86 protein-coding genes and 14 pseudogenes are annotated in these 89,354 nt (G+C 39.8%); 53 read left to right on the top strand and 47 right to left on the bottom strand.

Annotation, left to right across the window (positions count from 1 at the left end; genetic code table 11):
* Positions 1-241: 241 nt before the first annotated feature.
* From PI20285_RS11035 to PI20285_RS11015, 4 genes are all read right to left on the bottom strand, one after another.
* Positions 242-922, bottom strand: a complete 681-nt coding sequence (locus PI20285_RS11035) for an ATPase (protein ID WP_010012556.1) — start codon at positions 920-922, stop codon at positions 242-244.
* The gene (locus PI20285_RS11030) at positions 919-1,104 is read right to left on the bottom strand and encodes a hypothetical protein (protein WP_056986640.1); all 186 of its coding nucleotides are present in this window, start codon (positions 1,102-1,104) and stop codon (positions 919-921) included. The genes PI20285_RS11035 and PI20285_RS11030 overlap by 4 nt, the downstream gene beginning before the upstream one ends.
* A gap of 46 nt (positions 1,105-1,150) precedes the next feature.
* The gene (locus PI20285_RS11025) at positions 1,151-1,432 is read right to left on the bottom strand and encodes a type II toxin-antitoxin system RelB/DinJ family antitoxin (protein ID WP_010014831.1); all 282 of its coding nucleotides are present in this window, start codon (positions 1,430-1,432) and stop codon (positions 1,151-1,153) included.
* Between the two features lie 403 nt (positions 1,433-1,835).
* Positions 1,836-2,945, bottom strand: a complete 1,110-nt coding sequence (locus PI20285_RS11015) for a replication initiator protein A (protein WP_057775414.1) — start codon at positions 2,943-2,945, stop codon at positions 1,836-1,838.
* A gap of 578 nt (positions 2,946-3,523) precedes the next feature.
* On the opposite strand from PI20285_RS11015, the gene PI20285_RS11010 reads away from it, so the two are divergent.
* The 3 genes from PI20285_RS11010 to PI20285_RS11000 all read left to right on the top strand — a co-directional run bounded on the left by PI20285_RS11010 (position 3,524) and on the right by PI20285_RS11000 (position 6,056).
* Positions 3,524-4,309 carry a ParA family protein gene (locus PI20285_RS11010; RefSeq protein WP_017866972.1) on the top strand — a complete coding sequence of 262 codons (786 nt, stop codon included), beginning with the start codon at positions 3,524-3,526 and terminating at the stop codon, positions 4,307-4,309.
* A gap of 6 nt (positions 4,310-4,315) precedes the next feature.
* Positions 4,316-4,531: a hypothetical protein gene (locus tag PI20285_RS11005; RefSeq protein WP_003649837.1), complete on the top strand. Its 216-nt coding sequence runs from the start codon at positions 4,316-4,318 to the stop codon at positions 4,529-4,531.
* A 286-nt stretch (positions 4,532-4,817) separates the two neighbouring features.
* The gene (locus PI20285_RS11000; protein ID WP_105782272.1) at positions 4,818-6,056 is read left to right on the top strand and encodes an ISL3-like element IS1165 family transposase; all 1,239 of its coding nucleotides are present in this window, start codon (positions 4,818-4,820) and stop codon (positions 6,054-6,056) included.
* Between the two features lie 230 nt (positions 6,057-6,286).
* Here the strand turns inward: PI20285_RS11000 and PI20285_RS10990 are convergent, their stop codons facing one another.
* Positions 6,287-7,651: an NAD(P)/FAD-dependent oxidoreductase gene (locus PI20285_RS10990; RefSeq protein ID WP_042749386.1), complete on the bottom strand. Its 1,365-nt coding sequence runs from the start codon at positions 7,649-7,651 to the stop codon at positions 6,287-6,289.
* An 84-nt stretch (positions 7,652-7,735) separates the two neighbouring features.
* A pseudogene (locus tag PI20285_RS10985) lies at positions 7,736-8,170 on the bottom strand (IS6 family transposase); the annotation flags it as partial.
* A gap of 190 nt (positions 8,171-8,360) precedes the next feature.
* On the opposite strand from PI20285_RS10985, the gene PI20285_RS10980 reads away from it, so the two are divergent.
* The 3 genes and pseudogenes from PI20285_RS10980 to PI20285_RS10970 form a co-directional block, all read left to right on the top strand.
* Positions 8,361-8,612: a hypothetical protein gene (locus PI20285_RS10980; RefSeq protein WP_225363919.1), complete on the top strand. Its 252-nt coding sequence runs from the start codon at positions 8,361-8,363 to the stop codon at positions 8,610-8,612.
* 126 nt (positions 8,613-8,738) lie between these two features.
* Positions 8,739-9,526, top strand: a protein-coding gene (locus PI20285_RS10975; protein WP_105782271.1) for an IS5 family transposase whose coding sequence is annotated in 2 segments (ribosomal slippage) — positions 8,739-8,997 and positions 8,997-9,526 — 789 coding nt in all. Because the reading frame shifts where the segments join, the coding sequence is not laid out codon by codon here.
* 7 nt (positions 9,527-9,533) lie between these two features.
* Positions 9,534-9,989: pseudogene (locus tag PI20285_RS10970) on the top strand (ISL3 family transposase); the annotation flags it as partial.
* Between the two features lie 69 nt (positions 9,990-10,058).
* On the opposite strand, the gene PI20285_RS10965 reads toward PI20285_RS10970, so the two are convergent.
* Positions 10,059-11,042: a YeiH family protein gene (locus PI20285_RS10965; protein ID WP_420892118.1), complete on the bottom strand. Its 984-nt coding sequence runs from the start codon at positions 11,040-11,042 to the stop codon at positions 10,059-10,061.
* 154 nt (positions 11,043-11,196) lie between these two features.
* Here PI20285_RS10965 and PI20285_RS10960 point away from each other — a divergent pair, with 154 nt between their 5' ends.
* A complete protein-coding gene (locus PI20285_RS10960) occupies positions 11,197-12,084 on the top strand; it encodes a LysR substrate-binding domain-containing protein (protein WP_057775579.1) in 888 nt (295 codons plus the stop codon).
* A 507-nt stretch (positions 12,085-12,591) separates the two neighbouring features.
* A complete protein-coding gene (locus tag PI20285_RS10955; protein ID WP_105782279.1) occupies positions 12,592-13,863 on the top strand; it encodes an ISL3 family transposase in 1,272 nt (423 codons plus the stop codon).
* 99 nt (positions 13,864-13,962) lie between these two features.
* Here the strand turns inward: PI20285_RS10955 and budA are convergent, their stop codons facing one another.
* Together budA and alsS are read right to left on the bottom strand one after the other, a co-directional pair.
* Positions 13,963-14,673, bottom strand: coding sequence for an acetolactate decarboxylase (gene budA / locus PI20285_RS10950; RefSeq protein ID WP_056986590.1), 711 nt, complete (start codon positions 14,671-14,673; stop codon positions 13,963-13,965).
* 19 nt (positions 14,674-14,692) lie between these two features.
* Positions 14,693-16,369 carry an acetolactate synthase AlsS gene (gene alsS, locus PI20285_RS10945; RefSeq protein WP_057775536.1) on the bottom strand — a complete coding sequence of 559 codons (1,677 nt, stop codon included), beginning with the start codon at positions 16,367-16,369 and terminating at the stop codon, positions 14,693-14,695.
* A 312-nt stretch (positions 16,370-16,681) separates the two neighbouring features.
* On the opposite strand from alsS, the gene PI20285_RS10940 reads away from it, so the two are divergent.
* The 3 genes from PI20285_RS10940 to PI20285_RS10930 all read left to right on the top strand — a co-directional run bounded on the left by PI20285_RS10940 (position 16,682) and on the right by PI20285_RS10930 (position 19,259).
* Positions 16,682-17,110, top strand: coding sequence for a MarR family winged helix-turn-helix transcriptional regulator (locus PI20285_RS10940; RefSeq protein ID WP_057775533.1), 429 nt, complete (start codon positions 16,682-16,684; stop codon positions 17,108-17,110).
* Between the two features lie 4 nt (positions 17,111-17,114).
* Positions 17,115-17,795, top strand: coding sequence for a YjjG family noncanonical pyrimidine nucleotidase (locus PI20285_RS10935; protein WP_056986587.1), 681 nt, complete (start codon positions 17,115-17,117; stop codon positions 17,793-17,795).
* A gap of 192 nt (positions 17,796-17,987) precedes the next feature.
* Positions 17,988-19,259, top strand: coding sequence for an ISL3 family transposase (locus tag PI20285_RS10930; RefSeq protein WP_105782279.1), 1,272 nt, complete (start codon positions 17,988-17,990; stop codon positions 19,257-19,259).
* Here PI20285_RS10930 and PI20285_RS11930 read toward each other — a convergent pair.
* On the bottom strand, positions 19,249-19,788 hold the full coding sequence (locus PI20285_RS11930) for an IS3 family transposase (RefSeq protein ID WP_234005755.1): 540 nt from the start codon (positions 19,786-19,788) through the stop codon (positions 19,249-19,251). The two genes, PI20285_RS10930 and PI20285_RS11930, sit on opposite strands and share 11 nt — an antisense overlap.
* A 53-nt stretch (positions 19,789-19,841) precedes the next feature.
* Entirely contained in the window at positions 19,842-20,093 is a 252-nt protein-coding gene (locus tag PI20285_RS11925; protein ID WP_002816285.1) for an IS3 family transposase, read from the bottom strand.
* A 27-nt stretch (positions 20,094-20,120) separates the two neighbouring features.
* Between PI20285_RS11925 and PI20285_RS10920 the strand changes: the two genes are divergently transcribed.
* A complete protein-coding gene (locus PI20285_RS10920; RefSeq protein ID WP_342353097.1) occupies positions 20,121-20,276 on the top strand; it encodes an IS3 family transposase in 156 nt (51 codons plus the stop codon).
* 159 nt (positions 20,277-20,435) lie between these two features.
* On the opposite strand, the gene PI20285_RS10915 is transcribed toward PI20285_RS10920, so the two are convergent.
* The 5 genes from PI20285_RS10915 to lplA form a co-directional block, all read right to left on the bottom strand.
* Positions 20,436-21,641, bottom strand: coding sequence for an NAD(P)/FAD-dependent oxidoreductase (locus PI20285_RS10915; RefSeq protein WP_057775313.1), 1,206 nt, complete (start codon positions 21,639-21,641; stop codon positions 20,436-20,438).
* Between the two features lie 359 nt (positions 21,642-22,000).
* A complete protein-coding gene (locus PI20285_RS10910; protein WP_057775315.1) occupies positions 22,001-22,585 on the bottom strand; it encodes a recombinase family protein in 585 nt (194 codons plus the stop codon).
* A gap of 511 nt (positions 22,586-23,096) precedes the next feature.
* Complete coding sequence (locus PI20285_RS10905; protein WP_057002564.1) at positions 23,097-23,591, bottom strand: C39 family peptidase; 495 nt, start codon at positions 23,589-23,591, stop codon at positions 23,097-23,099.
* A gap of 24 nt (positions 23,592-23,615) precedes the next feature.
* Positions 23,616-24,791: a mandelate racemase/muconate lactonizing enzyme family protein gene (locus PI20285_RS10900; protein ID WP_057775316.1), complete on the bottom strand. Its 1,176-nt coding sequence runs from the start codon at positions 24,789-24,791 to the stop codon at positions 23,616-23,618.
* 20 nt (positions 24,792-24,811) lie between these two features.
* Positions 24,812-26,008 (bottom strand): lipoate--protein ligase, encoded by a 1,197-nt coding sequence (lplA, locus tag PI20285_RS10895; protein ID WP_236698842.1) that lies wholly within the window; start codon positions 26,006-26,008, stop codon positions 24,812-24,814.
* Between the two features lie 354 nt (positions 26,009-26,362).
* Between lplA and PI20285_RS10890 the strand changes: the two genes are divergently transcribed.
* Positions 26,363-26,620 (top strand): hypothetical protein, encoded by a 258-nt coding sequence (locus PI20285_RS10890; protein WP_057775319.1) that lies wholly within the window; start codon positions 26,363-26,365, stop codon positions 26,618-26,620.
* A 127-nt stretch (positions 26,621-26,747) separates the two neighbouring features.
* Here PI20285_RS10890 and PI20285_RS10885 read toward each other — a convergent pair whose 3' ends face one another.
* The 3 genes from PI20285_RS10885 to PI20285_RS10875 are packed head-to-tail and all read right to left on the bottom strand — an operon-like array spanning position 26,748 to position 29,467.
* Complete coding sequence (locus PI20285_RS10885; protein WP_003582473.1) at positions 26,748-27,296, bottom strand: ferritin-like domain-containing protein; 549 nt, start codon at positions 27,294-27,296, stop codon at positions 26,748-26,750.
* Between the two features lie 9 nt (positions 27,297-27,305).
* The gene (locus tag PI20285_RS10880) at positions 27,306-27,527 is read right to left on the bottom strand and encodes a heavy-metal-associated domain-containing protein (protein WP_003582479.1); all 222 of its coding nucleotides are present in this window, start codon (positions 27,525-27,527) and stop codon (positions 27,306-27,308) included.
* 41 nt (positions 27,528-27,568) lie between these two features.
* Positions 27,569-29,467, bottom strand: a complete 1,899-nt coding sequence (locus PI20285_RS10875) for a heavy metal translocating P-type ATPase (RefSeq protein WP_057775321.1) — start codon at positions 29,465-29,467, stop codon at positions 27,569-27,571.
* Positions 29,468-29,672: 205 nt separating this feature from the next.
* Between PI20285_RS10875 and PI20285_RS10870 the strand changes: the two are divergent.
* Positions 29,673-29,945, top strand: a pseudogene (locus tag PI20285_RS10870) (transposase); the annotation flags it as partial.
* 408 nt (positions 29,946-30,353) lie between these two features.
* The gene (locus PI20285_RS10865) at positions 30,354-30,803 is read left to right on the top strand and encodes a cupin domain-containing protein (RefSeq protein ID WP_057775341.1); all 450 of its coding nucleotides are present in this window, start codon (positions 30,354-30,356) and stop codon (positions 30,801-30,803) included.
* 112 nt (positions 30,804-30,915) lie between these two features.
* On the opposite strand, the gene PI20285_RS10860 is transcribed toward PI20285_RS10865, so the two are convergent.
* The gene (locus tag PI20285_RS10860) at positions 30,916-31,941 is read right to left on the bottom strand and encodes an IS30 family transposase (RefSeq protein ID WP_010619295.1); all 1,026 of its coding nucleotides are present in this window, start codon (positions 31,939-31,941) and stop codon (positions 30,916-30,918) included.
* Positions 31,942-32,365: 424 nt separating this feature from the next.
* On the opposite strand from PI20285_RS10860, the pseudogene PI20285_RS10855 reads away from it, so the two are divergent.
* Positions 32,366-33,356 (top strand): annotated as a pseudogene (locus PI20285_RS10855) (IS30 family transposase).
* Positions 33,356-33,592: pseudogene (locus PI20285_RS10850) on the top strand (transposase); the annotation flags it as partial. The pseudogenes PI20285_RS10855 and PI20285_RS10850, both read left to right, overlap by 1 nt.
* A 190-nt stretch (positions 33,593-33,782) precedes the next feature.
* Here the strand turns inward: PI20285_RS10850 and PI20285_RS10845 are convergent.
* Complete coding sequence (locus tag PI20285_RS10845) at positions 33,783-34,277, bottom strand: DUF7679 family protein (protein ID WP_056939265.1); 495 nt, start codon at positions 34,275-34,277, stop codon at positions 33,783-33,785.
* Positions 34,278-34,368: 91 nt separating this feature from the next.
* Entirely contained in the window at positions 34,369-35,007 is a 639-nt protein-coding gene (locus PI20285_RS10840) for a recombinase family protein (protein WP_057775343.1), read from the bottom strand.
* Positions 35,008-35,226: 219 nt separating this feature from the next.
* Between PI20285_RS10840 and PI20285_RS10835 the strand changes: the two are divergent.
* Positions 35,227-35,963 (top strand): annotated as a pseudogene (locus PI20285_RS10835) (transposase).
* Between the two features lie 181 nt (positions 35,964-36,144).
* On the opposite strand, the gene clpL reads toward PI20285_RS10835, so the two are convergent.
* Entirely contained in the window at positions 36,145-38,259 is a 2,115-nt protein-coding gene (clpL, locus tag PI20285_RS10830; protein ID WP_057775345.1) for an ATP-dependent protease ClpL, read from the bottom strand.
* A gap of 209 nt (positions 38,260-38,468) precedes the next feature.
* Between clpL and PI20285_RS10825 the strand changes: the two genes are divergently transcribed.
* The 10 genes and pseudogenes from PI20285_RS10825 to PI20285_RS10790 all read left to right on the top strand — a co-directional run bounded on the left by PI20285_RS10825 (position 38,469) and on the right by PI20285_RS10790 (position 43,989).
* Complete coding sequence (locus PI20285_RS10825) at positions 38,469-39,644, top strand: IS256 family transposase (protein WP_105782278.1); 1,176 nt, start codon at positions 38,469-38,471, stop codon at positions 39,642-39,644.
* 69 nt (positions 39,645-39,713) lie between these two features.
* Entirely contained in the window at positions 39,714-40,190 is a 477-nt protein-coding gene (locus PI20285_RS10820; protein ID WP_056986637.1) for a hypothetical protein, read from the top strand.
* A gap of 331 nt (positions 40,191-40,521) precedes the next feature.
* A pseudogene (locus tag PI20285_RS12095) lies at positions 40,522-40,643 on the top strand (IS30 family transposase); the annotation flags it as partial.
* A 317-nt stretch (positions 40,644-40,960) separates the two neighbouring features.
* On the top strand, positions 40,961-41,140 hold the full coding sequence (rpmF, locus tag PI20285_RS10815) for a 50S ribosomal protein L32 (RefSeq protein ID WP_046870603.1): 180 nt from the start codon (positions 40,961-40,963) through the stop codon (positions 41,138-41,140).
* Positions 41,141-41,166: 26 nt separating this feature from the next.
* Complete coding sequence (locus PI20285_RS10810; protein ID WP_024624166.1) at positions 41,167-41,469, top strand: hypothetical protein; 303 nt, start codon at positions 41,167-41,169, stop codon at positions 41,467-41,469.
* Between the two features lie 22 nt (positions 41,470-41,491).
* Positions 41,492-41,641 (top strand): 50S ribosomal protein L33, encoded by a 150-nt coding sequence (gene rpmG, locus PI20285_RS10805; RefSeq protein ID WP_046870602.1) that lies wholly within the window; start codon positions 41,492-41,494, stop codon positions 41,639-41,641.
* 21 nt (positions 41,642-41,662) lie between these two features.
* Entirely contained in the window at positions 41,663-41,932 is a 270-nt protein-coding gene (gene rpsN / locus PI20285_RS10800) for a 30S ribosomal protein S14 (RefSeq protein WP_024624168.1), read from the top strand.
* 30 nt (positions 41,933-41,962) lie between these two features.
* Positions 41,963-42,091 (top strand): putative metal homeostasis protein, encoded by a 129-nt coding sequence (locus PI20285_RS11680; protein ID WP_096587937.1) that lies wholly within the window; start codon positions 41,963-41,965, stop codon positions 42,089-42,091.
* Between the two features lie 117 nt (positions 42,092-42,208).
* Positions 42,209-43,024: an N-acetylmuramoyl-L-alanine amidase gene (locus tag PI20285_RS10795; protein WP_245080721.1), complete on the top strand. Its 816-nt coding sequence runs from the start codon at positions 42,209-42,211 to the stop codon at positions 43,022-43,024.
* Between the two features lie 5 nt (positions 43,025-43,029).
* Positions 43,030-43,989, top strand: coding sequence for a metal ABC transporter solute-binding protein, Zn/Mn family (locus PI20285_RS10790; RefSeq protein WP_082623343.1), 960 nt, complete (start codon positions 43,030-43,032; stop codon positions 43,987-43,989).
* Positions 43,990-44,164: 175 nt separating this feature from the next.
* Here PI20285_RS10790 and PI20285_RS10785 read toward each other — a convergent pair whose 3' ends face one another.
* The 6 genes and pseudogenes from PI20285_RS10785 to PI20285_RS10755 form a co-directional block, all read right to left on the bottom strand.
* A complete protein-coding gene (locus PI20285_RS10785) occupies positions 44,165-44,641 on the bottom strand; it encodes a hypothetical protein (protein ID WP_056986637.1) in 477 nt (158 codons plus the stop codon).
* 69 nt (positions 44,642-44,710) lie between these two features.
* Positions 44,711-45,886 carry an IS256 family transposase gene (locus tag PI20285_RS10780; RefSeq protein ID WP_105782278.1) on the bottom strand — a complete coding sequence of 392 codons (1,176 nt, stop codon included), beginning with the start codon at positions 45,884-45,886 and terminating at the stop codon, positions 44,711-44,713.
* Positions 45,887-46,300: 414 nt separating this feature from the next.
* Positions 46,301-46,855 (bottom strand): recombinase family protein, encoded by a 555-nt coding sequence (locus tag PI20285_RS10770; protein ID WP_057775629.1) that lies wholly within the window; start codon positions 46,853-46,855, stop codon positions 46,301-46,303.
* Positions 46,856-47,110: 255 nt separating this feature from the next.
* Positions 47,111-48,283, bottom strand: a complete 1,173-nt coding sequence (locus tag PI20285_RS10765; protein ID WP_057746220.1) for an IS256 family transposase — start codon at positions 48,281-48,283, stop codon at positions 47,111-47,113.
* A 283-nt stretch (positions 48,284-48,566) separates the two neighbouring features.
* Positions 48,567-49,005: pseudogene (locus tag PI20285_RS10760) on the bottom strand (MarR family winged helix-turn-helix transcriptional regulator).
* Between the two features lie 11 nt (positions 49,006-49,016).
* Positions 49,017-51,515 (bottom strand): mucin-binding protein, encoded by a 2,499-nt coding sequence (locus PI20285_RS10755; RefSeq protein ID WP_105782277.1) that lies wholly within the window; start codon positions 51,513-51,515, stop codon positions 49,017-49,019.
* Positions 51,516-51,692: 177 nt separating this feature from the next.
* On the opposite strand from PI20285_RS10755, the gene amaP reads away from it, so the two are divergent.
* The 7 genes from amaP to PI20285_RS10720 all read left to right on the top strand — a co-directional run bounded on the left by amaP (position 51,693) and on the right by PI20285_RS10720 (position 54,117).
* Positions 51,693-52,253, top strand: a complete 561-nt coding sequence (amaP, locus tag PI20285_RS10750; RefSeq protein ID WP_057775567.1) for an alkaline shock response membrane anchor protein AmaP — start codon at positions 51,693-51,695, stop codon at positions 52,251-52,253.
* Between the two features lie 11 nt (positions 52,254-52,264).
* Entirely contained in the window at positions 52,265-52,450 is a 186-nt protein-coding gene (locus PI20285_RS10745; RefSeq protein ID WP_003596522.1) for a DUF2273 domain-containing protein, read from the top strand.
* Positions 52,451-52,477: 27 nt separating this feature from the next.
* The gene (locus PI20285_RS10740; protein ID WP_035168887.1) at positions 52,478-53,020 is read left to right on the top strand and encodes an Asp23/Gls24 family envelope stress response protein; all 543 of its coding nucleotides are present in this window, start codon (positions 52,478-52,480) and stop codon (positions 53,018-53,020) included.
* Between the two features lie 14 nt (positions 53,021-53,034).
* Entirely contained in the window at positions 53,035-53,286 is a 252-nt protein-coding gene (locus PI20285_RS10735) for a GlsB/YeaQ/YmgE family stress response membrane protein (protein ID WP_003680323.1), read from the top strand.
* A 14-nt stretch (positions 53,287-53,300) separates the two neighbouring features.
* On the top strand, positions 53,301-53,552 hold the full coding sequence (locus tag PI20285_RS10730) for a GlsB/YeaQ/YmgE family stress response membrane protein (protein WP_003680323.1): 252 nt from the start codon (positions 53,301-53,303) through the stop codon (positions 53,550-53,552).
* 11 nt (positions 53,553-53,563) lie between these two features.
* Positions 53,564-53,704 carry a hypothetical protein gene (locus PI20285_RS10725; protein WP_003681696.1) on the top strand — a complete coding sequence of 47 codons (141 nt, stop codon included), beginning with the start codon at positions 53,564-53,566 and terminating at the stop codon, positions 53,702-53,704.
* A 197-nt stretch (positions 53,705-53,901) separates the two neighbouring features.
* Complete coding sequence (locus PI20285_RS10720) at positions 53,902-54,117, top strand: CsbD family protein (RefSeq protein WP_003680381.1); 216 nt, start codon at positions 53,902-53,904, stop codon at positions 54,115-54,117.
* Between the two features lie 51 nt (positions 54,118-54,168).
* On the opposite strand, the gene PI20285_RS10715 is transcribed toward PI20285_RS10720, so the two are convergent.
* From PI20285_RS10715 to PI20285_RS10695, 5 genes are all read right to left on the bottom strand, one after another.
* Positions 54,169-55,452, bottom strand: coding sequence for an ISL3 family transposase (locus tag PI20285_RS10715; protein WP_010620868.1), 1,284 nt, complete (start codon positions 55,450-55,452; stop codon positions 54,169-54,171).
* Positions 55,453-56,328: 876 nt separating this feature from the next.
* Positions 56,329-57,171 (bottom strand): IS3 family transposase, encoded by an 843-nt coding sequence (locus PI20285_RS10710; RefSeq protein WP_105782276.1) that lies wholly within the window; start codon positions 57,169-57,171, stop codon positions 56,329-56,331.
* A 53-nt stretch (positions 57,172-57,224) separates the two neighbouring features.
* A complete protein-coding gene (locus PI20285_RS10705; protein ID WP_057775641.1) occupies positions 57,225-57,476 on the bottom strand; it encodes an IS3 family transposase in 252 nt (83 codons plus the stop codon).
* Positions 57,477-57,714: 238 nt separating this feature from the next.
* Positions 57,715-59,028, bottom strand: coding sequence for a PTS sugar transporter subunit IIC (locus PI20285_RS10700; protein ID WP_057775523.1), 1,314 nt, complete (start codon positions 59,026-59,028; stop codon positions 57,715-57,717).
* 9 nt (positions 59,029-59,037) lie between these two features.
* A complete protein-coding gene (locus tag PI20285_RS10695) occupies positions 59,038-60,408 on the bottom strand; it encodes a glycoside hydrolase family 1 protein (RefSeq protein WP_057775525.1) in 1,371 nt (456 codons plus the stop codon).
* 130 nt (positions 60,409-60,538) lie between these two features.
* On the opposite strand from PI20285_RS10695, the gene PI20285_RS10690 reads away from it, so the two are divergent.
* Entirely contained in the window at positions 60,539-61,279 is a 741-nt protein-coding gene (locus PI20285_RS10690; protein WP_235018202.1) for a GntR family transcriptional regulator, read from the top strand.
* A gap of 369 nt (positions 61,280-61,648) precedes the next feature.
* Positions 61,649-62,578: an IS30-like element ISLpl1 family transposase gene (locus tag PI20285_RS10680; RefSeq protein WP_105782275.1), complete on the top strand. Its 930-nt coding sequence runs from the start codon at positions 61,649-61,651 to the stop codon at positions 62,576-62,578.
* Positions 62,579-62,587: 9 nt separating this feature from the next.
* On the opposite strand, the pseudogene PI20285_RS10675 reads toward PI20285_RS10680, so the two are convergent.
* Positions 62,588-63,517 (bottom strand): annotated as a pseudogene (locus PI20285_RS10675) (L-lactate dehydrogenase).
* 495 nt (positions 63,518-64,012) lie between these two features.
* Here PI20285_RS10675 and PI20285_RS10670 point away from each other — a divergent pair.
* The gene (locus PI20285_RS10670) at positions 64,013-65,329 is read left to right on the top strand and encodes an ammonium transporter (protein WP_057775492.1); all 1,317 of its coding nucleotides are present in this window, start codon (positions 64,013-64,015) and stop codon (positions 65,327-65,329) included.
* Here PI20285_RS10670 and PI20285_RS10665 read toward each other — a convergent pair.
* Positions 65,329-65,874 (bottom strand): annotated as a pseudogene (locus tag PI20285_RS10665) (transposase family protein); the annotation flags it as partial. The gene PI20285_RS10670 and the pseudogene PI20285_RS10665 sit on opposite strands and share 1 nt — an antisense overlap.
* 256 nt (positions 65,875-66,130) lie before the next feature.
* Between PI20285_RS10665 and PI20285_RS10655 the strand changes: the two are divergent.
* Positions 66,131-67,200 (top strand): IS3-like element IS1163 family transposase gene (locus PI20285_RS10655; protein ID WP_105782274.1). Its coding sequence is split into 2 segments (ribosomal slippage): positions 66,131-66,359 and positions 66,359-67,200, totalling 1,071 coding nucleotides; the frame shifts between segments, so codons are not numbered across the junction.
* On the opposite strand, the gene PI20285_RS12090 is transcribed toward PI20285_RS10655, so the two are convergent.
* On the bottom strand, positions 67,197-67,322 hold the full coding sequence (locus tag PI20285_RS12090) for a hypothetical protein (RefSeq protein WP_420892115.1): 126 nt from the start codon (positions 67,320-67,322) through the stop codon (positions 67,197-67,199). The two genes, PI20285_RS10655 and PI20285_RS12090, sit on opposite strands and share 4 nt — an antisense overlap.
* A gap of 89 nt (positions 67,323-67,411) precedes the next feature.
* On the bottom strand, positions 67,412-68,341 hold the full coding sequence (locus PI20285_RS10650; protein ID WP_105782273.1) for an IS30-like element ISLpl1 family transposase: 930 nt from the start codon (positions 68,339-68,341) through the stop codon (positions 67,412-67,414).
* A gap of 789 nt (positions 68,342-69,130) precedes the next feature.
* On the opposite strand from PI20285_RS10650, the gene PI20285_RS10640 reads away from it, so the two are divergent.
* From PI20285_RS10640 to PI20285_RS10630, 3 genes are all read left to right on the top strand, one after another.
* Positions 69,131-70,213 carry a glycosyltransferase gene (locus tag PI20285_RS10640; RefSeq protein WP_057775497.1) on the top strand — a complete coding sequence of 361 codons (1,083 nt, stop codon included), beginning with the start codon at positions 69,131-69,133 and terminating at the stop codon, positions 70,211-70,213.
* A gap of 228 nt (positions 70,214-70,441) precedes the next feature.
* Positions 70,442-71,269, top strand: a complete 828-nt coding sequence (locus tag PI20285_RS10635) for a hypothetical protein (RefSeq protein ID WP_057775496.1) — start codon at positions 70,442-70,444, stop codon at positions 71,267-71,269.
* A gap of 65 nt (positions 71,270-71,334) precedes the next feature.
* Positions 71,335-71,730 carry an Ohr family peroxiredoxin gene (locus PI20285_RS10630; protein ID WP_057775494.1) on the top strand — a complete coding sequence of 132 codons (396 nt, stop codon included), beginning with the start codon at positions 71,335-71,337 and terminating at the stop codon, positions 71,728-71,730.
* A 519-nt stretch (positions 71,731-72,249) separates the two neighbouring features.
* On the opposite strand, the pseudogene PI20285_RS10625 reads toward PI20285_RS10630, so the two are convergent.
* A pseudogene (locus PI20285_RS10625) lies at positions 72,250-73,143 on the bottom strand (IS3 family transposase); the annotation flags it as partial.
* Positions 73,144-73,197: 54 nt separating this feature from the next.
* On the opposite strand from PI20285_RS10625, the gene PI20285_RS10620 reads away from it, so the two are divergent.
* On the top strand, positions 73,198-73,734 hold the full coding sequence (locus PI20285_RS10620) for a helix-turn-helix domain-containing protein (protein ID WP_057775638.1): 537 nt from the start codon (positions 73,198-73,200) through the stop codon (positions 73,732-73,734).
* Positions 73,735-73,926: 192 nt separating this feature from the next.
* Here PI20285_RS10620 and mobQ read toward each other — a convergent pair whose 3' ends face one another.
* On the bottom strand, positions 73,927-75,990 hold the full coding sequence (mobQ, locus tag PI20285_RS10615) for a MobQ family relaxase (RefSeq protein WP_057775421.1): 2,064 nt from the start codon (positions 75,988-75,990) through the stop codon (positions 73,927-73,929).
* A 252-nt stretch (positions 75,991-76,242) separates the two neighbouring features.
* Here mobQ and PI20285_RS10610 point away from each other — a divergent pair, with 252 nt between their 5' ends.
* Both PI20285_RS10610 and PI20285_RS10605 read left to right on the top strand, forming a co-directional pair.
* Complete coding sequence (locus PI20285_RS10610; RefSeq protein ID WP_082623336.1) at positions 76,243-76,470, top strand: hypothetical protein; 228 nt, start codon at positions 76,243-76,245, stop codon at positions 76,468-76,470.
* A gap of 22 nt (positions 76,471-76,492) precedes the next feature.
* Positions 76,493-76,771, top strand: a complete 279-nt coding sequence (locus tag PI20285_RS10605; protein WP_057775416.1) for a hypothetical protein — start codon at positions 76,493-76,495, stop codon at positions 76,769-76,771.
* Here the strand turns inward: PI20285_RS10605 and PI20285_RS10600 are convergent.
* The 4 genes from PI20285_RS10600 to PI20285_RS10580 form a co-directional block, all read right to left on the bottom strand.
* Positions 76,761-77,441, bottom strand: coding sequence for an ATPase (locus PI20285_RS10600; protein ID WP_010012556.1), 681 nt, complete (start codon positions 77,439-77,441; stop codon positions 76,761-76,763). The two genes, PI20285_RS10605 and PI20285_RS10600, sit on opposite strands and share 11 nt — an antisense overlap.
* A complete protein-coding gene (locus PI20285_RS10595; RefSeq protein ID WP_056986640.1) occupies positions 77,438-77,623 on the bottom strand; it encodes a hypothetical protein in 186 nt (61 codons plus the stop codon). Before PI20285_RS10595 ends, PI20285_RS10600 begins: the two co-directional genes overlap by 4 nt.
* Positions 77,624-77,669: 46 nt before the next feature.
* Positions 77,670-77,951: a type II toxin-antitoxin system RelB/DinJ family antitoxin gene (locus PI20285_RS10590; protein WP_010014831.1), complete on the bottom strand. Its 282-nt coding sequence runs from the start codon at positions 77,949-77,951 to the stop codon at positions 77,670-77,672.
* Positions 77,952-78,354: 403 nt separating this feature from the next.
* Positions 78,355-79,464 (bottom strand): replication initiator protein A, encoded by a 1,110-nt coding sequence (locus PI20285_RS10580; RefSeq protein WP_057775414.1) that lies wholly within the window; start codon positions 79,462-79,464, stop codon positions 78,355-78,357.
* 578 nt (positions 79,465-80,042) lie between these two features.
* Between PI20285_RS10580 and PI20285_RS10575 the strand changes: the two genes are divergently transcribed.
* From PI20285_RS10575 to PI20285_RS10565, 3 genes are all read left to right on the top strand, one after another.
* Complete coding sequence (locus tag PI20285_RS10575; RefSeq protein WP_017866972.1) at positions 80,043-80,828, top strand: ParA family protein; 786 nt, start codon at positions 80,043-80,045, stop codon at positions 80,826-80,828.
* A gap of 6 nt (positions 80,829-80,834) precedes the next feature.
* Entirely contained in the window at positions 80,835-81,050 is a 216-nt protein-coding gene (locus tag PI20285_RS10570; RefSeq protein ID WP_003649837.1) for a hypothetical protein, read from the top strand.
* Positions 81,051-81,336: 286 nt separating this feature from the next.
* The gene (locus PI20285_RS10565) at positions 81,337-82,575 is read left to right on the top strand and encodes an ISL3-like element IS1165 family transposase (protein WP_105782272.1); all 1,239 of its coding nucleotides are present in this window, start codon (positions 81,337-81,339) and stop codon (positions 82,573-82,575) included.
* Between the two features lie 230 nt (positions 82,576-82,805).
* On the opposite strand, the gene PI20285_RS10555 is transcribed toward PI20285_RS10565, so the two are convergent.
* Together PI20285_RS10555 and PI20285_RS10550 are read right to left on the bottom strand one after the other, a co-directional pair.
* Positions 82,806-84,170, bottom strand: coding sequence for an NAD(P)/FAD-dependent oxidoreductase (locus tag PI20285_RS10555; protein WP_042749386.1), 1,365 nt, complete (start codon positions 84,168-84,170; stop codon positions 82,806-82,808).
* An 84-nt stretch (positions 84,171-84,254) separates the two neighbouring features.
* Positions 84,255-84,689, bottom strand: a pseudogene (locus tag PI20285_RS10550) (IS6 family transposase); the annotation flags it as partial.
* A 190-nt stretch (positions 84,690-84,879) separates the two neighbouring features.
* Between PI20285_RS10550 and PI20285_RS10545 the strand changes: the two are divergent.
* From PI20285_RS10545 to PI20285_RS10535, 3 genes and pseudogenes are all read left to right on the top strand, one after another.
* Positions 84,880-85,131, top strand: a complete 252-nt coding sequence (locus tag PI20285_RS10545; protein ID WP_225363919.1) for a hypothetical protein — start codon at positions 84,880-84,882, stop codon at positions 85,129-85,131.
* Positions 85,132-85,257: 126 nt separating this feature from the next.
* Positions 85,258-86,045, top strand: a protein-coding gene (locus PI20285_RS10540) for an IS5 family transposase (RefSeq protein WP_105782271.1) whose coding sequence is annotated in 2 segments (ribosomal slippage) — positions 85,258-85,516 and positions 85,516-86,045 — 789 coding nt in all. Because the reading frame shifts where the segments join, the coding sequence is not laid out codon by codon here.
* Positions 86,046-86,052: 7 nt separating this feature from the next.
* Positions 86,053-86,508 (top strand): annotated as a pseudogene (locus PI20285_RS10535) (ISL3 family transposase); the annotation flags it as partial.
* 69 nt (positions 86,509-86,577) lie between these two features.
* On the opposite strand, the gene PI20285_RS10530 reads toward PI20285_RS10535, so the two are convergent.
* On the bottom strand, positions 86,578-87,561 hold the full coding sequence (locus PI20285_RS10530) for a YeiH family protein (protein WP_420892118.1): 984 nt from the start codon (positions 87,559-87,561) through the stop codon (positions 86,578-86,580).
* A gap of 154 nt (positions 87,562-87,715) precedes the next feature.
* Between PI20285_RS10530 and PI20285_RS10525 the strand changes: the two genes are divergently transcribed.
* Both PI20285_RS10525 and PI20285_RS11920 read left to right on the top strand, forming a co-directional pair.
* Positions 87,716-88,603: a LysR substrate-binding domain-containing protein gene (locus PI20285_RS10525; protein WP_057775579.1), complete on the top strand. Its 888-nt coding sequence runs from the start codon at positions 87,716-87,718 to the stop codon at positions 88,601-88,603.
* Between the two features lie 507 nt (positions 88,604-89,110).
* Positions 89,111-89,353 (top strand): annotated as a pseudogene (locus PI20285_RS11920) (ISL3 family transposase); the annotation flags it as partial.
* Position 89,354: the final 1 nt, after the last annotated feature.

Raw genomic sequence — 89,354 nt, 5'->3', positions numbered from 1 at the left:
CGAGCAGCAAGCGCGTTTAAAACAAAAATTGAGCGGGAAGATTTTAAATTACGGCAATCTAAATACTATGAAAATCGGCAAGCCCGCAAATCCCGTTCTCGCCGATTAATTCAAAAAGGGGCTTTGCTCGAAAAATACTTTCAAGCTGATAACCTCTCGGTCGAACAAACCGAAGAACTTTTAAAAATATTTGCTGACTATGTTAACGCCCATAAACCGGATAAATTAAAAAACGATCAACCTAATAACTAGGCCGATCGTTTTTATTTTCTGGATCATTTTTAGGCTTTACTTCTGGGTTTTGATCTGCAAAATTTTGTAACTGCTTTTGCACCTTTTCTGGATAAGTAATATTTTGGTTTATCCAAGGAAAATGCCTCAAATCGTTCTTAAAAACTTGTCCCTTCTCTCTTGCATAAACAGAGGTAAACTTTTCGCTATTATCATAGATCATGACCTTATCAGATTTAAAGGCCACTAATGGCAAATTATGTTTGGATTGCTGATAACGTTTCTTGATCGTTGCTACTGGAACACCGTGGCCACCTTTTTGTACCCGTTCGTTGACCCTTTGGATAGCTAAATTTTCATCTCGCAAAGCAACATATAATAAAGTCACTTCAAACCCATTTTTGTGAGCTTTGTCAATCAAATTGAGTTGAGCTTTGCCTCTACCTGCCAGTGTTGTTTCTACGTGAATACTTTGCTGGTGATCTAAAGCATAGTGTAGTTGTTTGATTTCTTCTTTCATGGCTTTTAAGTTGTCACTATCTTTATGCCAATCGCCACCCATTTGTCTTAAAAGTTCATCAGCGTTAATCCGTTTTGTTTTGTCAAACAAGATGGGAAATGTATCGTATAGCGTACTTTTTCCTGCTCCGTTAATACCAGCAACAATTATATATTGGGGTTTATCTATCAACGGACAAAGTCCCTTCGCTTAATAACCTCATCTTGCCTTTTATCTAAAAAGTAGGTATATAAAGCGTCATATACTTTGCGCTTTTCTGGATCTGGCTCATGTAATGACTTATCAAGTAAATCTTTTAAATCAGTTTCTTTGGCAATTTCAAAAAAGTCATTAATTGTGATTGTATCTTTCATGTTCATCACACTTCCCAGTTATTAATTTATTTAATCTGATAAGCCATTAGTCCTCATCTGGATCATTGAGCCAATCAGCGACTTCTTTAGCGTCTTTGAACTCTGTTACTGGTGTCTCTTTAGTAGCCTTTAAAAGGCTTAAATTAGCTCTTTCGGCTTCGCTCAGGGCTGGTTTAAACGGTAATGCTGCGTCAGCTACGATCCGCTTATAAAACATATTGATCGCGGTAGTTGGGTTTAGACCTAACTGGCTTAAAACGGCTTCGGTATTATCTGCCAATTCTTTGTCAATCTGGACTTGTACGCGTTTCTTTTCCTTAACTGCCATGATTTTCTCGCCCACCTTTATTACTACTCACATTATACTAATCTTTGAGTACCATCTCAATTAGCCTGCTTCTTTAAAAGTTGTGAATTTAAGTTTGCTGTCCTTTCCGCAATGGCACTTATACAACGTTCCTAAAGTGCCCGTAAGCGCATTTTAAAACTCGTTTAATATAATTATGCTCTATCTGTTTAAAACAGCTTAAATGGCCTTATATAGCTTTTTAGTTTTAAGCACGCTCATCGTTAGGGTGTTTGGCCGCATATTCTCTAGCCGCTTGTTTATTCCACCAAGCGCCAATTCAGCCACTCAAGGTGTCTATTTTTGCTTCTAAGCGATTTTAAAGCGATTTTAATATAATTATGCATGTAACACTTAAAACGGCTTAAATGAGCTTATATGGCGTTTAATTCCAAGAACGCTCATTGTCAGTGTTCTGTTCTTCGGGGTGTTTGGCCGCATATTCTCTAGCCGCTTGTTTATTCCACCAAACGCCAAATAGGTTTTGCATGGTGCCGTACAAGTAGTTTTCCACGTTCTTGATATGCTTTTCATTGCTTCTTAGGGCGTTAAAGTAGCGTCTTAAGGCTTTAGTCATTAAAGGTCTCAGTTCCTCATCACCAAGTAGGATTATGACACCAATATCTTTGTGATCTTTCTCAACTCGGTACTTAGCATTTAAGATAATGCCAATGAAGCGCCGCATTTGTTGCGGGGTACGGCACCAAAAACTAAGTAGTTGCACAGCTTCGGGTTCTAAGAAAACCGGTAAGCCACTGTCTTCATCAGTTAAGAAGTCATTAGCATGGTTCACCAAATCCTGGTTTTGCTTTTGAATTTCTGCTGGTGAAAAATGGGCTGTGGAAAAGTCCAACTTTTGAGTATCTATATTGTATCTATTAGTATCTCTTTCTTTAAGTTCTTTATCTAGATCGTGTCCGATTTTCGGATTTTCGCTCGTAGCAAGGGTTTGCGGAGTGTTGTCAACGAACTTTCGCGAATGTCCGATTTTCGGATTTTCGCTCGTAGCAAGGGTTCCAACGGTCTCCCGCGAACGTCCAATTTTCGGATTTTCGCTCGTAGCAAGGGTTTGCGGCTCTTTTTGAGCATATTCACCGCGTAAATAGACGTCAGTTGACTGCATATCTAGTTCGGCCAGGTAAAGTCGATTGGGTTCGTTTTTGCCAGTTTTGGGATTGAAATGCATGGCTTTTTGATAAAGTAGTCCTGCACGTTCCAAGTCTTTTTTCACGGCTGCTAACTTATCATTTGAGCAGTCGAATAAATCTTTAAGTTCTTGATTGGTAAAAATAAAGTAGACGTGCCCTTCCTCATCAATCCAGTGATTGCGTAAAGAATACTCTAGCCGGTCTTTTAGTACCATGTAAGCTAGCTTAGCGGCATCACTTAAATGTTTGTATTGCTCGCCATACATTAATACCTTAGGGAACTGGAAAAACAAGGATCCATATACGCTATTGGCGTCATAGTAATTGAAATCTGTTGATTTTGTCATAATAAAAACTCCCTTTCTTGACTGACACACGCTGTCTCAAAAGAGAGTTGCTAAAACATTTGATTTGCTTTAAAATACAAATCTGATATGCTCTAACTGAATTACAAAGCGAACATTGGTCGTGATCGGCTTTGTAGTTTCACCAGCATGTGTCTGTTTGTGAGTTGCCCAGTCGGCAACTTTTTTAATTTTTAAGAACTAAAAATGGACTAAGTAGTTATTACAAGCTACTTAGTCCATTGGTCTTATCTTCGTTTTAATTAGTTTACCTTTGCTTGCCCTTAAGGTTTGCTTGCGGTATAATTAGCACGTAAACAAGATTACAATTTTTTCAAGCAATTTTAACTTGGCGGTGAAAATTGCTTGGACTAGGTAGTTGCAAGATAGCTACTTGTCAATACTGCAAAAATCCCAATCCCGAGTGGATTGGGATTTTTTGTTTATGAAAAAAGCATATCATTCTGCAAAGGTTAAGTAAATAGTTTTATGGATATGATTTATGATTAATCATAAATCATATAAAATTTGTGATTAATCATAAATCATGGTAAAATGTTTATGTAAAGGTAGGTGCTACTATGAATGGGAAAACACTATTAAACTTCAACTTTAAAGGTGGCGTTGGTAAGACCACCTTGACTGTAATGGAAACCTATTTATTGGGTCAAGAGGGGAAAAAAGTACTACTTATAGATTTCGATCCCCAGGGAAATGCAACTGAAATTATGAAGGAGACTTATAAAGCCGATTTAAAGCCGGAACTTTCATTATATGAGGGCCTTCTTGGAGGGAATTTGTCTAAATCTATTGTGTCTGTTACAAACCAAATTGATATGATTCCTACAGATTGGACATTGTCTTTATGGATTGGTGCTGTAGAAAAAGTTAGTCGGGTTAAACGTAATATTCTATTACCACAAATGCTTTCAAAGTTAAAACAAAATTACGATTATATTTTTATTGACGTACCACCAACAATAAATGTCTTTACTAATAACGCAATCATGGCTTCAGATTTCATCTCAATTGTCTTACAAACTCAAAAGCAGTCATATACAAGTTCTTTAAAAACAGCTACGCATTTAGGTGAACTACGTGAACAATACAATGGAAGTTTTCAGTTAGTTGGTGCCATATTGTACTTAATGAAGCCACGTGCAAAAGTTGATACTGAAATTTCTGCACAAGCAAAAGACTTTTTTGGCGAAGGGGTCTTTTCAAACTCAATTAGAACTCAAGAACGGGTTAAAACGTTTGCTAATGAAGGAATACGGAATAAAGACCATTGGGATAAAAGAGCAATCCAAATGTACCAAATGGTTCTTAATGAACAAATACTTAGAATTCAACAGTTAGAGGAGTAATTTATCATGGCAGAAGATTTTTTAAACAAAGTTAGTAAAAAGGCATCTGAACAACTTAAAAATCTAAAAAGTCCATACCAATTCGAAACAGAAAGAACTAAAACCGTTCAACTTCGCATGAGCACATATAAAGAAGTTAAACGCATCGCTTTTGAGAATGACGAAAAAATTGTTGATGTCTTAGAAAAAATTATTCGTGAAGGCCTTGCCAAACGTAAATAAGATTGAGCTTAACTTATGTATTACTGATTGTGTGATTTATGATAAAAGATTAATCTTTTATCATAAATCACACAATCAGTAAACTTCACTGTACAAGGTATATTTAAAATAAATTTGATTTAAACATACGTGGTAGATCGCAAATTTAGGGGTCTAGAATTTTTGGTGTTGGAAAGTATTTCCATTCCAAAAGTACTAGGCCCTTTTTGATAACAAAAAAAGCATCTAAGCCTCCCTAGTGCTATGCTTTAAGCGACGAAACTCAAGATAAGCGGGGTAGGAATAGATGTCTCAACTAGATAATACACTTAAATTACTGGGAATTACAGACACAAACATTCAGGTGTTCGGTACTCGTGAGGAATTTAATGGTCGGGGCTCGGGTCACAAAAAGTATTTGGTCATCCAGGCAGAGCTTACCTACACACTCAGGCGCTGTCCCAGCTGTGGATACAATACGTTGCACCCTAACGGACACAAGCTCACTCATGTCCACATTTCAGGACCCATGGACCGGCCCGTAATTCTAGAGCTAAACAAGCAACGCTGGCGTTGTAGTAACTGCCATAGCACTTGTACGGCCACCACTCCAGTGGTATCAACCAACCACGCCATCGGTCACGGACTAGCGACTCATGTGCTGAAGCTAGCCAGTAAATCACTCCCGGCTAAGACTATCGCCAGTCTCACCGGTATTTCGACAAACTCAGTTCAGCGTATTTTGACGGCTAATATTCATCCACACGCGAGCCGCCGGTTACCGATTAATCTATGCTTTGATGAATTCCGTTCCACGCACGGCTCCATGTCGTTTATTTGCATTGACGCCGACACTCACAAATCAGTTAAAGTACTTAGCGACCGCCTTAATAGAACCATCAAACAGTTCTTTCTTAGTCAGTACAGCACCGCAGAACGGGCCGCGGTTCAACGCGTCATCATGGACATGAACGCCTCCTATCAGGCATTCGTGCACGAACTATTCCCTAACGCCGAACTCATTATTGATCGGTTCCACATTATTCAATTAATGGGCCGGACGATGGATACCATTCGCACTCAATGTTTAAAGCAACTCGACAAGCATTCGCGGGAATATAAAGTACTGAAATCACTATGGCGCCTATTCCACAAGGCCACCCCTGACGCACAAAAGAGCCGCTACCTCTTCGGCCTGAATGAGTACTCGACCGAACAGAACGCTATTGATATTGGAACCGATACGTTTCCGGCCTTCAAAACAGCTTATGAAACCTACATCGATCTCCACGATGCTTTGATGGGGCGTCACGCTGATGAACTCAAGAATATCATCACTAACTATCAGCCTAACGGCACGCCCCTAGATACGGCCATGCATACCCTACGAAAGAATCTTAATGGAGTAATTAATGCCGCCAAATCGTCCTACTCTAACGGACCGATAGAAGGCATCAACCGTAAGATCAAGGAGCTCAAACGTGCTTGTTATGGCTTCTCCAATCAGGCCAATATGTTCACACGCGTCTACCAGCTGATTGCCTAGATTATCTACCACAATAACGTCACGATGGTAGGCTTATTTGTTATGCCTTCAAGTACGATATTCAGACGACACACCAGATTAAACGCCGCAACTAATAAAAAAACAAAAAAGATCTCCCACACGAGGAGATCTCCAAAGGATAGAAACTATCCTTCAACACCATTTGACAAAGAGCCGTTAAAAACATGACTAGTTTTTATCTTTATAATTTATTTTTATTAACGATTAAATTAGAATCTTGCCATACCTAATGCATGTTGAGCAGCTAGGTTAAGCAAACTCCATTGACGGTCAAATCCTGGTTGGAAGAAGAAGTCTTGTTCAGCCAAGTCTTCCAAGCGCATCTTATGACTAATTGCCAAAGCTAAAACATTGCCTTGAGCAGTAATATCATACTTAGAAAGGACAGCACCGCCTAAGATTTGGTGAGTATATGGATTAAAGGTTAAGCTGACATATACCTTAGGATTATCTGCTTCTGGGACATAAGCTGGACGCATATGATCTTCATAGAAGCTAGTTTGATAATCAAGCTTATTCTTAGCAGCTGAAAACTTATTTAATCCCGCAGTAGCGAAGTGATAGTCAAAGACGCTAAGAGCTGAAGCACCGATAACACCCTTGAAAGCGCGATCTGGCTTATCTTCAAAGATATGATCAACCACATATTGTGCTTCTCTTCTAGCAGTAGTAGCTAAAGCAATTGGCATTGGCTTACCTGCTGGAATAGAAAGTGGCAAAATTGCATCTCCAATAGCGTAAACGTCTTTAACATTCGTTCTCAAGTATGGATCAGTCTTAATCCAGCCTCTTTGATCTAAATCAACTGTGCCCTTTATCCAATCAGTATTAGGAGTTACCCCTGCTGAAACAACAACCAAGTCAGCTGGTATATCGCCTTGATCGGTCTTGACGCTTTCAACTTTTTCATTACCGTTGAAGCCTTCAATTTTAACGCCCATCTTCAAGTCCATATTCTTCTTAAAGGTAGGTTCCAAAACATCAAGCAATTCAGGGTTCAAGTAAGTTCCTAATGGACGATCAATCATGTCCATTAAAGTTACATGCTTGCCAGCTTTAGCAAATACTTCACTAGCTTCAGTACCAATATAACCAGCACCAACAATAGCAACATTCTTAATTGCTGGATTGTTAACAGCACTCATTAACTTAGAAGCCCAATCACGTCCACGCATTAAATAGATATTCTTAAGATCATTGCCAGGTACTGGTAAAACCTTTGGCGTTACACCTGATGAAAGAATTAACTTATCATATTGAACTTCTTCTTCAGAATTATTGGTTAAATCCTTAACTGTTACTGTCTTATGTTCAGGATGAATCGCGGTTACTTCATGGTTGGCATAAACATGACCGCCCTTCTTTTCAACATCTTCAGGAGCAAAGTTTCTGACGTCATCTTCAGCCGTAACTTTATTTTCTAAGTATAATTGCATACCACAGGACATAAATGAAATAAAGTCGCCAGCTTCATAAACAGTTACATCTACATCATTATATTTATCCAACAGCTCAATTGCTGATTCATGACCACCATGTGAAGCACCAACAATTACAATTTTACGTTTATCCATAAAATCCTCCTAACACAATAGTTTCTTCATTACATTTTCAAGGGTAACACTTATTACTTAATGTCTATCATATTTTGCTCAATAAATTTGCTTCACTGCTTTCAGTGTTGCCCGATATTGATCAGTGACTAATCGATCAGGCCGACCATTGGTCGTCAAGAGACGCTTCAAAAAGTGATAGGATGCGGTATAATCGCGGTGTTTTCGTAACTCAAAATCCATGGTCAAACCGTTACTGTCAATAGCGCGATACAAATAGGCCCAACGGCCTTTAACTCGAATATAGGTCTCATCGATTCGCCAACTTTTAGCGTGAGCTGTTTGATGCCGACGCCATAGAGCCTTAAAGATGGGGCCATAGTGATGAACCCAACGCATGACCGTGGTGTGATGAACAGTGATACCCCGATCCCGAAGCAATTCAACGATGTCACGATAGCTGAAACTGAATCTGAAATAGTAGCCAACGGCTACTAAGATGATGTCCTTTTGAAAGTGGCGTCCCTTAAAGTGATTCATGCGCGCAATCCCTCGTTTCTTGGCACCCAGTATACTAAAATCAAGTCAGCAAGGAAAATTTGCACCAGAACCAGTAAAACTAATGATGTACCCTATTGTTACCACCTGTAAGTTCAACAAACATTAGTAACATATAGGTGACCCGATGGGAAACGTGAAGTGCGTGAAAAATGAGAATAGAGGTAAGGACATGAGTGAGACATTTAAAATGATGAATTGGCAGCTTGATCAATTTATAGATCAAGTCCTAGTCGCGCTGGATCAGCTTATTTCAATCGTATTATCACCGTTTGTTTGGTTCTTCCAACATCCGCTTGCTGATTTTTGTAAATGGCTTTTCGGACCGCAATCTATTGCACAGGGGAAACGGTATTGGCCGTTATTCTCGTTGCTTTGGGAGCATATGCAATCTTTTTCGTGTTTCACACAGCTGCATTGGTAGCCATTGCAACGTTTGTCATACCAGATCTCTTGTCACTCCTCGGGCATATATTCCACTTTGGGTTTAAGAAGCTGTCCAAGATCTATGGTTTTTGATATACTTCTATGTAAAAAGCGAGTTTAAGCTATGAAAAATTATCCCAGCAATATTACTCGGCAACAATTTGAATTAATTCGACCAGCTTTAGAAAATTTTCGTAAGCGAACTAAGCCTCGAAAATATGACCTCTACGAGGTCTTCTGTGCGGTCCTATATGTCTTGAAAATCGGTTGCCAATGGCGTCAAGTCCCCGGTGATTTCCCAGAATGGCGGTCAGTTTACAACTATTACAAAATTTGGTCAACTAAAGCTGAGCCTACGGCTGATTCTTTATTGGAACAAGTTTTAAAAAAATTGTCATTGCTCGGCGAACTTACCAAGGACGTTCAGCTTTAACTTCCTTTATTATCGTTGACGCTCAGAGCGTCAAAAACACCGCTACTGCTGAAAACAAAGGTTACGACGCTGGTAAGAAAATCTCAGGGATTAAGCGCCATCTGGCAGTTGATATCAATGGCTTTCCGCAGGCCATTCACATGACGCGAGCGAACGTCTCTGATCGAGACGGGGCCAGTGCAATGATCGCTTTACATGCCATGCATTTACGCCAGGTTCAAAATGTCTTAGTTGATGGTGGTTATTCAGGCGTTAATTTTCAGCTCGATGTAGCCAGTAATTTAAACGCAACCGTGCAGGTTGCGAAGCGCAATGAGTTGCATCGATTCGAAGTCATGCCCCAACGTTGGGTAGTCGAACGATCTTTTAGTTGGCTAGAGAATTGTCGGCGACTTTGGAAAAATTGTGAGCGTCAATTAACCACCAGTCTGCAAATGGTCGTTTTAGCATTTTTAGCACTATTACTTAAGAGATTTTAGACAGCTTCTTAAGCGCTACTGGAAGCTGTTGTTAGTACCAACTGAACAGCTTAACTTTGAACAATTCAAAAAGTGGACTAATTTTCCTTACTGGATGGCTGCCACCGATGTTGTCCATCAGCTGTTATCGTTGGATTCAGAACTAGAACAAACTTATCAAGTCTTAAACAGCGTCCGGACAGCTGTCCAACATCAAGATTGGCATAACTACAATGCGGCATTTTGGAATAACAAAACGTATTCTGAAGAAATGAAGAACACGATTAAAACACTTGAAAGCCATCATGATGAGATTCGTAACACCTTTACCACACACTATTCAAATGGTCCTTTGGAAGGTTCTAATAATAAAATCAAGGCGATCAAACGAGCCAGTTTTGGCTATCGCAGCTTCTGGAGGTTTAGAACTCGAGTACTATACGTTTTCAAAATCAAAACAAAAAGAGCCCTAATCACGAAGTGATTAGAACTCGAAATATGGATTCACCAACAACAGTTGACGAAGAGCCAGAAAATCTTGCTGAGCCTTTTTTTAAAACCAAATTTTGCTAGCAATTAAAACTCCAATTGCCAAAATTACTGATGAAATGAAAGCTGCAGCAAATGCCGGCAACCCTCTTTTTAAAATAACTCTAAAATTAACACTCATACCTAAGGCTGCCATTGCCATCCCCAAAAAAACATAAGCTACTTTAACCAAGGCTGTTAAAGCTACTGTACTAAATGGCAAAAAGGTTCCTAAAACACTTGCTAAAATAAAGCCACCCATAAACCAAGGAATCGGTAATTTAGCTTTTTTATCACTAACTGGTTGTGTCTTTTGACTGTGTTTTTGATACCAGAAACCAATGGCTAACGTTGCCGGGGCCAACATTAAAACACGAGATAACTTAGTAATAATTGCATTGTCTAAACCGATTGAACCAGCAGCACTGCCAGCAGCAACGGCATGAGCTATTTCATGCAATGATCCGCCGACAAAAACGCCAAACTGAGTGGCATTTAACCCTAACAAAGGTTTTAAGCCTAGGTCGATAAAAGTAAAAATTGTTCCCATAATTGCAACAATTGCCACGGCTAAAACTTCATTCTCCCGTTGACGTTCAGCTTGTTTTGCCGGCACTTTTATCTGCGGGGAAATTCCCATTACTGCTGCTGCCCCACAAATTCCAGTTCCACTGGCTGCCAGAATAGCTAATTCTGGTTCGACTCCAAACTTTCTTTCTATAAAATAAGTCAAACAAATCGTTCCACTAACCACGACCACCGCTAACAGAATCGTTTTAATTCCCGCTTGTGCCAATTGAATTAAATTTAGCTTAAATCCTAATAAAATAATTCCTAAACGCAAAAATTTATTTGAAATAAAGCCAATTCCAATTCCAGCCTGACTCTTTAAAGTTCCTGCTGTTTGAAATATCATCCCTAAAATCAAAGCAATAATTAAAGCTCCAAATAACGAAAAATATGGCAATTGTGCTAACAAACTACCAATTACAGCACAAATCAGTGTCATCGCAGTTGCTAACCAAAAACTCTTTGTTTTTAAAACTATTGAAAATTCCACTAGCATTCCCTCCCAAGTAATGTTTTAATAATACTAACTATCAGTCATAAAATAAAATTATTATTTGCTATAGTAATATAATGAATACTTATGGGAGCTTGCAATGATAACTGCTGAATATCAAACTTTTTTAATTTTAAGTGAAACCCTTTCTTACACTAAAACAGCGGCTAAGCTTTTCATTTCTCAACCAGCTGTCACCCAACAAATTCAACGGCTTGAAAACCAATTAGAAATAAAATTAGTTAATTATCAGCGGCCTTATCTGAAACTTACACCTGCTGGCGAAGAATTAGCAGTTTTTCTTACCCGAATACGTTCGCAAACAACACAGTTAATGGAAATTTTACAAGATGATCACCAAAAACACGAGATTCAATTCGGAATCACTCGTTCATTAGGTGAAGTTTTTGGTAGTCAGTTGATTGAATTTTTGCAACTCAAAAATGATTTGCAAAAAATTAGTTGTTTAGCTGAAAATACACAACACATTTTACAACAAATCGAACTTGGAAAAATGGACTTTGGCATTATTGAAGGCAATTTTAATAAAGCTAAATTTTCATACCATATCCTCAGCCAAGAAGAATTCATTCCCATTTGCAGCCCAACTCATCCCTTAGCAAAAAAGAAAATTGTTAGTTGGAATGAATTAGCGTCCTACCCGCTGCTAATTCGCGAACCCGGATCTGGATCACGAACCTTGTTAACTGCTTTGGCACAAAAAGAAAACATCAGTTTAAATGACTTTAAGCAGTTAATTACCATTTCTGAACCAACCTTAATTCGCCAATTGGTCTGTGCCGGATCAGGAATTAGCTTTCTTTATCGCTTATTAATCAAAAAAGAGTTAGCAGCTGGGACAATTAAACAACTACCGCTTGAACGCGGGACAATTGCCCATGATCTATATTTTATTTATGCCAAAGAAAATTATTTTGCGCAACAATATTTTAAATGGTTTACAGAACTTAAACAGCAGCTGCAATAAACTAGCAGCTATGATTTCGAGACCTCTACAAAAAGAGAATAAGATTTCCAAAGAACCCGAACATCGTTAAGAATTATAGCTACTTTCAAGAAGCTATATTGATTTTTTACATCTAATGTTAGCCAAGTACATCAATTCTTGCATTTTTTGGTTTCTTCCGCCAATAATTTTATTCCATAATCGCTCATCGCTTTAGATATTTCTAAATTCATTTAAAGAGCACGGACATAGCATTATTTCACTCCTGTAACTTATCAAGCCGTCTTCTAATAGCTTACGATGTCTGTTGCTTTGCAATGCTACTAATAATTCCTCAACTGTTTTTGCTTAGAAGTTACAAATCCCCTACAAATATGTGGTTCTACAATATCTGTTGTTGGTAATAGATTTTCATCTATTACTGATGACAGATTTTTTATTTATGGCTAGAATAAAAAAGCGGACATTTCCTGTCCGTTCATCCAAGTCAACCACCACGAAGATTTTTCAGAAAGAAGGAAATGCCCTATGTGTCATGATACTACAAAATTATTATTAGGAATAGCTGACGAGAACCTAAAAATTACTGACGGTGAAACTGGAGAAGACGGGGTTATTCGCTTAACTGGCCACTTGGATTACACGCCGAAGGCTTGTCCCAAGTGCGGGATTATCAATGATCAAAAGATTATTAACTACGGCTGGCGCAATACCACTATCAGATTCTCGAAGGTTCTGAGCAACACCGTCATCTTAGCCTTAAAGCGCCGCTATTTCCACTGTAAAGAATGTCACGGCAACTTTCTTGCACAAACAGTGGCAGTTCCGAAACACTGTACAATTTCAAACACCAGCCGCAAAGAATGCCTAGAGAAGCTCGGTGAACCGGTCTCTTTGAAGCACATTGCCAATGAAGTATCGGCATCAGATTCATTTGTGGGCCGCCAGTTAATGCGCGCTGAACGAGACTTTCAAACCAATTGGCACTATTTACCAGAGATCATCTTAATGGATGAGGTGAAGAGTACCAAGAGCGCTACTGGTGCCATGAGCTTTGAGTTCATGAATGGCGAAACCCATGAATTAATCGACTTACTCCCTTATCGAACCATCAATAAACTAGAGAAGTATTTTTACCGCTTCGATCAAGCTGCCCGAGAAAACGTCAAAATTATTGTGACTGATATGAATTATACCTACCCCAAGCTTGTGCAGACCGTGTTCCCCAATGCCATGGTGGTCATGGACAAGTTTCATATTATCAACGCCCTAAATCGGGCGTTTAACAAAACCAGAATCAAGGTGATGAAGAAGTTTACCCCGTCTTCTCGCGAATTTCACGCCCTTAAGCGCTACTGGAAGCTGTTGTTAGTACCAACTGAACAGCTTAACTTTGAACAATTCAAAAAGTGGACTAATTTTCCTTACTGGATAGCTGCCACCGACGTTGTCCATCAGCTGTTATCGTTGGATTCAGAACTAGAACAAACTTATCAAGTCTTAAACAGCGTCCGGTCAGCTGTCCAACATCAAGATTGGCATAACTACAATGCGGCATTTTGGAATAACAAAACGTATTCTGAAGAAATGAAGAACACGATTAAAACACTTGAAAGCCATCATGATGAGATTCGTAACACCTTTACCACACACTATTCAAATGGTCCTTTGGAAGGTTCTAATAATAAAATCAAGGCGATCAAACGAGCCAGTTTTGGCTATCGCAGCTTCTGGAGGTTTAGAACTCGAGTACTATACGTTTTCAAAATCAAAACAAAAAGAGCCCTAATCACGAAGTGATTAGAACTCGAAATATGGATTCACCAACAACAGTTGACGAAGAGCCGACAAAATTACTTTTGTCCCAGCCCCCTTTAGTTTAAAACTGCTTAGCTATTGTTACTCAGCTTTATGAATGCTTCCAAGAATATCATCTTTCGAAAAATCATGGGCCATATAGGCTTTGTTATTGACTGGTAAATGTTGTTCAAGCGTATCAAATAGCTGGTAGGTGACTTCACCCTTGACTAAATGAAAGCCCAAGACATGACCACCGAAAGAATGGTCGTCTGATAAGAAGTGTTCATGAAAACCGGCAACAGCCGCACCATCGAACAGTTGTGGCGAGTAGTAGCCTAATAGTGTGCCGTCAATTTGATCGCGAGTAAAAATGCTTTGATTCTCCGCAGTTTTAGCCAATGTATCGTAAGGCGGCGTCGACTTTTCGACTGCCCGTGTTTTGATATTAGCGAACGTCCCCTTCACTTCAACAGAAAAGAAGGTATTGGCCGCTCGACTTAACGAGAGCATTTGCTTATCCAATTCATCCTGATCAACATTTTCTAATTCGGCAAGTGGCGCATATCTTGCAAAATGACTATTAGCAAATGGCAGCGTAAACGACTTCGGGACAACATTCACCTTGCCGCTATGATCGACTTGATACGGCTTACCATCCAAAATAATAAGCTCACCGTCGAGACCATCACCGGTTCCAATTCCCGTATCACCGTGTTTCAGTAAATCGGCCATCGTAATCGTCCCGGTTAACAAGCCTGGTACTAGTAAGGCCAGCGTGCCATGTTGATATAAAGTTGCGTGTTTTGCCATCGTAAGACTTCCTTATCGTTTAGTTTAAAATATCTTTCAATAAAGCTGACTTTAACTTAATGTTATCACTATAATCGACTGGAATGTCAACAATTACCGGACCCTTTGTCTTAAATGCTTGATCCAAGGTTGTACCAAGATCATCCGGACTGGTTACCCGCAAGCCACGAGCACCAAAACTTTCGGCGTATTTAACGTAGTCAACCGGACCAAATTGAACACCGGCTGGTTTCCCGTACTTGGCAATTTCTTGAAATTTAACCATGTCGTAGTAACCGTCGTTCCAGATCAACTGCACAATATTTAGATTAAGACGCACTGCGGTTTCCAATTCCTGACCCGAAAACAGGAAACCCCCATCACCGGAAACGGAAACGACAGGCTTGCCGGGCCGAACCAATGCTGCTGCAATCGCCCATGGTAAAGAAACACCTAAGGTTTGCATTCCGTTGCTGAATAGCAAATGACGTGGTTTATAAATCCGGAAATGCCTTGCCATCCAAATATAATGACTACCAACATCAACCGTAACAGTCGTATCATCGTCAACCCGTTCCTGAAGTGCCCGGACGATTGCCAATGGATGAACCGTTCCCGGTTTGACATCGGTTGGTACTTTGTTTTCAGAATCAAATTCCTGTCGTAAATTATCCAACGTTTTGGAAGTATCTGCTGATAATTTGAATTCGCCAGGTAAGCGATCAGCCAAAGCATCCAGGCTACCCGCAATATCTGCAACCACAATCACATCCGGTTGATAATCTTTACTAATTTCGGGTGCAACATCGTCAATATTAACCACTTTACCAGTTCGATCAACATTCCAATTACGGGCTTCATACTCAACCGGATCGTAACCAATCGAAACAACTAAATCGCTTCGTTTGAGAAGTGTATCACCAATTTGGTTTCTAAAGAGGCCCACCCGGCCAAAGAAATCATCTTCAAGCTCATGAGAGATAATCCCCGCACCCTGATAAGTTTCAACAACCGGTAACGGAAACTTCTTAAGTAAACTGCGAATTGCAGCCGTGTTTTCCGGCGTTGAAGCCCGCATGCCGGCCAAGATAACCGGTAACTTCGCGTGTTTCAACAACTCGATAATTTGATCAAGAGTTGCATCTGCAGCCCGACCATTTTCATGTTTCGTCAACGGCTTTACCTCAGGTCGATTTACCTTATCGCTCAATACATCAGCTGGTAATGAGATAAAGGCAGCCCCTGCTTTGGGTGAAATGGCTGATTGATAAGCATTGGCAAATGCTTCTGATAAATTATTTGCATCCTGAACTTCAACACTGCTCTTAGTTGCGTTAGCCATTAGTTCCTTACTAGAAATACTTTGATGAGTTAATCGTGCAAGATCGTCACGAGGCACTTGCCCCCCCAAAGCGACTACGGGATCAGCCTCAGTGGTAGCCGTAATTAAACCAGTTACAAGGTTGGAAACACCTGGTCCCGATGTGGTGGCAACCACTCCCGGTTTACCAGTCAATCGCCCAATTCCCGCCGCAATAAAGGCGGCATTTTGTTCATGACGCGCCACAATTAGCTTGGGTGTTCTGGGATCATCACTATATGTTAAATCCTCAAATAATTGGTCAACCTTAGCACCCGGAATACCAAAAACATATTTAACACCCTGGTTAATCATCGTTTGAATTAAAGCTTGGGATCCACGTTTTTCATTACTCATATCAAGCACCTCATCTTTTCTATGTTGACAATTCAACTTAATCTTTACCAAAATAATAGACACGTTATGTTGAATTGTCAACAAAAAAACAGTAGACTTTATCAAGTAAGTAATAAATAATTTTCAACAAATGCAGCGGTGGTATCGCAATAAAAGCGCTAACCATGCTGATATATTATTCTAGAATTGTTTAAATTAACTGAAGTTTCGACAGATTCCCACTTTGAAAGAAATTTACACAGCTTACAAAGTGTCAATAATGATCGATTTTATTCCCTTATTTTTAAACACTAATTTGAAAGGATTTTTACATTGAAAGATATCGGTTACCTGGCACAAGATATTTCGATTTTACATCGTCAATACTACAAAGATACTGGGAAACAATTCAAAAAACATCATCTAAATCCAACTGCTGCCTGTATTTTGTTAACTGTCCGCGATCATCCAGACATTAACCAAAATCAGGTTGCTAAATCGCTGGTTATTGATAAGGGTCTGGCAACCCGAGAAATAAAAAAGATGGAGCAATTAGACTACCTCACCAAGACCTCCGGCACCGGTAAGGCAATTAATTTAAATTTAACCGGTACCGGTAAGAAAATTATTCCCATTATCAATGATATTCGTAAAGAATGGTGGCAGTCCCGCTTCTCTGAAACCGGCATTTCACCAGATAGTCCTTTAGTTGCAGCCATCGAAAAAGTAGTCAAAGTCATTACTAGTGACGCCAAGGAGTGATTTTGTGAACTATCCGACCCTTTTATTCGATGTTGACGATACCCTGCTTAACTTTCAGGCATCAGAACATCAGGCCATTCAAAAACTGTTTAACCAAATCAATCGACCACTAACTTCCAAAGCCTATCAAAACTATCATCAAATGAACGAAGGGCTTTGGCGCCGTTTAGAGCGTGGCGAGATTTCACGAGAGACATTACTGAATACCCGATTCCAAATATTCTTCAGCCAATACGGTTTGGATGTTGATGGCGTGGCCTATGAGAAACAATATCGCCAATTTTTATCGGCAGGTCATGATCCAATCCCAAACGCTGTCCAATTGCTAAACGATTTGAGTCATCACCATCAACTCTATATTGTAACCAACGGAATCGCAGCGACTCAAAAACGCCGACTTCGTGAATCTGGAATGGCAAAATATATCACAAAAATGTTTGTCTCAGAAACAGTTGGCCATCCTAAACCCGAACCTCAATTCTTTGACTACGTAGCTGAAAGTATTGATCATTTTGATAAGCAGCAATCATTAGTTGTCGGTGATTCATTAACCTCAGACATTCTTGGTGCCGCCAATTATGGCCTTGATTCAGTGTGGTTCAATCCAGCTCATCAGCAAAATTCGACTTCAACAAAACCTACTTATGAAATTGCTGAATTAATGGAATTAGAAAATATCGTCTAATCATTATTCTTATTTCCATGAAAGTAAAAAGTCTTCTTATCCGGTTCTACAATATCTGTTGTTGGTAATAGATTTTCATCTATTACTGATGACAGATTTTTTATTTATGGCTAGAATAAAAAAGCGGACATTTCCTGTCCGTTCATCCAAGTCAACCACCACGAAGATTTTTCAGAAAGAAGGAAATGCCCTATGTGTCATGATACTACAAAATTATTATTAGGAATAGCTGACGAGAACCTAAAAATTACTGACGGTGAAACTGGAGAAGACGGGGTTATTCGCTTAACTGGCCACTTGGATTACACGCCGAAGGCTTGTCCCAAGTGCGGGATTATCAATGATCAAAAGATTATTAACTACGGCTGGCGCAATACCACTATCAGATTCTCGAAGGTTCTGAGCAACACCGTCATCTTAGCCTTAAAGCGCCGCTATTTCCACTGTAAAGAATGTCACGGCAACTTTCTTGCACAAACAGTGGCAGTTCCGAAACACTGTACAATTTCAAACACCAGCCGCAAAGAATGCCTAGAGAAGCTCGGTGAACCGGTCTCTTTGAAGCACATTGCCAATGAAGTATCGGCATCAGATTCATTTGTGGGCCGCCAGTTAATGCGCGCTGAACGAGACTTTCAAACCAATTGGCACTATTTACCAGAGATCATCTTAATGGATGAGGTGAAGAGTACCAAGAGCGCTACTGGTGCCATGAGCTTTGAGTTCATGAATGGCGAAACCCATGAATTAATCGACTTACTCCCTTATCGAACCATCAATAAACTAGAGAAGTATTTTTACCGCTTCGATCAAGCTGCCCGAGAAAACGTCAAAATTATTGTGACTGATATGAATTATACCTACCCCAAGCTTGTGCAGACCGTGTTCCCCAATGCCATGGTGGTCATGGACAAGTTTCATATTATCAACGCCCTAAATCGGGCGTTTAACAAAACCAGAATCAAGGTGATGAAGAAGTTTACCCCGTCTTCTCGCGAATTTCACGCCCTTAAGCGCTACTGGAAGCTGTTGTTAGTACCAACTGAACAGCTTAACTTTGAACAATTCAAAAAGTGGACTAATTTTCCTTACTGGATAGCTGCCACCGACGTTGTCCATCAGCTGTTATCGTTGGATTCAGAACTAGAACAAACTTATCAAGTCTTAAACAGCGTCCGGTCAGCTGTCCAACATCAAGATTGGCATAACTACAATGCGGCATTTTGGAATAACAAAACGTATTCTGAAGAAATGAAGAACACGATTAAAACACTTGAAAGCCATCATGATGAGATTCGTAACACCTTTACCACACACTATTCAAATGGTCCTTTGGAAGGTTCTAATAATAAAATCAAGGCGATCAAACGAGCCAGTTTTGGCTATCGCAGCTTCTGGAGGTTTAGAACTCGAGTACTATACGTTTTCAAAATCAAAACAAAAAGAGCCCTAATCACGAAGTGATTAGAACTCGAAATATGGATTCACCAACAACAGTTGACGAAGAGCCCTTTAAGACTAAATCAGTAGCCATCTTTTTTGAGAACGAATAGCCGATAATCCGTCGTGAGTGCAGGTCCATGATGGTTGATAAGTAACACCAGCCATTACGCTTCGTTTGAATATAGGTCATATCAGCGGTCCATTTTTGATTTAAACCAGTGGTCGAGAAATCCTGCTTAAGCAAGTTGGGACGCTGTTCAACCTTGGTTTTGGAAGCCGAAGCCGCTTTCCACTTATTGACGGTAACGGAGTGGATATCCAGTTCCTTCATGAGCCGGGAAATCCGTCGTGGACTGCACCGAAGCTGCAGTGGTTGAAGTTCCAGATTCAATTCATGGTGGATCTTCATAACACCGTATCGCTGCTTAAATTCCGCAAAGATCCGCAGAATCCGTTGTTTCAAGTCCGCATCTTCGGCCCGGCGTTTTGAAGGTTTGGGGGATCGATAACGATAATACTGAGCTCTGGAAACACCGAGGATTCGGCACATCTTGGTTACCTGGTGGTGATGGCTTTCTTGGTGAATGTAATCAAAGATATTGGTTACTTCTGCGCAAGGAAGCCCAGGGCTTTTTTTAGGATTTCGTTCTCCTCAGACAGCGAAGCCAGTCGCTTTTCCATCGCTTTGATTTCGTCTGGCGATTTACCGGATTGAGTTTTGGCCTGGCCCTGGATCCACTTATGAACGGTTGAATAGCCAATGCCATATTCTCTGGCCAGTTGGGCAGCTGATTCGCCTTGCTTATATAGGTTGATAATGTTTTGTTTGAATTCTTTGTCGTAACGAGTTGGCATGTAAAAATTCCTTCCTTTTGAGAGACGATTTATTCATTATACCCTCTCTTAAAAGTTGTCTCAGGAATCAGCTTACATCCAGTTTCTTTAGAATATGTTAATTGGTTCAATTACCGACGAATCTCATCAAAAACAAAGGGTATGTCCCCGTGTGAATATCGAGAACATACCTTAGCGGCATAATAATATTTACTTTTGTCTAACTTTTGTGTTGCACTTCATGCACTTTAAAATGACTCAAGGCTAGTTTTTATTTGCTACTGAGCCATCGTTAATGATGGCCATTTTGTTCTAAAGTACATTCGTGATGACGCAATGATTCACCGATATCTCATCCAGATACTAAGCCTTCTTCTCTCGAATGGAGCCCACCAGATCATCTGTAGCTGGAGCGTTCGCAAGCAATGCGCGAACATCATCAAGATTCACCTTAACATTCCAAACTAAAACACCAACTAACTTATCGGTATCTATGAAATAGACAAGCGATCCATGCGTTCGCCGATCAAAAATCAATTGCAATTTAGGATCAATATTACCGATTGCTTGCCAGGAAATATCAAAAATCATGGAATAGAAGTATGGGGTATGCTGATAGCTCATGTGAGCACCTGCCATATTACGGCCAACTAATTCACCAGAAATTCGGGCATGGTCCACGTGCTCAATCCGTTGCCGACCCAAGATGTGATCTGGATAAGAGGCAATATCTCCAGCAGACCAGATGGCTGGGTCACTAGTATTGAGATACTCATTAACTTTCACACCACCATCAGCTAAATCCAAACAACTGTCTTCAGCTAAACTAATCCGCGGCGTAACGCCTAACCCAACAATGATCGTATCGGCTGCGATCACCGTACCATCCTTTGTCAATAGAGTCAAGTGGTCACCTTGGCGTTGATATGATTGGACAAACTGACCACTCATCAGTGTGACACCATTGCGTTTGAACGTGGCTTCATACTCAGTCCGAATAGACTCAGGAAATTTACCCTCACCCAGCGCTTTTTCTGGAAAAATCATTGTAACTTCAGTCTCATTTTGGGTCAGTGACGATGCGAGCTCTGTACCAACATATCCACCACCAATGATCACAACTCGCTTGTTCGGACCACTAAATTTACGTAACTTGCGATAATCTGACCACTGTCTAAAGACTAGCACATGTGGATCAGAAGGTCCCTGGATTTGTCTAGGTTCTCCGCCAGTTGCTAGCAATAGCTGTTCATACTTGATTTGCTCACTATCGGCCAATGTAATGACCTTATCTTGCCGATTAATAGCCGTAACCGTTGTCTTGAACTTAAAAGTCACATTGGGATAATTTTCAGCACCAATCTGAATGTTCTCTTCAGTAAATTCATCATCTAGCCATAGTTTTTTACTCAGTGCCGGTCGTTCATATGGGACATCCGCCTCTTGCGAAATAATTAAGATCTCACCCTCTGAATCTTCCTGTCGAATTCCCTTGATGGCATAGCCAGCAACCACTCCGCCACCAACAATGACGTATCGATAGCTGTTTGTCTGATCCAAATCACTCATCTAATCGCCTCCATAACTTTACTTTTTCTAGGATCATTGTAATATAAAAACGCCATGATTCGAAAAATAACGATCAGAATTGTCAATCGTTGCTTGCTTTTATCAGAATAATAATTTTATTTACATACTGCTACAAAGCTATCAAATATCACTATGATCCAGATTTAGAATTGCGGATAACACAGCATAAAATAATATTATTTTAATTAAAAAACCTCAATTTTTAAGGTAATCATTTTTGATTTTAATTTGAAGTAACAATATTCGAAGAGTTGTCATTTTTCTTGGTCATTTCTCGGATTTTAGTGGAGTTAGAAGTTTCAAGTGGTCCGCTCTGCTATGATTCTCTCATGTAAACATCATCTTTGTATATTGAATTTCTTTCGATATCTGATAAAGGTCGTCCGTTTAATCCCTGTATTACGGGCAACATCAATGTCACTTATGCCAGCTCGATAAAGCTTAAAAGCATGTTGCAAGCGGGGATCGTCTTGGGTGTATTGGGGTTTGCGCCCATGATATTTATCCTGCTGCTTAGCTAAGGCAATCCCTTGCTGCTGGCGCTCAATGATTCGCTTACGTTCACTTTCGGCCTGATACTTATAGAGTTCAATAATCAAGTTGGTCATCAGTTGACGTAAATTTGGGTCAGCAATCCCTGTCATGGACGGTAAATTCAACACATCTAGGGTGGCACCCTTATTTTGAATGGAGTTCATGATCTTAGTCAAATCATGGTTGTTTCTGCCTAAGCGATCTAATTCAGTGACCATTACAATATCACCCTCACGAATATAGGCCAGCATTTTTTGCAGTTCTGGCCGATTAGTGTTAGCTCCACTTAATTTATCCGTAAATAATTTATCAACGCCTTTTAAGGCCGCTAGCTGTCGATCTAAATGTTGCTCTCTGGAACTCACGCGCGCATAACCAATTTTAGCCATTGTCAGCACTTCCTTTTGGACAGTTCTAATGAACACTTGTAATTCCTAGTATAGCACAGAAATAAAAAAGGCCACTAGGGTATGCCCTAATGGCCAAAAAGCTCAATTGATTTAATGGATTATGCTGTGTCGATTCAAATCTAATAAGTCTTTGAAATTTCATGTGCAATATGTGATGGATCTGGATAAATGAAGCTTTCCGTTATCCCCACGCTTTCCAGCTCGGACCTTATTGAAGCTTTTTTGCAATGTGGTATAACAAAGGCCATTGGTTTTGGTTGTGGATCAATGGAATCAGAAAGAAGTCTTAATATGTTTATTCTAGTTTGAGTCCGCTTTTGGACTTCATCGGAATTAAGAGCCACTTGGTTTAACACCAAAAGATTTTGTGAAAAAAATGTATCAGGTTGCAACATATTATTAATTGGATAAAGATATAACCATTAATTATGATTGGTTATTAATAAAACAAGGAGTTGAGGCAAAATCATTTTGCCCCAACTCCTTGTTTTTAATAGCTTAAAGCCATTTGTTGTTTGTTGTGCCAGATTTTATAGAACGCATCTTCAGGCAATGAGCCCTGTTTTTTCGTCCAACAATCGTTAAAATAAATTGTTGAGTTGTTAAACCCCGTCATTAATAGGGCATGGGTGTGAAATCCGTCAAATTCACCAACCCATATGACAATGGGGTGACCTGTTGCACTTAAATACTGTTTTAGATTGGCCAATGGTTGACCGCTCAAATTGACAGCGTTTCCTGCATAGGTTGTCACTAAATCTGTGAGTGCAGATGGGTAAATACTATCACCATCATCAGTGAATGGATTACCAACAAATCCCTGATTGGGGTCAGTCGGATGATAGGGCATTTCATGTGCCAGCTGAACTTTGTCAACAACGGCACCTGCATATTGAAGCATCATTGTGGTGGCAGTAATCTCGCAGCCGGTTGGGAGTTCTGGGCGCTGAGCAATAACGGGGATTGATAGTTTGTATGAAGACATATAATTGTAGCTCCTTGCATTTTATTAATCGATAGTAGTTTTGACGGCACTAGTCATTGCGTCATCGCTTAAAGCCTGTCCAATTCCGGGCTTATCCGGAATCTTGAAGTACCCGTCAATTGGATGGTAGTCATATAGACCACTTGCAATATTTTGCGGTTTTAATGAAATTTCATGATATTCATGAATTAAACTATTGGGAATAACAGCTTCAAGCTGAAGCGCAACAGCCGTTGCAATTGGGCTGCCACAAACATGAAATTGAACATCAATATCATTTGTATCAGCCATATCACTGATTTTCCTTGCCTCAGTGATGCCACCACAGATTCCGATATCAGGCTGAATAACATTTAAGGAACGACTGTGAATAAACGACGAAAAATGAAACCGAGTGGCAATTCGTTCACCACTTGCCAGTGCCGCACCAGTTGTATCCTTGATATCGTTCATTATATCAGGATTCATGGGCGAACACGGTTCTTCAATATAGTAGAGATTTAAGTCGTGACATTTTTTGATAAACTGAATCGCTGAATTAGCCGTTAAGTTGGCGTGACACTCTAAAATGATGTTAATATCCGGTCCAACAGCATGCCGAATTGCTTTTAAACGACTGTAGTAATCATTTATCATGGAGTTGGTTAGCAGACCATGAGTAGCGCGAGCAATTTTTCCTGACCCTTGGATCATAAACGGATCAATTTTAATAGTGGTATAACCTTGATTGACAACTTTCTTTGCGACTTGCGCATATTCTGCCGGCGTTTTCAAAAAGCGGACTTTGGTGTCCCAATCGAATTGGATTTGACTGGCATACGCTGAAATTTTGTCACGAGTTTTGCCGCCTAATAATTGATAAACCGGGACGTTAAGAAGTTTCCCCTTAATGTCCCAAAGTGCGGTATCAATGGCACTAACTGCGGCGTAGAAGACAACATCGCCGCCCTTTGCCCAAAAGGTAGTTTGATAAAAGTCAGCCCAAATTTTTTCACTTTGAAGTGGATCGCGATCAATAATGACCTTTGAAAGATCACTAAGGGTGCCAACCATTCCTTCATTGATACGACCATAAGCCAGACCGGATTCACCAAAACCTTGGATTCCTTTATCGGTATTAACTCGGATCACAATCGGATGCCAAGCCGGCATTAAACCAAACCATCTCAATTGAAAGATATCAATACTTGTAATTTTCATGATGTTTGACTCCAATTAGGTTAATTTTGCAACATTAGGTCTGCAAGTGTTTCTGGCGCGATATTTCCAATCGCTTTTTTTAGATCAAGAGGATCTAGAGCTTGAATTAAGGCAGCTTGATTAAAATTGGTTTGATCCAACTGGAATTCTATTTTCTCTAGATTTCCAGACACTTGAAGAAAGTCCCCAAATATTTTAGGATGCTTCACTTTTTGATTTTGGACTGAGAAACCTATTTCAATAGTCCCAATACCTTCAAAGTAACGCTCTCGATAATATTGGAAATGATTGTCAGGACCATATATCCAATTATGGGTTGCGTATTTTTGATTTGCTAATTCAGAAATTTCCTGCCAATCATTCTTTGTGAGTTGGTAGGTTGGAATTTTTGTGATGTCCGAAGTATTAAAAGCTGTCGTCAGAATCATATTTTCCAATTGATCGAAGGTGATTTGGGAAAATGCCGGCTTAAAGAATTGTCGAATATTAGTTACTCGACTATGAACTGATTTAACGCCCTTGGCCTGCAATTTAACTTTTGAGGGTGTTAACGCTTCATTGGCATTATCCAAGTTGACATTAATCATCAACGTTCCTCCGTAGGAAACCCGATGACCGGTTTTAGACGCGGACATACCCGAGAATTTCCTGCCGTTAACTGTTAAATCATTGCGACCATTTTTAACTGCATCCACACCTAAGTGATGAAGCGTGTCTATGATGGGTTGGGCATATTTGCCGAATTGTGGTTTTTGAACGGTTGCTTCTGTATCAATATAGCAATAAGTGAGGTTTCCCGGATCAACGTAAACTGCGCCACCGCCGGAGTTTCTTCGAACCAGATCGATACCATGAGACTTTAAAAATGACATGTTTACCTCAGCTTCAACGTTTTGATGAACGCCACAAATAACTATTGGTTTTTGTGGATGATAAAAATAGAACAGTTTATCAGAAAATCTGGTATTTTTTTCTAAAAATTCAGGGAAAGCCTGTTCAACCGCAGACTGTTTTAAATAGTCTTTTCCTAAAGAAGTATCAATATATATAATGGTGATCACCTCTTTTAAGAAGCTGTCTAAAATCTCATCACGAATATGACCGGCCCCCTTCGGGGTGTTTGTTACTTCACCTTGGAAACACACTTGCTTATTTGAATCCATTCCACAATAATCAAGCTTCAATTTTGAAACATCAATACCAACATTCAAGTTCATTGATTCAGACCTCCTTTCCGTTCTTATTTTGGATAGGCTTGGGTGCTGTGTGATACTCCCTAATTATGAATCTTCAGAACATCCTCGCAATTTATGAGTAGACAAGTCATCCAATGACTAGCTGCTTGATAGAACGCGAGCTATCAAAATCATCAGCTAACACTACAGCTTGTGGTTTGAACTTAAACAATTCATCTGGGCGGCATTCTTAAAATGTAGATAAACTACAGGAGGCGAAATCCTATACCAGTTGGATCCGAATCCAATGAACAAATAGAGAATATCACACAGCATCCGAACAGCGAAGCTGGTCAATACTTGAATACATTTTTAATAATACGAGGAGTGGTAAAAATGAGAACTCGGCGGATAATTCTGACTAGTGCGATCATCATCTGCGTCCTGTTAATATTTGTCTCAATCAATGTTGCACTCATCGGCTTGACCCTGGTATTGTCGTGGACAAGCTATCAGCTGCTGATCAAAAAAGACTATACGCTGCTGCAGACTAGCATATTTCAAAACGTCTCACTTAGGATGCCTGATTTTGACAAATTAAGTCAGGAACAAATTTCAACCTATCAGCGGACAGCTTATCGGGTTGGCTGGTAGATCCTGGCAAGTACGATTGCCTGTGTTATTGTGCTGATTTGTTTGAATCTTTGAATTCGAAAAAATGATATTAAAAAAGTTCCGAAGCAATTTTGCTTCGGAACTTTTTTCGTGTATCTATTGAGGATTAATCTTCGTCGTCTTCCTCATCCAAGCCTTCTCGTGGTGTCTTACCAAGCAAGGCCTGCAGAGTAGCGATGTTGTGGTTGTTATCTTGCAGCAGGCCAACCAAATGTTGTGCCAAGACTGGACGGTCTTCTTTTTCAGCAAGCTTAATTGCCCGGGTGACAAACATGTTCTCAGTGTCATAGTCGTGGACGAAGTCGTTGACCAGCCACTCTACAGATTCATATTTGTTCTGGCCGTTTTCTTCCAGCATGGTGTACTCTGTGAATTCCTTTTGGGTACTTGGCGTAATTAAGGCCTCATCGATTAAGACCGTGCCCAAGGCATCCTTTTGGTCGTACGCCTGCTTAAGTAAGTCGCCGAATAGGACTTTCAGCTGTTGGGCCGACATTCCCTTCACATACCATTTTGCCATCTGGAGTTTGTTGGATAAAACTTCCAAATTGGCAACGATGTGGCCGGTCATCGCACCAGCCGTTGGGGTATGGTGGTCGATATCTGCTTGCTTAACTTCTGCTTCAAATAATTTTTCGGGGGTTGCTGTTGTCATATTCTTCACCTATTTCACTTTCATTGATTGAACTTCATAGCCTAAATCAGTTACCGTGTCTGACAATTTGTCTGCGGAAATTTTATCGCCGTCAAAATCAGTTTTGACTTTGGCTGCATTGAACAAGACTTTGACGTTTTCCACACCATCCTGCTTTTCAAGTGCGCCCTTGATCTTTTGCATGCATGACGGGCATGACAGCGCGTCTAATTGTAAAATTGCTTTACTCATATTGATAACCTCCATCTCATTTACTGTTTTAATGATACATCCTATTCGCCAACCGATAATTGATCTGGATCAAGTTTGGCAGCTTTGGGCTGATAATTAATTAATCGCATTGCGTTGAAGATGACAACCAGGATACTGGCTTCATGGACAAACATTCCGCTGGCCATGTAAATAAAGTCGAGAATCAAGCCAATCAGGAGGGCGACAACCGTCGCAATGGCGATGAAAATGTTCTCCTTGGTGTTGATGACCGTTTTTTTGGAAAGTCCATATGCATGGATCAATTCATTGAATCCTGATGACATCAAGACGACATCAGAGGTTTCAACCGCCACGTCGGTTCCACTTCCCATGGCAATCCCGATGTCAGCCGTCACTAATGACGGACTGTCGTTGATGCCGTCGCCGACAAAGGCAACCTTGTGGCCTTCCTGCTGGAATTGTTTAACGTATTCGACTTTTTGTTCCGGCAAAAGTTCTGCGTGGACTTCGTCAATGCCGATTTGTTCTGCAACGGCATTGGCTGTCTGCAGGTTATCACCGGTCAGCATAACCGTCTTCTTGATGCCGAGTGACTTGAGTGTCGCCAGGCTTTGCTTAACGCCTTGACGAATCACATCCGAGATACCAAGAATGGCTTGAATTTGCCCGTCGAAGGCAACGATAACTGTTGAACTGCCTTCGCCTTGGATGTTTTCCAAGTCTTGACGTTGTTCAGACGTCAAATCAACATTTTCATCGTTCATCATTCTCAAATTACCAATTAAAACATTTTTACCGTTGGCAGTTGCCTTAACGCCACGGCCTTTGACTGTGTCAGCATCGGCAACTTGAACGTCCTCAAACGGAATATGATGATCACCTGAGAATTTAACAACTGCTTGTGCCAATGGATGATCCGACTGCTTTTCAACGGCTGTGGCAATTTGCAAGGCCAACTGGTCTCTTGAGTAATCTTTGAACTGAGTAACCGCCGTTTTCCCTTCAGTCAGGGTCCCGGTCTTATCGAATACCAACGTGTCGACATTGGCAAAGGTGTTCATCACTTCACCGCCCTTGATCAAGACACCGTTTTTCGCACCATTACCGATTCCAGCCACGTTTGAAACCGGGGCGCCGATGACCAAGGCCCCAGGGCATCCCAAGACCAAAACGGTAATCGCTAATCGGAAATCTTTGGTAACCAAGCCCACAATCAATGCAATGATCAAAACTGCCGGAGTGTAATAAGTCGCAAATTTGTCAATAAACTTTTCTGCTGGCGACTTGGTGTCTTGAGCATCCTCAACCAGTTCAACAATTTTGCCAAACGTGGTGTCGTCGCCAACCTTGGTTGCCCGAACTTTAAGTGTTCCGTTGTCTAAGATGGTGCCAGAGAATACCTGATTGCCAGTGCCCTTAGTGACTAGTTTTGATTCACCAGTAATACTGGCTTCGTTGATGTGACCGGATCCATCCACAATTTCCCCGTCAACCGGAATCTGACCGCCGGCTTTGACCAAGACGACGTCGTCAACGTCGACAAAGTCAACATCCGTCTCCTCAGTGTTGCCATCATCATCTACAATCATTGCGGTAGTCGGTGCCATTTCCGTCAAATCTTTAATTGAGTGGCGGGTTTTGGCCAACGTTTTGTCTTCCAAAAACGTCCCAAATAAGAACAAGAAAGTGACGATTGCTGATTCATTGTACTCGCCAATGATGAAAGCGCCAATCACAGCAATGCTGACAAGTAATTCGATGCTGATCGTTTTAAACCGGAGTGCTGAAACCGCCCGAAGAACGATCGGCACAGCTGAGATAATTGAAGCGGCGATAAATGAAACCGTGTAGATCATATCGCTGTCAACAACTTTCCCCAAGAGACCTACGCCAATTAATATTGCCGTTATCAATGTAATTTGATTTGTGTGTTGATTAATATATCTTTGAAATTTCATAATCCCCGCTCCATTTCTTAATTGATGTCTTTAGTATATGGTGGTTCGACCGATAAAGAATTGACGTGGATCAAGTTTGAAATTTTTGTTTGGGTAATTAATGGCGAATATTTTGGATGTAAGCTGATTCCTGAGACAACTTTTAAGAGAGGGTATAATGAATAAATCGTCTCTCAAAAGGAAGGAATTTTTACATGCCATGCATTTACGCCAGGTTCAAAATGTCTTAGTTGATGGTGGTTATTCAGGCGTTAATTTTCAGCTCGATGTAGCCAGTAATTTAAACGCAACCGTGCAGGTTGCGAAGCGCAATGAGTTGCATCGATTCGAAGTCATGCCCCAACGTTGGGTAGTCGAACGATCTTTTAGTTGGCTAGAGAATTGTCGGCGACTTTGGAAAAATTGTGAGCGTCAATTAACCACCAGTCTGCAAATGGTCGTTTTAGCGTTTTTAGCACTATTACTTAAGAGATTTTAGACAGCTTCTAAGTATTTTGACATTAACAGGCTTCTCAATGATCATTGAGAAGCCTGTTACTATCTTTATCTAAGTGTGGATTACGTGATAAGTCACAACGATTAATTACAGCCTAAGATAATCAGAAGAACAATTCCCATTCTAACGTTAGCAAAGGGCCCATTTCTAAATAAAAAAGAGCCCCATGGACGATCGCACGTAGAAGTTATGGAAACTGAGTGGATACCCATACTTTAACCAAGCCCAAAAATTAATTAAATTGAATAACTTCACTTTTTAGACAATCCTATTGGCTATTAGTCACTAGAACTCAGATTGGTAAATTAATTGATAACATTGGTGCTCTTAAAATGATATCAAATAATAAAAAATTATGTTACAATTCCACTTAGAAGGGAAGTGTTTATTATGTTAGGAAAAAGCGCAGATTTAGGAGACTACGGTCCAGCACCCTTTGCACCTGATTTAAAATCGGCTGCTTTGGAAAATGAAAATTATCGAACTACTTTGTGGACCGGGGATCATTTTCAAATCACATTAATGGCTATCCCAGCCGGAGGTGGTGATATTGGTATGGAAATTCATCATGGTAATGATCAACTTATTTACTTAGTAGCCGGTATTGGCCACGTTAAAATGGGGAAAGATAAAGATCATTTAACAGTTGATCAGGAAATTCATCCGGGAGAGGCTGTAGTTGTTCCTGATAACACTTGGCATAACGTGATCAACGCTGGAAAACAGACCATGAAGGTCTTCTCTATTTATTCACCGGTCAAGCACCAAAAAGGAACTAATGAAGCCACTAAAGCCGATGCAATTAAGCAGGAGGGCCCTCTGGAGGGTACTGGTGAATAAGACAAATTATTTATCAAAAGATATGATTTATGTCAAGAACTAATGGTATTCTTTCCTCAATTGTCAAATCAAGTGCAACACTAAGAATCTATTCTTAGAAGTGGTCTAGTTGCTAAGCTAGTTCAGGCATTAGATCGGCTGGGCAGCGATAGTTCAATGACCGCCGTAGCCGGTTGTTTAAGGTATCTTGAGCCAGCTGAATGTCAATGAGTGAGGCCGAAGCCAAGGATCTGCCCTTCGGGAAGAACTCGCGCAAAAGGCCGTTAGTGTTCTCATTGGTTCCACGTTCCCATGGTGAATAAGGATGGGCAAAGTAGATGTCAGTTCCCTTGACTTGACTCAAGCTTGAGAACTCAGCACCATTATCAAAAGTAATGGTTTTAAAGTGCTCGGTTCCATAGTCATATAAGGTATTCTGGAGGGCTTTCAAGCAAGTGTCGGCATGATAATTGGGAAGTTTAACGATGATCTCTAAGCGACTAACACGTTCAGTCAAAGTCATTAATGCTGGCTCAGATTCAACCCGTTTGCCTTTGACCAAGTCACCTTCCCAGTGTCCAAGCTCTTGACGCGCTTGAACCATGGCGGGACGCTCTTCGATTGAATGGCCCAGATTTTTCTTATTGATTCGATGATGCTTTGCCCCGGGGCATTTAATCCGGCGACGTAGTTTAGCTGGTAGGTCTGAATTGCGGATAGCTAAACGCTGGTCATCAATATACCGGTACACCGTCGGTGTTGAGGGGCAGACAAGCCTTGGGTGATCAGTCTTGAATTGGTGGACAAAAGTATCCACACTATGCATCCTGGGACGCGCTTTTAAAGCTGTCACCAAAGCATTACAGAAGGTTTGACAATGATCAAAGAGTCCACGATAACAGCTATTTAGTCGGTGCTTACGATAAATTGCTTCACCAGTTTCTGCCAGATATGACTGTTCAAAGATATGAGTACTAGCGTTAATCTGTGTCGTTGTCCCCCGTTTTAATTCACGTGAAATCGTGCTGGGATTACGATGAAGGGCCTGGGCAATCCGGCGGATAGACCAATCTAAGTCCCTTAGGGATTCAATTCGACCACGTTCAGCTAAATTGAGTTGGTGATACTGATTAGATATGATATTCTTAATTCGGGTCATGAAGATACCTCTTTCTTGTTTGTGGTGAATTAAGAATAGGTCTTCATGGCCTTTTTGACTAGTCTGAATAAAGAACTGGTCTAGTAGAGCAGGTGTTGCACTTCAATTTTAAATCGAGGAATGGTATTCTTTGATAAATAATTTGAATTAGAATTTTTTCTGAACTATGCAATTAATAATTTTTTAGTTGCATTTAGCAATCGGGACTTATACAACCGAAAGAGTGGAACATAGTTCCACCCTTTTAATTTCAAAATATGTAAAGAGCTGTTATAAAAATTTTTAGTGGAATTTTTATAACAGCTCTTTATTTTTTACACTTGAATTTACACTTTAAGTGCAACACTAATTAAATAAAGAATGGCCCATGGCCAAATTTCTGTAAAATGATGTTTGCGAAAACAATCATGAAAGGAATTTAGCCATGGATCACTACAAGCATATTACCATAGATGAACGGGAAACTATCTTTTTAATGAGGAATCATGGAAACTCACTTCGTGAGATTGCCAGCCATATCAAGAAAAGTTACTCAACCATTTCTCGAGAATTAAGCCGTAATTCTACTGGTAAATCCTATTCACCTTCGAAGGCTCAGGAGAAGTACAAACAGCGCAAAGGCAACTGTGGCAGAGTCTCTCTTTTGAGTAATCCTCAGGTGTTTGAAGTGGTGAGAGAACACTTCTGCGAAGGCCTTTGGTCTCCGGAGGAAATATCGAATCGCTTGGCAGTCGAAAAGTATCCGGTGCAGATCAGTACCACGACTATTTACCGTGGGATTTTCAATGGCTTATTTGATAATTTGTTTAAATCTGGCAGCTCTAGTGCCGTGCGCCATCTAAGGCATCACGGCAAGTCTCGCCACAATAAAGCTTATCAGGAAAAACGAGGCAAGATTCCAATCCCCAACAAGATTCATGATCGTCCGCGAGAAGCTGACAACCGTGTAGAAATTGGTCACTGGGAAGGTGATACCGTGTTAGGCAAAAGCGGAAAGGCTTGTGTCGTTACATTGGTTGACCGAAAATCTCGTTACCTGCTTATTGGTAAAGCTGCTAAAAGAACTTCAGAAGCAGTCACGGATACTTTGAGCGACTTAATGAAGCTATGGACTGGTAGATCGTTAACGATTACCCCGGATAGGGGGTAAAGAGTTTGCCAAAGTTCAATGTTTAACTGATAAGTTTGGTACGCCCTTCTACTTTCCCGATCCTCACTCTCCTTGGCAACGAGGAACTAACGAAAATACTAACGGCTTGCTTCGCGAATATTTGCCAAAAGGAACTGACCTTGATTCAATTACCGACCGCCGGATACAAGCATATGCAGAACAAATGAATAATCGTCCCCGTAAATGTCTCGGATGGAAAACGCCTTATGAAATATTCTTTAATGTAGTGTTGCACTTAATTTGACAATTCAAGGTTATTTAAAAGGTAAATCGGCCTTGATGATGTTCGACCAGCATACGAATTTGAAGTATAAATTTGGGAACCGACACTTTTGGTCAGTCGGCTATTACGTTAGCACGGTTGGGCTTAATGAAGCCACCATTAGGAAATATATTCGTGATCAAGAAAAACATGATCAAGCGCAGGATCGGTTGAGTGTCCGGGAATATGAAGACCCTTTTAAGGGTCAAGGCAAGTAATAACAGTACTGCTTAAAGCGGTCGCAAAAGTGACAAGAGCAGTTTGGCTTTGATACACAAAAGCCAGCGCCTTGAGACACTGGCTAGTACATAGGTCTTATAGCCCTAGAGCAAACTACCCGTTTTACGGGTAGTTATGATTATTGGTTATCTAAGCAACGCTATGTGCCAACAGTTTAACCAGACTATTTTAAATATGCCAATACTGAATATTCTTTTGCCAACGTTGCCGCTTAATTCGCCCTAATTGGCGTCGAATCCGCCAATTGGTAATTTTCTGCCAAAGGGGACTGTGATAAGCCGTTTGATGATAAAATTGACGTTGCCAATAGGTAATGTCTTTGCTAATTTGTTGTTGACTCCACCAAACATAATTATGAGTCAAATATCTGGTAACTTGGACATACGGACGTTCGGTCCAGTAGGCTGCTCCCATCAATTGACCTCGCGTAATTGGCAGGCCCCTGGTTTTAAACCAAGCCATTTTATAAATCTTCTGAATCTTGCCAACTCCCATCGGTGGTTGTTGCTTATCAGTGTAGGGGGCCAAAGGAACGACAATCAATGCTTGTAAAATTTGCTGGGGGTGCGCCGTTTGGTTTAAGGCCAATTGTAAATCATTAGAAAAGCGATAGGTACGCTGTTTAGTTGTCAATTGGATCTTGGCACACCAGAGCTTAGTCATGTTAAACCACCTTCATTTAATTTCAGAGTATGCCACATGATGGGCAAAATTGGCAACTTTTGTCTTATCTGGATCTTTACGAGCTTCTTTATCAATTAGCTGCTTTAATTTGGCCTTCCGCTCGATACTTTTCGATCCGATAGAGGGTAACTGGGGCAATCCCCAACATCCGCGCGATCTGCCGTTTGGTTAATTCTTCTCCCTGTTCCCGGCGCGTTAGCAAACGACAGGCTTCTTTATAAATATAACGTTTCTGTCGATTCGGTGAATGTGGTCCATATTCACGGACTTTACCATGATATTTTCCTTGCCGTTTAGCAATTTCAATCCCTTGTTGCTGTCTTACTTTGATTGTCTCACGTTCTTCTTGGGCCATATACCTATAAAGCTCAATAATGATATTGGTAATCAAGTTACGTAAGTTAGGATCTTCAATACTATTAAAGCTCGGTAAATTTAAAATGTTTAAGGTGGCCCCCTTATGGCGAATAGCTTCCATAATTTCTGTTAAATCGGCTGAATTTCTACCTAACCGATCTAAACTTAGCACAATTACCTCATCATCGTCACGAAGATAATCCAGCATGGCTTGAAGTTGTGGGCGGGCAGCATTTTTTCCAGAAAGTTTCTCTTGGAAAAGTTTTGTCACTCCCGCTGCTTGTAGTTGTTCAATTTGCCGGGCTAGATTTTGCTCACGAGTACTAACACGTGCGTAACCAATTTTTGTCATTTTCAGAACGCCTCCGGATCACTTATATGTAACTAATAATAATCCAACTTTCAACCGAATACAATAGGGTAGACCCTAATTAAGCATTATGCTATCAACATAGAGAGCGTAAAATATCTTGTGTAAATGCATAAAAGATTTCTGAATTGTATAGAAATAGGGAATGCCTTCCCTTATGATATTTAGTAACCACAGAAAACATCACAGGAGGCATTCCCCATGAATGAACTTACCACAGAAATTATCGCTGCACTAGCCCAAAAGCAAGATTTGGACGAAGTTTTTCGGCACCACCTCGAAATTGCGATTAACCAGCTGCTTCAAACCGAACTGGCAGCTTTTTTAGGCTATGAGCGCCACTCGTATGCTGGAATTAACACTAGAAATAACCGCAATGGCAGTTATGAACGCTCGTTTGATACGAAGTATGGTCAACTCAACTTAACCATTCCGCGGGATCGCAATGGTATTTTCCACAACCACATCTTGCCAGCCTACGGTCGGCACAGTGATAATTTAGAAACAACGGTTATTCATCTATACACCAAGGGAATTACCACCACCGAAATCTCCTAACTCATTGAGAAAATGTACGGTGCTCATTACTCCAAAGCCACGGTTTCCAACATGACCAAAGTCGTTGATGAACAAGTTCAAGCTTTCCAGCAACGGCGACTGCCTTCGCAATATGCGGCCATCTTCTTAGATGCCAATTACCTGCCTTTAAAGCGGGACACCGTCCAAAAAGAAGCGGTTCATTGTATTCAACCAACTTGATTGCGAACTTTAACAAGCATCTCAAACGCAACCCCAACCACAAAGAACAATTTCCAACGGAAGGTTCACTGAATCGATTCCTGGTTTCTCAGTTTAACGTCTACAACGAGAAGTCCATGAAGCGAATCCATCGCAGATTCAACGGACTTCAGGACACCCTGGAATCATCCTTTATTTAAATTAACTACATATTATATGTACGGAGGTATTTCATTTACACAAGATTCTTGACGATATCCATATTTACTCCATAGATTAATATCAAATGGTGAAAATCAACGAAAAAAGGATATCTATCAAGCAATCTCCTGCCCAATAAATCTCCTCTTACATAAAGTTATTTATGAACACTGATTTAAGCTAAGCTGCCGATATCACAATCTCACCATCCACTAAATCAGCCTTCAAGTTTTTGACATCTAAGTGGTCAAGGTAGAAATCCGTTACCTTATCACGAATTTGTTGTTCAATTACTCGCCGTAATGGCCGCGCACCCATTGCTTCATCATAGCCTTGTTCCATCAGCCAATCTTTGGCCGCTTTAGTTACCTCAAGTTTGATGGATTTTTTGGCTAACGTTTTTTGTACATCCGCCAACATCAAATCGACAATTTGACTTAAGTCTTGCTTAGTCAGATGTGAAAATTCCACGATTCCATTAAAACGGTTCAGAAATTCTGGGCGGAAAAATGGTGCTAACTTATCCATTAATGACTGATCTCGTTGCTTGTCACCACTTAATGCTTCATTACCAAAGCCAGCATTAGAAGTAGCAATAATAATCGTATTTTTGAAATTAATGACATTGCCTTGTCCATCCGTTAAGCGCCCATCATCCATCACTTGTAATAGTAACGTTAATACTTGTGGATCAGCCTTTTCAATTTCATCTAATAATACAATGGAATATGGATTACGCCGAACCCGTTCAGTTAGAGTATTAGCATTATCTTCATAGCCTACGTATCCAGCCGAGGTACCAATTAATTTCGACACAGCTGTACGATCAGCATATTCACTCATATCTAGCCGAATAATCGCATTTTCATTTCCAAACATATCTAAGGCTAATTGCTTAGCTAATTCAGTCTTTCCTACGCCAGTTGGGCCCACAAACAGAAAACTTCCAATCGGCTGATCACCCTCTGAAAAGCCCGCACGGTTACGCCGAATTGCTTTTGCTACCATTTCAACCGCTTCATCTTGACCGATTACCTTACTTTTCAGACGCTTATCAAGATTTTTCAAATGCTCAATATCATTAGCGCCCATATCAGAAACTGGTATACCAGTTAAACGTTCAACCGATTGTGCCACATCATCAATCGTGGCAGTGATTTTTTCTTTTTGATCCGTTTCTTTAATTTTTTGCTTGGTTTCCTCGATCGACTTCTTGATATCAGCGGCTTTTTTAAAGTCCTCCGATTTAACGGCGGCCTCCTTAGCTGCCTCTAATTTTTTAACGCGTTGATCCAATGTCTCAACATCAGTTTGAGAATTTTTAGCCGCTAAATGAGCCGCAGTCATGTCGATCAAATCGATAGCTTTATCTGGCAAAGTGCGTTGTGGTATATATTGGATTGAATAATCCACAGCCGCCTTCAAAACATCATCTGGTAATACAACATGATGATGTTTTTCGTACAGCTTTTTAACACCTTGTAATATACGTAAAGTGTCAGCGGCCGTCGGTTCATTAATCACAACATCATTGAATCGCCGTGCCAAAGCCGCATTTTTCAAAATAGTATTGCGATATTCATCTTGAGTCGTAGCCCCGATTACAGTCAGCTCGCCACGTGACAAAGCAGGTTTAATGATATCAGCCAATCCCTTGCCACCGTCTTCACCACCAGTGGCACCCGTGCCGATAATCTGATGAATTTCATCGAAGAATAGAATAATATTACCAGCTGCTTTAACTTCCTTTACCAGCTGTTTAATATTCTCTTCAAAAGAACCGCGATATTGAGTTCCTGCTTCCAAAGACGATAAATCAATCGAATAGATTTCTTTATCTTGAATCGTTTCTGGAACTTTACCAGCCACAATTGCTTGTGCCAGACCTTCGACGACTGCAGTTTTACCTACACCGGCATCACCAACTAAGATTGGATTATTTTTCGTTCTACGACTCAAAATTTCTGCAGTTTCTTGAATCTCATTCTCACGTCCAATCACTGGATCTAGTAATCCATCACGAGCCTGTTCCGTCAAATTAGTCCCTAACTTTTCTAAAATCCCTCCTTTTTTAAAAGCCTGTTTACCATCTTTAGATACTTCTATTGTTTTATTATTTTGGGGCAGCTTACCAGTTGATCGGTATTGAGCAAACTCATCTGGTGTCAACGATTTTCCATTAACTAAGTACCGTGCACGCTCCGAATTTTGATTATCCATGCGCCGAAATAATTGATTGAAAACATCATCCATATCATTGTTGAAAAAAGGATCATTTTCGTAGAAATTCGCCATAGTACAACACCTCCATAAAAATTTACACGTGTAACTTAGTGACCATAATATCCTTTAAAACTTCATCTAATTGTATCACGATTTTTATGTATGAGAGCGTAAAATATCTTGTGTAAATGCATAAAAGATTTCTGAATTGTATAGAAATAGGGAATGCCTTCCCTTATGATATTTAGTAACCACAGAAAACATCACAGGAGGCATTCCCCATGAATGAACTTACCACAGAAATTATCGCTGCACTAGCCCAAAAGCAAGATTTGGACGAAGTTTTTCGTCACCACCTCGAAATTGCGATTAACCAGCTGCTTCAAACCGAATTGGCAGAGTTTTTGGGTTACGAACGCTACTCATACGCTGGGATTAACACTGGTAATAACCGCAACGGCAGTTATGAGCGCTCGTTTGATACGAAGTACGGCCAACTTAACTTAACCATTCCTCGAGATCGCAATGGCCGGTTTGAAAATCATACCTTGCCAGCCTACGGTCGGCACAGTGATAATTTAGAAACAACGGTCATTCAGTTGTATACCAAGGGCATTACCACTGCTGAAATTGCCGAACTCATTGAGAAAATGTACGGTGCTCACTACTCCAAAGCCACGGTTTCCAACATGACTAAAGCCGTCAATGAACAGGTTCAAGCTTTCCAGCAACGTCGACTGGCTTCACAATATGCGGCCATCTTCTTAGATGCCACTTACTTGCCGTTAAAGCGGGATACCGTTCAAAAAGAAGCCGTTCATATTGCGATTGGCATTCGTCCAGATGGTACGAAAGAAGTGCTGAACTACCAAGTGGCGCCAACGGAATCGACTGGAATCTGGACTGAACTGCTGGGAACCTTGATCAAGCAGGGCGTTAAAGATGTGCTGTTGTTTGTGTCCGATGGGTTAGTTGGTTTGGATGAAGGCTTGAATCGGCATTTCCCTAAAGCCAAACGACAACGTTGCCTGGTTCATGTTGGGCGGAATCTGATGAACAAAGTTCGCGTAAAAGACCGCAAGGCCGTGATCAGTGACTTTAAACAAGTTCATCGGGCCGCCAACCGTGAAGCAGCCGAACTGAAACTGAATGAGTTCGCCAACAACTGGCATCAGACCTATCCCAAATTAATCAAAGATCTGCTTAAAATGCCGAATTTACTCACTTTCATGGACTTTCCACCAGCTATCCGGCAATCACTATACGCCACTAACCTGATTGAGAACTTTAATAAGCATCTCAAGCGCACCACCCACCACAAAGAACAATTTCCAACGGAAGATTCACTGGATCGCTTCCTGGTTTCTCAGTTTAATGTTTATAACGAGAAGTCTCTGAAGCGGATCCACCGAGGGTTCAAAGGACTCCAGGACACCTTGGAAGCATCATTTATTTAAGTTAGATACATATTATATGTACGAAGGCATTTCATTTACACAAGATTCTTGACGCTACCAAGATTTTACTTGCCATACGTTTTAGGTATAGTGATAGCACCTATAATAGGTGGTTTAGTTGGAAAAAGAAGCAAAAAAATTTCTTTAATTGGAATGACAGTTGGACTGATATTAGTATTAATCACGCCATTTTTTACAAGTAGTGTTTTAATATTAAGCACTTTTAAGAGTGTTTTTAATGGCTGGTTGACTGAAATATATAGGCATCAAGATGAGTTACCAAAGGATAAACGTATCTGGGTTAAGTACACTATTCAAAGTATGGGAAGTATCGCCCATCAGTTTGTTTTAATGATAATAGGTTCTTTACTTGTTATGGGCAATCAATCATCAGTTAAAACCTTTTTTGTTGTGACTAGTCAGAAAATTCCTACGGTCGAAAGCAGAACTTTGATGACCAACTGGAATGGCATTGCAACAGGAATCCTGTTGATTGGGTTGATTGTCTATGGACTAGGTTCAGCAATCAAAATAAACGTAAAATGATGTCATTTTTGCAGCGATCCACAAAAATTTGAGTGAATTTTTAATTGGGCACTAGCATTCAATGGGTTGGGGCGACTTGATTGTAGCACAGGACGATAGGCCCTTTTGTTGTGCATAAAAATAGTGTTGATGGATTTTATCCATCAACACCAAATATCATAGACCCCAAACTATTAATAAGCGGCTCATACTAACATGGAGATAATCGTTGGTATAGCCGCTTATTTATTTCAGAATGTCATCAAACATTGATTATCCATATAGATCCTATGTCAAGTATATTAATATTAATTATCAGGAGATAAGTCAAACACTGTATTTTTTAACCTAAGGGACTTGTTCTGGTCACATTTGTGATCAAGATTTAACAACTATGTTACTCCAGATTAACCAAAAACCATCTAAAGTCCCCACTAGCAAGCACCTTATCAGGTTACGCTAACCAATTTGTAAAAAATCGGATCGAATTTTTAATCTACCTAGTAATGTTTTTAATATTGTTGTATTTGAAATTATTTCCATAATAAAACTCCTAAAGTTAAGTGACTTCCGCATGAACTTTAGGAGTAGTCCCTAGAATGGGATTACTTAAAGCGGGGGTTCTCTAAGCAAAGGGAAAAGTAAAAATCGATTGTAAATCGTAATAATTGCTTTTTGTAGTCTGCTACATTGCCTATGCTTTGTCAAGGATATTTTATATTGACATAGCAAACGCAATATCGTATGCTAAATCGTAGCGATTACTATTTAGAACGGAAGGAAATGATTTTATGGCTACACCTGCACGCCGTCAGTCCAAATCTCGAAAGAGGAAACGAAGAGCTACACAAAAGTTAATGTTGCCGGCTATTCATTGGGATAACCAACTTCAAGAATATGTACTTTCACATCATGTCTCATTATCGGGTTATTATCACGGAAAACAGGTAATTCATAAATCGCTCAAGTGATGATGAAGAGCAATAGGAGTCTTAGCATGGAATTCTCGGATCAGCTAATAAAACAATGTTTCCAGTGTGCTTTTAATTATTATGATTGTCCAAAAGCTAATCTTAAGTTTAGTAATTCTAATAATTACTTGACGGTTCAATCACCCTTAAGTAATAGTACCTGGCTAATAGTCGCTATTCTAGGAATGATTAAGGCAGAATACGATTTGCTCTTTTTAGACCATCAAGGACAAATTATAGATTTTTCAATGGCGCGACAAGTAAAATTTGTGATTTCATCAGTTGATGAAGATGCTATGGATAGTCTGCTAGGTGCTTGTTCTTTTTAAACCCAATAAGGAAGGTGCAAAAATGTGGAAAACAATTATTTTAGCTAATGCGGACACAAAGGAAAAACTGTATTTGACAAGTAAGAATCCTAAGAATACACCTCATAAGATCAAATTAAAAAAATACTCGCCAAAGTTAAAACACAGAGTTTGGTTCACTGAGATTAATTAGGGCACAAGGGGGAAAATTCTAATGGCTAAGAAGTCAAAAATAGCTAGATATGAGCGTCAGAAGAAGTTAGTTGCGAAGTATGCTGGTGAACGGAAAAATTTAAAAGCACAGGGAGATTACGTGGCACTGGCTAAGTTGCCCAAGGATTCTAATCCAATCCGATTACGAAATCGAGATGTTTTAGATGGGCGGCCTCGTGGGTATATGCGTAAGTTTGGAATGTCCCGATTAAATTTCCGCAAATATGCCTTACTGGGACAAATTTCTGGGATACACAAGGCCAGTTGGTAATTATAAAATTTTGTAGTGAGGATAACTATCATGGAAAAGGAAGACCATTCGAGTGCTTGCAGACATCTAAAAAGTCCCAATATAAAGACAAGAAAACGTGCGTTGAAAACGATTAAAGTGATTAAAAAACAGAGACGGCTGTTTACCCGGGCAGACTAATTAGAGCCTCTGCCGTACTTTACAAAGAGACTGTTAATCACTATGCTTAAATCACATTAAATGATTAAGGATTTGAGCACATTGATTAATAACAAAATACCATTCTGGAAGCAGCCATTGTTTATATTACGTGTCATCATTATTGTTGGTCTCGTATATATCGTGGGACATCTAACTATTCAATATTTCTGTGAGCCTAAAGTCACTGCACAAACAATTAATTTGCGTGACATGCCGACACCAAAGGGTCACATTATCGAAAAGCTCGCTTACGGAACCAGATTAAAGGTAGAAAAAAAGAACGTTCATACTAAATGGTGGCGTGTTAAAGTTGGCCATCATCAAGGCTGGGTTGCAAGCTGGTTGATTCATCAAACTAAGTATCGAGCTATCAATTCATTGGCAGAAGCAACAATCGTTCTTGATCCAGGGCATGGTGGGATTGATTCCGGTACCATTGGGTTGCATGGCGCCATGGAAAAAACATACACCTTGCCAACCGCCTTGGCAGTAGCCCAGTTATTAAGGTCAAAATATTCACGGGTTATACTAACTCGTCAATCAGATCAATCGGTATCATTGTCTAAACGGCCTAAAATAGCTAATATGGATAAGGCAACGTTGTTTATTAGTTTTCATTTTAATTCTGCGGGAAAGAAAAATGCTGCCCAAGGGTTTGAAGTGTTTCAATACCATCAGAATGCTCGTAAGCTTGCTCAGAAACTTAACAATAATTTTGTTAATCTTCCGTTAGTTAATCGTGGAATAGCTTTTGGCGATTTTGAAGTGTTACGCGATAATCAAAGACCGGCAGTACTAATTGAAATGGGATTTATGGATAGCACACATGATTTTAAACACATAAAATCTAAAATATATCAAAGATTAGTTGCCCGTGATGTAGTAAGAGGAATTACACAGTACGTGCATTAGGTAAAATGGTATTTCAACCATTAAATATATTATTGTTTGAGGAGAAAATAATTTTGAAAAAAACATTAAAGCTTTTAACATTGATTATTACTTTTATTGGGACCGCGACGTTTATAGCTGGGTGCTCACAATCTACTTCATCCACTAAAAATAATAAAATAACAGTAACAGCAACAACTGATTTTTATGGGGAAGTCGCTAAGGCAGTTGTCGGCAACAAGGGACATGTAACGTCTGTGATTAATAATCCTAGTGTTGATCCACATGATTATGAGCCAACCTCCAAAATAGCTAAAGAAGTGGCTAACTCCAATGTATTGGTTGCAAACGGAGTGGGTTATGATGGCTGGATGAGCAAGTTGGCTAAAAATGCCCCTAAGGCTACATATATTAAAGTTGGTGAAGATCTTTTAGATAAAAAGGATGGAGATAATCCGCATTTGTGGTATAACCCAAAAACAATGCCTAAACTAGCTAACGACTTGGCTAAACATTTCAGTAAATTACAACCTAAAAACGAAGCTTACTTTAAAGCCAATGCCAAGCAATATATTAAGTCTTTAGCTTCGATTAATCAACAAATTAAACGAATCAATGCAGTCGCTAAGAAGACTACCAATAAAGAGGTTTACGTTAGTGAACCGGTATTTGATTACGCTTTACAGGCCGCCGGTTTTAAAGTAGCAGATCATAGTTTTGAGGAAGACACTGAAAATGGTGTTGATCCATCTCCAAAGACTATTAAAACAATGCAAACAAATATTAAGAATCACAAAATTGCGTTCTTTGTTTTTAACAAACAAGTGGATTCAAATACTGTTAACAATTTAGTAAGTTTAGCAAGAAAAAATAATGTTCCAGTTCTGGCTGTTACTGAAACTTTACCGTCCGGAAAAACTTATAAAACTTGGATGCTTAGTCAGTATCAGCAACTTTATAAGATAATTAGTACTACAGAAAAGTAATTTTTATGGGGTTTATGATATTTTGGTGTTGATGGATAAAATCCATCAACACTATTTTTATGCACAACAAAAGGGCCTATCGTCCTGTGCTACAATCAAGTCGCCCCAACCCATTGAATGCTAGTGCCCAATTAAAAATTCACTCAAATTTTTGTGGATCGCTGCAAAAATGACATCATTTTACGTTTATTTTGATTGCTGAACCTAGTCCATAGACAATCAACCCAATCAACAGGATTCCTGTTGCAATGCCATTCCAGTTGGTCATCAAAGTTCTGCTTTCGACCGTAGGAATTTTCTGACTAGTCACAACAAAAAAGGTTTTAACTGATGATTGATTGCCCATAACAAGTAAAGAACCTATTATCATTAAAACAAACTGATGGGCGATACTTCCCATACTTTGAATAGTGTACTTAACCCAGATACGTTTATCCTTTGGTAACTCATCTTGATGCCTATATATTTCAGTCAACCAGCCATTAAAAACACTCTTAAAAGTGCTTAATATTAAAACACTACTTGTAAAAAATGGCGTGATTAATACTAATATCAGTCCAACTGTCATTCCAATTAAAGAAATTTTTTTGCTTCTTTTTCCAACTAAACCACCTATTATAGGTGCTATCACTATACCTAAAACGTATGGCAAGTAAAATCTTGGTAGCGTCAAGAATCTTGTGTAAATGAAATGCCTTCGTACATATAATATGTATCTAACTTAAATAAATGATGCTTCCAAGGTGTCCTGGAGTCCTTTGAACCCTCGGTGGATCCGCTTCAGAGACTTCTCGTTATAAACATTAAACTGAGAAACCAGGAAGCGATCCAGTGAATCTTCCGTTGGAAATTGTTCTTTGTGGTGGGTGGTGCGCTTGAGATGCTTATTAAAGTTCTCAATCAGGTTAGTGGCGTATAGTGATTGCCGGATAGCTGGTGGAAAGTCCATGAAAGTGAGTAAATTCGGCATTTTAAGCAGATCTTTGATTAATTTGGGATAGGTCTGATGCCAGTTGTTGGCGAACTCATTCAGTTTCAGTTCGGCTGCTTCACGGTTGGCGGCCCGATGAACTTGTTTAAAGTCACTGATCACGGCCTTGCGGTCTTTTACGCGAACTTTGTTCATCAGATTCCGCCCAACATGAACCAGGCAACGTTGTCGTTTGGCTTTAGGGAAATGCCGATTCAAGCCTTCATCCAAACCAACTAACCCATCGGACACAAACAACAGCACATCTTTAACGCCCTGCTTGATCAAGGTTCCCAGCAGTTCAGTCCAGATTCCAGTCGATTCCGTTGGCGCCACTTGGTAGTTCAGCACTTCTTTCGTACCATCTGGACGAATGCCAATCGCAATATGAACGGCTTCTTTTTGAACGGTATCCCGCTTTAACGGCAAGTAAGTGGCATCTAAGAAGATGGCCGCATATTGTGAAGCCAGTCGACGTTGCTGGAAAGCTTGAACCTGTTCATTGACGGCTTTAGTCATGTTGGAAACCGTGGCTTTGGAGTAGTGAGCACCGTACATTTTCTCAATGAGTTCGGCAATTTCAGCAGTGGTAATGCCCTTGGTATACAACTGAATGACCGTTGTTTCTAAATTATCACTGTGCCGACCGTAGGCTGGCAAGGTATGATTTTCAAACCGGCCATTGCGATCTCGAGGAATGGTTAAGTTAAGTTGGCCGTACTTCGTATCAAACGAGCGCTCATAACTGCCGTTGCGGTTATTACCAGTGTTAATCCCAGCGTATGAGTAGCGTTCGTAACCCAAAAACTCTGCCAATTCGGTTTGAAGCAGCTGGTTAATCGCAATTTCGAGGTGGTGACGAAAAACTTCGTCCAAATCTTGCTTTTGGGCTAGTGCAGCGATAATTTCTGTGGTAAGTTCATTCATGGGGAATGCCTCCTGTGATGTTTTCTGTGGTTACTAAATATCATAAGGGAAGGCATTCCCTATTTCTATACAATTCAGAAATCTTTTATGCATTTACACAAGATATTTTATGCTCTCACACCACCTTAACAAATCATAATTTGGATAATAGTATGTTCCATTTGAAAGCTAAGCCTTATAATTAGCATAGGGTTAATAGCTCTAATCAAAATACCCACAAAAGGCCTTCTCAACTAACAATTGAGTAGGCCTTTTGTAGTACAAATTAATCCTTATCACAACTAACCTCAATAGCACAACAGGTATAAATAGTGCTTAAAATCCCTAAATAAATTTCTCTCACAACTGTTTAATAAAGCGGCAATCCCCGTCGTACGTGATTAATTAAACATTCAATTCTTAAAACACCTATTTTTAAATCGACTTAAACCTTCGCTGTTGCGTGCGTTTACTAATCCCCGTCTTTCGTTCAATCATCTTATAAGTCATGCCTTGTTTTCGCAACTCATAAGCAAATCTGATCTGTTCATCAGAATACGTTTTCGGTCGCCCTTCCCGAAACAACGGATCATGTTGCTTGGCATACACTTTACCTTCTTGTGTGCGCGTGACAATCATATCGCGTTCAAACTGCGCAAAGGCGCTAAATATTGTAAAGACTAATTGGCCAGTCGGCGTATTGTCAATTAAGCCCATATTCAAAATGTTGACTTTGACATTTTCTTTAAACAACTCTTGGATAATGGCTAAGGCCTCGCGCGTGTTCCGTGCAAACCGATCCAGCTTAGTGACAATCAAAGTATCACCTGTTTTTAGAGCGCGCAACAGTTTTTGAAACTCCGGTCGTTCGGTAGTTGTGCCAGTAAACTTTTCTTGAAAGATTTTTTCTGCTCCTGCCAATTTTAGTAACTCAATTTGATTTGCTAATTTTTGATCAGTGGTACTGACCCGCGCATAGCCATATTTCATCTTTTTATCTCCTTACTTATGTCATTAAGTAATGACACGGTTCTAACCCTTTAATTATACAGCATCAAAAAACAGGCCACAACTGTTAAGTTGTGACCTGGTTCGTTCCATTTAAACACTTTAATTATCACATATTCAAAACGTCAAAAAATTTGTATCTAAATATATCTAAGCTTTTTTAATGGTGAGAAACTTTGCCACTTGCAAGAGAGTGTCAAATTTTATGTGTAAATAGAAAAGCCTCTCGTCCTTTTTTTAAAACATAGATTCTAATGTGTCTTCAACCATGTTGAATCCCTTATGCACCCGCTGATCAAACTTGTCATTGTAATCCAGAATAACCGTCATCAAGGTTCTTTCTAAGGATTCCTCATTTGGAAACTGTTCACGTTTTTTAGTCTGCCGCTTGAATTTTTTATTAAATGATTCAATTAGGTTTGTGCTGTAAATACTAGCCCGAATAGCTGCTGGGAAATCAAAACACGTCAATAATTTCTGATTTTCTAATAACCCTTGGGTAACTTTAGGATATCGTTTGCGCCAGCGATTGATAAAGTTAGCTAGGCTGTGCTCTGCCGCCTGTTTATCAGATGATTGATGGATTAATTTAAAATCACCTAAGACTTCTTTACGGTCTTTCACACGAATACGATGCGAGATATTACGACTTACATGAACGAGACATTGTTGAATAACGGCTTCGGGGTAATATTTGCCAACCGCAGACGCCAATCCAACTAAGCCATCGGCCACAAAAAGTAAATTCTGTTGCACCCCTCGTTGTTTCAGATCAGCCAATACCTCTGTCCAAATTGCACCAGATTCAGTAGGCGCTATTTTGTATGATAAGACTTCTTTATGCCCATTAGGCTGTATACCGATCGCAATGTGGACTGCTTCTTTTGCGACGGTGTCGCGTCTTAACGGCAGATAAGTGGCATCCAGATAGATAACCGCATATTTTTCTGACAATGTTCTACTTTTGAAAGCTTCAACTTGTTCATTAACGACTTTAGTTAAGTTAGAAACTGTTTGCGGTGTGTAATAAGCACCATACATTTTTTCCATGAGATCGGAGATTTCATGGGTAGTAATGCCTTTTTGATAAAGCTGGATGACCGTCTGTTCCAGTTGGTCTGTTTGGCGCTGATAAGCAGGTAAGGTGTGGTTAATAAATTCGCCATTACGATCACGTGGAACCGTGAGATTCAACTCGCCATATTTAGTTTTGAAGGTTCTTAAGTAGTTGCCATTGCGTGAATTACCAGAGTTAAATCCAGCTCTATCATAGCGTTCATAGCCTAAAAAGGCGGAAAGCTCATTTTGAAGTAATTCATTAACGGCAATTTCTAGGTGATCTTTAAAAATGAGGTCTAAATCTTGATTCTGAGCTAGTGCTGTGACAATTTCTTTGGTAAACTGATTCATGGGGAAGCCTCCTGTGATGTTTGTTTAGACGCTAACTATCATAAGGGAGAGGCTTCCCTTTTTCAATTCCCAATAATTCATTTACACATAATTATTTAAACACTCACTTGCAATGCTCGATTAATTACTTAGGTATACAAAATGATTATTGTCACGAGACTAAAATAATCTTAATGTTTAAATTTTCTTCACTTCAACAAAAGACCGGCCTGCTCAACCCCAAGGGTTTTAACGGACCGATCTTTATTTACATTAAGGCATCTTTACTTACTTTGAAAAACTTTTAATTTATCTTAGCCAGTTGTTGTGACAAAGTTTCCACTTGTTTAGTCAACTTCTCCAAATCGTGACTTTGGTTGAAAGTTTTTAAATTTGCTTGCACTTGCCGAACGCTCCTTTGGACAGTTTCTTGGCCATTAGTAGTCAAGGTTAGCCGCACAATTCGTCGATCAGTTTGATTTACTTGTGATTGAATTAAATTATCTTGAATCAGTCGCCAAGTGTTTCTGGAAATTAGTGTGCGCGTAACCATGAACGCATCAGCCAATTCACTAGCAGTGGCTTGTCCGTGTTGTTCAAGATAGACTAATATTCCCCACTCACGCATTGAGAAACCAGTTGTGGCCAGCCCTTGCACTAACATCTGGTATGCCTTGTTTCTGAATAGCTTGAAGGGTTGCTAAGCTCTCAAACTGGATCTTAGTTTGCTGCTGATTTAGCATATAATATCATCCTATTCTTTGCGCTGCCGCTTAGTCATTCCGAAGAGTCCTAACAAACTACTCATGGCTAATAGTAATAAACCACTCAGTGTCATGTGTCGTTGATCAGTTTCATCAGTTTGAGGCAACCGTTGATCCACAAAATTAGTAGCCGCTGCTTGACCAGCCTGAACCGGCTTAGCAGGTGTCGTTGATTGGCTTGGGTTAATCGGCTTTATTGGCGTCGTTGGTTGACTTGGGTTAACTGGTTTTGTTGGCGTCGTTGGTTGACTTGGGTTAACTGGTTTTGTTGGCGTCGTTGGTTGACTTGGGTCAACCGGCTTTGTTGGCGCATCCTTGGTATAAACTACTGTAAAGTCAAGATCACTAGCGTCACCACTCACAGTTTGTGACCCAATTTCAGCCTGGTCTGGCGTGTAACCCTTAATAGCTGGGCTAGTTACTGCCGCAAAGCTTTGATCTGCTGACCAAGACCCATAGGTCTTTTCACCTGTCACCGCATCAGTTGAGACTTCACGCGTAAATTCAACCGGCTTGGCCACATAATCATCATGAGCTGTCGTACCATCTTTGTAGACGTAATGGATAGTTTCATTAATCGTCTTGCTTTCGGTTGTAATAGTTGGCGCATTCTTAGCATAAACCACCGTGAAATCAAGATCACTGGAGTCACCACTCACAGTTTGTGACCCAATTTCAGCCTGGTCTGGCGTGTAACCCTTAATAGCTGGGCTAGTTACTGCCGCAAAGCTTTGATCTGCTGACCAAGACCCATAGGTCTTTTCACCTGTCACCGCATCAGTTGAGACTTCACGCGTAAATTCAACCGGCTTGGCCACATAATCATCATGAGCTGTCGTACCATCTTTGTAGACGTAATGGATAGTTTCATTAATCGTCTTGCTTTCAGTTGTAATAGTTGGCGCATTCTTAGCATAAACCACCGTGAAATCAAGATCACTGGAGTCACCACTCACAGTTTGTGACCCAATTTCAGCCTGGTCTGGCGTGTAACCCTTAATAGCTGGGCTAGTTACTGCCGCAAAGCTTTGATCTGCTGACCAAGACCCATAGGTCTTTTCACCTGTCACCGCATCAGTTGAGACTTCACGCGTAAATTCAACCGGCTTGGCCACATAATCATCATGAGCTGTCGTACCATCTTTGTAGACGTAATGGATAGTTTCATTAATCGTCTTGCTTTCGGTTGTAATAGTTGGCGCATTCTTAGCATAAACCACCGTGAAATCAAGATCACTGGAGTCACCACTCACAGTTTGTGACCCAATTTCAGCCTGGTCTGGCGTGTAACCCTTAATAGCTGGGCTAGTTACTGCCGCAAAGCTTTGATCTGCTGACCAAGACCCATAGGTCTTTTCACCTGTCACCGCATCAGTTGAGACTTCACGCGTAAATTCAACCGGCTTGGCCACATAATCATCATGAGCTGTCGTACCATCTTTGTAGACGTAATGGATAGTTTCATTAATCGTCTTGCTTTCAGTTGTAATAGTTGGCGCATTCTTAGCATAAACCACCGTGAAATCAAGATCACTGGAGTCACCACTCACAGTTTGTGACCCAATTTCAGCCTGGTCTGGCGTGTAACCCTTAATAGCTGGGCTAGTTACTGCCGCAAAGCTTTGATCTGCTGACCAAGACCCATAGGTCTTTTCACCTGTCACCGCATCAGTTGAGACTTCACGCGTAAATTCAACCGGCTTGGCCACATAATCATCATGAGCTGTCGTACCATCTTTGTAGACGTAATGGATAGTTTCATTAATCGTCTTGCTTTCGGTTGTAATAGTTGGCGCATTCTTGGCATAAACCACCGTGAAGTCAAGATCACTAGAATTAGTGTAGACAGTTTGAACTGCAACGCTTGTCAAATCAGAGTTTGGGGCATCATTACTGATTACCTTATAGCCATCAACTTCTGGATTAACTACTTCTGCGAAATCGGTACTGTCTGCTTTTGTCCATCCAGCTTCTGTTGGCACACCATTATCATCCAGCGTTGCAGTCTTTGCTTTAGTTGAGTAATACGTTGTTGTTGTGTTATCAACTGGATTAGTTACTGTCACAAATGTAATTGGATCTGCCGTATATCCTATTGCTACTTCTTTACCATCTTGGTCAATATACTTAATGGTTTCACTAATTGTTTTGCTTGTTTGTGTGTACGCTGGTGCATAGACATAAATAACCGTCCCATTATCTCCAGCTTTTGTTAGAGTACCCGTCGCTGGCAAACTTTTTGCTCCAGTGGCAGTACCATCATCCATTCTTACAAACTTATAATTGGGAATTTCTAATTGTCCTGTAGTATAAGTACCATTAACATTAGCGCCATTTGGATAAGTAACCTCACCTTGAGCAATTTGATTACCTTTTGTATCAACATACTTAACATTAACTGTCGCTGCTTGCTTAAAATCAAAACTCATTATTTCAAATTGCTGTAAATTCTTAGCACCACCAGTTGATGCACTGACAATCATTGCCATTGCTTGATTAGAATTCGAGACAGTCGTAGTCCAAGTTAATATCTTACCGCTTGTTTGGGTATACCCTAATGGCTAGATTGGTTTAGTCAAACAAAAATCTTAATTGGTTCCTTATAAGAGCATATAATTCCATCATCACAACTGTCCTGATATAATTATGGTAAAGGTGGTGATGATTTGCGATTTATATTTAAGGCATTAATAGTAGTTGTTATTATCCTTGCATTTCCTTTATCCATAGTTCTTGTCTTTAAAAATTGGTCAACGGCCATTGGTACTAGTACACCCATGTCATTAAAGCTTGGTTGGTTGGAGCAGTACGAACCGATATACCTCTTTTGGAGTGGAGTAATTCTGGCGGTACTGTTAATTATTTTTTTGCTTATCACACTTTTTTGGCCACGGTCACAATCATTATATCTTCATCAAAAGTCTGATGGTCAAGTGACCGTCAGTAAGAAAGCTATTGAACATTTTGCGCTTTCAGCACTTCAACATGAACCCTTTATTGGCAACCCCAAGGTATCATCTAAGTTATCACGAAAAGGGATCACACTTAAAATATCGGGTGATCTACTAAATTCAGTCAATGCCAAGCAACAGACTGCAAATTTTCTTAATCAATTAAAAAAAGATTTGCGTATTTGTCTTGGAATTTCTGAACAGAAAAAAATTAAAATCAGACTCGTTGATTTTAATGAGTTGGACGCTAATGTGCAACAATCTCGAGTTGTCTAGGAGGTGATAACGTGACCGAACTCATTAAAGCCTATTTTTGGCCACTAATTGGTGGAATTATGGGGTTGCTCTTAGCGGTCCTTATCATCACTTTTGGATTTTTCAAGACGCTTTTTGTTTTGATTTTTATGGCAATCGGGATTACCGCGGGTTATTATATTCAAAAAACTGGTATCTTAACAAATGTTTTTAAATAACTGTTTGAATTATAAGGAGGAAAAATTATGCAGAATGGAACGCCAAGTGAGAAAACAACAACTAACGAAAAGTCTGGTGTTAAAGGCAATTTAACATTTGATGATAAGGTTATTCAAAAGATCATTGGTATCGCACTTTCTGAAGTAGATGGCTTATTAACCGTAGATGGCGGCTTTTTCGCAAATGTTGCTGAAAAACTAGTTAATACTTCAGATGTCACATCAGGAATTGATGTAGAGGTTGGAAAAAAGCAGGTTGCAGTGGATCTCGACATTGTTGCTGAATACGGCATTGATATTTCTAAACTGTATGACAAGATCAAAAATGTTATCGTTCGGGAAGTAAAGAATATGACCGAATTAGAAGTAATTGAGGTAAATGTGAATGTTGTTGATGTCAAGACAAAGGAGCAATATGAAAAAGATTCGACTTCTCTGCAAGATCGCGTGAGCGATGCCACAGACAAAACGAAGGAAGCCGTCAGTAAGGGCGCAAAGAAATCGAAGGAAACATTAGGTGACAGCGTTGATAAAGTAACGTCTGACAATAAATCTAGTCGTGTTAACTAAGGGAGTGAGTAAATATGGGACTTATATGGTCATTAATCGTCGGGGCAATCATTGGTGCCATTGCTGGCGCAATCACTAACCGTGGTGCTGCTATGGGCTGGATTGCAAACATCGTAGCTGGTTTAATCGGTGCGTGGATTGGCCAAGGGCTCCTTGGCACTTGGGGCCCTTCGTTAGCTGGCATGGCATTGATACCATCGATCATCGGGGCAATTATTTTAGTTCTGATTGTTTCATTAGTTGTTGGTCGAACCAGTAAAAAGTAAGGGAGTGAGTAAATATGGGACTTATTTGGTCATTAATCGTCGGGGCAATCATTGGTGCCATTGCTGGCGCAATCACTAACCGTGGTGCTGCTATGGGCTGGATTGCAAACATCGTAGCTGGTTTAATCGGTGCGTGGATTGGCCAAGGGCTCCTTGGCACTTGGGGCCCTTCGTTAGCTGGCATGGCATTGATACCATCGATCATCGGGGCAATTATTTTAGTTCTGATTGTTTCATTAGTTGTTGGTCGAACCAGTAAAAAGTAAGGGGGAATTTTATGGACGTCTTGAAAAGTGTATTTAAGTTTATGATTGCTTCTACGCTCATTGTAGGTGGTGTCCTCATCGGTGGCACCGTCTTGGCTGCTAAGAAAGTAGATGGCATTGGTGATACATTGCAACAAAAATTACATGGATAATTAGCCAAATTTATCTGTATTAGGCTTCTTAGAACGTAAATGATTGAGCAATTGAAGATCAGTTAATCAATATTTAAATTTGCAATCTACCTTATAAGTGTCATTCACACTATCTCTTGTAGGATCTCCTTATTAGACAAGCAAATTAAAATGTGGAATAATACTGTTGTAACAAATACATTATGGGAGGTTATATTATGAGTCTAGATGACAAAATTGATAGCACCAAAGATAAGGTAAGTGGAAAAGCTAAAGAAGTTGAAGGCAAGGTTACGAACGACAAGGCCCGCGAAGCTGAAGGTAAGGGTCAAGGTATTCTAGGTAAGGCTAAAGATAAACTGTCAGATGCCAAAGATGCTGTTAAAGATACGGTTGATAACGTAAAGGAAAAGTTAGATAAAGACGATAAATAAAGGCTCTTTGTCAAATCCTGTTGATAGATGAATTTGGGACACTGTTAGAAGTTATGCAACTTCTAACAGTGTCTTTTTGTTTGGTTTGGTTCTCATTTGTTGTAATTTAACTCTTGAAACTAAGTGGTGATAATTTCGGAAACCGAAGGCAGTTCTTTGAATTTGCTTAATCATTCTATTGATCCCTTCAATTGGACCATTAGAATACTTTGATTCACTGGCATTGAGGACTATTTCAAGATTCTTTTTAAATGTGGTTAAAACATCTTTCATTTGCGAGCTAAGCTTATCGTTGTTATATAAATATTGAACAAGACCATCTTTGTCGTGATTTTTAAGACATATCATAATGCCTTGCATGGCGTTATAAGTATTTAACAGTCTTTCATCAACATCTAGACCTAACTGAACTCTTTCGAGTTGAGTTACTTGTTTCCTAAGGTGTCGATCGAAAAATGTTTTTTTAATCTCAAGCTCATCGAAGTGTTTTAAATAAAGTTTCCAGGAGAATTTAAGCATCCGATATTCCTTGGATTGTTTCTTGTATTCTTTCATAATTTGAACGCGACTTTGGTTAAAAGATCTAGTCATCATCGCAACAATATGAAAACGATCGACAATTATTTTGGCATTTGGAAATACCAATCTGGCGATATCTTGATAGTAACTATTAAGGTCCAGAGAAACTGTCTTTACTTGCTTTCTAGCGGTGCTGTCAAACTTATTAAAGTAATCAATAATAGTTTGTTTAAAGCGATCCGGTAGGATCTGTTGAATTTCATGATCACCATCACCGTTAATACAAAGAAAGTGGAAATCGCCGCCAACACCACGAAATTCATCCATAGATAAGTGCTCAGGTAAAGAATGATAATTTCTCCGAAATAGATCATCATAGTTGTCTAAATAGCGACAAACGGTACTGGGAGAAACACTATTGTCTAAAGCAATACTAGTCTGAGTACGATCATCCTGAAGATGCATGAATATTTTTTGTCTGGTAGCTTTGGAAATATTACAATACTTATTGACGAGGTCTGTTGTTGCCATTACCGAGTTTCCACAATTTTTACAGATTAATCGTTCTTTATGAAGTTCAAGATAGACGGGCTCACTAGCGTTGGCCGACGGATATGAAACGCGTGACACATAGTGTCCGTTATGACTAAAGTTTTCAAAACCACATTGAGGACACCTTGTATAAGTGGCTTTTACATTGGCAACATAGACTTTAGCAGGTTTTGATTTTATGAATTGATGCTTATAACTGAAAAAAATAACATTTGGGTCTTTAATACTGAGTGAAAATTTTATATTATTATCTATAGGGTTCATGGTTTCTCACATCCTTTGATGATGCTGTAGTGGGTGGATTTTTTTGTGTGTGGGGACCTGTGGGCCTCTTTTTTTTTCAAAAAAATCCTGTTAATAGATTACCACATTGGTAGTTCATCAACAGGAAAAAGTATAGAGCCCAAATAAATTATCATTTTTAAGAAGACCAAAATCTGGTCTTCTTTTATTTTTTCACGCTTGTTACCTTGTTTTTTCTCCACACTGTAATACGCGGCTTATGTGGTCGCTGCGGCTTTTTACGTTACCACCGTCCATCTTTAAGCTGATGTTCTAAGTCACCCAAGCAACGTGTCTCTGTGCGACTGACAAGGCCCAATCTGCTATTTACCATCTGGCCCATGCCGGCCACCTCCAAATTTTGGGCAAAATAAAAACGCCACGCTATTTAGCACGACGTCTATTATCCTTACACCATCTTATCGAGCCGAGCACCCGCCTGTGCCCACTCCGGAAACTCATACCCGTATTTACTATGAATTAATCATGATATCGCCACCTCCTGACCATATGCAAAAAAAACAGTGATTAGCTGAACTTTTCGATAAATCTATTAAAAGTTTCCGTAGTCCCATTTGCAATTAGTACAACTAAAGCTTCATAGCTAATTTATCAAATTCTTGTATATCAATACCCGTTGCTCCAATTAAATCAAGAATAATCTCCTTTGCTAAGTCTTTACTATAGGAATTTAATTGTTCTGTGAAATCTGGCTCTTCACTTTCATACAGGCCATTGGATTGAAGTCAATATTTGAGACAGATTTTAAGAGACATTCAGAACCGCGTTTACCCTCCACAGCTCAAATAAATCATTAATCGTGATTAATAACTTATTTGAACCCTGGAAAGCATTAAATCAGGCGGCCATTTGGCTCGTAAGTGTTGCAATTTCAACTTGTAAGGGGGTCTGGTAGCCCAGTGAACTATGAATTCTCTTCCTATTGTAGAAAGCATGCACATATTCAAAAAGGACGGCAGCGGCAGTTTCATAATCTTCAAAGACCGGCACTGGATAAACACATTCCTTTTTGAGGGAAGCGTGAAAGGATTCCATTGGCGCATTATCATACGGACAACCCTTACGGCTGTATGAGTGGCGGATATGTAGTTCAGTTAAACGTTGATTGTAATCATCGCTGGTATACTGTGATCCTAAATCCGTATGGATAATCAGGTCCCCAGTAATGGTTCGATTTTTAACCGCGCTTTCAAGGGTCTTTAAGACTAAATCAGTATCCATCTTTTTTGAGAACGAATAGCCGATAATCCGTCGTGAGTGCAGGTCCATGATGGTTGATAAGTAACACCAGCCATTACGCTTCGTTTGAATATAGGTCATATCAGCGGTCCATTTTTGATTTAAACCAGTGGTCGAGAAATCCTGCTTAAGCAAGTTGGGACGCTGTTCAACCTTGGTTTTGGAAGCCGAAGCCGCTTTCCACTTATTGACGGTAACGGAGTGGATATCCAGTTCCTTCATGAGCCGGGAAATCCGTCGTGGACTGCACCGAAGCTGCAGTGGTTGAAGTTCCAGATTCAATTCATGGTGGATCTTCATAACACCATATCGCTGCTTAAATTCCGCAAAGATCCGCAGAATCTGTTGTTTCAAGTCCACATCTTCGGCCCGGCGTTTTGAAGGTTTGGGGGATCGATAACGATAATACTGAGCTCTGGAAACACCGAGGATTCGGCACATCTTGGTTACCTGGTGGTGATGGCTTTCTTGGTGAATGTAATCAAAGATGTTGGTTACTTCTGCGCAAGGAAGCCCAGGGCTTTTTTTAGGATTTCGTTCTCCTCAGACAGCGAAGCCAGTCGCTTTTCCATCGCTTTGATTTCGTCTGGCGATTTACCGGATTGAGTTTTGGCCTGGCCCTGGATCCACTTATGAACTGTTGAATAGCCAATGCCATATTCTCTGGCCAGTTGGGCAACTGATTCGCCTTGCTTATATAGTTTGATAATGTTTTGTTTGAATTCTTTGTCGTAACGAGTTGGCATGTAAAAATTCCTTCCTTTTGAGAGACGATTTATTCATTATACCCTCTCTTAAAAGTTGTCTCAGGAATCAGCTTACATCCACCCGTTTTTAATGAACTTGGATTGACCAAACAAAAGCATGTTAAATCACTAAGATGGTAGTCTACATTTTCAAAAGCCATAAAAAAAGACCATATCGTGATGACGTGGTCTTGCTCAATTCTCTTAATTATTTTTTATCTCACGCTACTAACTTTAACTAATTCTCTTCTTCTGCCTGACGCATCATGACCCCTTCAGAAATCTTCATAAATGGTAAATAGAAGAAAATCCCGAAAAGAATGGAAATTAATTGAACCACGACGGCACGCCAATCACCACCAGTTGCCAAAAATCCGTTAATCAAAGGTGGCGTTGTCCAAGGAACCATCACCACAGTTCGGTTCATAAAACCAACTGCTGTACAGAAATAAGCAAACAATAAGGCAATTATCGGTGTTAGAACAAATGGAATTAACAGTGGCAAATTAAACACAATGGGATAACCATAAATAACCGGTTCATTAATATTGAATAGTCCTGGGACAAACGATAATCCGGTAATTTGACGACTTGATTTCATTCTTGAAAAAATGATTGTCGCAATTAGTAAACAAATCGTACTTCCCGTTCCGCCAAACATTCCAAATGTATCACGAAAAACACTTGTAATAATGTAAGGCACGTGATGACCGGCAGCGAATGCCTGCATATTCTTATTGGTATTAATCAAAAGGACTGGATCAAGCAATGTTCCATTAATGACAGCTTGATGAATACCAAAACCAAACAATAGGTTACCAACACTATAGATCAACAAGAAGCCTGGTAAACTGGTGTTTACACGTCGTAACGGTTCTTGAATAACCATGGTAATCAACTTAATCATGTCTGTATGTGCCAACACAGTTAATAATGCTGCAATAATAGCTAGTAAACTTAAAACCACAATTGTTGGAATTAACGTCATGAATGAATCGCTAACAGCTGGTGGCACATTCTCACCAAGGTTAATCCGGAATTTTTTTACACGGGATAACCTGATGAATAATTCCGTTGCCACTAAACCAATAATAATTCCGGCAAACATACCCGTAACACCAACATTTGAAAATGATAAAAATCCCGTAATATTAACTGACGCTGTTTTTCCAGTCGGAACGGCTTGCAGTGTAACCGGCATCATGACAACCAACCCTGCTAGTGAAATAATTGCTGACCCTAAAACGTTATTGAAACCACGATTTTTCGCTAAACAATACCCAACTACCGGGGCAATCAACAATCCCGCAATGTTTAGCGTGCCATTAACCAGCAAATTACCAAATGTTTGAAAATTAGCTAATGTTGTTCCTTTAAAAAACAATGTAAAAATCACATTATTAATAAGAACCCCTATTCCAGCTAAAATAAATAACGGCATAATCATCGCAAATGCATCTCGTAAAGAACGCAAATGAATTTGATTGCCAATTTTTATAGATACCTTGGTAAAATTATCGATAAATTTCTTACCAATCCCATTATTTTTCATATTTGCACCTCACCTTAATTCTTTTTCTTCTGCAATCATTTTCTTAAACCAGTAATAACTTTTTTTAGGTGTTCGGCTTAAATCACGAAGATCATGATTGCCCCGATTGACATATACTAGTCCGTAGCGTTTCTCCATATTCCCAGTCGAACTTGGAATATCAATCAATCCCCAACCAAGATAACCAATCACATCAGCACCATCGATTTGCATGGCATCTTTCATAGCCTTGATATGTTCTTGATGATATTGAATACGATAATCATCTTGAATTTCATGTTCACCATCCCAGACCTCTTGCGCACCAATCCCATTTTCTACCGGAAAAATTGGAAGTCGATAACGATCAGCCATTTTGGCAATACAATTACGAAAACCTTGGGCGTCAATCTGCCAGCCATATTCTGATGTTGCCAAATTGGGATTCAAGACTTTTCCTTGACTCATATAATAATTGGGCGCCACATTGGGTGCGATCTTTGTGGCATCAATTACTAAGCTATAGTAATAACTAAATGCTAAGAAATCACTTTTAACATTATTTAATTGATGTACCTTATCTTCGAGTTGATTGACCAGGTCTGTTAACCCATTGGTTTTCATAAATTGGATCACTTCACCAGATCGTTTGCCAGTCGCGAAAAAGGAAAGAAAATCTTCGTTAATAAACTCATTGGCTTTACGTGTAACCATTACATCTTGTGGTTTGGGTGTGTTGGGATACATTTCTTGATAAGCAACCATGCCGCCTACCTGTAACCCATCAAAAGTATGTACATAGTCTGCAATTTCAGCATAAGCAATTAGACTATTAGTTGCGATTTTGTATTGATCTCCCACACTTTTTTGTCCCTTTAAATAGCCACTATTTTGAAAACCTTCTTCAAACATCGTGCAATTCTGTTCATTAAAAGGAATCCAGTACTGTACCTTACTTGCCAGCGCTTTAATAACTATTTTAGAAAATCTGACAAACGCATCGCGCACATAATCGCTAACAAACCCATTTTCTTTTTTGGCAAGCGCCAAGGGCATGTCAAAATGATATAAACATACTACCGGTACCAAATTCCGTTTTAAAAGTGCCTCCACGAACTGAATATAATAATCAAGTCCGGCTTGATTCACCTCACCGTCACCAGTTGGAATTACTCGCGACCATGAAATCTGGAAGCGGTAACAATTCATGCCAGCATTTTTCATTAAATCAAAATCTTCTTCATAGCGATGATATTCATCAATAGCAACTTTCCAATCAGAAGAAGTTGCTGTGGCTTCTTTCACATCATACACGGATAGCCCTTTGCCATCTTTATCCCAGGCTCCTTCGGTTTGCATACTCGAAACCGAATTTCCCCACAAAAACTTTGAATTTTTCATTGCCTGCCTCCTTTATGATTATCATTTTAACTCATATTTTAAATTTGTAAAGTCAAATATTTATATTGATAACTCAAATAATTCATTTGGATAAATAAATTAATATGCTAAAATTATCATTAGGAAGAGGGTGTGCCTTATCAGTCAATATAATCAAATTGCAAATACGCTAAAAGAACGCATAAAAAAGGGTGATTACGTAGCGGGTCAACATCTTCCCAGTCAAAAAGAATTGGCTGATGAATTTCATACCTCACGTGTCACCATTCAAAAGGCACTTGATGAATTATCAAATACCAATTTAATTTTGCGTCGGCAAGGAAGCGGCACAACCGTTGCTCCCAATTCACGCTCAACGCTTGATATTCTATCTAGTCAATATGAAGGAACCACCAAATTATTTGAGGGTCGTGGAAAAGTAACCACAAAGGTGCTTAAATTTGAAATACGATTGCCGTCTGTCCATGAACAAAAGCGGTTATCAATTTCTGATTCCACCCCTGTTTACGATATTCTTCGGTTACGAAATATTGACAACGAACCCTATGAATTAGATCATTCAATCATGCCGTTATCCGTTATCCAAAACCTAACCGAAAAAATTGCTAGTGGTTCAATTTACACATTTATCGAATCAACTTTGGGCTTAAAAATCGGTAGCTCCATTCGAAAAATTACAGCAGATGTTTCCAGAAAGAATGATCAGGACTATCTAAAATGCACACACAACGAACCAATTCTCCAAGTTTCTCAAACTGTTCATTTATCGGACGGCCGACCTTTCGAATATTCGCAAACACGCCATCGCTATGATAAAGGCGGTGTAATTGTAATCAACAATACGTTGAGTAGCAATGGGTTGCAAATTTAAAAAATCCATAAATACAAAAAAGATTCGTTAGAAATCAATAATTTTCTAACGGACCTTTTTATAGAAATATTTTTATCTATTAATTAAGCTTTCCATTCGACTGACGGGATGGTATTGCCTTCAAATTGCCACTTAATGTAAATGTATTTCCGACAGGTACCATCCCGTTATATCCGGCATTGGCAACTACTTTAATAAACTCATTGCTTGCCGGCAAACTAAGTATTTTGCATATCAAAATCTTAGAATATTTAAAAGCTATTGAGAAATGGTAGATTGTAAAATTAATCCGAACGCTGTTCGGACAAAAAAGATCAGCTTCCTTTAAAATGGTGTTTACCACAAACCCATCTTTTAGGAGCTGATCTTTTGTCTAGTATAACCTATTCCGAACGAATTAAAATCGAAACCTTTTGTGAACTAGGGCTGTCCAATATCCAAATGGGCGTTCGGCTGAACCGATCACCTGCCACAATTTCTTATGAATTAGCTCGATGTCAACCTTATCAGGCTGAATTAGCCCAAACAGATGCCGAATACAAGCGATCACGATGTAGTCGGAAAACTAAGCTGAGCGATGAGTTAAAGCAAAAAATTCTCAACCATTTACGTCTAAGCTGGTCACCAGGAATGATTGCTCACAAATTTAAACTAGCTACTAAATCTATTTATAATTGGCTAAATCAGGGGAGAATTGGTTTCTCCTTGAATGATCTACCTGAACATGGCGTACGCCAACGGCGTAACGTTGACCAACGATCCAAATATAATCAATCTTTGGGGCGATCAATTGAACAGCGTCCCATGATGATTAATCAACGTAATCGCATCGGCGATTTTGAACTAGATACAGTGGTTGGTCCTCGTGGGCATAGTAAGGCAGTTTTATTAACTTTAATCGATCGAAAATCACGGTTCCTTTGGGCATACCGGTTAAAAGATCGGACGACAGCGACTGTTAATGAAGCCCTAACTAAGTTCCTAACCACTTTTAATGGTCCGGTGCACAGCTTTACTGTGGACCGTGGCACTGAGTTTAGTGGGCTAGTATCACTTGAAGCACAATATGGTATTAAGACCTATTACTGCCATGCTTATACGCCAGCTGAACGTGGTAGTAATGAACGCTTTAATCGGAATTTACGTTATTTTTATCCTAAAGGGACTCGTTTTGAGCACATTAGTGCTCAAGATTTAACGACGACGTTACTCCAAATTAACCAGCGACCGCTTAAAATACTCGACTGGCAAACACCGTATCAGGTTATGCTGACAAATTTGTCCAAAAATTCGGATTAAATTTGCAATCTACCTTAAGACGTCATCAAAGGCGTGGAATTTCTCGATAATCGTGTCCGCTGAATTACGGAACTTAGCTTGTTCATCAGCAGTCAGAGCAAGCGTCGTCACACTCTCGACTCCATCTTTGCCAATGATTGCTGGCTGACCAACATACGTCCAAAAGGTCTCACTATACGCAGAGACCGGGCATGCTAAGCGAGCATTTGTAAAGACCGCTTCACTTAATTTAACCGCGCAAGTGGCAATGGCAAAACTGGTATAACCCTTACCAGAATGAACCGCCCAGCCACCATGGCGTGCAGCTGCCTCAAGTGCATCTAAGTCCAAATGATACTTATCAACCAAGGATGTAATTGGAATACCGTTAACCTGAACCGTTGACCACGCGCTGAATTGTGATTCGCCGTGTTCACCGTAAACATACCCGCTAATGTTTTTTGGATCACAGTCGAAGGCTTCTGCGACAACCTTTTGCATACGCGCCGTATCCAAGAAAGTCCCAGTCCCAAAGACCTGTTGGCGTGTTAATCCCGTTGCACGTTGGAAATAGTGAGTAATTGCGTCTCACGGATTCATTGTATCGATGACCACGCCATTAAATTTGGTTGCTTTAACTTTCGGAGCGATATCTTGAACGATTTGCTTCGTATATTCAAATTCAGCCCATCGGTTACCGGAAGCATGGTCTAACGCGTGAATGTTGCCGCTAGTAACAAATAAAATATCCGTGTCGTCTAATTCATGATAGTCATTGATTTTAATAATCGTTCGACTATCTAAACGGGCTTGAGCGTCTTGTAAATCTAATTGCTCTGCGCGAGCTTTAGCCGCATTAGTATCAATCAAGACTAATTCATCCGCAATTCCTTTACAAACTAATGTATAAGCAATGGTCGCCCCAACGTGGCCGACCCCAATAATCGCATATTTTCGCATAAGCTGAACCCCCGTTTTAATTATTAAGACGTTATGTAATAATCTCATCGTCTTTTAATTTATGTGGTGATAACCTTACTGCTCTAGTTAGTAATGGTCAATTGCTGAAAGTGCCTCACCTTTCATATCATCATTTTCTTAAGCAATAGCACGCACTATAGTTACCAATTTCCCTAATTAGTTTAAGATAATTAATCACTTGCCCCCCATTGCCTAATTATTTTCATTACCGAACTAATCGCGACCACTCTTGGAAGTCACTTCCTACATTTCTGCCAATAAGCAACCTTGACCGGCTTTTGCTAAGAATTTACAAGGAGTCCACTCAAGTTTTCAATAGTTTTGCGTCACAAAACCTGACATCAACAGTTCCATAATGACACTAAAGCCCGTTTGTAAGTTTAATATTTAACCTAAACACAAAAAAAGAGTGTGTCACTCAATAATCAATGTTATAATTTATAACATCAAATGGTATGGATAGGGGTTGGGAGTATGAACGCTGCAAATTCAACGTTTTTAGTGTTATCTAGTATATTGGTATTATTTATGACGCCCGGATTAGCATTTTTCTACGGTGGCTTAGTTTCCGAACGGAATGTCGTTAACACCATGTTATCCGTCTTCATGATTTGTGGCTTAGCAATCTTGTTATGGCTCGCATTCGGTTATTCACTATCTTTTTCCGGTGATTTAGGTGGCTTTGTCGGTAATCTCAAAGCCACTTGGTTACATGGTGTGGACTTGACCACGCTTACCGCGACAAAGATTCCCAACGGTTTATATCTCATCTTTCAAATGATGTTTGCCATTATCACGCCAGCACTATTTGTTGGCGCAGTGGTCGGCCGTATCCGTTTTAAATTCTTATTAACCTTCATCATCTTCTGGTCACTCCTCATCTACTATCCAATGGTTCATATGGTTTGGGATAACGGTTTATTAGCTAAACTTGGCGTCATCGATTTCGCTGGTGGTACCGTCGTTCACATCAATGCCGGTATCACCGCTTTAGTCTTATCAGCATTCTTAGGTGCCCGCTACAAGTATGGCAAGGATATGACCCAGCACTATAACATCTTATGGGTATTGCTGGGGACCGCTATTTTATGGATCGGCTGGTACGGTTTCAATGCCGGTTCGGCGCTTGCCATGAACGACATCGCCATCCAAGCCTTCTTAACCACGACCGTTGCCACCGCCACTTCCATGATGACGTGGATGGTCGTTGATATGCTAACCAAGGGCAAACCAACCCTAGTCGGTGTCTGCACCGGCACCCTTTGTGGTCTCGTTGCGATTACACCTGCTTGTGGCTACGTCACCATTTCTGGTGCCTTTTGGATTGGCCTTATCGCCACATTAACTAGTTACGGCTTCATTACGTTCATCAAACCACGCTTAGGTATCGATGATGCACTCGATGCCTTTGGATGCCACGGTGTTTCCGGCATGGTCGGCAGTATCATGACTGGGCTATTCGCTAGCAAAGCCGTTAATAACTCAATTTCTCTAAACGGTCTTTTCTATGGTGGCGGCTTTAAATTATTCGGATTACAGCTATTAGCAACGATTTTTACCATCGGCTTTACTACCATCGTTTGCATCGTCATTATCGTACTATTGAAACGAGTCATCAGAATGCGCGTTGACGAACAAGAGGAAGAACTCGGACTCGATCAAGGCGAACACGGCGAAGTCGCTGACTACACCGTTCAAATGAGTCACGACTTGACGAACATCCAACATCATAGCGATGAATTTCGTGGTCAGTTAGCGCAACTGCTAGATAAGCAACAACGATTCCGATAATCGGCATCAAGACAGATAAACGACATCATGCCATGAGTGGAACGGAACTCATCAAAGCAGAGTCGCGTGGGTAGCCGGCGAGCCGGTCGGAGTTTGAGATTTTGGTCAATGATCCGTTGAACCGAGGAGGCTGAGATTCCGATAATACGGGCGATGGTTTTGACTGGCAACCGTTCATGCGCTAACTTCATGATTCGCTCTGTCATGTGAGCGGCGATCGTGTGGTTGGGTTGCACGAGCGGCGTCTTGGCATTGATTGTGTGGTAACAGTTATGACAGCGCCATCGTTGCTTGTACAAGTCAATGACTGTCGACATTTCAACCCCATTGAGGACGCGCACGTGGGCCGTGTAAAACCCGTTAGGGTGCAAGGCCTCAAAGCCACACAGTGGGCACCGGGTTAACCGGTAAGTCAGCTCGGCATCAATCACATGATACTGGCGGCGACGTACCCCCTTGCCGCGATATTCATGACGAACAAAGGCTACTTTGATATTATGGTCTGGTATTCCAAGGACGGACAGTGTAGGATCGTATTGGGACATTTACTCATAACCTCGCTTGCTTTTGGTTTCGACGCTAACAAGCATAGCATGGACACTGAGTAGGTGTCTTTTTGCGTTATCCAAAAAGGGCCTACACGTTCGGTGCTGATTATTTTGGGTCTACACTTTCTGGTATTGGTGAATAACTAATACCGGTTTTTTGTCTGTTTTGAAAATCTGCTCCTATCCTAGTATTTGGTACATAAATTTCTGAACAGTTGTGCCATAATTAATAAAACAAGATAGGAGCATTCCAATGAAACGATATCAAGATGATTTTAAAGCCAGCATTGTGAAGATGCATCGTGAAGAGAAAAGATCTATTCGCTCGCTTTCCGAGGAATACGGTGTTTCTCCAGCCGCAATTCATAACTGGGTTAAAGACGCTAAATCAGTTGAGCTAGAAGACGGTACTGAAGTAACGTCCAAAGAATTCAAACAACTTCAAAAGGAAAATCAGCGATTAAAGGAGGAACTTGAAATTTTAAAAGCTGCGGCGGTGTTACTGGGAAAGCATTAGGACGAATTAATTGCCTTGTCTTCATAGAAGATCAGTTATTGCGACACCGCTTATCAATTATTCTTTCGGCACTGAAATTACCGCGCAGCACCTATTACCATTGGAAAAGATATCAACCTAGTCAACACGAACGTGTTGATAATCAGCTCAAAGAAAAAATTAAATTGATTTGGGAAAATAATTATCGTGCCTATGGTTATCCACGAATAACGATGGTGCTTCGCAAGTCAGGCATCTGTGTTGGGTCAAAACGAATTTTACGATTAATGAGGGAAATGGAGATTCACTCTTTAATGAATTGGCGATTTAAAAAACCTGGCACTCATGTGGATCATTCGCAACGCCCCAATTTAATCAAGCACCAGCCCAATGCAAGGATATGGCGTGCTGACATTACTTATTTGGAATTACGTCCAGGAACCTGGGTTTATCTCAGTTCTATTTACGAACCAAAGGTTCATCAAGTTCTTGCTTTCAAGATTGGTCGTCAGATGGAGGCGACGTTAGTTGTAGAAACGATTAATCAGGCGCTTGGATGTCATCAAAAGCCACAATATTTTCACTCTGACATGGGTTCACAGTACACCAGCAACGAAGTTGAAACTTTACTTGAACGGCATCAGATTAGCCACTCATACTCAAAACAAGGTTATCCTTATGATAATGGGCCAATTGAAGCTTTTCACTCATTGTTGAAGAGAGAGTTTGCCTTTCAAACAACTTTTTCCAATTTTGAGGACTTGGTAATCCGAACCTCAAATTACATCAGTTGGTTTAATTCCGACAGAATTAGAACGAGTGTTTAGAAAAAGATGTGCCATTTATTGACATAGGAGCACTCTGAGATAGCCTTTTTCCCCAAAAAACGAACAACTACTAATAGACCAAGTAAACCCACTATTAATTTAAGAGCTATAGAAAATAACATGTATTCCCCTCCTTATATACAGTGACTATATCATTTTATACTTGGAACTCAATTATTTCAGGCTCTTATAAATACGGTAGATTGCAAATTTAATCCGAATTTTTGGACAAATTTGTCAGCATAACCTGATACGGTGTTTGCCAGTCGAGTATTTTAAGCGGTCGCTGGTTAATTTGGAGTAACGTCGTCGTTAAATCTTGAGCACTAATGTGCTCAAAACGAGTCCCTTTAGGATAAAAATAACGTAAATTCCGATTAAAGCGTTCATTACTACCACGTTCAGCTGGAGTATAAGCATGGCAGTAATAGGTCTTAATACCATATTGTGATTCAAATGATACTAGCCCACTAAACTCAGTGCCACGGTCCACAGTAAATCTGTGCACCGGACCATTAAAAGTGGTTAGGAACTTAGTTAGGGCTTCATTAACAGTCGCTGTCGTCCGATCTTTTAACCGGTATGCCCAAAGGAGCCGTGATTTTCGATCGATTAAAGTTAATAAAACTGCCTTACTATGCCCACGAGGACCAACGACTGTATCTAGTTCAAAATCGCCGATGCGATTACGTTGATTAATCATCATGGGACGCTGTTCAATTGATCGCCCCAAAGATTGATTATATTTGGATCGTTGGTCAACGTTACGCCGTTGGCGTACGCCATGTTCAGGTAGATCATTCAAGGAGAAACCAATTCTCCCCTGATTTAGCCAATTATAAATAGATTTAGTAGCTAGTTTAAATTCGTGAGCAATCATTCCTGGTGACCAGCTTAGACGTAAATGGTTGAGAATTTTTTGCTTTAACTCATCGCTCAGCTTAGTTTTCCGACCACGTCGTGATCGCTTGTATTCGGCATCTGTTTGTGCTAATTCAGCCTGATAAGGTTGACATCGAGATAATTCATAAGAAATTGTTGACGGTGATCGGTTCAGCCGAACGCCCATTTGGATATTGGACAGCCCTAGTTCACAAAAGGTTTCGATTTTAATTCGTTCAGAATAGGTTATACTAGACAAAAGATCAGCTCCTAAAAGATGGGTTTGTGGTAAACACCATTTTAAGGGAAGCTGATCTTTTTTGTCCGAACAGCGTCGGATTAATTTTACAATCTACCCTTTAAATCCCAATTCGATTGATGTTTCTTGCCTATCCAAAAAGGATTTCCACAACTTATCATACTTGCTCATAACCAAATTCACCTCACTTCTACTTAAGGTTATTCGCCAACAAAGAATTCAATTTGTCATTGTGTTGATTCTGGTGCAAGCTTTGTTCGCTAATTTCATTTTAGTATACTTGGTAACAAGAAACGAGGGATTACGTGTATGTATGACTTTGAGGGAACCCACTTTCAAAAGGACATCGTGTCTGATACGCAAGTTTTCATAGCACTCAAACCGTAATTTCAACGCTGCACGATGTAGAGGTTGTTCACACAATACACCAAAAATGCAAAAGTTAAGTCTCATCGAGTTATCCTTGTGAGCAGATTAAAAGTATTGATAGCTACCTAACCTTCATCATAATGTCAGTAGCTGGTTAAATGGTCATCTCTCAGCTTATTTGCACTAGATCCGTCTGATTAGTTGCATTTCTGGTTAACATGCATTAACATGCATATAGAATAGGAAGAAACTCATTTAGAAAGTTTAATGAACTGCCAATACGCTTTTTAGCGTGTTGAGTAGTAGCACCGACTATTGATTGTCTTCATCACTTCTTGTAGTCCTGTCTCTTAGCCTTTTAGGTATCAGAAATAGCGTAACTGAACAAACTGCTCTGTCTCCAAAGGAGTGTGGTTGCTAATGAAGATTTTGATCTGTTTTGAGAACTTGTTAATGGATGGCGTTAAAAGGGTCGCTACTGTTGTAGGCAATGAACTCGCTAAAACAAATAAAGTAGCGTATTTTACCTTGGCCACTACGCCAACCTTCTTTGAGTTGAATGCACCGCTTATAACGACTTCAAATCCTGTTAACACTGGCAAAAGCTTTCGCGGCAGCAAACCATTAACAAAATATTCGTCACAAATTAATGATCTGATTCAGGTCCTTATTAAGGGTGACTATGATGTTGTGATTTTGACAGCCGGATTATTAACCAGCTTTTCGTCGCAGATTAAAGCGCGAGTGCCACAGGTGCGGATTATTGCCTGGCTGCATAACAACTACGAAACCTATATGGATAACTATTATCGCAATATGCAATCTGAATTTATAGCCGGATTGCGTAGTGCTGATCGTGTGGTCGTTTTGACGCGCCATGATGTCATTCATTTTTCAAAAATACAGTCACGAACTATCAAGATTTACAATCCACTGACCATCAAAAGAGGCACTATCTCTTCATTAACAAACCACGTCATTAGTATGTTTTCTAGAATCGATATTCAACAAAAAGGTTTGGACTTGTTGGTTAAGATTGCCGCGAACATACCGGATGATTGGGAGATTCGCTTAGCTGGTTCAGGTCCAGACGAAAACAAATTGAGAAATTTGATCAGTCAAATGAACGTGAATAATAAGTTGAAACTGACAGGATCGCTAACGGATGAACAGTTGGCAGTTCATTATCAAACATCCTCAATTTTTATGATGACGTCTCGTTGGGAGGGACTACCACTAGTGATTGGTGAAGCAATGAGTTTCGGATTACCCGTTATATCAATGAGTAATACTGGCGCCCAAGAATATTTAAATGGGGGAAAATTTGGCATTCTGACACAGGATCATCATGTGCATGACCTAAACTTAAAGCTTGATACCCTCATGTATTCACCATCCATTCGGCACTATTGGGCTAATCAAGCCTTACTACGAAGTCATGATTTCTCACTTTCGGATGTTACTAATCAGTGGCAGCGACTTTTTAAAGAGCTTAGTCTCTAGTGAGAGAAACATTTATAACGTTTTTTGACTAATCTGTAAGGCTTTTATAAGGCTATACATCAAGCATTCAAATGAAATGGTGTTAATGGTCGATTCTTTTAAAAACGCATTTTGCACAACTGAACTCGTTTTATGTTGTAATGATCATAAGTGATAATTTCGGACCATGTGGGCAGTTAATCCAATCTAGAGACGCCGTGACACAACAATTGAAAGAAGGAATGTCACATGAGGGCCAAGATTATTATTGCAACGTTGACAGCAAGCCTGTTACTCGGAGGCTGTTCGAAGCTCAGTAACAACTCTAAAACATCATCAACATCCATTAGTTCCACTACGAAGGTATCTAATTCTGCAAAAGAGAAAATGTCTTCTAGTTCTTCATCTACTGTGGCTAGTTCAATATCATCAAAGACCTCATCAGTAAAAGAAGATACTACAGATTCTCGAATTCAAGAGCTCAATCAGAAGTTGTCTATGGCAATTGGGACTACAAAAAAACCAACTGTTGATGGGTTGAACGAAAATCACAATCGCTTGAATATGCACTATATCAGTAATGCATACGGATATACGGTTTATTATAGTGTTGGAGCTACAGCCAAGGAATTTAATGCCAGCACCTTAGCTAGCGAAACGCCTTATGCAACATTCAATAAAACCGCCTATGTCTCCACAGCAGCTGCAGTGACCGCGGTTAATCACCACGCACAAGAGACTGGGTTACCGGTCATTGATCTTGGGAGTGGTGTTCAGGGGACTATTGATCGAGGAGCTGGACAAGCTTATCTCACATGGCAAGCGGGTCGCTGGTCGGTAACAGTACATGCCTCACCTGTCATGGGCCAAGATCCAGTTGCTATGAGCAAACAACTGGTAGCATTGTTTAACCAGTACTCGCTTCCCATTCCGAGCCAAGTTGGGGCAGGCAACTTTGATGTCACTGATAATGGATTAAACCAAACTATTACTTGGCAAGAAGGTGCCATCTTGTATAAAATATCTGCACGTTCAGCCGAAACTGCCATTAAGATGGCTTCAAGTATGAGTCGTTAGTCGAGTGGCTTGCGTTTAACGAAAGCTGCGATTATTTCAAGGAGGTCATCAAATATACAACAACCATGATTAACACTGGAGGACGTTCTGGTGAGTCACATAGCCCAAACCACTCTTTCAACGTAAACATTGAAGAACCGGGCAGTAAAACGGAAGGAACCAATCCAGAAGAACTTTTCGCTGCGGGCTATAGTGCTTGCTTTAATAGCGCCTTAGATTATATCAAACGTGCTAAGAATATTCGCGGTAATTCGATCATCAAGGTTAGAGTATCGTTGTATAATCAAAGTAAGGAATCAGTCCCAGATGTTGTTTTAGGAGTAGAAATTGAAGGCTTCATTGCTAATCTCCCCCTTTCAAAAGTGCAAGAATTGTTAGACGAAGCACACCAGGTCTGCCCTTATTCTCGAGCTACAAGAGGTAATATTTCAGTGACGGTGCAAGCCGTTCCTGAAGTCTAGACTTTTCCATTGTAATTGATTTCTAGGTAGCTCCTTGTAAGAACATTGGCTTTAATCAAATGATTTTAAAGTTGAAATATACATTCGAGATAACAGCGGCAGTCGAGCAACCACCTTCGGTTTAAAATATGAAAGTCAACCAGAAAACAAAATAGACGAATGAAGATTTTGTGAAATCTTCATTCGTCTATCTTTTCTGTTCGCATATCAGCCCGCTAAAACCCAAGAAGAATATGGACAGTTGTCGTAACAATAGTGATGTTCGTGACGTCAGTGGTCTAACCCCATGAATAGGACACTGAAGCACTATCGGCCAACGCACCAAATAGCTAATGAATCTCTTTAACACGGACAACATTATTAGTACTTAGTTCGTTAATTAAATACATCTAATTCACCGTCCCAACGGATATTACTTATATCCAGCCAATCAACGACACCTGGGTTGATCTTACAAAGGTTTATGATCTAAAGGTGATAAAAAGCAAATGGGAAGTCAACACTTTTTCGGACAGTTTGCTAAGCGACTTTTTGTGAAGCTTGGTCATACAAGGAAAGCCATGTTACTGGTGCAAGATAGTCTAAGCGTGCTTGTACCCTTACGCGGTTGTAAAAGGTCTCGATGTAAGCGAAGACTTGCGCTCTCAGATCATTGATATCTTTAAATTGTATCTGATAAATGAGCTCTTTCTTCATGATGGCAAAGAAGCTTTCGCTCCAAGCGTTATCACCCGGTTTTCCCAATGCTGAGAAGCTACGTTGCCAATGATATTAGTTGACCAACTTTGTCACTGCTTTGGCCGTGTATTGGCTACCACGGTCACTATGAAAAATACACGTTTCTGGCAAAGCCCACCTTTGGTGGGCTTGTTTAAGTGTCGCTAAGACTAAATCCGTGTCCATATGATTGGATATTTGATGAGCTAACACTAGGTTGCTGGTCAAATCCCTTATTTGGCAAATGTAAGCTTTTCCTTCTGATGTTGTCGTCTGTGTAATGTCACTTGATAAGGCTTCAAACGGCTTAAAAGATTGGTGTTTCACTAGATTGGGATAATCACCTTGACGAGCAAGGCGGCTATCGGTCAAACTCTTCGGATGACGACAACGTAGCGTTGAATACAGACCGGCATCAGCCATCAGACGGGCAACTCGGTGATAGGAAGCTTTATTACCATTTTTACGCAATAAACCGCAGATGCGTTTGGGCCCGTAAGTGCCCTGTCCTTGATCAAAAAAGTGTTTGATTCGTTGACGATATTGCCTTTCTTTGGCGTTTCGCTTTGGCAAAGCTCTCCGCCAAGCATAATAACCAATCGTTGATACGTCTAACAAACGCGCCCACCTTACCACAGAAACAGAGGTTTCCCTCAACATAAAAGCATACTTATCGCTGGGGGTTACTTCTGGAGACTAAAGTGAACCCCCAAGGTTGGACAGAAAAATCCAATTTTGGGGGTTTCATTTATGAGTAAATTTAATTTCGATTTTAAAGTTAAGATTGTCACCGAGTATTTAAGTGGTCAGGCAGCTTATTCACTAGCGAGAAAGTATGGGATTGGCAGCAAGGCTACCGTTTCAATTTGGATTCAGCGATTTGAAAGATTTGGTATTAAAGGACTTCAGCCAAAAGCCATGGACTTAGAATACACTAGTCAGTTTAAAGTTGATGTATTAAACTGGAGGAAACAAAACCAGGCCTCACTTCCAGTAACCGCCTTACACTTTAATTTATCCTCGCCAAGTACAATTTGGCAATGGGAAAAGCGATTTGAGACATTAGGAATTAAAGGGCTTGAGCGAAAGCGAGGCAACTCGAAAAATATGGCAAAACACAAGAATGAGAACGCTAAACCAGTTGTCCAAAGGGACAACTCAACAACAAAAGATACTTTAAAGCAACTCCAAAAAGAGAATCAAATGTTGAAGATTGAGAATGAATACTTAAAAAAATTAGAAGCCTTAGCTCGGAAAAAATCAGCACAAAGGAAATCTCGAAAATAGCGACTGAGTTGAGGCAAATATTCCAAGTATCAATTAAATTGATTCTCAAAGTAATTAAAATACCGCGTAGCACGTATTACTACACTCGAAATCATGAAGGTCGAAAATTCAATGACGATCAAGTTATTCAAGCAATTGATGAAATTCGACAACAAGATTTAAAATACACAAAGAAGTACGGGTACCGTCGAATTACAAGTGCATGCCCCAATCTTCATGCCGGTTCCGGGTTTGATGTTGCCGCTGCTTTTTCGTCATTTCCCACTCAGTCTCCTTTAAACCTTGCGCCTGTTTTTGCCGTTCGTAATCTTCATCACGGGCATATAGAACAGTCATAATCGCGTCACTAAAGGCCGTCTTTAAGTAATAGTCTGGACTAACTGGCTTATAATTTAGCGGTTGATAATGCCCCATATTTGCTTTTCTGTACTGGTCATCCTTGGCTTGTTGCCCTTTTAACTGCTTTTGGATTTTCTCGATCTGACTGTTCTTAATCGTCGGATCGGCTTTGCATTCGCCAAAAAAGAGTTGTTTAGTGCCATCATGCTTTAAAACCCGTTGTAAGTGATGATTTTCTAACTGATCTAAGCTAAGCTGTCCCGATAAATAAGCTAGTCCTTGTTGATGTTCTTGGGGACTGAACACCTGTGGTGGATTTGCTTGCCACTGTTCAATTGTTTCAGCCTGACATGGCTTTAAAACAGGATCATAGTACATCACGGCTGTATAGGCTTGTTCCTGTTTAATCATTGGTAATTCATTAAAATTGCCGTTAGGAAAGGCTCTTCTTAAAACTTCCTGGTATTGGGTTTGAATAACTTGCTTAACAGTCATGATTGTTCGCAAATCTTTGACTGCGCGAGTAATCTTTTGCTGCTCGGTTGGTGAATACTTTTCTAGTAGACCTTGATCAACGTGTTCTAGACTTTCTAAGCTATCATCATGAATCATCAGCGTATATTTAAGCTCGATTTTGACTTCCTTTTCTTGTTGCATTAATAACTGCCAGCTGGTATATGGCCGCTTGGTAAAGGTCAATAATTGTCGGACCAATAAATCATCACGGATATTCATTAAACGTTCGTTTAATTCACTGCCTTTGAAAATCGTTTGTTCACTATTAGTTTCTTTAATCAATTCCCGTCGTTCAGCCGCGATTGTCTGTTCAAAATAAAGCTCTGGATAAAGTTTTTTAGTCGTGCGATCAACTACTTTATTTAAGAGTTCATCTGCTTTTTTTAGTGAACTTTCTTGTTGGTTAATCGTCAATAATTGCTTAGTGACATCTTCACCAACAGCGTGTTTAATTAAGGTGCTGTTTTTCCAATTAAATAGCATGCGCCGCTTATCATCTAAGTTCTCCAAACTGATATAAGTTTTCAGTTCATGGCTTAACTCTTTAACTATCCGTTTTTCATTAAACGAGAAGTGTTTACTTAGGCTATCTAAATGACCTCTATTGATTACTTTTTCTTGGTTGTTTTTATAACTGGCTTTGGCCTTGCGATAGTTCTTAACTTGTTGGTTAAATTCTTTTCTTTCATGCCGCTTACTATTGATTCCCTCATGTTGAGTTGGTGTATCATCTATTCCCTCCTCGATAAATGATTTTTCGCTGATCCGATCGGGAATATTTTTTTGCTCTAAAACTTGATTTACACTAACCGCCCAATTGTGCCGCCATTGATTGATTTTTTCTTTTTTATCCCAATCAACTAACCACACCTTTCTTGATCTTGGGAAACGACTATTTCCTGTATAAGTCTTGTTCCCATTTTCGTCTAATATGTTTTCTCGTTTACTTTTCAATCCCCACGTTCCGTCTGGGTTAAATGGACGGTTAGTTAACATCACATGAGCGTGCGGATTATCTGGGTGATCTCTATGAATTGCCACATCGGCAACCATACCTTCATCAACAAAATTTTCTTGTACATATTTTTTCAATAATTCCTTCTGTTCATCTTCACTTAATTCAACTGGTAGAGCCACGTTAAACTCTTTAGCGTACCGTGAGTTTGCTCGACGGTCTTTTCTTTCTACTTCGTTCCACAATTTCTCTCTATCACTCGCCCATTCTGGCGCATTCTTTGGTGTCAAAATAAAGCTTTCTGGCATAACCGATCGGGCATAAAAATAACTTCGACCTTCTTTTTGATCGAATAATTTTTCGCCACTTCGATAACTTGCTCCAGCAATTGCACTTCTTCCTTTTCCAGCACTAATATTACTAAAGCTCATGTGAAAAATTGCCATGTCGGTCACCACCTTTCTTTGGGTTTATGGGTTTGATTTTGTTGTCGCCAACGGCGACTTCTAATACAAGTGTTTAGCACAATAACACAACCAACTTTAGTTGTTGTGTGTAAGTGCGCATTGACCTCGTTTCACTCGGTCTTCTGATTCTCTTAACTTTAATTTAGTGTATGCCTTCCGCTTCGCTATTTCAAATTTTATACTTTGACTTAACGTTTCCTATATGATATAGTTTCGGTGATTATTTCTAATATGATTGGAGGGATCGTTATGTCTCAAAGTAACTTAGAAAAACAAGAAGCTAAATTAAAAGCCCTTAATCAAAAAATTAAGGACGAAAAAAATAAGATTGAACAACGGCTAGGTAAACAAATCATCAGTCAAGCCAATTTAGATTATGCTAATTTGTCTAACGATCAGATTAAGCTTTTAGCCAATCAATTTTCTGAATTTTTAAAGGTAAAGCCCGTAGATCATTAGCCATACGAGATGGGGAAATTCCATGTCTAATCAATATGAAAAACTAGTCGAGCAGCAAGCGCGTTTAAAACAAAAAATTGAGCGGGAAGATTTTAAATTACGGCAATCTAAATACTATGAAAATCGGCAAGCCCGCAAATCCCGTTCTCGCCGATTAATTCAAAAAGGGGCTTTGCTCGAAAAATACTTTCAAGCTGATAACCTCTCGGTCGAACAAACCGAAGAACTTTTAAAAATATTTGCTGACTATGTTAACGCCCATAAACCGGATAAATTAAAAAACGATCAACCTAATAACTAGGCCGATCGTTTTTATTTTCTGGATCATTTTTAGGCTTTACTTCTGGGTTTTGATCTGCAAAATTTTGTAACTGCTTTTGCACCTTTTCTGGATAAGTAATATTTTGGTTTATCCAAGGAAAATGCCTCAAATCGTTCTTAAAAACTTGTCCCTTCTCTCTTGCATAAACAGAGGTAAACTTTTCGCTATTATCATAGATCATGACCTTATCAGATTTAAAGGCCACTAATGGCAAATTATGTTTGGATTGCTGATAACGTTTCTTGATCGTTGCTACTGGAACACCGTGGCCACCTTTTTGTACCCGTTCGTTGACCCTTTGGATAGCTAAATTTTCATCTCGCAAAGCAACATATAATAAAGTCACTTCAAACCCATTTTTGTGAGCTTTGTCAATCAAATTGAGTTGAGCTTTGCCTCTACCTGCCAGTGTTGTTTCTACGTGAATACTTTGCTGGTGATCTAAAGCATAGTGTAGTTGTTTGATTTCTTCTTTCATGGCTTTTAAGTTGTCACTATCTTTATGCCAATCGCCACCCATTTGTCTTAAAAGTTCATCAGCGTTAATCCGTTTTGTTTTGTCAAACAAGATGGGAAATGTATCGTATAGCGTACTTTTTCCTGCTCCGTTAATACCAGCAACAATTATATATTGGGGTTTATCTATCAACGGACAAAGTCCCTTCGCTTAATAACCTCATCTTGCCTTTTATCTAAAAAGTAGGTATATAAAGCGTCATATACTTTGCGCTTTTCTGGATCTGGCTCATGTAATGACTTATCAAGTAAATCTTTTAAATCAGTTTCTTTGGCAATTTCAAAAAAGTCATTAATTGTGATTGTATCTTTCATGTTCATCACACTTCCCAGTTATTAATTTATTTAATCTGATAAGCCATTAGTCCTCATCTGGATCATTGAGCCAATCAGCGACTTCTTTAGCGTCTTTGAACTCTGTTACTGGTGTCTCTTTAGTAGCCTTTAAAAGGCTTAAATTAGCTCTTTCGGCTTCGCTCAGGGCTGGTTTAAACGGTAATGCTGCGTCAGCTACGATCCGCTTATAAAACATATTGATCGCGGTAGTTGGGTTTAGACCTAACTGGCTTAAAACGGCTTCGGTATTATCTGCCAATTCTTTGTCAATCTGGACTTGTACGCGTTTCTTTTCCTTAACTGCCATGATTTTCTCGCCCACCTTTATTACTACTCACATTATACTAATCTTTGAGTACCATCTCAATTAGCCTGCTTCTTTAAAAGTTGTGAATTTAAGTTTGCTGTCCTTTCCGCAATGGCACTTATACAACGTTCCTAAAGTGCCCGTAAGCGCATTTTAAAACTCGTTTAATATAATTATGCTCTATCTGTTTAAAACAGCTTAAATGGCCTTATATAGCTTTTTAGTTTTAAGCACGCTCATCGTTAGGGTGTTTGGCCGCATATTCTCTAGCCGCTTGTTTATTCCACCAAGCGCCAATTCAGCCACTCAAGGTGTCTATTTTTGCTTCTAAGCGATTTTAAAGCGATTTTAATATAATTATGCATGTAACACTTAAAACGGCTTAAATGAGCTTATATGGCGTTTAATTCCAAGAACGCTCATTGTCAGTGTTCTGTTCTTCGGGGTGTTTGGCCGCATATTCTCTAGCCGCTTGTTTATTCCACCAAACGCCAAATAGGTTTTGCATGGTGCCGTACAAGTAGTTTTCCACGTTCTTGATATGCTTTTCATTGCTTCTTAGGGCGTTAAAGTAGCGTCTTAAGGCTTTAGTCATTAAAGGTCTCAGTTCCTCATCACCAAGTAGGATTATGACACCAATATCTTTGTGATCTTTCTCAACTCGGTACTTAGCATTTAAGATAATGCCAATGAAGCGCCGCATTTGTTGCGGGGTACGGCACCAAAAACTAAGTAGTTGCACAGCTTCGGGTTCTAAGAAAACCGGTAAGCCACTGTCTTCATCAGTTAAGAAGTCATTAGCATGGTTCACCAAATCCTGGTTTTGCTTTTGAATTTCTGCTGGTGAAAAATGGGCTGTGGAAAAGTCCAACTTTTGAGTATCTATATTGTATCTATTAGTATCTCTTTCTTTAAGTTCTTTATCTAGATCGTGTCCGATTTTCGGATTTTCGCTCGTAGCAAGGGTTTGCGGAGTGTTGTCAACGAACTTTCGCGAATGTCCGATTTTCGGATTTTCGCTCGTAGCAAGGGTTCCAACGGTCTCCCGCGAACGTCCAATTTTCGGATTTTCGCTCGTAGCAAGGGTTTGCGGCTCTTTTTGAGCATATTCACCGCGTAAATAGACGTCAGTTGACTGCATATCTAGTTCGGCCAGGTAAAGTCGATTGGGTTCGTTTTTGCCAGTTTTGGGATTGAAATGCATGGCTTTTTGATAAAGTAGTCCTGCACGTTCCAAGTCTTTTTTCACGGCTGCTAACTTATCATTTGAGCAGTCGAATAAATCTTTAAGTTCTTGATTGGTAAAAATAAAGTAGACGTGCCCTTCCTCATCAATCCAGTGATTGCGTAAAGAATACTCTAGCCGGTCTTTTAGTACCATGTAAGCTAGCTTAGCGGCATCACTTAAATGTTTGTATTGCTCGCCATACATTAATACCTTAGGGAACTGGAAAAACAAGGATCCATATACGCTATTGGCGTCATAGTAATTGAAATCTGTTGATTTTGTCATAATAAAAACTCCCTTTCTTGACTGACACACGCTGTCTCAAAAGAGAGTTGCTAAAACATTTGATTTGCTTTAAAATACAAATCTGATATGCTCTAACTGAATTACAAAGCGAACATTGGTCGTGATCGGCTTTGTAGTTTCACCAGCATGTGTCTGTTTGTGAGTTGCCCAGTCGGCAACTTTTTTAATTTTTAAGAACTAAAAATGGACTAAGTAGTTATTACAAGCTACTTAGTCCATTGGTCTTATCTTCGTTTTAATTAGTTTACCTTTGCTTGCCCTTAAGGTTTGCTTGCGGTATAATTAGCACGTAAACAAGATTACAATTTTTTCAAGCAATTTTAACTTGGCGGTGAAAATTGCTTGGACTAGGTAGTTGCAAGATAGCTACTTGTCAATACTGCAAAAATCCCAATCCCGAGTGGATTGGGATTTTTTGTTTATGAAAAAAGCATATCATTCTGCAAAGGTTAAGTAAATAGTTTTATGGATATGATTTATGATTAATCATAAATCATATAAAATTTGTGATTAATCATAAATCATGGTAAAATGTTTATGTAAAGGTAGGTGCTACTATGAATGGGAAAACACTATTAAACTTCAACTTTAAAGGTGGCGTTGGTAAGACCACCTTGACTGTAATGGAAACCTATTTATTGGGTCAAGAGGGGAAAAAAGTACTACTTATAGATTTCGATCCCCAGGGAAATGCAACTGAAATTATGAAGGAGACTTATAAAGCCGATTTAAAGCCGGAACTTTCATTATATGAGGGCCTTCTTGGAGGGAATTTGTCTAAATCTATTGTGTCTGTTACAAACCAAATTGATATGATTCCTACAGATTGGACATTGTCTTTATGGATTGGTGCTGTAGAAAAAGTTAGTCGGGTTAAACGTAATATTCTATTACCACAAATGCTTTCAAAGTTAAAACAAAATTACGATTATATTTTTATTGACGTACCACCAACAATAAATGTCTTTACTAATAACGCAATCATGGCTTCAGATTTCATCTCAATTGTCTTACAAACTCAAAAGCAGTCATATACAAGTTCTTTAAAAACAGCTACGCATTTAGGTGAACTACGTGAACAATACAATGGAAGTTTTCAGTTAGTTGGTGCCATATTGTACTTAATGAAGCCACGTGCAAAAGTTGATACTGAAATTTCTGCACAAGCAAAAGACTTTTTTGGCGAAGGGGTCTTTTCAAACTCAATTAGAACTCAAGAACGGGTTAAAACGTTTGCTAATGAAGGAATACGGAATAAAGACCATTGGGATAAAAGAGCAATCCAAATGTACCAAATGGTTCTTAATGAACAAATACTTAGAATTCAACAGTTAGAGGAGTAATTTATCATGGCAGAAGATTTTTTAAACAAAGTTAGTAAAAAGGCATCTGAACAACTTAAAAATCTAAAAAGTCCATACCAATTCGAAACAGAAAGAACTAAAACCGTTCAACTTCGCATGAGCACATATAAAGAAGTTAAACGCATCGCTTTTGAGAATGACGAAAAAATTGTTGATGTCTTAGAAAAAATTATTCGTGAAGGCCTTGCCAAACGTAAATAAGATTGAGCTTAACTTATGTATTACTGATTGTGTGATTTATGATAAAAGATTAATCTTTTATCATAAATCACACAATCAGTAAACTTCACTGTACAAGGTATATTTAAAATAAATTTGATTTAAACATACGTGGTAGATCGCAAATTTAGGGGTCTAGAATTTTTGGTGTTGGAAAGTATTTCCATTCCAAAAGTACTAGGCCCTTTTTGATAACAAAAAAAGCATCTAAGCCTCCCTAGTGCTATGCTTTAAGCGACGAAACTCAAGATAAGCGGGGTAGGAATAGATGTCTCAACTAGATAATACACTTAAATTACTGGGAATTACAGACACAAACATTCAGGTGTTCGGTACTCGTGAGGAATTTAATGGTCGGGGCTCGGGTCACAAAAAGTATTTGGTCATCCAGGCAGAGCTTACCTACACACTCAGGCGCTGTCCCAGCTGTGGATACAATACGTTGCACCCTAACGGACACAAGCTCACTCATGTCCACATTTCAGGACCCATGGACCGGCCCGTAATTCTAGAGCTAAACAAGCAACGCTGGCGTTGTAGTAACTGCCATAGCACTTGTACGGCCACCACTCCAGTGGTATCAACCAACCACGCCATCGGTCACGGACTAGCGACTCATGTGCTGAAGCTAGCCAGTAAATCACTCCCGGCTAAGACTATCGCCAGTCTCACCGGTATTTCGACAAACTCAGTTCAGCGTATTTTGACGGCTAATATTCATCCACACGCGAGCCGCCGGTTACCGATTAATCTATGCTTTGATGAATTCCGTTCCACGCACGGCTCCATGTCGTTTATTTGCATTGACGCCGACACTCACAAATCAGTTAAAGTACTTAGCGACCGCCTTAATAGAACCATCAAACAGTTCTTTCTTAGTCAGTACAGCACCGCAGAACGGGCCGCGGTTCAACGCGTCATCATGGACATGAACGCCTCCTATCAGGCATTCGTGCACGAACTATTCCCTAACGCCGAACTCATTATTGATCGGTTCCACATTATTCAATTAATGGGCCGGACGATGGATACCATTCGCACTCAATGTTTAAAGCAACTCGACAAGCATTCGCGGGAATATAAAGTACTGAAATCACTATGGCGCCTATTCCACAAGGCCACCCCTGACGCACAAAAGAGCCGCTACCTCTTCGGCCTGAATGAGTACTCGACCGAACAGAACGCTATTGATATTGGAACCGATACGTTTCCGGCCTTCAAAACAGCTTATGAAACCTACATCGATCTCCACGATGCTTTGATGGGGCGTCACGCTGATGAACTCAAGAATATCATCACTAACTATCAGCCTAACGGCACGCCCCTAGATACGGCCATGCATACCCTACGAAAGAATCTTAATGGAGTAATTAATGCCGCCAAATCGTCCTACTCTAACGGACCGATAGAAGGCATCAACCGTAAGATCAAGGAGCTCAAACGTGCTTGTTATGGCTTCTCCAATCAGGCCAATATGTTCACACGCGTCTACCAGCTGATTGCCTAGATTATCTACCACAATAACGTCACGATGGTAGGCTTATTTGTTATGCCTTCAAGTACGATATTCAGACGACACACCAGATTAAACGCCGCAACTAATAAAAAAACAAAAAAGATCTCCCACACGAGGAGATCTCCAAAGGATAGAAACTATCCTTCAACACCATTTGACAAAGAGCCGTTAAAAACATGACTAGTTTTTATCTTTATAATTTATTTTTATTAACGATTAAATTAGAATCTTGCCATACCTAATGCATGTTGAGCAGCTAGGTTAAGCAAACTCCATTGACGGTCAAATCCTGGTTGGAAGAAGAAGTCTTGTTCAGCCAAGTCTTCCAAGCGCATCTTATGACTAATTGCCAAAGCTAAAACATTGCCTTGAGCAGTAATATCATACTTAGAAAGGACAGCACCGCCTAAGATTTGGTGAGTATATGGATTAAAGGTTAAGCTGACATATACCTTAGGATTATCTGCTTCTGGGACATAAGCTGGACGCATATGATCTTCATAGAAGCTAGTTTGATAATCAAGCTTATTCTTAGCAGCTGAAAACTTATTTAATCCCGCAGTAGCGAAGTGATAGTCAAAGACGCTAAGAGCTGAAGCACCGATAACACCCTTGAAAGCGCGATCTGGCTTATCTTCAAAGATATGATCAACCACATATTGTGCTTCTCTTCTAGCAGTAGTAGCTAAAGCAATTGGCATTGGCTTACCTGCTGGAATAGAAAGTGGCAAAATTGCATCTCCAATAGCGTAAACGTCTTTAACATTCGTTCTCAAGTATGGATCAGTCTTAATCCAGCCTCTTTGATCTAAATCAACTGTGCCCTTTATCCAATCAGTATTAGGAGTTACCCCTGCTGAAACAACAACCAAGTCAGCTGGTATATCGCCTTGATCGGTCTTGACGCTTTCAACTTTTTCATTACCGTTGAAGCCTTCAATTTTAACGCCCATCTTCAAGTCCATATTCTTCTTAAAGGTAGGTTCCAAAACATCAAGCAATTCAGGGTTCAAGTAAGTTCCTAATGGACGATCAATCATGTCCATTAAAGTTACATGCTTGCCAGCTTTAGCAAATACTTCACTAGCTTCAGTACCAATATAACCAGCACCAACAATAGCAACATTCTTAATTGCTGGATTGTTAACAGCACTCATTAACTTAGAAGCCCAATCACGTCCACGCATTAAATAGATATTCTTAAGATCATTGCCAGGTACTGGTAAAACCTTTGGCGTTACACCTGATGAAAGAATTAACTTATCATATTGAACTTCTTCTTCAGAATTATTGGTTAAATCCTTAACTGTTACTGTCTTATGTTCAGGATGAATCGCGGTTACTTCATGGTTGGCATAAACATGACCGCCCTTCTTTTCAACATCTTCAGGAGCAAAGTTTCTGACGTCATCTTCAGCCGTAACTTTATTTTCTAAGTATAATTGCATACCACAGGACATAAATGAAATAAAGTCGCCAGCTTCATAAACAGTTACATCTACATCATTATATTTATCCAACAGCTCAATTGCTGATTCATGACCACCATGTGAAGCACCAACAATTACAATTTTACGTTTATCCATAAAATCCTCCTAACACAATAGTTTCTTCATTACATTTTCAAGGGTAACACTTATTACTTAATGTCTATCATATTTTGCTCAATAAATTTGCTTCACTGCTTTCAGTGTTGCCCGATATTGATCAGTGACTAATCGATCAGGCCGACCATTGGTCGTCAAGAGACGCTTCAAAAAGTGATAGGATGCGGTATAATCGCGGTGTTTTCGTAACTCAAAATCCATGGTCAAACCGTTACTGTCAATAGCGCGATACAAATAGGCCCAACGGCCTTTAACTCGAATATAGGTCTCATCGATTCGCCAACTTTTAGCGTGAGCTGTTTGATGCCGACGCCATAGAGCCTTAAAGATGGGGCCATAGTGATGAACCCAACGCATGACCGTGGTGTGATGAACAGTGATACCCCGATCCCGAAGCAATTCAACGATGTCACGATAGCTGAAACTGAATCTGAAATAGTAGCCAACGGCTACTAAGATGATGTCCTTTTGAAAGTGGCGTCCCTTAAAGTGATTCATGCGCGCAATCCCTCGTTTCTTGGCACCCAGTATACTAAAATCAAGTCAGCAAGGAAAATTTGCACCAGAACCAGTAAAACTAATGATGTACCCTATTGTTACCACCTGTAAGTTCAACAAACATTAGTAACATATAGGTGACCCGATGGGAAACGTGAAGTGCGTGAAAAATGAGAATAGAGGTAAGGACATGAGTGAGACATTTAAAATGATGAATTGGCAGCTTGATCAATTTATAGATCAAGTCCTAGTCGCGCTGGATCAGCTTATTTCAATCGTATTATCACCGTTTGTTTGGTTCTTCCAACATCCGCTTGCTGATTTTTGTAAATGGCTTTTCGGACCGCAATCTATTGCACAGGGGAAACGGTATTGGCCGTTATTCTCGTTGCTTTGGGAGCATATGCAATCTTTTTCGTGTTTCACACAGCTGCATTGGTAGCCATTGCAACGTTTGTCATACCAGATCTCTTGTCACTCCTCGGGCATATATTCCACTTTGGGTTTAAGAAGCTGTCCAAGATCTATGGTTTTTGATATACTTCTATGTAAAAAGCGAGTTTAAGCTATGAAAAATTATCCCAGCAATATTACTCGGCAACAATTTGAATTAATTCGACCAGCTTTAGAAAATTTTCGTAAGCGAACTAAGCCTCGAAAATATGACCTCTACGAGGTCTTCTGTGCGGTCCTATATGTCTTGAAAATCGGTTGCCAATGGCGTCAAGTCCCCGGTGATTTCCCAGAATGGCGGTCAGTTTACAACTATTACAAAATTTGGTCAACTAAAGCTGAGCCTACGGCTGATTCTTTATTGGAACAAGTTTTAAAAAAATTGTCATTGCTCGGCGAACTTACCAAGGACGTTCAGCTTTAACTTCCTTTATTATCGTTGACGCTCAGAGCGTCAAAAACACCGCTACTGCTGAAAACAAAGGTTACGACGCTGGTAAGAAAATCTCAGGGATTAAGCGCCATCTGGCAGTTGATATCAATGGCTTTCCGCAGGCCATTCACATGACGCGAGCGAACGTCTCTGATCGAGACGGGGCCAGTGCAATGATCGCTTTACATGCCATGCATTTACGCCAGGTTCAAAATGTCTTAGTTGATGGTGGTTATTCAGGCGTTAATTTTCAGCTCGATGTAGCCAGTAATTTAAACGCAACCGTGCAGGTTGCGAAGCGCAATGAGTTGCATCGATTCGAAGTCATGCCCCAACGTTGGGTAGTCGAACGATCTTTTAGTTGGCTAGAGAATTGTCGGCGACTTTGGAAAAATTGTGAGCGTCAATTAACCACCAGTCTGCAAATGGTCGTTTTAGCATTTTTAGCACTATTACTTAAGAGATTTTAGACAGCTTCTTAAGCGCTACTGGAAGCTGTTGTTAGTACCAACTGAACAGCTTAACTTTGAACAATTCAAAAAGTGGACTAATTTTCCTTACTGGATGGCTGCCACCGATGTTGTCCATCAGCTGTTATCGTTGGATTCAGAACTAGAACAAACTTATCAAGTCTTAAACAGCGTCCGGACAGCTGTCCAACATCAAGATTGGCATAACTACAATGCGGCATTTTGGAATAACAAAACGTATTCTGAAGAAATGAAGAACACGATTAAAACACTTGAAAGCCATCATGATGAGATTCGTAACACCTTTACCACACACTATTCAAATGGTCCTTTGGAAGGTTCTAATAATAAAATCAAGGCGATCAAACGAGCCAGTTTTGGCTATCGCAGCTTCTGGAGGTTTAGAACTCGAGTACTATACGTTTTCAAAATCAAAACAAAAAGAGCCCTAATCACGAAGTGATTAGAACTCGAAATATGGATTCACCAACAACAGTTGACGAAGAGCCAGAAAATCTTGCTGAGCCTTTTTTTAAAACCAAATTTTGCTAGCAATTAAAACTCCAATTGCCAAAATTACTGATGAAATGAAAGCTGCAGCAAATGCCGGCAACCCTCTTTTTAAAATAACTCTAAAATTAACACTCATACCTAAGGCTGCCATTGCCATCCCCAAAAAAACATAAGCTACTTTAACCAAGGCTGTTAAAGCTACTGTACTAAATGGCAAAAAGGTTCCTAAAACACTTGCTAAAATAAAGCCACCCATAAACCAAGGAATCGGTAATTTAGCTTTTTTATCACTAACTGGTTGTGTCTTTTGACTGTGTTTTTGATACCAGAAACCAATGGCTAACGTTGCCGGGGCCAACATTAAAACACGAGATAACTTAGTAATAATTGCATTGTCTAAACCGATTGAACCAGCAGCACTGCCAGCAGCAACGGCATGAGCTATTTCATGCAATGATCCGCCGACAAAAACGCCAAACTGAGTGGCATTTAACCCTAACAAAGGTTTTAAGCCTAGGTCGATAAAAGTAAAAATTGTTCCCATAATTGCAACAATTGCCACGGCTAAAACTTCATTCTCCCGTTGACGTTCAGCTTGTTTTGCCGGCACTTTTATCTGCGGGGAAATTCCCATTACTGCTGCTGCCCCACAAATTCCAGTTCCACTGGCTGCCAGAATAGCTAATTCTGGTTCGACTCCAAACTTTCTTTCTATAAAATAAGTCAAACAAATCGTTCCACTAACCACGACCACCGCTAACAGAATCGTTTTAATTCCCGCTTGTGCCAATTGAATTAAATTTAGCTTAAATCCTAATAAAATAATTCCTAAACGCAAAAATTTATTTGAAATAAAGCCAATTCCAATTCCAGCCTGACTCTTTAAAGTTCCTGCTGTTTGAAATATCATCCCTAAAATCAAAGCAATAATTAAAGCTCCAAATAACGAAAAATATGGCAATTGTGCTAACAAACTACCAATTACAGCACAAATCAGTGTCATCGCAGTTGCTAACCAAAAACTCTTTGTTTTTAAAACTATTGAAAATTCCACTAGCATTCCCTCCCAAGTAATGTTTTAATAATACTAACTATCAGTCATAAAATAAAATTATTATTTGCTATAGTAATATAATGAATACTTATGGGAGCTTGCAATGATAACTGCTGAATATCAAACTTTTTTAATTTTAAGTGAAACCCTTTCTTACACTAAAACAGCGGCTAAGCTTTTCATTTCTCAACCAGCTGTCACCCAACAAATTCAACGGCTTGAAAACCAATTAGAAATAAAATTAGTTAATTATCAGCGGCCTTATCTGAAACTTACACCTGCTGGCGAAGAATTAGCAGTTTTTCTTACCCGAATACGTTCGCAAACAACACAGTTAATGGAAATTTTACAAGATGATCACCAAAAACACGAGATTCAATTCGGAATCACTCGTTCATTAGGTGAAGTTTTTGGTAGTCAGTTGATTGAATTTTTGCAACTCAAAAATGATTTGCAAAAAATTAGTTGTTTAGCTGAAAATACACAACACATTTTACAACAAATCGAACTTGGAAAAATGGACTTTGGCATTATTGAAGGCAATTTTAATAAAGCTAAATTTTCATACCATATCCTCAGCCAAGAAGAATTCATTCCCATTTGCAGCCCAACTCATCCCTTAGCAAAAAAGAAAATTGTTAGTTGGAATGAATTAGCGTCCTACCCGCTGCTAATTCGCGAACCCGGATCTGGATCACGAACCTTGTTAACTGCTTTGGCACAAAAAGAAAACATCAGTTTAAATGACTTTAAGCAGTTAATTACCATTTCTGAACCAACCTTAATTCGCCAATTGGTCTGTGCCGGATCAGGAATTAGCTTTCTTTATCGCTTATTAATCAAAAAAGAGTTAGCAGCTGGGACAATTAAACAACTACCGCTTGAACGCGGGACAATTGCCCATGATCTATATTTTATTTATGCCAAAGAAAATTATTTTGCGCAACAATATTTTAAATGGTTTACAGAACTTAAACAGCAGCTGCAATAAACTAGCAGCTATGATTTCGAGACCTCTACAAAAAGAGAATAAGATTTCCAAAGAACCCGAACATCGTTAAGAATTATAGCTACTTTCAAGAAGCTATATTGATTTTTTACATCTAATGTTAGCCAAGTACATCAATTCTTGCATTTTTTGGTTTCTTCCGCCAATAATTTTATTCCATAATCGCTCATCGCTTTAGATATTTCTAAATTCATTTAAAGAGCACGGACATAGCATTATTTCACTCCTGTAACTTATCAAGCCGTCTTCTAATAGCTTACGATGTCTGTTGCTTTGCAATGCTACTAATAATTCCTCAACTGTTTTTGCTTAGAAGTTACAAATCCCCTACAAATATGTGGTTCTACAATATCTGTTGTTGGTAATAGATTTTCATCTATTACTGATGACAGATTTTTTATTTATGGCTAGAATAAAAAAGCGGACATTTCCTGTCCGTTCATCCAAGTCAACCACCACGAAGATTTTTCAGAAAGAAGGAAATGCCCTATGTGTCATGATACTACAAAATTATTATTAGGAATAGCTGACGAGAACCTAAAAATTACTGACGGTGAAACTGGAGAAGACGGGGTTATTCGCTTAACTGGCCACTTGGATTACACGCCGAAGGCTTGTCCCAAGTGCGGGATTATCAATGATCAAAAGATTATTAACTACGGCTGGCGCAATACCACTATCAGATTCTCGAAGGTTCTGAGCAACACCGTCATCTTAGCCTTAAAGCGCCGCT

It is taken from the genome of Pediococcus inopinatus (assembly GCF_002982135.1).
In the GTDB taxonomy this organism is placed as follows: Bacteria; Bacillota; Bacilli; order Lactobacillales; family Lactobacillaceae; genus Pediococcus; species Pediococcus inopinatus.
The sequence above is the reverse complement of the archived record's forward strand: the minus strand, read 5'-3'. Positions and strand labels throughout refer to the sequence as shown.

What these genes read in the sequence shown, in the direction of transcription:
- PI20285_RS10565 (WP_105782272.1), top strand. Translation starts at nt 81,337, where the DNA reads ATGTCTCAACTAGATAATACACTTAAATTACTGGGAATTACAGACACA.
- PI20285_RS10875 (WP_057775321.1), bottom strand. Translation starts at nt 29,467, where the DNA reads ATGAAATTTCAAAGATATATTAATCAACACACAAATCAAATTACATTG.
- PI20285_RS10810 (WP_024624166.1), top strand. Translation starts at nt 41,167, where the DNA reads ATGGAATTCTCGGATCAGCTAATAAAACAATGTTTCCAGTGTGCTTTT.
- PI20285_RS10610 (WP_082623336.1), top strand. Translation starts at nt 76,243, where the DNA reads ATGATTGGAGGGATCGTTATGTCTCAAAGTAACTTAGAAAAACAAGAA.
- PI20285_RS11930 (WP_234005755.1), bottom strand. Translation starts at nt 19,788, where the DNA reads ATGTGCCGAATCCTCGGTGTTTCCAGAGCTCAGTATTATCGTTATCGA.
- PI20285_RS10570 (WP_003649837.1), top strand. Translation starts at nt 80,835, where the DNA reads ATGGCAGAAGATTTTTTAAACAAAGTTAGTAAAAAGGCATCTGAACAA.
- PI20285_RS10670 (WP_057775492.1), top strand. Translation starts at nt 64,013, where the DNA reads ATGAACGCTGCAAATTCAACGTTTTTAGTGTTATCTAGTATATTGGTA.
- PI20285_RS10770 (WP_057775629.1), bottom strand. Translation starts at nt 46,855, where the DNA reads ATGAAATATGGCTATGCGCGGGTCAGTACCACTGATCAAAAATTAGCA.
- PI20285_RS10905 (WP_057002564.1), bottom strand. Translation starts at nt 23,591, where the DNA reads ATGTCTTCATACAAACTATCAATCCCCGTTATTGCTCAGCGCCCAGAA.
- PI20285_RS10765 (WP_057746220.1), bottom strand. Translation starts at nt 48,283, where the DNA reads ATGAATCAGTTTACCAAAGAAATTGTCACAGCACTAGCTCAGAATCAA.
- mobQ (WP_057775421.1), bottom strand. Translation starts at nt 75,990, where the DNA reads ATGGCAATTTTTCACATGAGCTTTAGTAATATTAGTGCTGGAAAAGGA.
- PI20285_RS11010 (WP_017866972.1), top strand. Translation starts at nt 3,524, where the DNA reads ATGAATGGGAAAACACTATTAAACTTCAACTTTAAAGGTGGCGTTGGT.
- PI20285_RS11680 (WP_096587937.1), top strand. Translation starts at nt 41,963, where the DNA reads ATGGAAAAGGAAGACCATTCGAGTGCTTGCAGACATCTAAAAAGTCCC.
- PI20285_RS10740 (WP_035168887.1), top strand. Translation starts at nt 52,478, where the DNA reads ATGCAGAATGGAACGCCAAGTGAGAAAACAACAACTAACGAAAAGTCT.
- PI20285_RS10845 (WP_056939265.1), bottom strand. Translation starts at nt 34,277, where the DNA reads ATGACTAAGCTCTGGTGTGCCAAGATCCAATTGACAACTAAACAGCGT.
- PI20285_RS10545 (WP_225363919.1), top strand. Translation starts at nt 84,880, where the DNA reads ATGAGTGAGACATTTAAAATGATGAATTGGCAGCTTGATCAATTTATA.
- PI20285_RS10630 (WP_057775494.1), top strand. Translation starts at nt 71,335, where the DNA reads ATGATTAACACTGGAGGACGTTCTGGTGAGTCACATAGCCCAAACCAC.
- PI20285_RS10980 (WP_225363919.1), top strand. Translation starts at nt 8,361, where the DNA reads ATGAGTGAGACATTTAAAATGATGAATTGGCAGCTTGATCAATTTATA.
- PI20285_RS10755 (WP_105782277.1), bottom strand. Translation starts at nt 51,515, where the DNA reads ATGGCAATGATTGTCAGTGCATCAACTGGTGGTGCTAAGAATTTACAG.
- PI20285_RS10530 (WP_420892118.1), bottom strand. Translation starts at nt 87,561, where the DNA reads ATGACACTGATTTGTGCTGTAATTGGTAGTTTGTTAGCACAATTGCCA.
- PI20285_RS10915 (WP_057775313.1), bottom strand. Translation starts at nt 21,641, where the DNA reads ATGAGTGATTTGGATCAGACAAACAGCTATCGATACGTCATTGTTGGT.
- PI20285_RS10595 (WP_056986640.1), bottom strand. Translation starts at nt 77,623, where the DNA reads ATGAAAGATACAATCACAATTAATGACTTTTTTGAAATTGCCAAAGAA.
- PI20285_RS10640 (WP_057775497.1), top strand. Translation starts at nt 69,131, where the DNA reads ATGAAGATTTTGATCTGTTTTGAGAACTTGTTAATGGATGGCGTTAAA.
- PI20285_RS10965 (WP_420892118.1), bottom strand. Translation starts at nt 11,042, where the DNA reads ATGACACTGATTTGTGCTGTAATTGGTAGTTTGTTAGCACAATTGCCA.
- PI20285_RS10555 (WP_042749386.1), bottom strand. Translation starts at nt 84,170, where the DNA reads ATGGATAAACGTAAAATTGTAATTGTTGGTGCTTCACATGGTGGTCAT.
- PI20285_RS10860 (WP_010619295.1), bottom strand. Translation starts at nt 31,941, where the DNA reads ATGACCCGAATTAAGAATATCATATCTAATCAGTATCACCAACTCAAT.
- PI20285_RS11005 (WP_003649837.1), top strand. Translation starts at nt 4,316, where the DNA reads ATGGCAGAAGATTTTTTAAACAAAGTTAGTAAAAAGGCATCTGAACAA.
- PI20285_RS10525 (WP_057775579.1), top strand. Translation starts at nt 87,716, where the DNA reads ATGATAACTGCTGAATATCAAACTTTTTTAATTTTAAGTGAAACCCTT.
- PI20285_RS11025 (WP_010014831.1), bottom strand. Translation starts at nt 1,432, where the DNA reads ATGGCAGTTAAGGAAAAGAAACGCGTACAAGTCCAGATTGACAAAGAA.
- PI20285_RS11030 (WP_056986640.1), bottom strand. Translation starts at nt 1,104, where the DNA reads ATGAAAGATACAATCACAATTAATGACTTTTTTGAAATTGCCAAAGAA.
- PI20285_RS10840 (WP_057775343.1), bottom strand. Translation starts at nt 35,007, where the DNA reads ATGACAAAAATTGGTTACGCACGTGTTAGTACTCGTGAGCAAAATCTA.
- PI20285_RS10620 (WP_057775638.1), top strand. Translation starts at nt 73,198, where the DNA reads ATGAGTAAATTTAATTTCGATTTTAAAGTTAAGATTGTCACCGAGTAT.
- PI20285_RS10990 (WP_042749386.1), bottom strand. Translation starts at nt 7,651, where the DNA reads ATGGATAAACGTAAAATTGTAATTGTTGGTGCTTCACATGGTGGTCAT.
- PI20285_RS10890 (WP_057775319.1), top strand. Translation starts at nt 26,363, where the DNA reads ATGAGAACTCGGCGGATAATTCTGACTAGTGCGATCATCATCTGCGTC.
- PI20285_RS10900 (WP_057775316.1), bottom strand. Translation starts at nt 24,791, where the DNA reads ATGAAAATTACAAGTATTGATATCTTTCAATTGAGATGGTTTGGTTTA.
- rpmF (WP_046870603.1), top strand. Translation starts at nt 40,961, where the DNA reads ATGGCTACACCTGCACGCCGTCAGTCCAAATCTCGAAAGAGGAAACGA.
- PI20285_RS10705 (WP_057775641.1), bottom strand. Translation starts at nt 57,476, where the DNA reads ATGCCAACTCGTTACGACAAAGAATTCAAACAAAACATTATCAAACTA.
- PI20285_RS10730 (WP_003680323.1), top strand. Translation starts at nt 53,301, where the DNA reads ATGGGACTTATTTGGTCATTAATCGTCGGGGCAATCATTGGTGCCATT.
- PI20285_RS11000 (WP_105782272.1), top strand. Translation starts at nt 4,818, where the DNA reads ATGTCTCAACTAGATAATACACTTAAATTACTGGGAATTACAGACACA.
- PI20285_RS10710 (WP_105782276.1), bottom strand. Translation starts at nt 57,171, where the DNA reads ATGTGCCGAATCCTCGGTGTTTCCAGAGCTCAGTATTATCGTTATCGA.
- PI20285_RS11925 (WP_002816285.1), bottom strand. Translation starts at nt 20,093, where the DNA reads ATGCCAACTCGTTACGACAAAGAATTCAAACAAAACATTATCAACCTA.
- PI20285_RS10720 (WP_003680381.1), top strand. Translation starts at nt 53,902, where the DNA reads ATGAGTCTAGATGACAAAATTGATAGCACCAAAGATAAGGTAAGTGGA.
- PI20285_RS10635 (WP_057775496.1), top strand. Translation starts at nt 70,442, where the DNA reads ATGAGGGCCAAGATTATTATTGCAACGTTGACAGCAAGCCTGTTACTC.
- PI20285_RS10930 (WP_105782279.1), top strand. Translation starts at nt 17,988, where the DNA reads ATGTGTCATGATACTACAAAATTATTATTAGGAATAGCTGACGAGAAC.
- rpmG (WP_046870602.1), top strand. Translation starts at nt 41,492, where the DNA reads ATGTGGAAAACAATTATTTTAGCTAATGCGGACACAAAGGAAAAACTG.
- budA (WP_056986590.1), bottom strand. Translation starts at nt 14,673, where the DNA reads ATGGCAAAACACGCAACTTTATATCAACATGGCACGCTGGCCTTACTA.
- PI20285_RS10955 (WP_105782279.1), top strand. Translation starts at nt 12,592, where the DNA reads ATGTGTCATGATACTACAAAATTATTATTAGGAATAGCTGACGAGAAC.
- PI20285_RS10910 (WP_057775315.1), bottom strand. Translation starts at nt 22,585, where the DNA reads ATGGCTAAAATTGGTTATGCGCGCGTGAGTTCCAGAGAGCAACATTTA.
- clpL (WP_057775345.1), bottom strand. Translation starts at nt 38,259, where the DNA reads ATGGCGAATTTCTACGAAAATGATCCTTTTTTCAACAATGATATGGAT.
- PI20285_RS10960 (WP_057775579.1), top strand. Translation starts at nt 11,197, where the DNA reads ATGATAACTGCTGAATATCAAACTTTTTTAATTTTAAGTGAAACCCTT.
- PI20285_RS10865 (WP_057775341.1), top strand. Translation starts at nt 30,354, where the DNA reads ATGTTAGGAAAAAGCGCAGATTTAGGAGACTACGGTCCAGCACCCTTT.
- PI20285_RS10590 (WP_010014831.1), bottom strand. Translation starts at nt 77,951, where the DNA reads ATGGCAGTTAAGGAAAAGAAACGCGTACAAGTCCAGATTGACAAAGAA.
- PI20285_RS10790 (WP_082623343.1), top strand. Translation starts at nt 43,030, where the DNA reads ATGGTATTTCAACCATTAAATATATTATTGTTTGAGGAGAAAATAATT.
- PI20285_RS10700 (WP_057775523.1), bottom strand. Translation starts at nt 59,028, where the DNA reads ATGAAAAATAATGGGATTGGTAAGAAATTTATCGATAATTTTACCAAG.
- PI20285_RS12090 (WP_420892115.1), bottom strand. Translation starts at nt 67,322, where the DNA reads ATGTTATTTTCTATAGCTCTTAAATTAATAGTGGGTTTACTTGGTCTA.
- PI20285_RS10695 (WP_057775525.1), bottom strand. Translation starts at nt 60,408, where the DNA reads ATGAAAAATTCAAAGTTTTTGTGGGGAAATTCGGTTTCGAGTATGCAA.
- rpsN (WP_024624168.1), top strand. Translation starts at nt 41,663, where the DNA reads ATGGCTAAGAAGTCAAAAATAGCTAGATATGAGCGTCAGAAGAAGTTA.
- lplA (WP_236698842.1), bottom strand. Translation starts at nt 26,008, where the DNA reads ATGAACTTGAATGTTGGTATTGATGTTTCAAAATTGAAGCTTGATTAT.
- PI20285_RS10575 (WP_017866972.1), top strand. Translation starts at nt 80,043, where the DNA reads ATGAATGGGAAAACACTATTAAACTTCAACTTTAAAGGTGGCGTTGGT.
- PI20285_RS10825 (WP_105782278.1), top strand. Translation starts at nt 38,469, where the DNA reads ATGAATGAACTTACCACAGAAATTATCGCTGCACTAGCCCAAAAGCAA.
- PI20285_RS10725 (WP_003681696.1), top strand. Translation starts at nt 53,564, where the DNA reads ATGGACGTCTTGAAAAGTGTATTTAAGTTTATGATTGCTTCTACGCTC.
- PI20285_RS10580 (WP_057775414.1), bottom strand. Translation starts at nt 79,464, where the DNA reads ATGACAAAATCAACAGATTTCAATTACTATGACGCCAATAGCGTATAT.
- PI20285_RS10605 (WP_057775416.1), top strand. Translation starts at nt 76,493, where the DNA reads ATGTCTAATCAATATGAAAAACTAGTCGAGCAGCAAGCGCGTTTAAAA.
- PI20285_RS10880 (WP_003582479.1), bottom strand. Translation starts at nt 27,527, where the DNA reads ATGAGTAAAGCAATTTTACAATTAGACGCGCTGTCATGCCCGTCATGC.
- PI20285_RS10780 (WP_105782278.1), bottom strand. Translation starts at nt 45,886, where the DNA reads ATGAATGAACTTACCACAGAAATTATCGCTGCACTAGCCCAAAAGCAA.
- PI20285_RS10735 (WP_003680323.1), top strand. Translation starts at nt 53,035, where the DNA reads ATGGGACTTATATGGTCATTAATCGTCGGGGCAATCATTGGTGCCATT.
- PI20285_RS10715 (WP_010620868.1), bottom strand. Translation starts at nt 55,452, where the DNA reads ATGAACCCTATAGATAATAATATAAAATTTTCACTCAGTATTAAAGAC.
- PI20285_RS10885 (WP_003582473.1), bottom strand. Translation starts at nt 27,296, where the DNA reads ATGACAACAGCAACCCCCGAAAAATTATTTGAAGCAGAAGTTAAGCAA.
- PI20285_RS11015 (WP_057775414.1), bottom strand. Translation starts at nt 2,945, where the DNA reads ATGACAAAATCAACAGATTTCAATTACTATGACGCCAATAGCGTATAT.
- alsS (WP_057775536.1), bottom strand. Translation starts at nt 16,369, where the DNA reads ATGAGTAATGAAAAACGTGGATCCCAAGCTTTAATTCAAACGATGATT.